This is a genomic window from Citrobacter sp. UYEF32 (genome assembly GCF_040546205.1).
GTDB classification, from domain to species: domain Bacteria; phylum Pseudomonadota; class Gammaproteobacteria; order Enterobacterales; family Enterobacteriaceae; genus Phytobacter; species Phytobacter diazotrophicus.
On record NZ_JBEPNI010000001.1, the window covers coordinates 229233 to 344033 of the forward strand.

114 protein-coding genes (2 of these 114 running past the window's edge) are annotated in these 114801 nt (G+C 52.6%); 46 read left to right on the plus strand and 68 right to left on the minus strand.

The features are described from left to right. On the plus strand, nt 1-41 hold the 3' end of the coding sequence (ansA, locus tag ABIB59_RS01135) for an asparaginase (RefSeq protein WP_041851657.1). 976 nt of this gene lie to the left of the window's left edge; the window shows 41 of its 1017 coding nt (coding positions 977-1017); its start codon lies off the left edge, out of view; its stop codon occupies nt 39-41. A gap of 10 nt (nt 42-51) precedes the next feature. After that, nucleotides 52-693, plus strand: coding sequence for a bifunctional nicotinamidase/pyrazinamidase (gene pncA / locus ABIB59_RS01140; protein ID WP_354033713.1), 642 nt, complete (start codon nt 52-54; stop codon nt 691-693). A 35-nt stretch (nt 694-728) separates the two neighbouring features. Here the strand turns inward: pncA and ABIB59_RS01145 are convergent, their stop codons facing one another. The 10 genes from ABIB59_RS01145 to msrB all read right to left on the minus strand — a co-directional run bounded on the left by ABIB59_RS01145 (nt 729) and on the right by msrB (nt 10660). Continuing rightward, complete coding sequence (locus ABIB59_RS01145; protein ID WP_071195399.1) at nt 729-2084, minus strand: MFS transporter; 1356 nt, start codon at nt 2082-2084, stop codon at nt 729-731. A gap of 176 nt (nt 2085-2260) precedes the next feature. Next, nucleotides 2261-3019, minus strand: coding sequence for a DeoR/GlpR family DNA-binding transcription regulator (locus ABIB59_RS01150; protein ID WP_071195400.1), 759 nt, complete (start codon nt 3017-3019; stop codon nt 2261-2263). A gap of 135 nt (nt 3020-3154) precedes the next feature. Next, entirely contained in the window at nt 3155-4138 is a 984-nt protein-coding gene (gene ydjG / locus ABIB59_RS01155) for an NADH-dependent methylglyoxal reductase (RefSeq protein ID WP_071195401.1), read from the minus strand. A gap of 7 nt (nt 4139-4145) precedes the next feature. Continuing rightward, nucleotides 4146-5093: a carbohydrate kinase family protein gene (locus ABIB59_RS01160; protein ID WP_354033715.1), complete on the minus strand. Its 948-nt coding sequence runs from the start codon at nt 5091-5093 to the stop codon at nt 4146-4148. Between the two features lie 4 nt (nt 5094-5097). Continuing rightward, complete coding sequence (locus ABIB59_RS01165) at nt 5098-5934, minus strand: ketose-bisphosphate aldolase (protein WP_071195403.1); 837 nt, start codon at nt 5932-5934, stop codon at nt 5098-5100. Between the two features lie 21 nt (nt 5935-5955). Beyond that, on the minus strand, nt 5956-6999 hold the full coding sequence (locus ABIB59_RS01170) for an NAD(P)-dependent alcohol dehydrogenase (protein WP_071195404.1): 1044 nt from the start codon (nt 6997-6999) through the stop codon (nt 5956-5958). A 22-nt stretch (nt 7000-7021) separates the two neighbouring features. Beyond that, a complete protein-coding gene (locus ABIB59_RS01175; RefSeq protein WP_071195405.1) occupies nt 7022-8404 on the minus strand; it encodes an MFS transporter in 1383 nt (460 codons plus the stop codon). Between the two features lie 140 nt (nt 8405-8544). Then, the gene (locus tag ABIB59_RS01180) at nt 8545-9618 is read right to left on the minus strand and encodes a zinc-binding dehydrogenase (RefSeq protein ID WP_222556765.1); all 1074 of its coding nucleotides are present in this window, start codon (nt 9616-9618) and stop codon (nt 8545-8547) included. 309 nt (nt 9619-9927) lie between these two features. After that, entirely contained in the window at nt 9928-10206 is a 279-nt protein-coding gene (locus tag ABIB59_RS01185; RefSeq protein WP_354033718.1) for a YeaC family protein, read from the minus strand. 40 nt (nt 10207-10246) lie between these two features. Next, nucleotides 10247-10660, minus strand: coding sequence for a peptide-methionine (R)-S-oxide reductase MsrB (gene msrB / locus ABIB59_RS01190; RefSeq protein ID WP_041851660.1), 414 nt, complete (start codon nt 10658-10660; stop codon nt 10247-10249). A 342-nt stretch (nt 10661-11002) separates the two neighbouring features. Between msrB and gapA the strand changes: the two genes are divergently transcribed. Both gapA and ABIB59_RS01200 read left to right on the plus strand, forming a co-directional pair. Further along, nucleotides 11003-11998 carry a glyceraldehyde-3-phosphate dehydrogenase gene (gapA, locus tag ABIB59_RS01195; RefSeq protein WP_041851661.1) on the plus strand — a complete coding sequence of 332 codons (996 nt, stop codon included), beginning with the start codon at nt 11003-11005 and terminating at the stop codon, nt 11996-11998. Nucleotides 11999-12196: 198 nt separating this feature from the next. Further along, a complete protein-coding gene (locus ABIB59_RS01200) occupies nt 12197-13081 on the plus strand; it encodes a D-hexose-6-phosphate mutarotase (RefSeq protein ID WP_041851662.1) in 885 nt (294 codons plus the stop codon). 90 nt (nt 13082-13171) lie between these two features. On the opposite strand, the gene ABIB59_RS01205 is transcribed toward ABIB59_RS01200, so the two are convergent. Continuing rightward, a complete protein-coding gene (locus tag ABIB59_RS01205) occupies nt 13172-14029 on the minus strand; it encodes an aldo/keto reductase (protein ID WP_107222847.1) in 858 nt (285 codons plus the stop codon). Between the two features lie 91 nt (nt 14030-14120). Next, the gene (locus ABIB59_RS01210) at nt 14121-14867 is read right to left on the minus strand and encodes a MipA/OmpV family protein (RefSeq protein WP_041851664.1); all 747 of its coding nucleotides are present in this window, start codon (nt 14865-14867) and stop codon (nt 14121-14123) included. A gap of 433 nt (nt 14868-15300) precedes the next feature. On the opposite strand from ABIB59_RS01210, the gene yeaG reads away from it, so the two are divergent. The 4 genes from yeaG to ABIB59_RS01230 all read left to right on the plus strand — a co-directional run bounded on the left by yeaG (nt 15301) and on the right by ABIB59_RS01230 (nt 20807). Further along, nucleotides 15301-17235, plus strand: coding sequence for a protein kinase YeaG (yeaG, locus tag ABIB59_RS01215; RefSeq protein WP_041851665.1), 1935 nt, complete (start codon nt 15301-15303; stop codon nt 17233-17235). A gap of 200 nt (nt 17236-17435) precedes the next feature. After that, nucleotides 17436-18716, plus strand: a complete 1281-nt coding sequence (locus ABIB59_RS01220) for a YeaH/YhbH family protein (RefSeq protein WP_041851666.1) — start codon at nt 17436-17438, stop codon at nt 18714-18716. Between the two features lie 299 nt (nt 18717-19015). Next, nucleotides 19016-19516: a YbaK/prolyl-tRNA synthetase associated domain-containing protein gene (locus ABIB59_RS01225; protein ID WP_041851667.1), complete on the plus strand. Its 501-nt coding sequence runs from the start codon at nt 19016-19018 to the stop codon at nt 19514-19516. 187 nt (nt 19517-19703) lie between these two features. Continuing rightward, the gene (locus ABIB59_RS01230; RefSeq protein ID WP_082027109.1) at nt 19704-20807 is read left to right on the plus strand and encodes a fimbrial protein; all 1104 of its coding nucleotides are present in this window, start codon (nt 19704-19706) and stop codon (nt 20805-20807) included. A 66-nt stretch (nt 20808-20873) separates the two neighbouring features. On the opposite strand, the gene yoaI is transcribed toward ABIB59_RS01230, so the two are convergent. Further along, entirely contained in the window at nt 20874-20984 is a 111-nt protein-coding gene (yoaI, locus tag ABIB59_RS01235) for a small membrane protein YoaI (protein ID WP_272879239.1), read from the minus strand. A 312-nt stretch (nt 20985-21296) separates the two neighbouring features. Here yoaI and ABIB59_RS01240 point away from each other — a divergent pair, with 312 nt between their 5' ends. From ABIB59_RS01240 to ABIB59_RS01250, 3 genes are all read left to right on the plus strand, one after another. Beyond that, the gene (locus ABIB59_RS01240; protein WP_071195411.1) at nt 21297-22631 is read left to right on the plus strand and encodes a glycoside-pentoside-hexuronide (GPH):cation symporter; all 1335 of its coding nucleotides are present in this window, start codon (nt 21297-21299) and stop codon (nt 22629-22631) included. Nucleotides 22632-22647: 16 nt separating this feature from the next. After that, nucleotides 22648-24687: a glycoside hydrolase family 31 protein gene (locus ABIB59_RS01245; protein WP_354033722.1), complete on the plus strand. Its 2040-nt coding sequence runs from the start codon at nt 22648-22650 to the stop codon at nt 24685-24687. 115 nt (nt 24688-24802) lie between these two features. Further along, on the plus strand, nt 24803-25249 hold the full coding sequence (locus ABIB59_RS01250) for a DUF441 domain-containing protein (protein WP_041851670.1): 447 nt from the start codon (nt 24803-24805) through the stop codon (nt 25247-25249). Here ABIB59_RS01250 and ABIB59_RS01255 read toward each other — a convergent pair. The 5 genes from ABIB59_RS01255 to ABIB59_RS01275 all read right to left on the minus strand — a co-directional run bounded on the left by ABIB59_RS01255 (nt 25232) and on the right by ABIB59_RS01275 (nt 29307). After that, a complete protein-coding gene (locus tag ABIB59_RS01255) occupies nt 25232-25924 on the minus strand; it encodes an amino acid ABC transporter permease (protein ID WP_041851671.1) in 693 nt (230 codons plus the stop codon). The genes ABIB59_RS01250 and ABIB59_RS01255 overlap by 18 nt on opposite strands. Beyond that, the gene (locus tag ABIB59_RS01260; RefSeq protein ID WP_041851672.1) at nt 25914-26669 is read right to left on the minus strand and encodes an amino acid ABC transporter permease; all 756 of its coding nucleotides are present in this window, start codon (nt 26667-26669) and stop codon (nt 25914-25916) included. The genes ABIB59_RS01255 and ABIB59_RS01260 overlap by 11 nt, the downstream gene beginning before the upstream one ends. Continuing rightward, on the minus strand, nt 26669-27490 hold the full coding sequence (locus tag ABIB59_RS01265; protein WP_041851673.1) for an amino acid ABC transporter ATP-binding protein: 822 nt from the start codon (nt 27488-27490) through the stop codon (nt 26669-26671). Before ABIB59_RS01265 ends, ABIB59_RS01260 begins: the two co-directional genes overlap by 1 nt. Nucleotide 27491: 1 nt before the next feature. Then, nucleotides 27492-28313: an ABC transporter substrate-binding protein gene (locus ABIB59_RS01270; RefSeq protein ID WP_041851674.1), complete on the minus strand. Its 822-nt coding sequence runs from the start codon at nt 28311-28313 to the stop codon at nt 27492-27494. A gap of 205 nt (nt 28314-28518) precedes the next feature. Then, nucleotides 28519-29307, minus strand: coding sequence for an AraC family transcriptional regulator (locus ABIB59_RS01275; RefSeq protein ID WP_110296034.1), 789 nt, complete (start codon nt 29305-29307; stop codon nt 28519-28521). A 99-nt stretch (nt 29308-29406) separates the two neighbouring features. On the opposite strand from ABIB59_RS01275, the gene ABIB59_RS01280 reads away from it, so the two are divergent. Next, on the plus strand, nt 29407-30591 hold the full coding sequence (locus ABIB59_RS01280; protein ID WP_071195415.1) for a CynX/NimT family MFS transporter: 1185 nt from the start codon (nt 29407-29409) through the stop codon (nt 30589-30591). A gap of 33 nt (nt 30592-30624) precedes the next feature. Here ABIB59_RS01280 and ABIB59_RS01285 read toward each other — a convergent pair whose 3' ends face one another. Then, entirely contained in the window at nt 30625-31332 is a 708-nt protein-coding gene (locus tag ABIB59_RS01285) for a CTP synthase C-terminal region-related (seleno)protein (RefSeq protein WP_041851676.1), read from the minus strand. A 162-nt stretch (nt 31333-31494) separates the two neighbouring features. Between ABIB59_RS01285 and ABIB59_RS01290 the strand changes: the two genes are divergently transcribed. Continuing rightward, nucleotides 31495-32004, plus strand: coding sequence for a 2-thiouracil desulfurase family protein (locus ABIB59_RS01290; RefSeq protein ID WP_041851677.1), 510 nt, complete (start codon nt 31495-31497; stop codon nt 32002-32004). Continuing rightward, nucleotides 31991-32335, plus strand: coding sequence for a DUF488 domain-containing protein (locus tag ABIB59_RS01295; protein ID WP_125124369.1), 345 nt, complete (start codon nt 31991-31993; stop codon nt 32333-32335). Before ABIB59_RS01290 ends, ABIB59_RS01295 begins: the two co-directional genes overlap by 14 nt. Before the next feature lies 1 nt (nt 32336). On the opposite strand, the gene ABIB59_RS01300 is transcribed toward ABIB59_RS01295, so the two are convergent. Together ABIB59_RS01300 and ABIB59_RS01305 are read right to left on the minus strand one after the other, a co-directional pair. Next, nucleotides 32337-32642, minus strand: coding sequence for a hypothetical protein (locus ABIB59_RS01300; protein WP_041851679.1), 306 nt, complete (start codon nt 32640-32642; stop codon nt 32337-32339). Nucleotides 32643-32717: 75 nt separating this feature from the next. After that, entirely contained in the window at nt 32718-32960 is a 243-nt protein-coding gene (locus ABIB59_RS01305; protein ID WP_072039779.1) for a putative hemolysin, read from the minus strand. A 320-nt stretch (nt 32961-33280) separates the two neighbouring features. Here ABIB59_RS01305 and ABIB59_RS01310 point away from each other — a divergent pair, with 320 nt between their 5' ends. The 3 genes from ABIB59_RS01310 (at nt 33281) to ABIB59_RS01320 (ending at nt 36411) form a co-directional block, all read left to right on the plus strand. Beyond that, nucleotides 33281-34309, plus strand: a complete 1029-nt coding sequence (locus tag ABIB59_RS01310) for a sensor domain-containing diguanylate cyclase (RefSeq protein ID WP_041851680.1) — start codon at nt 33281-33283, stop codon at nt 34307-34309. Nucleotides 34310-34409: 100 nt separating this feature from the next. Further along, on the plus strand, nt 34410-34484 hold the full coding sequence (gene yoaJ / locus ABIB59_RS01315; RefSeq protein WP_107222887.1) for a protein YoaJ: 75 nt from the start codon (nt 34410-34412) through the stop codon (nt 34482-34484). Nucleotides 34485-34587: 103 nt separating this feature from the next. Next, nucleotides 34588-36411, plus strand: a complete 1824-nt coding sequence (locus ABIB59_RS01320; RefSeq protein WP_354033727.1) for a sensor domain-containing phosphodiesterase — start codon at nt 34588-34590, stop codon at nt 36409-36411. Between the two features lie 579 nt (nt 36412-36990). On the opposite strand, the gene ABIB59_RS01325 is transcribed toward ABIB59_RS01320, so the two are convergent. Continuing rightward, nucleotides 36991-37251 carry a hypothetical protein gene (locus tag ABIB59_RS01325; protein ID WP_041851682.1) on the minus strand — a complete coding sequence of 87 codons (261 nt, stop codon included), beginning with the start codon at nt 37249-37251 and terminating at the stop codon, nt 36991-36993. A gap of 483 nt (nt 37252-37734) precedes the next feature. On the opposite strand from ABIB59_RS01325, the gene ABIB59_RS01330 reads away from it, so the two are divergent. Continuing rightward, nucleotides 37735-37950, plus strand: a complete 216-nt coding sequence (locus tag ABIB59_RS01330) for a hypothetical protein (RefSeq protein WP_354033729.1) — start codon at nt 37735-37737, stop codon at nt 37948-37950. A 60-nt stretch (nt 37951-38010) separates the two neighbouring features. On the opposite strand, the gene ABIB59_RS01335 is transcribed toward ABIB59_RS01330, so the two are convergent. Beyond that, nucleotides 38011-38262 (minus strand): hypothetical protein, encoded by a 252-nt coding sequence (locus ABIB59_RS01335; RefSeq protein ID WP_041851683.1) that lies wholly within the window; start codon nt 38260-38262, stop codon nt 38011-38013. Nucleotides 38263-38691: 429 nt separating this feature from the next. Here ABIB59_RS01335 and ABIB59_RS01340 point away from each other — a divergent pair, with 429 nt between their 5' ends. Further along, on the plus strand, nt 38692-40182 hold the full coding sequence (locus ABIB59_RS01340) for a hypothetical protein (RefSeq protein WP_334748892.1): 1491 nt from the start codon (nt 38692-38694) through the stop codon (nt 40180-40182). Between the two features lie 48 nt (nt 40183-40230). Here ABIB59_RS01340 and icd read toward each other — a convergent pair whose 3' ends face one another. Then, on the minus strand, nt 40231-41481 hold the full coding sequence (icd, locus tag ABIB59_RS01345) for an NADP-dependent isocitrate dehydrogenase (RefSeq protein WP_041851685.1): 1251 nt from the start codon (nt 41479-41481) through the stop codon (nt 40231-40233). Between the two features lie 116 nt (nt 41482-41597). Here icd and rluE point away from each other — a divergent pair, with 116 nt between their 5' ends. From rluE to ABIB59_RS01395, 10 genes are all read left to right on the plus strand, one after another. Then, on the plus strand, nt 41598-42248 hold the full coding sequence (rluE, locus tag ABIB59_RS01350; RefSeq protein ID WP_354033732.1) for a 23S rRNA pseudouridine(2457) synthase RluE: 651 nt from the start codon (nt 41598-41600) through the stop codon (nt 42246-42248). A 71-nt stretch (nt 42249-42319) separates the two neighbouring features. Further along, on the plus strand, nt 42320-43246 hold the full coding sequence (locus ABIB59_RS01355; RefSeq protein ID WP_125124366.1) for an SH3 domain-containing protein: 927 nt from the start codon (nt 42320-42322) through the stop codon (nt 43244-43246). 23 nt (nt 43247-43269) lie between these two features. Then, on the plus strand, nt 43270-43719 hold the full coding sequence (locus ABIB59_RS01360; RefSeq protein WP_041851688.1) for an NUDIX hydrolase: 450 nt from the start codon (nt 43270-43272) through the stop codon (nt 43717-43719). A 333-nt stretch (nt 43720-44052) separates the two neighbouring features. After that, nucleotides 44053-46005, plus strand: coding sequence for a methyl-accepting chemotaxis protein (locus ABIB59_RS01365; protein WP_079496548.1), 1953 nt, complete (start codon nt 44053-44055; stop codon nt 46003-46005). 188 nt (nt 46006-46193) lie between these two features. After that, the gene (mnmA, locus tag ABIB59_RS01370) at nt 46194-47336 is read left to right on the plus strand and encodes a tRNA 2-thiouridine(34) synthase MnmA (protein ID WP_354034147.1); all 1143 of its coding nucleotides are present in this window, start codon (nt 46194-46196) and stop codon (nt 47334-47336) included. A 35-nt stretch (nt 47337-47371) separates the two neighbouring features. Then, a complete protein-coding gene (gene hflD, locus ABIB59_RS01375) occupies nt 47372-48001 on the plus strand; it encodes a high frequency lysogenization protein HflD (RefSeq protein ID WP_041851690.1) in 630 nt (209 codons plus the stop codon). Nucleotides 48002-48020: 19 nt separating this feature from the next. Further along, nucleotides 48021-49391, plus strand: coding sequence for an adenylosuccinate lyase (purB, locus tag ABIB59_RS01380; protein ID WP_041851691.1), 1371 nt, complete (start codon nt 48021-48023; stop codon nt 49389-49391). 137 nt (nt 49392-49528) lie between these two features. Further along, nucleotides 49529-50203: a two-component system response regulator PhoP gene (gene phoP / locus ABIB59_RS01385; protein ID WP_041851692.1), complete on the plus strand. Its 675-nt coding sequence runs from the start codon at nt 49529-49531 to the stop codon at nt 50201-50203. Beyond that, the gene (gene phoQ, locus ABIB59_RS01390; RefSeq protein ID WP_354033735.1) at nt 50200-51663 is read left to right on the plus strand and encodes a two-component system sensor histidine kinase PhoQ; all 1464 of its coding nucleotides are present in this window, start codon (nt 50200-50202) and stop codon (nt 51661-51663) included. Before phoP ends, phoQ begins: the two co-directional genes overlap by 4 nt. A gap of 90 nt (nt 51664-51753) precedes the next feature. Next, complete coding sequence (locus tag ABIB59_RS01395; RefSeq protein ID WP_354033737.1) at nt 51754-52875, plus strand: ribosomal protein uL16 3-hydroxylase; 1122 nt, start codon at nt 51754-51756, stop codon at nt 52873-52875. A gap of 67 nt (nt 52876-52942) precedes the next feature. On the opposite strand, the gene pepT is transcribed toward ABIB59_RS01395, so the two are convergent. Further along, a complete protein-coding gene (gene pepT, locus ABIB59_RS01400) occupies nt 52943-54169 on the minus strand; it encodes a peptidase T (RefSeq protein WP_354033739.1) in 1227 nt (408 codons plus the stop codon). Nucleotides 54170-54426: 257 nt separating this feature from the next. Between pepT and potA the strand changes: the two genes are divergently transcribed. The 6 genes from potA to ABIB59_RS01430 all read left to right on the plus strand — a co-directional run bounded on the left by potA (nt 54427) and on the right by ABIB59_RS01430 (nt 59588). Continuing rightward, a complete protein-coding gene (potA, locus tag ABIB59_RS01405; RefSeq protein WP_354034149.1) occupies nt 54427-55578 on the plus strand; it encodes a spermidine/putrescine ABC transporter ATP-binding protein PotA in 1152 nt (383 codons plus the stop codon). Then, entirely contained in the window at nt 55562-56419 is an 858-nt protein-coding gene (gene potB / locus ABIB59_RS01410; RefSeq protein ID WP_354033741.1) for a spermidine/putrescine ABC transporter permease PotB, read from the plus strand. The genes potA and potB overlap by 17 nt, the downstream gene beginning before the upstream one ends. After that, nucleotides 56416-57207 (plus strand): spermidine/putrescine ABC transporter permease PotC, encoded by a 792-nt coding sequence (gene potC, locus ABIB59_RS01415; RefSeq protein WP_169039187.1) that lies wholly within the window; start codon nt 56416-56418, stop codon nt 57205-57207. Before potB ends, potC begins: the two co-directional genes overlap by 4 nt. A gap of 18 nt (nt 57208-57225) precedes the next feature. Continuing rightward, nucleotides 57226-58272: a spermidine/putrescine ABC transporter substrate-binding protein PotD gene (potD, locus tag ABIB59_RS01420; RefSeq protein WP_354033743.1), complete on the plus strand. Its 1047-nt coding sequence runs from the start codon at nt 57226-57228 to the stop codon at nt 58270-58272. 63 nt (nt 58273-58335) lie between these two features. After that, nucleotides 58336-58797 carry a DUF3592 domain-containing protein gene (locus tag ABIB59_RS01425; protein ID WP_041851700.1) on the plus strand — a complete coding sequence of 154 codons (462 nt, stop codon included), beginning with the start codon at nt 58336-58338 and terminating at the stop codon, nt 58795-58797. After that, nucleotides 58794-59588 carry a TPM domain-containing protein gene (locus ABIB59_RS01430; RefSeq protein ID WP_354033745.1) on the plus strand — a complete coding sequence of 265 codons (795 nt, stop codon included), beginning with the start codon at nt 58794-58796 and terminating at the stop codon, nt 59586-59588. The genes ABIB59_RS01425 and ABIB59_RS01430 overlap by 4 nt, the downstream gene beginning before the upstream one ends. A gap of 109 nt (nt 59589-59697) precedes the next feature. Here ABIB59_RS01430 and cobB read toward each other — a convergent pair whose 3' ends face one another. Genes cobB through lolC form a run of 5 tightly spaced genes read right to left on the minus strand, consistent with a single transcriptional unit; the run spans nt 59698 to nt 64606 of the window. After that, nucleotides 59698-60519, minus strand: coding sequence for a Sir2 family NAD+-dependent deacetylase (gene cobB, locus ABIB59_RS01435; protein WP_041851702.1), 822 nt, complete (start codon nt 60517-60519; stop codon nt 59698-59700). A gap of 15 nt (nt 60520-60534) precedes the next feature. Beyond that, entirely contained in the window at nt 60535-61446 is a 912-nt protein-coding gene (nagK, locus tag ABIB59_RS01440; protein WP_071195431.1) for an N-acetylglucosamine kinase, read from the minus strand. 22 nt (nt 61447-61468) lie between these two features. Then, nucleotides 61469-62713, minus strand: coding sequence for a lipoprotein-releasing ABC transporter permease subunit LolE (gene lolE, locus ABIB59_RS01445; protein WP_165158389.1), 1245 nt, complete (start codon nt 62711-62713; stop codon nt 61469-61471). Continuing rightward, entirely contained in the window at nt 62713-63414 is a 702-nt protein-coding gene (gene lolD, locus ABIB59_RS01450) for a lipoprotein-releasing ABC transporter ATP-binding protein LolD (RefSeq protein ID WP_041851705.1), read from the minus strand. Before lolD ends, lolE begins: the two co-directional genes overlap by 1 nt. After that, a complete protein-coding gene (gene lolC / locus ABIB59_RS01455) occupies nt 63407-64606 on the minus strand; it encodes a lipoprotein-releasing ABC transporter permease subunit LolC (protein ID WP_354033748.1) in 1200 nt (399 codons plus the stop codon). Before lolC ends, lolD begins: the two co-directional genes overlap by 8 nt. 289 nt (nt 64607-64895) lie before the next feature. On the opposite strand from lolC, the gene ABIB59_RS01460 reads away from it, so the two are divergent. From ABIB59_RS01460 to ldtC, 3 genes are all read left to right on the plus strand, one after another. Then, on the plus strand, nt 64896-65969 hold the full coding sequence (locus tag ABIB59_RS01460; RefSeq protein ID WP_041851706.1) for an acyltransferase family protein: 1074 nt from the start codon (nt 64896-64898) through the stop codon (nt 65967-65969). Between the two features lie 114 nt (nt 65970-66083). Further along, complete coding sequence (gene mfd, locus ABIB59_RS01465; RefSeq protein ID WP_041851707.1) at nt 66084-69530, plus strand: transcription-repair coupling factor; 3447 nt, start codon at nt 66084-66086, stop codon at nt 69528-69530. Between the two features lie 151 nt (nt 69531-69681). Further along, entirely contained in the window at nt 69682-70635 is a 954-nt protein-coding gene (ldtC, locus tag ABIB59_RS01470) for a L,D-transpeptidase LdtC (RefSeq protein ID WP_041851708.1), read from the plus strand. 69 nt (nt 70636-70704) lie between these two features. On the opposite strand, the gene bhsA is transcribed toward ldtC, so the two are convergent. Then, nucleotides 70705-70962: a multiple stress resistance protein BhsA gene (bhsA, locus tag ABIB59_RS01475; protein WP_041851709.1), complete on the minus strand. Its 258-nt coding sequence runs from the start codon at nt 70960-70962 to the stop codon at nt 70705-70707. Between the two features lie 244 nt (nt 70963-71206). Between bhsA and ABIB59_RS01480 the strand changes: the two genes are divergently transcribed. Beyond that, nucleotides 71207-71839: a TetR/AcrR family transcriptional regulator gene (locus ABIB59_RS01480; RefSeq protein WP_165158386.1), complete on the plus strand. Its 633-nt coding sequence runs from the start codon at nt 71207-71209 to the stop codon at nt 71837-71839. A gap of 466 nt (nt 71840-72305) precedes the next feature. On the opposite strand, the gene ABIB59_RS01485 is transcribed toward ABIB59_RS01480, so the two are convergent. The 8 genes from ABIB59_RS01485 to hinT form a co-directional block, all read right to left on the minus strand. Beyond that, nucleotides 72306-72845: a glycine zipper 2TM domain-containing protein gene (locus ABIB59_RS01485; RefSeq protein WP_041851711.1), complete on the minus strand. Its 540-nt coding sequence runs from the start codon at nt 72843-72845 to the stop codon at nt 72306-72308. A gap of 195 nt (nt 72846-73040) precedes the next feature. Next, on the minus strand, nt 73041-74345 hold the full coding sequence (locus ABIB59_RS01490) for an NAD(P)/FAD-dependent oxidoreductase (protein ID WP_041851712.1): 1305 nt from the start codon (nt 74343-74345) through the stop codon (nt 73041-73043). Between the two features lie 271 nt (nt 74346-74616). Then, nucleotides 74617-75159, minus strand: coding sequence for an alpha/beta hydrolase YcfP (ycfP, locus tag ABIB59_RS01495; RefSeq protein WP_041851713.1), 543 nt, complete (start codon nt 75157-75159; stop codon nt 74617-74619). A 39-nt stretch (nt 75160-75198) separates the two neighbouring features. Further along, nucleotides 75199-76224, minus strand: coding sequence for a beta-N-acetylhexosaminidase (nagZ, locus tag ABIB59_RS01500; RefSeq protein ID WP_107222888.1), 1026 nt, complete (start codon nt 76222-76224; stop codon nt 75199-75201). A gap of 2 nt (nt 76225-76226) precedes the next feature. Next, nucleotides 76227-77051: a thiamine kinase gene (gene thiK / locus ABIB59_RS01505; RefSeq protein WP_107222862.1), complete on the minus strand. Its 825-nt coding sequence runs from the start codon at nt 77049-77051 to the stop codon at nt 76227-76229. Next, complete coding sequence (gene lpoB, locus ABIB59_RS01510) at nt 77032-77694, minus strand: penicillin-binding protein activator LpoB (RefSeq protein WP_041851715.1); 663 nt, start codon at nt 77692-77694, stop codon at nt 77032-77034. Before lpoB ends, thiK begins: the two co-directional genes overlap by 20 nt. 10 nt (nt 77695-77704) lie before the next feature. Further along, a complete protein-coding gene (locus ABIB59_RS01515; protein ID WP_041851716.1) occupies nt 77705-78079 on the minus strand; it encodes a YcfL family putative periplasmic lipoprotein in 375 nt (124 codons plus the stop codon). 1 nt (nt 78080) lies between these two features. After that, entirely contained in the window at nt 78081-78440 is a 360-nt protein-coding gene (gene hinT, locus ABIB59_RS01520) for a purine nucleoside phosphoramidase (protein ID WP_090087896.1), read from the minus strand. Nucleotides 78441-78775: 335 nt separating this feature from the next. Here hinT and fhuE point away from each other — a divergent pair, with 335 nt between their 5' ends. Further along, nucleotides 78776-80956, plus strand: a complete 2181-nt coding sequence (gene fhuE / locus ABIB59_RS01525) for a ferric-rhodotorulic acid/ferric-coprogen receptor FhuE (protein ID WP_354033754.1) — start codon at nt 78776-78778, stop codon at nt 80954-80956. Nucleotides 80957-81137: 181 nt separating this feature from the next. Here the strand turns inward: fhuE and ptsG are convergent, their stop codons facing one another. The 14 genes from ptsG to yceD all read right to left on the minus strand — a co-directional run bounded on the left by ptsG (nt 81138) and on the right by yceD (nt 93490). Further along, nucleotides 81138-82571 (minus strand): PTS glucose transporter subunit IIBC, encoded by a 1434-nt coding sequence (gene ptsG, locus ABIB59_RS01530; protein ID WP_041851719.1) that lies wholly within the window; start codon nt 82569-82571, stop codon nt 81138-81140. A 299-nt stretch (nt 82572-82870) separates the two neighbouring features. Continuing rightward, nucleotides 82871-83665 (minus strand): metal-dependent hydrolase, encoded by a 795-nt coding sequence (locus ABIB59_RS01535; protein ID WP_079496442.1) that lies wholly within the window; start codon nt 83663-83665, stop codon nt 82871-82873. A 10-nt stretch (nt 83666-83675) separates the two neighbouring features. Beyond that, entirely contained in the window at nt 83676-84680 is a 1005-nt protein-coding gene (gene holB, locus ABIB59_RS01540; protein ID WP_079496441.1) for a DNA polymerase III subunit delta', read from the minus strand. Further along, nucleotides 84677-85318, minus strand: coding sequence for a dTMP kinase (gene tmk / locus ABIB59_RS01545; protein WP_041851722.1), 642 nt, complete (start codon nt 85316-85318; stop codon nt 84677-84679). Before tmk ends, holB begins: the two co-directional genes overlap by 4 nt. Next, nucleotides 85308-86330, minus strand: coding sequence for a cell division protein YceG (gene yceG, locus ABIB59_RS01550; protein ID WP_041851723.1), 1023 nt, complete (start codon nt 86328-86330; stop codon nt 85308-85310). Before yceG ends, tmk begins: the two co-directional genes overlap by 11 nt. Continuing rightward, nucleotides 86327-87142 carry an aminodeoxychorismate lyase gene (pabC, locus tag ABIB59_RS01555; protein ID WP_071195442.1) on the minus strand — a complete coding sequence of 272 codons (816 nt, stop codon included), beginning with the start codon at nt 87140-87142 and terminating at the stop codon, nt 86327-86329. Before pabC ends, yceG begins: the two co-directional genes overlap by 4 nt. A 127-nt stretch (nt 87143-87269) precedes the next feature. Continuing rightward, nucleotides 87270-88511, minus strand: a complete 1242-nt coding sequence (fabF, locus tag ABIB59_RS01560; protein ID WP_041851725.1) for a beta-ketoacyl-ACP synthase II — start codon at nt 88509-88511, stop codon at nt 87270-87272. Between the two features lie 89 nt (nt 88512-88600). After that, the gene (gene acpP, locus ABIB59_RS01565) at nt 88601-88837 is read right to left on the minus strand and encodes an acyl carrier protein (protein ID WP_000103754.1); all 237 of its coding nucleotides are present in this window, start codon (nt 88835-88837) and stop codon (nt 88601-88603) included. A 154-nt stretch (nt 88838-88991) separates the two neighbouring features. Beyond that, complete coding sequence (fabG, locus tag ABIB59_RS01570; RefSeq protein WP_041851726.1) at nt 88992-89726, minus strand: 3-oxoacyl-ACP reductase FabG; 735 nt, start codon at nt 89724-89726, stop codon at nt 88992-88994. A gap of 12 nt (nt 89727-89738) precedes the next feature. Continuing rightward, complete coding sequence (fabD, locus tag ABIB59_RS01575; RefSeq protein WP_079496440.1) at nt 89739-90668, minus strand: ACP S-malonyltransferase; 930 nt, start codon at nt 90666-90668, stop codon at nt 89739-89741. 16 nt (nt 90669-90684) lie between these two features. Continuing rightward, the gene (locus ABIB59_RS01580) at nt 90685-91638 is read right to left on the minus strand and encodes a beta-ketoacyl-ACP synthase III (protein WP_079496439.1); all 954 of its coding nucleotides are present in this window, start codon (nt 91636-91638) and stop codon (nt 90685-90687) included. Between the two features lie 6 nt (nt 91639-91644). Further along, the gene (plsX, locus tag ABIB59_RS01585; RefSeq protein WP_072039780.1) at nt 91645-92679 is read right to left on the minus strand and encodes a phosphate acyltransferase PlsX; all 1035 of its coding nucleotides are present in this window, start codon (nt 92677-92679) and stop codon (nt 91645-91647) included. A 64-nt stretch (nt 92680-92743) separates the two neighbouring features. Further along, nucleotides 92744-92917 (minus strand): 50S ribosomal protein L32, encoded by a 174-nt coding sequence (rpmF, locus tag ABIB59_RS01590; protein WP_020457446.1) that lies wholly within the window; start codon nt 92915-92917, stop codon nt 92744-92746. A 51-nt stretch (nt 92918-92968) separates the two neighbouring features. Then, a complete protein-coding gene (gene yceD, locus ABIB59_RS01595) occupies nt 92969-93490 on the minus strand; it encodes a 23S rRNA accumulation protein YceD (protein ID WP_041851730.1) in 522 nt (173 codons plus the stop codon). A gap of 141 nt (nt 93491-93631) precedes the next feature. Here yceD and ABIB59_RS01600 point away from each other — a divergent pair, with 141 nt between their 5' ends. Beyond that, nucleotides 93632-94216, plus strand: a complete 585-nt coding sequence (locus ABIB59_RS01600) for a Maf family protein (protein ID WP_041851731.1) — start codon at nt 93632-93634, stop codon at nt 94214-94216. A 90-nt stretch (nt 94217-94306) separates the two neighbouring features. Here the strand turns inward: ABIB59_RS01600 and rluC are convergent, their stop codons facing one another. Beyond that, entirely contained in the window at nt 94307-95263 is a 957-nt protein-coding gene (gene rluC / locus ABIB59_RS01605; protein WP_354033786.1) for a 23S rRNA pseudouridine(955/2504/2580) synthase RluC, read from the minus strand. 572 nt (nt 95264-95835) lie between these two features. On the opposite strand from rluC, the gene rne reads away from it, so the two are divergent. Beyond that, nucleotides 95836-99045 (plus strand): ribonuclease E, encoded by a 3210-nt coding sequence (gene rne / locus ABIB59_RS01610; RefSeq protein WP_107222869.1) that lies wholly within the window; start codon nt 95836-95838, stop codon nt 99043-99045. A 41-nt stretch (nt 99046-99086) separates the two neighbouring features. Here rne and ABIB59_RS01615 read toward each other — a convergent pair whose 3' ends face one another. Continuing rightward, nucleotides 99087-100025 (minus strand): LysR family transcriptional regulator, encoded by a 939-nt coding sequence (locus ABIB59_RS01615; RefSeq protein WP_110296054.1) that lies wholly within the window; start codon nt 100023-100025, stop codon nt 99087-99089. Nucleotides 100026-100143: 118 nt separating this feature from the next. Between ABIB59_RS01615 and ABIB59_RS01620 the strand changes: the two genes are divergently transcribed. Continuing rightward, nucleotides 100144-101358 carry an MFS transporter gene (locus ABIB59_RS01620; protein ID WP_071195447.1) on the plus strand — a complete coding sequence of 405 codons (1215 nt, stop codon included), beginning with the start codon at nt 100144-100146 and terminating at the stop codon, nt 101356-101358. A gap of 76 nt (nt 101359-101434) precedes the next feature. Here ABIB59_RS01620 and flgL read toward each other — a convergent pair whose 3' ends face one another. The 11 genes from flgL to flgB all read right to left on the minus strand — a co-directional run bounded on the left by flgL (nt 101435) and on the right by flgB (nt 111323). Further along, on the minus strand, nt 101435-102385 hold the full coding sequence (gene flgL / locus ABIB59_RS01625) for a flagellar hook-associated protein FlgL (protein ID WP_334748867.1): 951 nt from the start codon (nt 102383-102385) through the stop codon (nt 101435-101437). 14 nt (nt 102386-102399) lie between these two features. Further along, nucleotides 102400-104040 (minus strand): flagellar hook-associated protein FlgK, encoded by a 1641-nt coding sequence (gene flgK, locus ABIB59_RS01630; RefSeq protein WP_354033789.1) that lies wholly within the window; start codon nt 104038-104040, stop codon nt 102400-102402. A 75-nt stretch (nt 104041-104115) separates the two neighbouring features. Next, nucleotides 104116-105072, minus strand: a complete 957-nt coding sequence (gene flgJ / locus ABIB59_RS01635; RefSeq protein ID WP_079496432.1) for a flagellar assembly peptidoglycan hydrolase FlgJ — start codon at nt 105070-105072, stop codon at nt 104116-104118. Further along, the gene (locus tag ABIB59_RS01640; protein WP_041851739.1) at nt 105072-106166 is read right to left on the minus strand and encodes a flagellar basal body P-ring protein FlgI; all 1095 of its coding nucleotides are present in this window, start codon (nt 106164-106166) and stop codon (nt 105072-105074) included. The genes flgJ and ABIB59_RS01640 overlap by 1 nt, the downstream gene beginning before the upstream one ends. A 12-nt stretch (nt 106167-106178) precedes the next feature. After that, nucleotides 106179-106877 (minus strand): flagellar basal body L-ring protein FlgH, encoded by a 699-nt coding sequence (locus tag ABIB59_RS01645; protein WP_041851740.1) that lies wholly within the window; start codon nt 106875-106877, stop codon nt 106179-106181. Between the two features lie 57 nt (nt 106878-106934). Continuing rightward, entirely contained in the window at nt 106935-107717 is a 783-nt protein-coding gene (flgG, locus tag ABIB59_RS01650; RefSeq protein ID WP_041851741.1) for a flagellar basal-body rod protein FlgG, read from the minus strand. A gap of 15 nt (nt 107718-107732) precedes the next feature. Then, complete coding sequence (locus ABIB59_RS01655) at nt 107733-108488, minus strand: flagellar basal body rod protein FlgF (RefSeq protein WP_041851742.1); 756 nt, start codon at nt 108486-108488, stop codon at nt 107733-107735. A 20-nt stretch (nt 108489-108508) separates the two neighbouring features. Further along, nucleotides 108509-109774 carry a flagellar hook protein FlgE gene (flgE, locus tag ABIB59_RS01660; RefSeq protein WP_079496429.1) on the minus strand — a complete coding sequence of 422 codons (1266 nt, stop codon included), beginning with the start codon at nt 109772-109774 and terminating at the stop codon, nt 108509-108511. Nucleotides 109775-109800: 26 nt separating this feature from the next. Continuing rightward, entirely contained in the window at nt 109801-110487 is a 687-nt protein-coding gene (gene flgD, locus ABIB59_RS01665; RefSeq protein ID WP_193793753.1) for a flagellar hook assembly protein FlgD, read from the minus strand. A gap of 12 nt (nt 110488-110499) precedes the next feature. Further along, nucleotides 110500-110904: a flagellar basal body rod protein FlgC gene (gene flgC / locus ABIB59_RS01670; RefSeq protein WP_041851745.1), complete on the minus strand. Its 405-nt coding sequence runs from the start codon at nt 110902-110904 to the stop codon at nt 110500-110502. Between the two features lie 2 nt (nt 110905-110906). Next, nucleotides 110907-111323, minus strand: coding sequence for a flagellar basal body rod protein FlgB (gene flgB / locus ABIB59_RS01675; protein ID WP_041851746.1), 417 nt, complete (start codon nt 111321-111323; stop codon nt 110907-110909). A gap of 165 nt (nt 111324-111488) precedes the next feature. On the opposite strand from flgB, the gene flgA reads away from it, so the two are divergent. From flgA to flgN, 3 genes are all read left to right on the plus strand, one after another. Continuing rightward, nucleotides 111489-112154 carry a flagellar basal body P-ring formation chaperone FlgA gene (gene flgA, locus ABIB59_RS01680; protein WP_354033793.1) on the plus strand — a complete coding sequence of 222 codons (666 nt, stop codon included), beginning with the start codon at nt 111489-111491 and terminating at the stop codon, nt 112152-112154. Between the two features lie 96 nt (nt 112155-112250). Continuing rightward, nucleotides 112251-112541: a flagellar biosynthesis anti-sigma factor FlgM gene (flgM, locus tag ABIB59_RS01685; protein ID WP_041851748.1), complete on the plus strand. Its 291-nt coding sequence runs from the start codon at nt 112251-112253 to the stop codon at nt 112539-112541. Nucleotides 112542-112544: 3 nt separating this feature from the next. Beyond that, nucleotides 112545-112967 (plus strand): flagella biosynthesis chaperone FlgN, encoded by a 423-nt coding sequence (gene flgN / locus ABIB59_RS01690; RefSeq protein ID WP_041851749.1) that lies wholly within the window; start codon nt 112545-112547, stop codon nt 112965-112967. Between the two features lie 60 nt (nt 112968-113027). On the opposite strand, the gene murJ is transcribed toward flgN, so the two are convergent. Together murJ and ABIB59_RS01700 are read right to left on the minus strand one after the other, a co-directional pair. Next, entirely contained in the window at nt 113028-114563 is a 1536-nt protein-coding gene (gene murJ, locus ABIB59_RS01695) for a murein biosynthesis integral membrane protein MurJ (protein WP_354033795.1), read from the minus strand. A gap of 106 nt (nt 114564-114669) precedes the next feature. Further along, nucleotides 114670-114801: the 3' end of a Gfo/Idh/MocA family protein gene (locus tag ABIB59_RS01700; protein ID WP_079496427.1), read on the minus strand. Its footprint extends 792 nt past the window's final position; the window shows 132 of its 924 coding nt (coding positions 793-924); the start codon falls outside the window, past its right edge — the gene reads right to left on this strand; the stop codon is at nt 114670-114672.

Here is a 114801-nt window from a genome sequence, read left to right on the forward strand (position 1 = left end):
TGACGCAGAACCTGCGCGGTGAGCTCACCGCAGACGAATAAGGAAAAGCCGATGAAACAACGCGCTTTGCTTTTGGTCGACCTGCAAAATGATTTCTGTGCAGGCGGCGCGCTGGCTGTGGCGGAAGGCGACAGCATGGTCGATGTGGCGAACACGCTGATCGACTGGTGCCAGGCATGCGGCGAACCTGTACTGGCGACCCAGGACTGGCATCCGGCTAACCACGGCAGTTTCGCCAGTCAGCACCAGGTTGCGCCCTTTTCACAAGGTGTGCTTGATGGCCTGGCGCAAACCTTCTGGCCGGACCATTGTGTGCAGCACAGCGAAGGTGCGGCGTTGCATCCCCTGTTGAAAGCCTCAGCCATCGAGGCCGTGTTCCACAAGGGGCAAAACCCGGCTATCGACAGCTACAGCGCTTTTTTTGATAACGGGCATCGGCAGAAAACCGAACTCGATGACTGGTTGCGTCAGCACGACATTGCTGAGTTAACCATCATGGGGCTTGCCACCGACTATTGCGTGAAATTCACTGTCCTGGATGCGCTGAAACTGGGCTATCGCGTCAACGTCATTACCGACGGCTGTCGTGGGGTGAACATCAATGCGCAAGACAGCGCCCACGCCTTTATGGAGATGGCCGCGGAAGGCGCAACGCTCTATACGCTGGCCGACTGGCAGGAAACCCAGGCCTGATGCTGTCGTCCGGTCCACAAGCCGGACGACATTATTTACGAAAGATCCGAAATCTCTTCCAGCGATACCATCCGCGTTTCAATCCCAAACAGAAACAGAATCAACGAGCAGCAAAACAGCATAACGCCTAATACCGAAAAGACCGCGCAGGTGCCGTAGTGGGTCAATAATGCAGCCACGCCGTATGGGGTGAAGACGGCGACAATACGCCCTACCGCATTCACAAAACCGGAACCTCGCAGGCGCAAATGCGTCGGCCATAATTCGGGGACGTATACCGCCGAGGCGAAACAGACATACATGTAGAGGAAGAAAATAAGCACCAGACCGAGGGGTAAAATGGCCCACTCCTCTTTTTGCAGCGAATAGTAATAGCCCAGCACCGCCACAATCAGCAGCAGAATAGAACCAAACCAGCGACGCGGAAATTTATCGATAATCAGCGCGGCAATAAAGATCCCTACGGGGGCACCAATCATAATAATAGCGGTCATAAAGATCGATTTGGTGACATCAATCCCCGAGTTAACGAATATCGTGGGGATCCACACAGTGATGGTATAGAGCGAGATATTCATTGCCACCAGCACCGTTATTGCCACCAGCGTTCTGCGCAGCATATCGCCGTGAAACAACTGCCAGAAACTGCCTTCCTCCGCCCCGGCAGATTGATGCACGACGGGTTTCATCTCCGCCAGGACGATGTTTTTCTCCCGGCTAACTTGCTGCTCAATCTCGCATACCACCTTCTGTGCAACATCACCTTTGCCCTTCCCCGCCAGCCAGCGCGGTGACTCAATAAAATAACGCCCCGACAGCCACCAGGCGACCAGCATCGATACCCCGCCCAGCAAAAACATGACCCGCCAACTCAAATAACCGATCACCACCACGCCGATAGCGGCCGAGAGCATCGGTGACCAGTTGCCGACAAACGACAGGCGTGCGGACCATTTGCCACGGATAGCCGCAGGAATAAATTCGGTGAAAGAAGCGTACCCCACCATAATCAGCGCCCCCATCCCGGTGCCCATCAGGCAGCGCAGGAAAATGAGCCAGTACATGTCCGGGGAAAGGGTGGCGGCGGTGGCGGCAAAACCAACGATCAGCAAATTGATGCGAAAGGCCTTGCGTCGCCCCAGATAATCACCAACAAACCCACCCATCAGCGAACCAATGAAATAGCCAAGCATCAGGGCGGAAGTGAACGCCGCATTAAGATAATTATTTGACCAACCATTACTGACCAGTTTTGCCAGCACAACATTTCCCGAATAACTGAGAAAACCGGTAATTAATAAACTCAGTCCGATGATGCCGAATATCCGGTAATGAAAAGATGAAAGTGGCAAACGATCCATGCGGATGCCAATATGGTCATATTGTTCCATTATCTATGCCTCAAAAAAGCCTGGTGGAGATGAAGCATCGTCGCAACCAGAATAACGAATATGCTTTCATTCAGACCGTCGAATAATTTTATACCAGGCATCATTAACCGCATGTGAGGGATAATGACCAGCAGATTGCCTCACTCATCCGAGTGATATTCAGGCCACCGGGAAATTTAATAAATCAGTTGAATGTTGTTTTTCTGACAAAATGTTATCCACTGATCGCCTGGTTTTTTATCCGTAATAATATAATTAATATGACTAAAATCGACGAGTTGAACAAACGCCTTACGGTCAAATTTTGAATGATCCACCAGTAAAGCGACCTCTGTCGCCTGGCTAATCATCACTTTTTTTATTTCTGCTTCAGCTTCGTTGGAATCAAGCGCACCGCTGTTGATGTCCAGACCTTTACAGCTCATCACCATAATATCGACATGGTATTTACCAATAATTTCTTTGGTAATGCGCCCCTGAAAAGAAAGCGTATTCTTATTAAATTCCCCACCGGTTGATACAATGTTAATGTCCGACTGAGCCAGTTCGCGAAAGGCTTCGGTTGAGTTAGTCAACAACGTCAGGTCTTTGCGATCTTTTAATAATTTCAGCAGTTCCATTGCTGTGGTGCTGGAATCTGCAGACATCGTGGTCTTATTATTAATAAACGGCAGCGCATTTAGCGCAATAACCTGCTTCTCTTCAAAAAAGGATTTCGCGCGTTTATAAAAATGAACGTTATCCGTGATACTGGCGCTGTTGAGCACCGCGCCGCCATAGGTACGGGTAATGATCCCTTCGGCTTCCAGTTTTTCTAAATCGCGACGAATAGTCTCTTCGGTAACCTGAAAGAGCTGACTCAGCTGAGTCACCAGCACTTTCTTTTCGTTGGTTACCATCTGTTTAATGGTTTGCAATCTGTCCTTTGCAGCCACGGTATGCCTCTGCTTCGCTTAATAACATGATATCCAGGCAGTATGTCACACGCCATGTTTACTTTCAAAAAAATATGTTTGAATCACAGATTTATTCATGTATTTTCGAGTAACAAAGACACACCGTCATTCCCATTACTTATTAATAAGAGTGTCAGCCATCTCTTTCATTAATAATGCATCGGCATCGCTGAGATGAATTGCCGTTGCCCGCACATTTTCCCGTACCTGCTGCGGTGAGGTCGCGCCGCTTAAAATAGAAATCAGACTACTTTGTTTCAATATCCACGCCAGCGCTAGTGTGGGTACGGTGCAATCATACTTTTTACACAGTGGCTGCCATTTCTCCAGCATATCAATAACATGTAGCATATTATCACGCTGAAACCACACTTTATTTGCCTGCGCTCCCACCGGAACATAGTCGCGCGTCACCGTACCGGTTAGCAGCCCCTGCTCTAGCGGCGAATAGACTTGCAGGACGATGCCGTGCTTCTGGCAAAGCGGGAGTATGTCGCGCTCAATTTGCCGGTCGAGGAGGCTGTATTTTGCCTGCACAATATCCAGTTCACCGTGGCGCAGGTATTCTTCGATATGTCCGATGTCCACATTTGCCGCGCCGATAGACTTGATCTTGCCCTCTTTCTTCAATGCGTTCAGCACTGCAACGGTTTCAGCAATGGGGGTAAAAAACGGCGGCACTGACTGCCAATGGGTCATATAGATATCGATGCAGTCAATCTGCAAGCGCTGCAGGCTTGCTTCCACCTCTTCGCGGATAGATTCCGGCGTGAGGTTTTTATATAGCTGGCGGTCACCCACTTTGTTAAACAGGCTCCCCTCACGTTCCCACACGATGCCGCACTTGGTTTCGACAACCACCTCGCCACGCGGTAAGTCAGTCAATGCCTGGCCAACAATGCGTTCGCTATTGCCAAAATTGTACCCCGGCGCGGTATCAATCAAATTGATGCCGCAGCGGTGCGCTTCCACGATCGTATCGATACAGACCTGAGTGTCCAGGTCGCCATTCCAGGCGGGGCCGCCGCCGATGGCCCAGGTCCCCAGTCCTAATTGCGAAACAGAAAGCTGGGTTTTTCCCAACGGTATCATTTTCATGCTTTATTTATCCTTCATACTCATCAAGCAGTTGTTCGACAAGCTGTCTGTTTTTCACACCCGTAGTCGCACCGACGCTAAGCACCGAGATAGCTGCCGTGGCATTGGCAAACAGCGCGCAGTCACGCAGCGATTTATCTTCCAGCAGACCGCAGATAAAGCCGGAGGCAAAGTTATCCCCGGCCCCAATGGTGTCGATGGCGGTAATCCCATTCACAGCGGGCACTTCAAGGCATGTCTCACCGTTCTTAATAAAACAGCCCTTCTTGCCCGTCTTGATCACCACCGTTTTGACGCCGCAAGCGAGAAAGCTGTCGGCAATACCGTCCAGCGACGTCTCACCGGTGAGCAGCTTCGCCTCTTCATAGTTAGGGAAGAGGAAATCTACGTAACTTAAGGCCTCGCGGATATCGTCCAGCGTCTCGCCCAGCCGCGGTTTGATCATGTCGGCACAGATAAGCAACTGGTGTGCTTTGGCGCGGATGAAAATCTCTTTTAGCGCTTTGCCATTCAGCAGCGGACTGTTAAAGATGCTCGCCAGCGACAGTAATTTCGCCTCGGCAAAGCGGCTGAAATCCACATGCTCCAGCGCCAGCTTCCACAAACTGCCGTTGCGATTCGTCACAAAGGTCCGTTCACCATCGCTGGTCACCAGTCCAACATTGATCGAGGTATCCACCCCCTCGTCCATGCGCAGACTGTGAATATCGATGTTCTCCTGACGGCAGCGTTCGAGGATGAAATGCCCTGCCGCATCATTACCGATGCGGCTATTAAGGGCGGTTTTATGCCCGAGGCGAGAAATGATCATCGCCTCGTTGATGGCATCGCCGCCGGTGGTCATCGCAATGCGCTCCAGCGGATAAGAATCAACATCGAAAATGTTCTTACTCACCGGTTGCAATGGGATGTCGACAATCGCGGCCCCCACGCAGATCACATCTATTTTGCCCATGTTGCTACTCCGCCTTACCGTCCGAACCAAACAGACGGATTTTCTCCAGCGCACGTTCTTTAACGGCTTTACGCACTTCGCGCTCCAGATGCAGGAACGGCTCATGCTGGTATTCTTTTACCGCCACCATCGCCGCCTGGCACAGCTCGGTATGGATATTGATTTTGGCGATGCCGAGTGCGATGGCTTTTTTAATGTCGGCATCGCTGATCCCGGACGCGCCATGTAAAACCAGCGGGACCGATACGGCTTCACGGACGCGACGGATAACCTCAAAGTTAAGCTGCGGCGCGGATGTATAGACGCCGTGCTGATTGCCAATCGCTACTGCCAGCGAGTCACACCCGGTGCGCGCAACAAACTCCGCAGCCTGGTCCGGGTCGGTATAGTGATAATCCGCCAGCGCCTCTTCGTAGACCGTTTCGTTGCCGACATGCCCCAGTTCCGCCTCAACCGGAATACCCAGAGGATGGAAGAAATCCACGGCCTCTTTAGTCAGACGGATATTCTCTTCAAAGTCGAATGCCGATGCATCGCGCATTAAAGAATTCATTCCGTGCTGCCAGGCATTGTGAATAATCTCCATGCTGCGGCCATGGTCCCAGTGGGTAATAACCGGAACCGTGGCTTGTTTCGCCATGGAGACCATCATATGAGAGAAATCTTCAAACGATGTATTGCCTACAAAACCTGTACCAAAAGAAATAATGACTGGAGATTTTGTCTCCTCCGCTGCATCAATAACGCCCATCAACATTTCCGCATTCCAGACATTAAAATGCGCAATTGCATAATGATTTTCTTGCGCATGATTTTCCCAGAATCTGATATCTGCCAGCATGAATAACACCTCATTAATGAATTAAGCTAAGACTTTAATAACGCCTTTAATAATTTCGCGTTTGTTATTTACGGATTCGTCGAATGCGCGCTGCACATCGTCATAATCGTAAATATGGGTGACCATCGATTTCACATCAAATTTCCCGGAGGAGATGGCCTCAATAGTTAATGGATAGCGGTTGGCATAACGGAATACCGTTTGAATACTGACCTCGCGATTAATTTTCAGGAAATTAATCGCAGAGTCGCCCGGAACGGTACCGACAATCATAATTTTGCCACCACGCATCACCAGATAAGGTGCCTGTTTTACGGTGATCGCAGACCCGGCCGTTTCAAAAACGATATCCGCGCCCATCTCACCAATACGTTCGGCACAGCAGACCACCGTGTCCTCTTTCGCGCCGTTAATCACCGCGCTGGCGCCCAGTTTTTCCGCCATCGCCAGTCGTTTTTCCAGCACGTCAACCACCACAATTTGCGTGGCGCCCAGATAGCGACAAGCCTGCAAGGTCATTAAGCCGATACAGCCCGCGCCGAGAATGACAATCTTTTTGCCGGGCTTCACGTCAGCCAGCATCGCGGCATGAATGCCCACCGCGGCAGGCTCGACCAGCGCACCTTCCATGGTGTCCATATTTTCCGGCAGCTTGTAGGTAAAGCTTTCAGGGTGACAGAGGTAATATGTCAGTGCACCGCGATAATTTGGCTGGGTCGCCATAAAGTCGACATCAGGACAAATGTTATATTTGCCTTCCAGGCAGTAGCGACATTTTCCGCAGGGCACTCCGGGTTCAATATTCACTTTATCGCCCGGTTTGAATTTTTTCACATTACGGCCAATGGCCACTACGGTTCCCGCGCACTCATGGCCAAGGCCAATTTCCTGATTCGGATCTTTCGGTGGAATAAAAGGGCCAGACTCAAAACCGTGAACATCTGAACCACAAATACCGACATATTCCACTTTAATTAATACTTCATCATCCTTTGGCACCGGCATATTCGCTGGCAGAATTGTCATGGTGCCAGGTGTTTTTAAAATTGCCTTAGAGTTTTGCATACACATTCCTTTCGAAGACGCATTATTTGGTGGTAACGGCATCCATCCCAATACTTTCGACAGATGCTCCTTTTGTTTCGATACCAATGGTCGCAATAGCTGCCGCAACGATAATGGCCACGACACTCAGCAGAATAAAGACACCGGTGACGCCATAATTACTGAGCAGAACAGCCACGGCATAAGGTGCAGCAATACCGCTGATGCGACCGACCGCATTCGCCAGGCCCGAGCCGCGTAATTTCGCTTCGGTTGGCCATATTTCGGGCACGTAGACTGCAGAGGCATAGCAGACATACATATAAACAAAAGTAATCAGGAAAAAGCCGCAAACGGTAATCATCAGCATATTGGTCTGCAGCGAATAGAAATAACCCAGCGCAGCAATAAACAGCAGTAACCCAACACCCATTGTTTTGCGTGGAATTTTATCCATCACCATCATGGCGATAAAGATGCCAAAGGGTGCGCCAAACATGCTCATGGTATTCAGCACGATGGAATCTTTAAGGTTAATCCCCTGCGACATAAAGATGGTGGGCAGCCAGTTAATTAGCGTGTACTGCACCACGTTCATGGCGATTAAGACAAAGGATCCCAGAACCACTCGTTTAAGCAACACTCCTTTCAGCAGCGATGAATAAGGCACCACGGCAGGCAGGCTTTTACTCTCAGTAGGTGTCACCACGCTCAGTGCCTTGCCGGTTTGCAGACTGACTTTACGTTCGATCTCCGACATGATGGCTTCGGCTGCCGCATAGCGTCCACGCGACTCCAGCCAGCGCGGAGACTCCGGGAAATAACGCCAGGCAAGCCAGGTGGCAATAAGCGAGAGCACGCTCGGAATAATCAGCTGTACTCGCCAGTTCCACTCTGCGCTGACCAGCGTTGTCAGCCCCATCGCTATTAATGAACACAGTGGATATGACCAGTTGCCAATAAAGGAGACGCGACTCGACCAGGTTCCACGGCTGCGCCCCGGCATATACTCGGTGTATCCAGCAAACAGCGTCACCAGCAGTGCACCCAGACCAAATCCCATCACCAGACGGCAGGCAATCAGGAATGTCATATCCGGAGAGAGCGCACCGGCAATCATTGATACAATATGAATAATTTCATAAAGGATAATGGCTTTCTTACGACCAATTTTATCGCCAATGATGCCGCCAATTAATGCCCCGGCAAACATACCCGCCGTGGTAATAGCAGAAAAGGTTGCGGTCGTTGAATTATCTGTCCATCCCAGATCTTTTAACTGTGCCAGGATTAATCCACCAACGGCGTTACTCCAGCAAACCAATAATCCGAAAGCCACCATTCCAAACATAGTATAATGCCAGTGGCAATCCGGAAGGCGGTCGAGTCTTGCCCCACAATTGGGTTTTTCAATTGTGTTTCCCATAAGATATTCCTCACGAAATAAAGCATTAATTTTTGTATTCGTGTATTCCGTCCGCGATGTCCTGTTTTATTATTTCCTTCAATATTTAAAGTAAATGACAAGATCGCATTGGCGGTGCTAATAACAAGGCGCAGTCCTTATCAATCAAAGTCGTAGGTCATGATGACTTTGATTGCCGTTTTATCGACCATCGCGTCAAAGCCTTTTTCCCACTCTGACAGTCCAATACGGTGGGTGATCATCGGTTTCACCTGAATAGCGCCGGAGGCCAGCAGGCGAATGGCGTTACGCCAGGAGGTGGAGTCATAGGCCATGTGTCCGATAATGCTTTTGTTCCACGCCGTGATATCGTTAATCGAAAAATCGAGCGGTTTGAAACCCATACCAACGCGCACCACTTCCCCATTCGGACGCAGCATTTCGATGGACTGTTTCAGCGCGATATTGGCTCCTGAGCACTCAATCACCAGCCCGAGGTTATCTTTGCCGCAGATCTCCTGGCAACGGGCAACAACGTCTTCTTTCGAACCATTGACCACCGCCGTTGCGCCGAGCTCTCTGGCAACCGGGAAACGGACTTCAACATCTTCATCCAGCCCGACGACCACAATGTTGACCGCCCCCATAATGCGCGCCATCTGGACAGAAAAGAGGCCCAATGGCCCAGTACCGATGACCACCACGTCCTGGCCTGGTAAGAATTTGGATTGTTGGGCGATAGATTTGTAGGCATTACAGATAGGATCGAGAACTGCCGCTTCTTCGTAGTCGACGCCTTCCGGGATCTCCCACAGTGCGCGACGATGGATTTTCAGGATCTCACCGGGCACCAGACAATATTTCGAAAAACCACCGCCCCAGGTGTTGTTATCAAGGCCAAGGTTTACTTTTTCTGTACAACACAGAAAATCACCTTGTTCACAGGCCGGGCACACGCCACAGACGTGACCGCTGTTATCGGACACCACGCGCTGGCCGACTTTCCAGTCCTTCACATTCGCCCCGGTTTTACAAATGCGTCCGGCAAATTCATGTCCGCGGACTGAGTTAAAAACATCAGAGCCGCTGTCGACTTTATAATGCTTCATATCCGCACCGCAAATAGCTGCGGCCTTGATTTCAATCACAACATCATCCGGACCGCACTCAGGTTCAGGTACGTCAATCATCTTGTAACCGCCAAATGCCTTGCCGAAACGCGCTAATGCTTTCATCGCTTGCTCCTCAGTGATTTCATTTGTTTCAGTGAGGCTATTATTCGCGCCATCCATTTTTGAAGTCAACCCAATATCTGTTAAACACAGATTTTATTCTGCATTTCACAACGAAGATCACAAATTGAGAACACGCATAATCGACAAAATCATGTAAAATCAAAAACTTAATAAAAAGAAGTTACTTTGTGGGAAAAACAGATTTTTGCAATCAGGACATCAAGAGGAAGTAAAGCATGAAAAGGAGGGTAAAACGGGAAGGAGAGAAAACTGGGCGAAGCGCTGTGGCCTCGCCGCTCATCGGGGAAGTTATTGCATTTTCAGCGTCGCAATTGACTTAGGCGTAATACCAAAATCTTCTTTCAGTTGCTGCTTGCTTTTCATCACCATCTGTCCTTGCGTGTCGATGGTCATGTGCTGCGCGTCAGTGTTATGGCGGGCCTGCCATAACATAACCAGTTGCAGGCTGTTCTCTTTTTGTTCTGCCGTCAGCGCAACGCCATCCGGCCACTTACCCAATTCGACAGCCGTTACCAGACGTTGATAGATGTCCGGTGTCATACTGTTAATGACTTGTTCGAAATCCATGCTAAATTAACTCCACTGGAATAATAGCTGAATCGATTCCTCACCCCAGAGTCCGATCGCCGTTTTCATCGTCGGTAAAACTCAACGAGGCAGAATTCACGCAATAACGTTCACCGGTCGGTTGTGGACCATCCGGGAAAACATGTCCCAGATGCGCGTCACAATTACCGCAACGAATTTCAACACGCTGCATACCGTGCGAGTAATCGTTTATATAGCGAATGGACTCTTCACTTACTGGCTCAAAAAAGCTCGGCCAGCCGCAGCCTGAATCATACTTGGTCTGCGAATGAAACAGGGGAGCGTCGCAAACCAGACAGTGATACACGCCTTCACGTTTGTTGTGTAAAAGACGGCCTGTGAAAGGCGGCTCGGTACCGTGATCCTGTGTCACGTAGAACTGCATCTCCGTCAGATTTTTTTTCAGGTCATCCTGAGAGGATTTCGTCGTCATAAGCTCACATCTCGCGGTAAGAATTCGTACAACTTCACTTCGATTCTAACAAAACATTAACAATGAAGTGATAACTTTTGATCTAAACTTACTTGCTGCGAATCCCCGGGCGGGTAATTGTGATCACTCTCACATTTTTATCCTGCATGACCTTTAAAATTCGGGGCGGCGTCCCCATATGGGGAGCATGCTCATAGGAAGAGTGAGACGAGTCAGTCGAACAAAGGTTATGCGGAGGATTGATTTGTCGCAATGATTGACACGATTCCGCTTGACGCTGCGTAAGGTTTTTGTAATTTTACAGCCAACCTTTTATTCACTAACAAATAGCTGGTGGAATATATGACTATCAAAGTAGGTATCAACGGTTTTGGCCGTATCGGTCGCATTGTTTTCCGTGCTGCTCAGGAACGTTCTGACATCGAAATCGTTGGTATCAACGATCTGTTAGACGCAGAATACATGGCTTACATGCTGAAATATGACTCTACTCACGGCCGTTTCAACGGTACCGTAGAAGTCAAAGACGGCCATCTGGTTGTTAACGGCAAAACCATCCGTGTTACTGCTGAAAAAGATCCGGCTAACCTGAAATGGAACGAAATCGGTGTTGACGTTGTAGCAGAAGCTACCGGTATCTTCCTGACCGACGAAACCGCGCGTAAACACATCACTGCTGGCGCGAAAAAAGTTGTTCTGACTGGTCCTTCCAAAGACAACACCCCGATGTTTGTTAAAGGCGCTAACTTTGACAAATACGAAGGCCAGGACATCGTTTCTAACGCATCCTGCACCACCAACTGCCTGGCGCCGCTGGCAAAAGTTATCAACGACAACTTCGGCATCATCGAAGGTCTGATGACCACTGTTCACGCGACCACTGCAACTCAGAAAACCGTTGATGGCCCGTCTCATAAAGACTGGCGCGGCGGTCGTGGCGCATCCCAGAACATCATCCCGTCCTCTACCGGTGCAGCTAAAGCTGTAGGTAAAGTACTGCCAGAACTGAATGGCAAACTGACTGGTATGGCGTTCCGCGTTCCGACTCCGAACGTATCTGTTGTTGACCTGACCGTTCGTCTGGAAAAAGCAGCGTCTTACGAAGAAATCAAGAAAGCAATCAAAGCGGCTTCTGAAGGCGCAATGAAAGGCGTTCTGGGTTACACCGAAGACGACGTTGTATCTACCGATTTCAACGGCGAAGTTTGCACTTCCGTGTTCGATGCTAAAGCAGGTATCGCACTGAACGACAACTTCGTGAAACTGGTATCCTGGTACGACAACGAAACCGGTTACTCCAACAAAGTTCTGGACCTGATCGCTCACATCTCTAAATAAGTTGAGATGAGACATTGATCTATAAAGGCGACTTCGGTCGCCTTTTTTTATGTTTCGCGTCATCCTGAAAGCTGCTTCCTTACTGGCGCTGTTCGCGGATGCTGGCCGCAGAATTCTCTGTGCTCCCGGCTCTCTTCAGACTTGCCGTCCCGATGCAGCTTTCATGATTTTGTGTCTCGCTAAACGAAGGATTGCACCATGATAAACAAAATTTTTGCTCTCCCGGTTGTTGAACAAATTTCCTCCGCCCTCTCTCGCCGCCTGATGGACGAACTGGACGTTATCGTTATCGACCACCCACAAGTTAAAGCCTCTTTTGCTCTGCAGGGCGCACATCTGCTCTCCTGGAAACCGCAGGGTGAAGACGAAGCGCTGTGGTTGAGCGGCAACACGCCGTTTAAAAACGGCGTGGCGTTGCGCGGCGGCGTACCGATCTGCTGGCCATGGTTTGGCCCGGCTGCACAGCAGGGTCTGCCTGCTCACGGTTTCGCCCGTAACCTGGCATGGACACTGAAAGCGCATAATGAAGATGATAAGGGGGTTGTGCTGACATTTGAGCTGCACAGCAGCGAAGCGTCCCGCCAATACTGGCCGCATGATTTCACGCTGTTTGCCCGCTATAAATTGGGTAAAACCTGCGAAATCGAACTGGAAGCGCACGGCGATTTCGAAACCACCTCAGCTCTGCATACCTATTTCAACGTCGGCGATATCCATGCGGTGAAAGTCAGCGGTCTGGGCGATCGTTTCATTGATAAAGTGAACAACGCGCAAGAAGATGCACTGACCGATGGCGTACAGACATTCCCGGATCGCACCGATCGCGTCTATCTGAATCCGGAAGCCTGCAGTGTGATCCATGACAGTGCGCTGAACCGCACCATTGAAGTGATCCATCACCATCATACTAACGTTGTCGCATGGAACCCGGGTCCGGCGCTCTCTGCCAGCATGACCGACATGCCGGATGATGGTTATAAAACATTTGTTTGTGTTGAATCAGCCTGCGCGACCGCGCCGCAAAAAACCACCGAAGAAAAACCGTCTCGCCTGGCGCAGACGATCCGCGTGGTTAAACGCTGATTGTGATAGCCCGGGTAAGCCGTGTTCCCGGGCTCTCCCCGACTTATTCGGGCAACAGCATCCGCATCTTATACACTTATGCGCGACGCGCTACACCACATCCAGGGGTGTTTTACGCCCCGGTGCCGGAAATGCGTTATCCAGCCGCGCCAGCTCCTCTGCGCTCAGCGTAATGTTCAACGCTGCGGCATTTTCCTGGGCATGCGCCACAGTGCCCGCTTTTGGAATAGCCATCACCCCCTCGTGACTAATAACCCAGGCCAGCAGAATTTGTGCCGCCGTCGCGTTATGGGCTCGAGCAATATCGGTCACTACGCTGTTATTCAGCAATCCATCACGCAGACGCCCGGCCTGCGCCAGCGGGCAGTATGCCATCACCGGCATCTGTTGTTGCTGGCACCAGGGCAGCAGGTCATATTCGATACCGCGCGACCCCAGATGATAGAGCACCTGATCGGTCACGCAGGCTTTACCACCCTGCACCCGCCAGAGTTCCTGCATATCGGCATAATCGAGATTCGACACACCCCAGCGGCGAATTTTGCCCTGCGCAATGAGGGTCTCCATCACCTCCACCGTTTCAGCCAGCGAAAAATTTCCCCGCCAGTGCAGCAGATAGAGATCGAGATAATCGGTTTTCAGACGGCGCAGGCTCGCCTCACAAGCCGCAATTGCTTTTTTACCGCCGGCATTCCACGGATACACTTTCGACACCAGGTAGACTTTGTCGCGTAATCCGCCCTGCAGGGCATCACCGACTACCTCTTCTGCCCCACCGTCCGCGTACATTTCCGCCGTATCGATAAGCGTAAGCCCGGCATCAATGCCCGCCCGTAGTGCATCCACCTCTTTACTGTGCTGGCGGTCATTCTCCCCCATATACCAGGTACCCTGACCAATAGCAGGCAGTGTCACCTCGCCTGCGAAGACCACATTTCTCTCTGCCATATCATCCTCCTGCGCTAAATGCACCACCGTAAAGCAAAACAGGGCCAATGGCCCTGTTTTAATGCACAGATTGCACTATAAAGACGCACAATCAGAAACGATACGTTACCCCTGCCGATAACAATCCGGCCCAGGATTTATCCACCATCGGACTGTCTTTAATTTCATCAGACAGATGGGTATAGCGCCCGGTGCCGTAAACGCTCCAGTTGTCGTTCAGACGATAGCTGGCGGTAAGTTCCAGATAAGGGCTCCAGCCATTGTCCGGATCGTAGCTATTAAGGCCGCTGCGACGTGACTCTTCGCGCGATACACCATAATAGTACTCGTTTTGATTATCGCTGTTCCATTCAACCCCGATACCCGGCGTCAGCGTCAGGCCACCATTGGTATAGCGATACAGCCAGGCCAGATCCCATGTCACACCATTACTGTTGTCCAGCACATCACCAGCCAGAGACGTGCGCAGGAAACCGTATTCGGTGTTATGAATATACGAAAGCCCCGCCACTGCGGTTGACTTCCGTTTATTCAACTGACGCAGTTGATTATTGTCACTGTCACCCGGCTTAAAGCTCCAGGGCGAATATGCGGCAAAGATGGAGAGTTGGTCGGCCTGATCATTCCACAGGTAGTAGCCGCCGCCTAAACCACGGAACCAGAAGTCATCACTTTCATAGGTGATAACCGGGATCGGATAGGTTTTATTGTCGTACTGTTTATACGGAGTCTCTACAACGCCCACGCCCGCCCCCAGGGAGAAGTTGCTTTCGGCATTGGCAGTAAAAGTAGAAGAAGCGATCAGCACGCCCAGTGCCAGGAGTTTGAGTTTCATCACAGTCCATTAATTCCTGTAGTCAATAATCGGCGGAGTGAAGTTTAACCGTCCAGAACAGTCTACCCAAATTTTTTTACTTAACCATTACAAAACTAAACCCTATAGCCTGTGGTCTGTATATGACAGGGGGCTTACTGTTTTATGAAGCCGCTGTGATTTGAGAGTGGAAGGCTTATCACAAAAGAAAGCATTTATGGATGAGTTATTGATATGTCATTGAAATTAGTTTTAGGCGGCATGCAAGTTTTGCAAATGCCATCTACGCTTAAATTAAGAAGACGATTTAACGAACCCGCATATTGTTAATAACATGCAACCTGGCATGAGGGTTGCTGTATGACTCTTAGCGTCGTTCAGTTAACGCTTCCGGGAGCCTCTACTATTCATATGAACGGCTCTTTACCTGTGCTAAAAAACGAAAGGACGGCATGCCATGAATATATTCGATCACTACCGCCAGCGCTATGAAGCTGCCAAGGACGAAGAGTTCACACTGCAGGAATTTCTTACCATCTGTCGGCAAGACCGCAGTGCCTACGCTAACGCGGCAGAAAGGCTACTGATGGCCATTGGTGAGCCAGTGATGGTGGATACTGCCCAGGAGCCACGGCTTTCCCGTCTCTTTTCGAACCGGGTTATCGGACGCTACCCGGCGTTTGAAGAGTTCTATGGCATGGAAGAAGCAATCGAGCAAATTGTGTCTTATCTCAAACATGCCGCCCAGGGGCTGGAAGAGAAGAAACAGATCCTTTATCTGCTCGGTCCGGTCGGGGGCGGTAAATCCTCGCTTGCCGAACGCCTGAAATCCTTAATGCAGCGGGTACCGATTTACGTGCTGAGCGCCAATGGCGAACGCAGCCCGGTCAACGACCATCCGCTATGTCTGTTCAACCCGCAGGAAGACGCGCAGATTCTGGAAAAGGAATATAACGTTCCGCGTCGTTACCTCGGCACCATCATGTCGCCGTGGGCGGCTAAACGCCTGCATGATTTTGGCGGTGACATCAGCAAATTCCGCGTGGTCAAAGTCTGGCCATCCGTACTTGAACAAATTGCCATCGCGAAAACAGAACCGGGCGATGAGAACAACCAGGACATCTCTGCTCTGGTGGGTAAAGTGGACATCCGTAAACTGGAAAACCACGCACAAAACGATCCCGATGCCTATGGCTACTCCGGTGCACTGTGCCGCGCGAACCAGGGTATCATGGAATTCGTTGAGATGTTCAAAGCGCCTATTAAAGTGCTGCACCCATTGTTGACCGCTACCCAGGAAGGCAACTACAACGGGACCGAAGGGATTTCCGCCCTGCCCTTTAACGGCATCATTCTTGCGCACTCAAACGAATCAGAATGGGTCACTTTCCGTAATAACAAAAACAATGAGGCGTTCCTTGACCGTGTCTATATTGTCAAAGTCCCTTATTGCTTGCGGATCTCCGAAGAGATCAAAATTTACGAAAAACTGCTTAACCACAGTGAGTTGACCCATGCGCCATGCGCCCCGGGTACGCTGGAAACGCTGGCCCGCTTCTCGATTTTGTCGCGCCTGAAAGAGCCGGAAAACTCCAGCATCTACTCGAAAATGCGTGTCTACGACGGTGAAAGCCTGAAAGATACGGACCCGAAAGCGAAGTCCTACCAGGAGTATCGCGATTACGCCGGGGTGGATGAAGGGATGAACGGTCTGTCGACGCGTTTTGCCTTTAAGATCCTCTCCCGTGTGTTTAACTTCGATCATGCCGAAGTCGCCGCTAACCCGGTACATCTCTTTTATGTACTGGAACAGCAGATTGAACGTGAGCAGTTCCCGCAAGAGCTGGCAGAGCGTTATCTGGAATTCCTCAAAGGCTACCTGATCCCGAAATATGCTGAATTTATTGGCAAAGAGATCCAGACGGCCTACCTGGAATCCTACTCTGAATACGGACAGAATATTTTCGACCGTTATGTCACGTATGCAGATTTCTGGATTCAGGATCAGGAATACCGCGATCCGGATACCGGTCAGTTGTTTGACCGTGAATCGCTGAATGCGGAACTGGAAAAAATTGAAAAACCGGCCGGGATCAGTAACCCGAAAGATTTTCGTAACGAGATTGTCAACTTCGTGCTGCGTGCCCGTGCTAACAATAGCGGCCGTAACCCGAACTGGACCAGCTACGAAAAACTGCGCACGGTTATCGAGAAAAAAATGTTCTCGAATACCGAAGAGTTGCTGCCTGTTATTTCGTTTAACGCCAAAACCTCAACCGACGAACAGAAAAAACACGATGACTTTGTCGATCGTATGATGGAGAAAGGATACACCCGCAAACAGGTTCGCCTGCTGTGTGAATGGTATCTGCGTGTACGTAAATCATCATAATGCCAAAATGGCCCGGCAGCGCAGCGCTGACCGGGCCTGAACAATCTGTGCGTATCCTCGTTTTTCGCGGCGCAGGCAGGTGGCAAGCGGGCAGCTCGTGACATACTGACAGGGTCAGTACGTTGTGGGGCGAAAGCAGCCAATACCGGCGGCACGAAGTACAATGGATAGAGTTGGCAAATGCAGTACGGGAGGGACTTATGACCTGGTTCATAGACCGGCGTCTTAACGGTAAAAACAAGAGCACGGTTAACCGCCAGCGATTTTTACGCCGTTATAAAGCGCAAATAAAACAGTCGATCTCCGAGGCCATCAATAAACGCTCGGTCACCGACGTGGAGAATGGTGAGTCCGTCTCCATCCCGAACGAGGACATCAGCGAACCGATGTTTCATCAGGGACGCGGCGGTCTTCGCCATCGCGTCCATCCGGGTAACGACCATTTTGTGCAAAACGACCGCATCGAGCGTCCTCAGGGAGGCGGTGGCGGTGGTGGCAGCGGTCAGGGCGAAGCCAGCGCTGACGGCGAAGGCCAGGATGAATTCGTTTTCCAGATTTCAAAAGATGAATATCTCGATCTGCTGTTCGAGGATTTGGCGCTGCCAAACCTGAAAAAGAACCAGCAGCGTCAGCTCAATGAATTTAAGACTCACCGAGCCGGCTATACGGCAAACGGTGTTCCCGCCAATATTAGCGTCGTGCGTTCACTACAAAACTCGCTGGCGCGCCGTACCGCGATGACAGCAGGCAAGCGTCGTCAGCTACGTGAACTCGAAAGTGACCTGGACATTGTCGCCAAAAGCGAACCGGCCCAGTTGCTGGAAGAAGAGCGTCTGCGTAAGGAAATTGCCGAACTGCGCGCGAAAATCGAACGTGTCCCCTTTATCGACACCTTCGATTTACGATACAAAAATTATGAAAAACGCCCGGAGCCTTCAAGCCAGGCGGTAATGTTCTGTCTGATGGACGTATCTGGTTCAATGGATCAGTCGACAAAAGACATGGCGAAGCGCTTTTATATCCTGCTCTATCTGTTCCTGAGCAGAACCTATAAAAACGTAGAAGTCGTCTATATTCGTCACCACACCCAGGCGAAAGAGGTTGATGAGCATGAGTTTTTCTACTCGCAGGAGACCGGCGGTACCATTGTCTCCAGCGCGCTGAAACTGATGGATGAAGTGGTCAAAGAACGTTATGACCCGGCGCAGTGGAACATCTATGCGGCACAGGCATCGGATGGCGATAACTGGGCCGATGACTCACCGCTATGTCATGAAATTCTGGCGAAGAAAATTCTGCCCGTTGTGCGTTACTACAGCTATATCGAGATAACACGCCGCGCGCACCAGACGCTGTGGCGCGAATATGAACATCTGCAGACGATGTTTGATAATTTCGCAATCCAGCATATCCGCGATCAGGAAGACATCTACCCGGTGTTCCGCGAGCTTTTCCACAAGCAGAACGCCAGCTCCAACTAAACATAGAGAAAGCCAGTGCTCTGCGCGCTGGCTTTTTCTCCTCGCCGCAAACGCGCAAATTACGGTACAAAAATGCAGCTATTTGCCCCCTTGCATCGTGGCAAATATGGCATATTACTTCCCAGACAAACTCGATTCTTACTTCGTTCCTTGCGAACGTCGTTTTTTCAACAGTACACATAAAAGCGTTTGTAAAGTGCTAGTACTTTTAAGCCGCCAATTTTGAGGCGGCTTTTTTATTTTCATCTTCGGGTAACTGCATTACTCTTGATTTTTATTACGTTTCTCCAGGAGTGATGATGTCAGAGATTGCCAGCCAAAATATCCATCAACATCTTATTGAAACCCTTGATAATTCTCAGGCGCGCTACCGCATCGTCGAGCATGAAGCATCCGGTAAATGTGAAGCCGTGAGTGAAATTCGAGGTACAGCGCTGGGCCAGGGAGCGAAAGCGCTGGTGTGTAAAATCAAAGGCAATGGCGTGAAAATGCATGTACTGGCGATCCTTGCCGCTGACCTGCAGGCCGATTTAGCACGGCTGGCCTCTTTTTTTGGCGGCAGTAAAGCTTCGCTGGCAAGCCCTGCCGAAGTCGAAACCTTAACGGCTTGCGTATTTGGTGCGATCCCGCCATTCAGTTTCCATCCCGAACTCAAACTGGTTGCCGACCCGCTGCTTTTTACGCGTTATGAAGATATTGCTTTCAACGCCGGACTGCTGGAAAAGTCGATAATTCTCAATACGAAAGATTATTTGCGTATTGCCCGTCCTGAACTGGTGAATTTTCACCGCGAGGGTTAAGAACGTTTCTCTGCTGCGTATTAAAACGCATGCAGAGATGTTCTGATTTATTACAATTTTTATTTTTAATTTTTATCGTTATCCTGTATCACCGTAGGTCCGGCCAATCGGCGGCGAAAATTTCAATTCTTAGCGCCCCCTATGTTCCATCATCCCACATGATCCCCTCTTTTCAGGAAACCGCATCATGTACAGGATAAGGATAGTTTTAAACGCAGTGGGTCTTCTGCTGCTGAGCCTTACGGGCGAGGCTGTTGCAACATGTGCGCTTGAGCCAGTACCCGACTATATGGCGACCGGGCCGGTCTCCGTTGTCGCGCCACTTGATTCACGTATTTTCTCTGTCCCGCCCGATCTCCCTGTCGGCGCGCAAATCTCAAAAATGTATATTAACATGTCAAACAATCCTACTGGCTGGCATATTAAGTGCACTTCCGGCAACACTCTCTATCTCATGTACCTATACGATACTTTGCCAGGTACGTTGGTTCCGGGATTTAGCGATGTTTATAAGACGGATCTGGATGGCATTGGCGTTCGTTATTTAACCAACTATGCCAGCGAGCCCTCTTTCCCGTTTTGGCATATAGAGGGCGTGGGCATGGAACAATACATCCCCGCCTCGATGCAATTCAAAATGGGGCTCCAGTTTATCAAAACCGCCAATGTGACACAGGCGGGCATCATTACCGCCACGAAACTACCCAGTATCCGTATTGCTGCCGGGCAATCAGGTCAACTTGTTTATATTGCCAAACTCAGCGTCAGCGGAAATTTTGAAGTCAACACTCCTACCTGCAATATCGCGCCGCTCAGCGCCAATATGTCGGTGCAAATGGGCGAACATAACAAAAAAGTTTTTAAAGGCGTGGGTACCGGTAGCCCATGGAAAAACGCCAGCATTCAGTTAATTAGTTGCCAACGCTTCTATGGCAATATGCCCACGGGTGATTCAAGCACCAGCATTAATGGCGTTACCACAACCAACCCACTCACCCTTAATTCCGTGTCGCTGACATTAACGCCGCGCAATGGTATGGTCGATGCGACAAAAGGGATCATGAAAATTGATGAGGAAACAGGAAAAGCGACAGGCGTGGGCATTCAGCTTTCTACCACTGAAAGCACGACAGGGATTATCAATCTCAACGAAAAATTGACCACCAGCATTCCAAATAGCGCATCAACGACACTTACCCTACCGCTCTATGCACGCTATGTGCAGACAGAAAGCAGCGTAAACGCCGGTACGGCGAATGGACGCCTGGAATATACGGTGACCTATCAATAAAGCATGTATCCGTGACAAGGCCGCCGGAGAGCAACTGGCTGTAATGGCTAACAATTAAAGTACTCTCTACGGCCAGCCCGCTTTTTCCAGCGCAAGAACAGAAACTACCAGCACCACCATGATGGCGATAAATGACGACGCGATGATAACGCCATCTGTCAGCATAAAATCATTCATTTTCAACCTGCCTCTTTTTAGCCCGGTTTTCTTATTCATAATGTTACCGGGTGACAATTCGATGACAGTTTCGGGTTATTCAAGTGAATATTCTGACGCTGAAACGATTCCTGCCGCCTGCTTACCAACACGTTATAAACGCAGTGCTAAATAATGTTTTTCATTGCATGCTTACTAAATTGTTACCGGTATCACGAAAAGCAGTTTCCATAATTCCGATGACAAATCTCGCAATTGTTATAAATACAATCTTGCAACACCCTTATTCTGTAGCGCACTTCTGAAATAACCTTACAAACCCAGGTGAATACAATGAATTTAACGATCACCCGTAAAGAGAAAATCAGTTATGGACTCGGTGATATGGCAAGCCATGTCGGGCTGGATAATGTCATTATATTTCTGACGTTTTATTACACCGACGTTGTTGGATTACCCGCCGCGTTTGTTGGCACCATGTTTCTGCTGGCCCGTACCGCCGATGCCATTATTGACCCGGCAATGGGTTATCTTGCCGACCGGACAAATTCACGTTGGGGTAAATTCCGCCCGTGGATGCTGTGGCTGGCCTTGCCTTTTGGCATCAGTTGCCTGCTAACCTACGCCGTGCCTGAATCTTTAACCCTGACCGGTAAAATGGTGTTCGCGACAATTACCTATACCTTTATGATGTTGATGTATACGGCGATCAATATCCCTTACTGTTCAATGGGTGCGGTCATTACTCCCAATAACGAAGATCGTATTTCACTGCAATCGTATCGATTCTTTTTAGCCACCCTCGGCGGTGCGATGTCGACATTCTTTATGATGCCGCTGGCGCAATATCTCGGCGGTGACGATAAATTATCCGGCTACCGCTGGGCAATGGCGATAATGGCCAGTGCCGCCGTCGTCATGTTCTGGATCTGCTTTGCCAATACCCGCGAGCGTATTAAAGCGCCTGCAACCCACAATAATTATCTCGGCGAATTACGCGATTTATTACGAAACGACCAGTGGCGCGTGGTCTCTGTGCTGGTTATTACCAACATCGGTTTTGGGGTCATTCGCCTTGGCGCGATGATGTACTTCGTCACTTATTATCTGGGCAGCGCCAGTTATTTTATGTGGATGCTGGGCGCACATATTCTGGGTAAAGCAGCCGGTAGCGCGCTCGCAAAACGCCTGACCCGCAACTTTAGCAAAGTACAAATGTTCGGTTATTGTGCTGTCCTCGCCGGTGTACTGAGCATCGCCCTCTTCTTCGCGCCGAAATCGATATACGTGCTGGTGCCACTGACTTTCGTGGTATCTACCCTCTACCAGGCCACCACCACATTGATGTGGGTCATGATGGCGGATGTCGCCGACTACGGGGAATGGTTGCAGGGTAAACGCATGGACGGCGTGATTTTCTCGACCTTTCTCGCCGTGCTCAAACTCGGCATGGCCATCAGCGGCGCTATTGTCGGCTGGACGTTAGGGCTGAGCGGCTATGTCGCCAATGCGCCAGAACAGACATCGGTTGCAATGTACTGCATTGTTGCCCTCTTCACCGTGGTGCCGGGGCTGCTGTCGCTGGCCGCTTTTGCCACCCTGCGCTGGTACAAACTCGACGATAACACCATGAAATCTATCAATCTTGCCCGTCATAGTCTCTCGTAAAAAGGACCTGTTATTCATGAGCGAACTTATCCAACACCCGGACAGTATTGAATGGCGCTTTGAGCGTCAGATCCTGCGCGTTGAAGCCTGGGGAGAGCACAGCCTGCGCGTGCGTGCCACCTGCGCCCCGGCCTTTAGTGACAATCTGCACGCCGTGTTGCCACCGCAGAGCTGTCAGCCACAGATAACCGCGGGCGCGGAACAGCTAACGCTGCGCAATGGTAACATCACCGCGGTGCTTAATCTGAAAGGCCAACTGGCGTTTTACAACCAGCGTGGCGAATTGTTGCTTGAGGAGATGTGGCGGCAGCGTTCAACCGTCGGTATCGGTGCCAGTGAAAAAAGCCAGGACAAATATATCAGCGCCCTGAAACTCGATGGTCGTGAATTTAAACCGCTGCCCGGCGGCAAGTATCAGTTGACCGTTCGTTTTGAATCGCGCCCGGATGAACGTGTTTACGGCATGGGGCAATATCAGCAGCCATGGCTGGATCTGAAAGGCTGTGCGCTGGAGCTGGCGCAGCGCAATTCACAGGCCAGCGTCCCTTTTATGCAGTCAAGCCTCGGCTATGGTCTGTTATGGAACAACCCGGCAATTGGTGAAGCCAACTTCGCCAAAAACCAGACCACCTGGCTTGCTCGCGTCACTCAGGAGATGGATTACTGGATCACCGCCGCTGATAGTGTCCAGCAGCTTACCCGCCAGTACGCCAAAGCCACCGGAACGCCGCCGCCTGCCCCGGCATTCACCAGCGGCCTATGGCAATGCAAACTGCGCTATCGTACCCAGCAGGAGGTACTGGAGGTCGCCCGCGAGTACCGCCGTCGTCATCTGCCGCTCTCGGTGATGGTCATTGATTTCTTCCACTGGCCGAATCAGGGCACCTGGTGTTTTGATCCCATCGACTGGCCAGATCCGAAGGCGATGGTCGACGAGCTGAAATCGATGGGCATTGAGCTGATGGTTTCCGTCTGGCCAACGGTGGAAGCGCGCAGCCCACTCTTTCCGCTGATGAAAGCCAAAGGTTTACTGGTCACCAGCGATCGCGGCGTGCAGGTTAATCTCGATTTTATGGGCAACACCACCTTCTTTGACGCCACCCACCCGCAGGCGCGTGAATTTGTCTGGGAGACAGTGAAGAAAAACTATTACGATCTGGGCATTAAGTTGTTCTGGCTGGATGAAGCCGAACCGGAGTATCGCGCCTACGATTTTGACAACTACCGCTACCACGCCGGGCCTGTACTGGAGGTGGGGAATCAATATCCGCGGGATTTCGCCCAGGGTTTTTATGAGGGTCTGCAAGCCTGCGGTGAGCGCGATATCGTTAACCTGGTACGCTGCTCCTGGGCGGGTAGCCAGCGTTTTGGTGTGCTGGCCTGGTCCGGTGATGTGCATTCATCGTTCCATGCATTTCGTAACCAGCTCGCCGCCGGGTTAAATATGGGGCTGGCGGGCATCCCCTGGTGGACGACCGATATTGGCGGTTTCCAGGGTGGAAATGTTAACGACCCGGCGTTCCACGAACTGTTGATCCGCTGGTTCCAGTGGGCGGTTTTTTGCCCGGTACTGCGTATGCACGGCTACCGTGAACCGCAAATCCAGCCGCCGGAAAGCTACCGTAACGGCATCCCGCAATGCAACAGTGGTTCGCCTAATGAGCTGTGGAGCTACGGCGAAGAGAACTACGCCATCATGCAGCACTGGCTGTCCGTGCGTGAAAAACTGCGCCCTTATGTGGATGCGCTGTTCGCTAATGCCCACCAGTATGGCGATCCGCTGATGCGCCCACTGTTCTGGCACTACCCGGATGAGCCACAAAGCTGGCAGGTGGAAGACCAGTATCTGTTTGGCGAGGATATTCTGGTGGCGCCTGTTCTGCACGCGGGGCAACGCCAACGTGAAGTCTGGCTGCCAGGTCATCATGGCTGGGTGGATCTGAATGGCGAGCGCTATCAGGGCCAGCAGCGAATTACCGTGAATGCCGGGCTGGAGACGATCCCGGTCTTTATGCGTGAAGGGAGCAACGCGGCCGCTCTTTTGTCCGCTGTTTAAGGCAAACGCCTGAAAACGTGTGTTTCGTTATAAAAAGCCTGCTTAACAATGCGCATCCGCGTAAGGTAATGTAAGCAGGCTTATTTTTTCATTGGCAAGGAACGAAACACTCTCCATGTTTGATACCACTCTCTTTATCCTTATTGGCCTTGTGGCACTGAGCTTCTTTAGCCACAACACCACCGTCGCCGTTGCCGTTATGGTGTTGATCATAATTCGTATCACGCCGCTCAATGCTTACTTTCCGTGGGTCGAAAAGCAGGGTTTGACGCTCGGTATTGTCATTCTGACCATTGGCGTTATGGCGCCCATCGCCAGCGGATCATTGCCACCATCAACGCTGATTAGCTCTTTTCTGAACTGGAAATCGCTGATAGCCATCGCTGTGGGGGTTTTTGTCTCCTGGCTGGGGGGCCGTGGGGTGACACTGATGAGCGCGCAGCCCTCGCTGGTCGCCGGGCTTCTGGTGGGCACCGTACTGGGTGTGGCCCTGTTCCGGGGCGTGCCGGTAGGGCCACTGATTGCGGCAGGTCTGGTTTCGCTGTTAATTGGTCGGCAGTAAATGCCGCCTCTGCCAGCGTTTAACCCCAAGCTCCAGTAAAGTACACAGCAGGTAATAGACCAGACCGGTGAAGATAAACAGGGCCGCCGGGTAAACCTGTACCCGGTTATTCACCTGCCCGGCCACCGTGGTCAGCTCCGGCACATTGACGATAAACGCCAGAGAGGTGTCTTTCAGCAGAGCAATAAGCAACCCCACGTAAGACGGAATGGCATTACGTAACGCCTGTGGCAGCAGCACCAGGCGCAGAATGTCCAGGCTGCCAAACCCACCGCTTATCGCCGCCTCATATTGCCCCTTCGGTAATGCGTTAAGCGCCGCCAGCGTCGAGTACATGACCGATGCCGAGGTAAACCACGCCAGCGCCAGGGTAACGGTAACCGCCCCCGGCAAGTCAGCGCCAGTGAGCCACGGCAGCAAAAACCACAGCCAGAAGATGACAAAAATCAGCGGGATCCCACGAATCAACTCTGCCCACAGAAAGAGCAGCTTGCGCGGCCAGCCCGCAAAACGCCACGCGCAGCAGGCGAGCAACACGCCGCCGGGGAATGCCAGCACCGCCGCCCCCAGGGTCATCAGTACCGATAACAGCACGCCGCCCGGTTCGCCCTGTGCGGCGCGTCCCAGCAGCAGATAACCGAGGTTATCGGTAATCACGGTAAGATTATCGATCACGGTGTGCCTCCTTGCGGACCATTGCCCGCCATCCGCGCGGCAGGTTAAACAGCAGGCTCATTAGCAGCCCCAGCGCCAGATACAGCACACTTCCCACCGTAAAGGCTTCCAACGCGTGGGCATTAAAGCTTTCAATTTGCCGGGTCTGGTAGGTGAGCTCCGCAAAACCGATGCCGGTCGCCAGCGATGAGAGTTTCATCAGGTTCAGATACTGCCCCACTACCGGCTGCCAGGCGTTCTCCAGCCCCTGCGGCAGAAGCACCCAGCGAAACAGCGCCAGATCGCTAAAGCCCTGCGATTTTGCCGCTTCAATTTGCCCACGCGGCACGGCATGCAGCCCGGCCTGAATCTCTTCAACCAGAAATGCCGCCGTGAATAGCCCAAGCGCCCACGCCGAAGAGAGAAATTCCGGGGTAAACCACCAGACATCTCCCGGCAAAATACTAAAGGCGTGGTCATCGTTGACGTACTGACGAAATGCCAGCGGCAACACGTTCCAGGCAGCGAAATACCAGAACAGCAGTTGCACCAGTAGCGGCGTATTGCGAAACAGCGAAACCCATCCCGCCACTACCGCTCGCCCCACCTTACCGCCTGCCAGACGCAGGGCCAGCAGAAATACCGTCATGGCGGTCGCAAGGATAATCCCCACCACCGTGACCCAGATGGTGGTCAGAAAGCCAGACGTGAGCCATTGTGCGGGTTGGCCGGTAAAAACGCCCGCCCAGTCGAGATGAATCCCCATTACAGCTCCTTGCCGTCAGCATGGAGCGGATTGAGCACTTTTTGCAGGAAGCGCCGGGCGCGCGGATGCTGCGGCGCGGTGAAAAACGCCTCCGGTGCGGCCTGTTCGAGGATTTCCCCGCCGTCGATAAATATCACCCGGTCAGCAATTTCGCGGGCAAATTGCATCTCGTGGGTCACCACGATCAAGGTGATCCCGCTGTGGGCCAGTGATTTCATCACCTGCAAAACTTCGCCAATCATCTCCGGGTCGAGCGCCGATGTCGGTTCATCAAACAGGATGATATGCGGCCCTGCCGCCAGGGTGCGGGCGATGGCCACCCGCTGTTGCTGGCCGCCGGAAAGCTGCGCCGGGTAGTGGCTGGCTTTGTCGCTCAACCCAACACGTTCCAGCAGATCCAAAGCGATTTTTTTCGCGTCTGCTGCCGACTTGCCATGAATGCGGGTTAACGCCAGGGTGATATTTTCCAGCGCGTTCAGATGCGCATAGAGGTTAAATTGCTGGAACACGAAACCGACCTGACGGCGCAGGTTGCGCAATTCGCGCCCCTTAAGCTGACTGGTGGGTTTGCCGTCCACCAGAATCTCGCCGCTGGTCAGGGTTTCCAGTTGATTGATAAGACGGATCAGCGTCGATTTGCCAGAACCGGAAGGCCCGCATACGGCAATGACTTCCCCTGCCGCAACCTGCAAATCAATCGCGTTCAACACGCGGTGGTCGCCATAGCTTTTGCTGGCCTGGCGAAACTCCACCGTTCCTTTTTGCACGGGAAAAGCCTCCGGGGCTTGCGCCACGGAGGTAGAAAAGAGACCTGCCAACATATTACTTCGCTTCTATTTTAAAACTGCGTGGAGCCGGGGCTTTGGTTTGCGGACCAAACCAGACGTCGTAGATTTTTGCGGCTTCACCGCTCTGCTCCAGTTTCACCAGTTCATCATTCACCGCTTTGAGCAGCGCGGTTTCGCCTTTGGTGACACCCACGCCAATCTCCTCTTTAGAAAGCAAGTCTGGCAGGATTTTGAATTTGGCTTTATCCGGCGCTTCCGCCAGCAGGCCCGCCAGGATGGTGCTGTCCTGCGTAATCGCCTGTACGTTGCCGTTACGCAGCGCGGTCAACGCCAGTGGGATATCGTCATAGGCCAGCACGCGGGACTGAGGGAAACGCTGATGCAGCGCCTGCTCGCCAGTGGTGCCTTTTACCGCACCGATACGCGCTTTGCTGTAACTATCCAGTTTGTCGGACGCGCTGGCAGGGACCAGGAACTGCTGGCCGGTCACGAAATACGGCGTGGAGAAATCAATAACCTGTGCACGTTCCGGGGTAATGGTGATATCAGCAACAATCAGATCCACTTTACCGGACTGCAACAGCGGAATACGGTTCGCCGGGTTGGTGGCTACCAGTTCCAGCTTCACGCCGAGGCTTTTCGCCAGCGCTTTGGCGAAATCCACGTCGTAGCCGACAATTTCGTGGCTCTGCGGGTCGATGGCGCCAAACGGCGGGTTCGCGTCAAAAGTCGCCACCTTGACCACACCTGCGGCTTTAATATCGGCCAGTTTGTCTGCGTGAGCGGCAAATGAGAAAGTTGAAAGCAATGCCAGTGCGGTAAGCGCACCGATTTTTTTAGAAGATGTGGTTGCCATGCTAATCCTTACGCCCTGTTATTAGTAAAATTTCAGGGCTAAAGTCACATAACCGTAATCATCAGACAAATATCAAAAAGTGCATTTATTATCTAAAAAAGTTATTAAAAATAGCTTCGCCATATGAATCACTTACCATAAGCCAGCCAACCGTGAAAACAGCCATAAACCACACAGCATAAAGGGAATTGGCAGCAGAAAATAATTATGTACTGCCAAGCGATGCAAGATAACGTCCGGGAGTTTGCCCTAACCCTTTTTTAAACATCGTAATAAATGCGGTGGTGGAATCATAACCCAGCGCCTGGGCGACATTTTGTACCGACTCGCCGCTTATCAACAAGCGCAGGGAAAGAATCAACAACATCTGGTGCCGCCAGCGGCGAAAACTCAATCCCGTCTCCTTCACCACCAGCCGTGCCAGGTTGCGCTCGCTCATGGCAAACTCCTGCGCCCATTGCGCCAGCGTCTGCCAGCGGGCCGGTGACCGCTCCATGGTTTCGACCATCTGGCGAATTTTACTGTGCGGGGAAACGGGAAGTTGCAGTTGCATTTGCGGCTGACGGGGCAGTTCATCAAACAAAACCTGCACCAGACGCTGGGTGGCTGGTTGCTGGCGTTCGCGATGGCTGCGCGCAGAAAGCGTCAGGATCAGTTCGCGCACCAGTGGGGAGATTTTCAACGTGCAGCACTGCGCTGGCATATCGACCCGCTCAGGTTCAATAAACAAAAAGCACAGCTTCGCCCCCGGCGTCGCGAGATTACTATGGGCAACAAGCCCCGGTATCCACACAGCGTGATGAGGCGGCACCATCCAGCGGGCGTTTTCCACCTCACTGGTGATCGCCCCACTCAGGGCCAGAATTAACTGCCCTTTACGGTGACGATGCTGCGGGATCCGCTGCTCATCGGCCTCGACGGTAATACTAAACGCCAGGGCCGCCTCTTGCTGACTGTCAGGATTAAAGCCATCCAGGCCAAGACCGTGCTGCATAATGTTGTCCGAATTTAGCGATAAATTGTCATTTTAGCTTGATTATATCAGCGCGAAAAACGGGTATGGTAGTGTTCTGCTATTTATCCTGAGAATACAATGACCACGACGATTTCCTCACGGGGCAAACAAGGGGCACTGCTTATGGCGGGGATCCTGATGATTGCCACCACGCTGCGTGTCACCTTTACCGGGGCCGCACCACTGCTTGATTCCATTCGTAATGATTATGGCTTAACCACCGCGCAAACCGGGATGCTCACCACCCTGCCGCTGCTGGCCTTTGCGCTTGTTTCTCCCCTGGCGGCAGGCATTGCCCGGCGCCTGGGTATGGAGCGAAGCCTTTTTGCCGCCATGCTGCTGATAAGCGCAGGCATCGCCATCCGTTCTCTGCCCGCACCGGCGCTGCTTTTTATTGGCACCGCCATTATCGGTTGCGGCATCGCGCTGGGGAATGTGCTGCTACCGGGGATCATTAAACGGGATTATGCAGGCCAGATCGCTAAACTGACCGGCGCGTATTCGCTGACCATGGGAGCTGCGGCGGCGCTTGGTTCTGCACTGGTTGTCCCGATTGCGCTGACGGGCGCAGGCTGGCACGGCGCGTTGCTGATGCTTATGACCTTCCCGCTCGTTGCGATGCTGCTGTGGCTACCACAGTTGCGTTTCGCAAAGCCCGCCAGCTTATCAGGCAGCCCGCTGGCGCAAAGTCGGGGGATCTGGCGTTCAGCGCTTGCCTGGCAGGTAACGCTCTTTTTAGGGATTAACTCGCTGATTTATTACGTGGTGATTGGCTGGTTACCGGCAATTCTTATCAGCCATGGCTTTAGCGAGTCCGGTGCGGGTTCTCTGCACGGCCTGCTCCAGCTCGCCACGGCGGCGCCGGGTATTCTGGTTCCGCTCATTCTGCACCGCTTGCGTGATCAGCGTGCGCTGGCCGTACTCTTTGCCCTGCTGTGCGCAGCGAGTGCCGCCGGTTTTTGGCTCTGGCCGGGTCAGGCTGTTGTCTGGACGCTAGTGTTTGGCTTTGGCTCGGGTGGCACAATGATCCTTGGGCTGACCTTTATTGGCCTGCGTGCCCGCTCCGCGCATCAGGCCGCTGCGCTGTCAGGGATGGCACAGTCGGTAGGTTATCTGCTGGCGGCTTGCGGCCCCCCGCTGATGGGGAAAATCCACGATGCCAGCGGTTCCTGGCAAATCCCGCTTATCGCCTGCGCGATCTTGTCCGTAGTGATGGCGCTGTTTGGGGCCTGTGCCGGCCGCGATCGCGAAATGGCGACATAATAAAACAGGCCTGTGCGGCCTGTTTTCATTGACTCAATCTTTCGCAGCTTTCAGCATCGCCTGCACCAGCGGAACCGGGCGTCCGGCAAGGGCATTACGCTCATGCTGGAAAAGGGTGGCGACAAAAAATGGATGGTTGCTCAGCTCAACCGCACGAATTTCGCCATCTTCATCCCAGGCAGTGACCCGCATATCGCTTTTCTCCAGCTCGGCAGCAAAATCAGGCGAGATACCGTAGTTACAGTGGTAGCCTTCACTGATTTTCTCCCGCCCATAAGCACGGGCAATCAGCGTATTCGGGCGCAATTCAACTTCCGCCTCCTGCTCGACCAGCGAACAGCTCAGCGGAACAATCACCATCCGGCCAGCGCTGTCGGTTTCCTGATGGGCGGCATCACCCACACCCATTACGTTGCGGGCATATTCAATAATGGCATGCTGGAAACCGCCGCAGGTGCCAAGAAACGGTATCGCGTTTTCCCGCGCATACTGAATGGCAATAAAGGCCCCTTCGGGATTTTTATACGGACTTGCCGGAACGACCCAGATTGCATCATAGCCAACGAGGTCATCGCGACTTTTAATCTCGGAGGTCGCCAGCCAGTCGTAATCTGCGGTAATCTCAAGGACGGCGGCGGCATCGTCGATCGCCAGCGGAATGGCCTGGTGTGCGACAACGTCGTGATTGTAATCACCAACGAGGGCAATTCGCAGGGTATCTTTAACGGGAATATGGGTCATGAAGGGGTCCCTATGTCAGAGCAATTAACGAATAACATAAGGAACCTCACATTAGCGATCTTTCGTCTACATCACAACACATTAAAAATGGCAGGGCATATTTTGCCGTATTCCGATAAAAACGCTGCTTAAGGCAACAGATGCGTCGAAGCTGGAGAAAAAATGCGCAGTAAAATTCTGGTCAGCGCCTGCTTGATGGGGTTCAACGTTCGCTATAACGGCACTAAAAAAGGGTCACTACAGCAAACGCTGGCCTACTTACAGCAGGAACAGCGTCTGGTTATCCATTGCCCGGAGCTGGCGGCAGGGCTCCCGGTTCCACGTTCACCCGCAGAAATACGCGATGGCAACGGCAAGGATGTGATGGGCGGCGCAGCACAGATTGTTGAAGATAGTGGCCAGGATGTCACCGCGCACTATCAGCTCGCCGCCTGGCTGGCCCTCAAAACCGCACAGTCAGAAGGCTGTTGCGCAGCACTACTGACCGACGGCAGCCCCACTTGTGGTAGCCAGCAGATTTACGACGGCACTTTTAGCGGCGTTCAACGTCCAGGAATGGGTGTCGCTGCCGCGCTGCTGGAGGCAAACGGCATTCGCGTGTTTTCCCACCAGCAGATCGCGGAACTCGTCGCCTTTATCGAAGAGAGGGAACAGACAGATGATTCAATGTAAACGTGTCTATGACCCGGCATCCGGACAGGATGGCTATCGGGTTCTGGTCGATCGCCTGTGGCCGCGCGGCGTTAAAAAAACCGATCTGAACTACGACGAATGGTGTAAGGATTTGGCCCCATCGGGCGACTTACGTAAAGCCTTTCACGCCGATGTACTGGATTTCGCCGCGTTTCGGGAAGCATACCTGGCGGAACTTGCGGATAAGCGAGAGGCCGGACAAACGCTTAATTCGAAGCGTCAAAGCGGTGTTCTCACCCTGCTCTATGCCGCCAAAGACACCAGGCAAAATCATGCGCTGGTGCTGGCAGAATGGCTGGAATCGCTATAAATCAGGAAATCACCTGCTCGCGATGATGTTCAGGCAGGCTGTCCGGGTCGAGAGGCATCAGGTGTTCGGCACGAACAAAGGCGAAACCTTGTTGCCCATCGAAAGACCGCACATCACCCGTCACCAGCCATAACGCACGATTCGCGCTTTGCGGCATGCGCGTCATCACACCATTGACCGGGTTCAGAAACATCTCGCCTGGCTGGCAAAGGCCAAATAACTCTACAGATTTACCAATATTACAGCGCCCGGCAGGCGTTTGCGCGCCAATGACCATCGCCAGGCTACCCGGTCGTAACTGAAACATAATTCTCTCGCGTACACATGCATCATGGAAAATAAGATTATTCTTAACCAAGTTTACCCTGATGCAGGTAGTGTGTCACGAGCGAGATTGAGGGTGATCGCGTCGCCACAGTTCCCATTCATCTATCACTTCACCGCCTGGCAATTTGCATTCTGTACGCACCCCCTGGGGGCTTTGCACAGGCACACGTTGCCCGCCCATCTGCAGACAATGCACCGCCGCCGGATTGGCTTTTCCTGCTACGGGTTGACGAGTCGTACCCGGTGGCGTGGAGCATGCCGTTAATGCACAAATGAAAAGGAAGAAAATATTACGCATCGAATTATCCATATTGAAATAATAAGCCAGAAATTTAGCTTAATGCGTTACGCCTGACATCTCCATGATTTCTCCATCCTTACGCCACTTTTTGCAGATATATTTGCCTCGTTCTCACCCATGACCAGAGAACATCATTCCGTAATCAATGAGTTTTTGCCCCGTCTCATCAACGGGGCTTTTTTTTACGCAATCTCCTGAACCGCCCGTTTGACGCTGCCGATATATAAAACTTATTTAAGCCATGCTTTAATATGGCGAGTTTATATTTTCAGCATCAAGTGCATACAGCGCGCAGTGCACAGGAGTTAATGAGCGTAATGTCCGATTTCATTTTGGCCCGAGTTTCCGAAACACTCCATAAAGATCAATCCCTTGAAAGCCTGGTACGACAGCTCCTTGAAATGCTGGAGATGGTCACTGAAATGGAATCGACGTACCTTACCAAGATTGACGACGACGGTGGTTTTCAACATATCCAGTATGCGCGAAACAGCAAACAACTTGATCTTCCAGAGGGTTTTTCTCTGCCGTGGGGTGACAGCCTGTGCAAGCGCGCGCTGGATGAGGGCTGTTTTTTTAGCGATGACGTGGCAACGCAGTGGGCAGATTGCGAAGCGGCGCAAAAAATTGGGATCACCACTTACTTAAGCATGCCTGTGCATCTGGCGGATGGTTCGCTTTATGGCACGCTATGCGCCGCCAGTAAGGACACGCGTAAGTTGAGCGTTCGCGGTGAACACGTTTTACGTCTTTTTGCCGGGCTGATAGCGCGTTCCATTGAAAAAGACCACCTGGTGGAACAACTGCGAGAAGCTAACGCGGCACTCATCGCCCACTCTTATACCGATCCGCTGACCGGCCTGCCTAATCGACGGGCGATCTTCGATAATCTGACAATGCTATTTTCTCTTGCCAGGAATCTTGATATTCAGATTATTATTGCGTTTATTGATCTCGATAACTTTAAAAGAATAAATGATGAGCTTGGCCATGAATCAGGCGATCAATTCCTTATTCAGATTGGGCGTCGTCTTCTGGATGGTTGCGATAAAGATGATGTGGTCGGGCGGCTTGGCGGCGATGAATTTTTGATTGCCTGTCCAGGCGGGCCGCGCGATCAAACACAGACCGAAAGATTATCCTCCCTTAAGCAAAATTTGCATAAATGTCTCACTGGAGAATATCGACTGGGTTCCGTCAATATATTTTATCCCGGAGCCAGTATCGGTGTGGTCGAAATTAATCCCGATAGTATTGATGCTGACAGTGCATTGCGCATCGCCGATCGCGCTATGTATCAGGATAAAAACGGAAAAAACAAACAGCCGTTTTTACGCCTCAATTAATTCACTTCAGGGCGTTTTTTTGCTTGAGAATTATCTTATTTTCTTCTATTTAATTATTATCTGCATCGCTGGCAAAGGCTGCCAGCTCAGGAGCTAGTTCGTGAGAAAGTCAACAATCATTATGCTCATTGTGGCTGTTGTTGCCGTCGCCGGTACTCAACTCGGCTGGTGGTAGACGGTGGGCTAAACTTAACAGTCATTGTAGATGTCATCCTGGCCAGTGATGTTGTCGACAGAGCATAACCTAACAGCCTCATTTATCTGAGCAGGAGCTCGCAATGTTCACGGGACTTAAAAGAAGCGAAAGCAAACGGCTGGCGGCGCTGGAATTATTGCGTAAAGAGGATAAAACCCGCGACGCAGCCCTGACAGAGTATGCCTGCCTTGCTTGCGAGGTGATGAATGTCGAAGGCTGCTTTATTACCGTATTTGATGATGATTACCAATATATCAAATATGTTAAAAATGTACCGCTGGAGCATTTCAAAGTCCCGATAGAAAAAACAATGTGCCAGTACTCGCGCGACAGCGGGCAGACCGTTGTCTGCCCTGATGCCAGGCTGGATTCCCGTTTTTCTCATCAACCACTGGTGCAAAACGGCGATATTCTGTTTTATGCTTCTGCGCCGATGATGACGCAAGAGGGGATGGTTCTTGGCACGCTTTGTGTCAGTAGTTCCAGTATCTTCACCCCGACGCAGCAACAAATAGAAAGTTTTAACCGCATCGCAGAGCTTTCCGCAGTCTATCTTGAAGCGCGCTATTCTATTGGTCGCGTCGACACGCTCACGGGGCTTCCCAACCGCCAGTTTTTGCTGCGTGAAATGGAGCAAAAAACGCTGGAAAAAGACCCCAAAACCTATGGTCTGGTGATATTTGACTGTATTGATATGCCTCGTGCCTACGAGCTAATCCGCTATCTGGGATTGCGCGCCGTGGATAATATGCTGCGCAGCTTTATCCCGCTGTTGCGTCTGCGTCTGCGGTTAAAAGAGAATGTTCTTTTATACTCTTTCGCCCCCGCCCGTTTTGCGGTATTGGTTGAGATTGAACAAGCCTTAACGCTCGTTAAACGCGCAGAAACGCTGCCAGGGACGCGGGCGCAAATGGCGCAAAACATTGATATTACGCTCACTATCCATACCGGCTACGTCAAGTTCTCGCCACGGGAAGATGATGCCCATGAAATTGTGCGTCAGGCGATCAGCGCCCTGCACGAATCAATCCGCCAGAATATTCCGGTCCTGCAATTTAATCCCATCCTTGATCACAAAAGAAATAAAGACTTCAAACTCTTGTATGACTTAAGTGAGGCGATTAAATCAACCAGTCAGCTTTATCTGGTTTTTCAACCGAAGGTATCGTTGCGCTCTGGCAAAACAGAAGGGGTGGAAGCGCTGCTGCGCTGGCGACATCCACAGCTTGGCAATATTTCTCCGGCAATCATTGTTTCGCTGGCAGAAAAAACCAGTCTGATGTCGGAAATTACCCAGTGGGTCATCAAAACGGTCATCGCGCAACTGAAATCCTGGCGTAGCCAGGGTATTACCCTACCGGTTTCGATTAACGTGACAGTGAGTGATTTTTCTCGTCCCGGCTTTGCGGATGAGCTGGAAAATAATGTTCTCAATGCGGGCTTGTATCCGGCTGATATTCGCATTGAGTGTCTGGAGACAGAAAAAGTTCTGGAGAGTGAAGCTGCGCTTGAAGAACTCGATCGCCTGAAACTGCTAGGTTTCCAGATTCTGCTGGACGACTTTGGCGCCGGTTACAGTAATATCAGTTACCTGCGTCGCATTCCTATTGATGTGATTAAATTGGATCGCTCACTGATCAGCCAGATAACGACTGATTCCGGCAGTCGTATCATCGCCCGTAATGTCATCATGATGCTTAAAGAACTCCACTATGTGGTGCTGGCCGAAGGGGTTGAAGATCATGAGACGGCGCAAATGCTTACCGAGTTTGGCTGTGATGAGGCGCAAGGTTATTATTTTTCAAGACCCATCCCGCCAGAAGATATTAAAGCCTGGCTTGCGGACTGTAAGCCCTATCGTGTGTTAGGACGTATTAACAACGATCAGCATCAGTATGGTTCGTAATTTATGCTTAAGCGTCCTCTCCTGCTGAGGGCGCATGTTAAGCCTTAACCAATAAAGCCCGACATTAATAACCCGATCATCAATTTTCTCAATCCACAACGAGAAAAAAATGCGTTGGTAAATTTCGCTTAGGAAAGATATAAAGTACGCATGTGAAGGAAATACGATTTAACATTCTCTACCGCATTCTCGGACAGTTTTGATGTCGAAACTGTCCTTTTTCTTTAGTCGAAATTAATCCCCCGGCCATTTAATTATATTTTAAACAATCATTAGCAGACTTCGTATTGTCAAATACTCTTCTCCTCGTCGATTAATTATTTCCTTGAAGTACTTGCGCAACGCCAGATGTTCGCTTTATGGATTCTTTAAAACGCGGTCGGATTTATTGACAGGAGGCCAGTAATCACAACATTTGCGCTGTGACCAGGCCCATCGACGGGGGTCTTATTTACATCACTCCTTGTCAATATCCAGAATGGCTGACGCGACAGCCCTGCATGGCAAAATGCGTCGCGATCCCGTCAGCCAAATGTTTTTCTGACAAGTCGGCACCTGGAGCACGCGATAACGCGTAACTCAGTGGGCTTTTTGAATCATCTGGATTGTTGCATCTTCGGATAATCCATGCCCCTGGATATGAACATCCAGCGAGACATCCTGGGTTTCGTTATGGAAGGTTTGGTCGCCTTCACCATGCAGGAAACCAACAATGACATCACCTCTTTCAATATCGCTTCCTGTTAGCAGTTTTACGACGGTGTGATTGCCGAATTCATCGCGAATGATGACATAACCAATCCGGTGTTCATGATGAAGGACGACTCCGCGCTGATTCATCTGAATGCTCCTTTGGACTATTTGATAGAGAAAGAATAGCCGAAAGTGGCAGACTTTTACGTGAGGCAGCGCATTTTCGTGATACACGAGATGCGCCTGAGGTTAAAAGGTGTAAAGCGTCGTTTCGGGTGGGTTTTAGCGCCCATTAACCATATCACATATCAGCTTGCGCTCCTGTCTTGTCCCAGACCTCAACGACCTGTCTTATTACTTTTTGGCGTTGATGATTTGTTGAAAATGTATACATCGCATTGAGATAAGATGGTAGAGATATTAGCCTGCCAACAAAGGTGGACGCGTTGAATAAAAATCATATTCGCTGGATAAGTATAGGATTTATGTCACTCTGTCTGGTCAATGGGATGATGGATCTCTTTTCGCACCACAGAAGGTTTATTGCGATTGTTATGGTTGTCGGTAGTATCATCGCAATTGCATCAACATTGAGGCTTATTTTTAATCAAAAATAAGGTGTCCGGGCAGGTGCAGCCTCGCAAAGAGCAACTGCCAATGGTCCATCATATTGCTCGTATTTGTAGTTTATCCAATGATGGCGTCATTGGATCCCTGCTTATCAGATATCCGGGTGCGCCGAAAGATAACAGTGCGGCCTTAAATGATATTTATCGTCTGACCCTCTATCCAGACCGGCGGCATCGTGAAGCGCGACAACGCCTGCCGACATCGTTGCAGCGGTAAAAGCCTGTGCTTCCACGTTAACTTACACAGGCCCCTTTCTGCTGTTGCACTGACATATTTTTAAAGAACGGATGCCATCCCAGCCAGGCCAACAAAAAGCAGGCTGTCAGAATAGTCTTTTAATTCCTTAAGATATTCATCATCATTTTGTTTCATCATCGCGATAGCATCCTTAGCGCTGTCAGCGTCGACCTCAAAATGATGTTTTTTGTAACCCTTCCGTTTGAGAAGCGCCTTTGCTTCCTCATTTACGCTACTTTTGGGAAAGACTCGTGCACCCGATTCGTTGTAGTAAAAAACATATACACTCACAGTAAACCTCCATGGATAGTACGGTGATTTCCGTTACTAAATTAGCATCTCCGCTTAGGCCAAGATACGTATATCCATAAATAAAATAATGGCTTTCCTGCTGCCTGCTCAGTGTTTATACGTCAGTCAGTAACGCGCCTTGCCAATGCGTCAACCTCAATCATTAGCGTCAGGATCGCTTCATGATGCCCGACTGTTTACTGTACATGATCAAATGGGTCCACCGGACGTTGGCACACTTACAGTCTGCGCCACAGCTCACCAGTCTATGTTAGCCTCTGGCTGCAGAAGTGGACTTCTGCTCGCGCAACGGCTAACAGGCTTCTGTTTCGTATTTTCGCATCATTCAGGTAACCCAGGTGGTGGTGGATAGTTATTATTTTTCGGTTTTACTGTATGATGCCTGGGATAAATCAGCAGGGACTACAGATGGAAAAGAAGAGCATTAACAACAGATTTTTTTGGAGTGGATTTATTTTAGTCCTCCTGTTTTCGATTGGAGCGTTCGTCCTAAAATATAATGATTTCAAAAATGGGCGTGGTGAAGAAAATGTCGAAGCAACATATCACACCTTACTGGTTATCAATTCTTTATCATCTCTGCCGATTAGCGAGTCGGCGCTTTTACCCACAGTTAACTTTAACGGCGAAAATAATAAAAATATCCCATGGGCTGCTGCAATTAAAACGAATGACGGCAACTATGTTTACACCAGTTTTCCTTCGCTAGGATTTGTCGCCCCTTACATAGCCCTCAGGGCCCTTAATGCAGAGTTAAGCCTGAAAAATCTCTATTTTTTTAACTCAGGATTATCGGCGCTAACAGCGCTTATTTTTTTCACTGTATTGTATTTGTCGACATGCGGTGTCCATAGCGAAATAAGAAGGTCCATTGCAGCGCTGGCAGGTTGTTCTGTGTTGATATATTCCTGCGAGTCTCTGGTTTCATCAGGCCTCGTTTACTGGCCGCACTCCCTAAGTCAGCTTATCATATCGGTAATATTGCTTCTGTTCATCATCAGAACGGATAAAAATAAAAACATTGTGGATGCGTTGTTGTTCTTTTCCTTGCTTGCCTTCTCAATGACAGAATGGACAGGGTACGTTTTTTGTGCTCTGCTTACACTTTACTCTCTAATAACAAGACAGACTGACTGGAAGCGTATTTCCTTACTATGCATTATGTCATCTCTGATAGCGGTTGTGATATTTGCAATCCAGATAGAGATGGTTATTACGCTGAAGGATTTTCTGCGAGCCTCAATGGATAGATTTGCAACAAGAAGCGCATCGAAAGCTAGCTTCATAGCATTACTGAACGGCTATTGGGTCTCGTTCGGGTTGTATCTGCTATTAATCATTCCTGGTGTCGTTTTCCTGAAAGATAAAAAATATCGCTTCCTGTTAGTATTATGCGCCCTGCCAATGTTTGAAAATATCATCCTGGCGCAACATGCTACAGCGTATACGTTTGACCGCTGGAAACTGGCATTTTTTATCGGTGCCAGCATTTCGTTTGTATGCGTACAGAGCGGATTTAAACAGGTTGTTTCGGTAGCACTCGTTATTCTGTCGATTGTTACGGGCGTAATGATGTATCACGCAAAAGTGAATTCGTTCTCGGACTGGGCGGCAATAGATAAAAAGAACAGGGAGTTGGTTGCTGGAGCAGCAAAGGTCACAAATTTTGGATGTGCAGAACTCTTCTCCGATGCAAGGGTAAGAGGGTATACACCGCTGTTGTTTATGCGTGGTGTTTACGAAGGGCTGCCAACCTCTGCGACAGAGGTGATGAATGCAAATCCGGAACCCTGCTCTGTAGTTATCATACATAGCTCAATGCCCGAAAAAGATCTGCCTGGTTTTACATCGATTGAGGTCTGGAATCGTGGGGCGGCTAACCCTGTCATTATCAAATAAAAAACGGGAACCATCAGGCTCCCGTTCTTCGTTAACCCAGAAACTGGATTACATGTTCGCGATGATCGCGTCGCCAAACTCTGAACATTTCAGCAGCTTAGCGCCTTCCATCAGACGTTCGAAATCGTAGGTCACGGTTTTGGCCGCGATAGCGCCTTCCATGCCTTTCACGATCAGGTCTGCGGCTTCGAACCACTGCATGTGACGCAGCATCATCTCAGCGGAGAGGATAACGGAGCCCGGGTTCACTTTGTCCTGGCCCGCATACTTCGGCGCAGTACCGTGAGTAGCTTCGAACAGCGCACATTCGTCACCGATGTTAGCGCCCGGTGCGATACCGATACCGCCTACTTGGGCTGCCAGGGCGTCGGAGATATAGTCACCGTTCAGGTTCATACAGGCGATAACGTCGTATTCAGCCGGACGCAGCAGGATCTGTTGCAGGAACGCATCAGCGATCACATCTTTGATGATGATCTCTTTGCCGGTGTTCGGGTTTTTGATCTTCTGCCACGGGCCGCCGTCGATCAGCTCACCACCGAACTCTTCGCGAATCAGCTGGTAGCCCCAGTCTTTGAACGCGCCTTCGGTGAACTTCATGATGTTGCCTTTGTGTACCAGGGTCAGAGAATCGCGATCGTTGGTGATAGCGTATTCAATAGCCGCACGTACCAGACGTTTGGTGCCTTCTTCGGAACACGGTTTGATACCGATACCGCAATGTTCCGGGAAGCGAATTTTCTTCACGCCCATCTCTTCACGCAGGAATTTAATCACTTTCTCTGCATCAGCAGAGTCCGCTTTCCATTCGATACCGGCGTAAATGTCTTCGGAGTTTTCACGGAAGATAACCATGTCGGTCAGTTCCGGGTGTTTAACCGGGCTTGGCGTGCCCTGGTAGTAACGTACCGGGCGCAGACACACATACAGGTCCAGCTCCTGACGCAGGGCAACGTTCAGAGAGCGGATACCGCCACCAACCGGCGTGGTCAGCGGGCCTTTGATGGCAACGCGGTATTCACGAATCAGATCGAGAGTTTCAGCGGGCAGCCAGACATCCTGGCCGTAAATTTGGGTAGACTTCTCACCGGTGTAAATTTCCATCCAGGAAATTTTACGCTCGCCTTTATAGGCTTTCTCCACAGCGGCATCGACCACTTTCAGCATCGCAGGGGTAACGTCGACACCGATACCGTCACCTTCAATGAACGGGATAATCGGGTTATTCGGAACGTTCAGCTTGCCGTTTTGCAGGGTGATCTTCTTACCTTCCGCCGGAACAACTACTTTGCTTTCCATTCACCTCTCCTTCGAGCGCTTCTGGTTGTTACTGATTTTTGTTAATGAATTGTAATTAGCCTGTCAATACTACCTGATAGTTGGGTTCCATGAAAGGCAATCATGTTTCAGTTATAATGCGGCAATTGATAACCACTGAAAATACCATGAAGAAAACTTCTTTTAGAAATCACCACCCTGAGCGATTCAGCTCACGACAAGCTACTAAGCCGCGACGCGAAAACCAGCCAAAGCGGGTGATTTTGTTTAATAAACCCTATGATGTTTTGCCGCAGTTCACCGATGAGGCCGGACGCAGTACGCTTAAAGAGTATATACCTGTTCAAAATGTATACGCGGCGGGGCGTCTGGATCGTGACAGTGAAGGTTTACTGGTGTTAACCAACGACGGTGAATTGCAGGCAAAACTGACGCAGCCGGGGAAACGTACCGGGAAAATCTATTTTGTTCAGGTTGAAGGAGAGCCGGGTGAAGAGGCGCTGGCAGCGTTGCGCGACGGTGTCACCCTGAATGATGGCCCTACCCTGCCCGCCGGCATTGAACGAGTTAGTGAGCCAGAGTGGCTGTGGCCGCGCAATCCCCCCATTCGCGAGCGGAAATCCATTCCCACCAGTTGGCTTAAAATCACGCTTTATGAAGGCCGCAATCGCCAGGTCCGACGAATGACCGCACACGTTGGTTTTCCCACTCTCCGCCTCATCCGTTATGCGCTGGGTGAATATACCCTTGATGGGCTGCCCAATGGCCAGTGGCGAGAAGTGAAATAAACGCGTTGTTTATACTGAATAATTCCGCAAACTAATCATTAACTGAAATTTGTCATGGATGAGGAGAAGGTATGTTGTTACGGGTTGCGGCTTTTTTGCTGCTCTGCGCTGTTTCGTCATCATGTTTTGCTAATGAAACTTGCGAGACCATCGGTGGGAGGGCCGCAGGCGAAGCAGATTATCTCTTCGAGGTCGCAAAAGTGACCAGCCCAGACCGGTTGCACTTTTATTCTGCTCCCGGCTCGGAATGCCAGCTTCCCGCTTTTTTAGTCAACGGCGATACCGTTGAAGTCCTGCGAAGCTCGGTCTTATACGGGAAATCAGGCGGGGTCTCCCCCACTCATCCTTTTCGCTATGTACGCTACCGGGATGCCAACGGCGCATTTGTCACCGGCTGGGTGACGGCCGATGAGTTGACCACCCAGCCCCCCTCGTTGCCGGTCAGCCATGAATGCCAGGCGTGGGCAGACGACACCTTGCGTACACGCGTGCGCGAAGCCCCCTCGGCCAATAACCGATACCGCGTTCAAGGTCAGGCGCGCGCATGGTTTTACACGATGCCCAATGAAAAGTGCCGTAGCTCGTCGGTCTTCCTGGTGCCGGGTGATAGTGTTTCCGCTCAGGAGCAGTCCGAGGATGATTTTCTTGAGGTGAACTGGTACGGTCCCGATCATCGCATCATTCGCGGCTGGCTTAAAAAATCACAGCTTGCGCCCATTGACGAAGGCGATCGCTATCGCGACGACATTAACCCGCTCTCTGTCGATAAAGCCACGCGTATCGCCACGCTTTCCCTGCGCACCGATTATCACTGTGTGTTTTATGAAAGCTGGAACGCGCAAAAAGAGATTCAGATTATCGTTCGCGAAGATCACCAGTCGGCGCTGTGCCGTGGCAGTGCGGATAGCGAGACGTCTCCACCGGTGGCCTATATTAGTATCAACAAGCAGAGTGGCGAGATCAGTTGGCCGGATATGGCCGATGGCTTTGATGAATAACTTTGATAAACAAAGAGGAAAGTATGTTTAAACCTCATGTCACCGTCGCCTGCGTCGTCCATGCGCAGGGCAAGTTTTTGGTCGTAGAAGAGACAATCAGCGGCAAGGCACTGTGGAATCAGCCTGCCGGCCACCTGGAGGCCAATGAAACGCTGGTGCAGGCTGCAAAACGCGAGCTGTGGGAAGAGACGGGTATTCATGCCACGCCCGATGCCTTTATTCGTATGCATCAGTGGATAGCGCCGGACAAAACACCTTTCCTGCGTTTTCTGTTTGCCGTCGATCTTGAAGACATCTGCGCCACCGAGCCGCACGACAGTGATATTGACCGTTGCCTGTGGGTCAGCGCTGATGAGATCCTGAACGCGAAAAACCTGCGCTCCCCGCTGGTCGCAGAAAGTATTCGTAGCTGGCAAACCGGTACACGTTATCCGTTATCGGTGATTGGCGAATTTAACTGGCCTTTTAACTAAGCGTCAGGTTTTGACAACAGCCGCGCCTGCGCGGTTGTTGTGTTTTCCCCGTTGTGCCCGTCAACAACACCTGGCTGAATTAATACCAAAGCGAAATATTTAACCGCAACTTAACCCACCAGAAGTAACGCTACACTCGCTATATTCCTTCACGTTCCGCGCACGTCGGCGATTACTCCTGCTACACATCCCCTTTTTTGTGCATTTTTACGCCAAAGCGGCTGCATTTGTAACAACTAAAGATCAAAAAACATACGCCGATAGACATCAAGGAAGGCAGCCCCGATTTGCGGGATTGTAATGGCGCTACACGTTGAGATCAGAGGTACGGTGATGGCAAGACAGTATGTTCAAAAAAAGATGAGTACCCGCGCGCAAATGTTGCTCACAGGTGCGTTAACCATCACTCTCGGCTTTGTTGCAACCATTGGCGTGCTGAGCTGGCAGTCCAGCAACGAGCAAAAATCATTAGCAGAAAAATACTTACATCAGATTGCGCAGAGTGAGGCCCTGAAAATTCAGCAAGACCTTAACTATGCGCGCGATGTTGCGCATAACCTCGGTCACAGTCTGATTGCCTTACCGGCAGCCGGGATAACGGATCGTCAAGTCGCCGATAAAATGATGGAATCCGCTCTGCGCGATAATCCTGATTACCTTTCCATCTCGGTGATTTTTGAAGAAAACGCCTTTGACGGAAAAGATGCGGATTTTGCAGATAAGCCCGATCAGGCGCCGAAGGGGCGTTATGCCTTCTTCGTTGATCGCGACCAGTCTGGCAATTTCAAGATGCACCCCCTGCTCTCTTACCTGACGCCAGGCCAGGGCGATTATTACCTGGTGCCGCAAAAATCTCAGAAAGACACGCTGATTGAACCCTATAGCTACGCTTACAACGGCGTACCGACGCTGTTGACATCCGTCGCCGCCCCGGTGGTCAGTCAGGGCAAACTGCATGCTGTGATCACCTCGGATATCTCACTTGCCTCATTGCAGGAAAAAGTAAATCAAATTAAACCCTGGGAAGGTGGCGGCTACGCCGTGCTGTTGTCTACCGCAGGCAAAGTTATCTCTTATCCTGATAAGAAAATGACCAGTAAACCCTTTCCGGGCAACACCAATAACTTCTCTTCACAGGTTGTGGAACAGCCTGATGCTATCCTCGGTGAGGATGCTTTAGTGACCTGGCAGCCGGTGTCTATCGGCAACAGTACCGACAAATGGTATCTGGGTGTCGTCGCACCGGTCAGCCAGGTGATGGCAGCGGCCAACCGTCAGTTGATGAACGCTATCATTCTGATGGTACTTAGCATTCTGCTGGTTAGCGCCTTACTGGGTATCGTCTTTAGCCGCAAAGTATTGAAACCGATTGGCGGCGAACCGCTGGAAGCGGCAACCATCGCGCTGGCCGTCGCAGACGGCAAACTGGATAACGAGATTAACGTCAAATCTGGCGATCGCCATAGCCTGTTCTTCGCGCTGCAGACCATGCAGGCACAACTGCGTCAAATCGTCGGGCAGATCAAAGATGCCAGTGATTCTGTACGTCAGGGTGCGGGGGAGATTGTCAGCGGCAACATTAACCTCTCTTCGCGTACAGAGCAGCAAGCCGCAGCGCTGGAGCAAACTGCCGCCAGCATGGAGCAGTTCAGCGCAACGGTGAAACATAACGCCACCAACGCACATCAGGCCACGGCACTGACAGCAAATGCAACGCAGATTGCCAGCCGGGGTGAAGCACTGGTCGGCCAGGTGGTTAAAACCATGTCGCAGATTGATGACAGCTCGAAAAAAATCAGCGACATCACCACCATGATCAACAGTATCGCCTTCCAGACCAATATTCTGGCGCTTAACGCCGCCGTCGAAGCTGCGCGCGCTGGTGAACAGGGGCGCGGTTTTGCCGTGGTGGCTTCCGAAGTGCGTAACCTTGCGCAGCGCAGCGCCAACGCGGTGAAAGAGATTGCCGCATTGATTGAAGAGTCGAGTCAGCGCGTTGAGAACGGCGTTCAACTGGTTAATGATGCCGGGAAGACAATGCAGGAAATGACCCAGGCGGTGAATTCCGTCCAAACCATCATTAATGAGATTGTTGTCGCCTCTGATGAGCAGGCCAAAGGCATTAGCCAGGTGACGATTGCGGTTAATGAGATGGATGGCGTCACCCAGCAGAACGCCTCACTGGTGCAAGAGATGGCGGCGGCGGCAAGCTCCCTCGAAGAACAGGCACAGCAGCTTGCCCAGAGTGTCGAGCAGTTCAGCATCGACGATCAGCGAGCCGCCTGATACAACGCGTCAAAACGCATGAGTTAACATAAACCCCGGCCTCGCTGGGGTTTATCGTTCCGTGCCCCGTTCCAGACGAACAATCACGCCATAAGCGCTCACGGCAGGCCAGGTTAGCGGTAATTTCCGCCCGACTTGTTGCGGATTGGTAATATGCAGGGGTGCCTGCGCGGCGAGTGCGTGATAGAATACGCCGCCTTGAAGTTCAATGTCGTGAGTATTCTATGTCTGATAGCCCAAAAAAAGTGATCGTCGGCATGTCCGGCGGTGTCGATTCTTCCGTATCTGCCTGGCTGTTACTGCAACAGGGTTATAAGGTGGAAGGCCTGTTCATGAAGAACTGGGAAGAGGACGACGGCGAGGAATACTGTACCGCGGCGGCCGATCTGGCCGATGCGCAGGCCGTATGCGACAAACTCGGTATTGAACTCCACACCGTAAACTTTGCCGCAGAATATTGGGATAACGTGTTTGAACACTTCCTGGCGGAATATAAAGCCGGGCGCACGCCTAACCCGGATATTCTGTGCAACAAAGAGATCAAATTTAAAGCCTTCCTCGAATTTGCCGCCGAAGACCTGGGCGCCGATTATATCGCGACCGGTCACTATGTCCGCCGGGCTGATGTCGACGGTAAAAGCCGTTTGCTTCGCGGTCTGGATGGCAACAAAGATCAGAGCTATTTCCTCTATACGCTTGGCCATGAGCAGATTGCGCAAAGCCTGTTCCCGGTCGGTGAACTGGAAAAACCCGAAGTGCGCAAAATCGCCGAAGAGTTGGGGCTGGTCACCGCGAAGAAAAAAGACTCTACCGGTATCTGCTTTATCGGCGAGCGCAAATTCCGCGAATTTTTAGGCCGCTACCTGCCTGCCCAGCCGGGCAAAATCCTCACCGTTGACGGTGAAGAGATTGGCGAGCATCAGGGGCTGATGTACCACACGTTGGGCCAACGCAAAGGGTTGGGGATTGGCGGAACCAAAGAAGGTACCGAAGATCCGTGGTACGTGGTCGATAAAGATGTGGAAAACAATATTCTGGTGGTCGCGCAGGGGCACGATCACCCACGTCTGATGTCCGTTGGGCTGATTGCCCAGCAATTGCACTGGGTTAATCGCGAACCGCTGGTCGGTACGCTGCGCTGCACCGTGAAAACCCGTTACCGCCAGACCGATATTCCGTGCACCATTACTGCCCTGGATGATGACCGCATTGAGGTTCGTTTTGACGAGCCGGTTGCTGCGGTGACCCCAGGCCAGTCTGCCGTTTTCTATAGCGGCGAAGTGTGCCTTGGCGGCGGTATTATCGAACAGCGTATCGCGCTGCCGATTTAATCGACGAGACTGAGATAGCGAATCAAGGAGCGAGTGTGGCTAAGAATTACTACGACATCACCCTGGCGCTGGCGGGCATTTGCCAGTCCGCCCGTCTGGTGCAGCAACTGGCGCATCAGGGACATTGCGACGCCGACGCGCTCCATGTCTCTCTCAACAGCGTCATCGATCTTAACCCGGACTCAACCCTGAGCGTTTTTGGTGGCAGCGAAGCAAACCTGCGCACCGGGCTGGAAACGCTACTCGGCGTACTTAATGCCAGCAGCCGTCAGGGGCTGAATGCCGAATTGACCCGCTATACTCTTAGCCTGATGGTGCTGGAGCGCAAGCTGGCGGGCCACAAAGACGCCATGAATACGCTCGGTGACCGTATCGCTGGTTTGCAGCGCCAGCTTGAGCATTTTGATCTCCAGTCGGAGACGCTGCTTAGCGCCATGGCCGGTATTTATGTGGATGTGATTAGCCCGCTCGGGCCGCGCATTCAGGTGACCGGTTCGCCTGCGGTGCTGCAAAGCCCGCAGGTCCAGGCGAAAGTTCGCGCCACGCTGCTTGCAGGTATTCGTGCTGCGGTGCTGTGGCATCAGGTTGGCGGTGGCCGCCTGCAATTAATGTTTTCCCGTAATCGCCTGACCACTCAGGCCAAACAAATTCTCGCTCATTGTTAACCTCCCGGAGTTCTGAACTATGGAATTATCCTCACTGACCGCCGTTTCCCCTGTCGATGGACGCTACGGCGATAAAGTCAGCGCGCTGCGCGGGATTTTCAGCGAATTCGGTTTGCTGAAATTTCGTGTACAAGTCGAAGTACGCTGGTTACAAAAGCTGGCGTCACATGCAGCGATCAAGGAAGTTCCTGCTTTTGCTGACGACGCAAACGGTTTCCTCGATAAAATCGTCGCCGACTTCAATGAAGAAGACGCGGCGCGTATCAAAACTATCGAGCGCACCACTAACCATGACGTGAAAGCGGTCGAATATTTTCTGAAAGAAAAAGTGGCGGATATCGCGCAATTACACGCGGTCTCTGAATTTATCCACTTCGCCTGCACCTCAGAAGATATCAATAACCTCTCCCACGCCTTGATGCTGAAAACCGCGCGTGATGAGGTCATCCTGCCTTACTGGCGTCAGGTGATTGATGCGGTGAAAGACCTCGCCGTGCAGTATCGCGATATTCCTCTGCTTTCTCGTACTCACGGACAGCCGGCTACGCCGTCTACCATGGGGAAAGAGATGGCTAACGTGGCATACCGTATGGAACGCCAGTATCGCCAGCTAAATCAGGTGGAAATCCTCGGCAAAATCAACGGTGCGGTGGGGAACTACAACGCCCACATCGCCGCTTATCCGGAAGTGGACTGGCACCAGTTCAGCGAAGAGTTTGTGACCTCTTTGGGTATCCAGTGGAACCCGTACACCACGCAGATCGAGCCGCATGACTACATTGCAGAGCTGTTTGACTGCATGGCGCGCTTTAACACCATCCTGATCGACTTCGATCGCGATGTGTGGGGTTATATCGCCCTGAACCACTTCAAACAGAAAACCATCGCCGGCGAAATTGGTTCTTCCACCATGCCGCACAAGGTGAACCCGATTGACTTCGAAAACTCCGAAGGCAACCTCGGCCTGTCGAATGCGGTGTTGCAGCACCTGGCCAGCAAACTGCCGGTATCCCGCTGGCAGCGCGACCTGACCGACTCCACTGTACTGCGTAACCTGGGCGTTGGCGTGGGCTATGCGCTGATTGCCTATCAGGCAACCCTGAAAGGCGTGAGCAAACTGGAAGTGAACCGCGACCGTCTGCTGGACGAGCTGGATCATAACTGGGAAGTACTGGCAGAGCCGATTCAGACCGTTATGCGCCGCTACGGTATCGAAAAACCGTATGAGAAGCTCAAAGAGCTGACTCGTGGTAAACGTGTGGATGCCGAAGGCATGAAACAGTTTATCGATAGCCTTGCACTGCCGGAAGACGAGAAAGTTCGCCTGAAAGCGATGACCCCGGCAAATTACATTGGCCGTGCCATCACCATGGTCGATGAACTGAAATAACCCCTTCCTGCTGCCTGTCGCCCTCTTTTCATCAGGAAAGAGGGCTTCCTTCCTCTCGGTTTAACAAATGTTTATCCCTGCCGCCCGAGAATCAGCGTTAAACTATTCGTATTGAAAATATAAGGAGAGTTAAGACGATGCGCGTACTCGTTGTGGAGGACAATGCCCTGTTGCGTCACCACTTAAAAGTTCAGCTTCAGGAACTGGGACATCAGGTCGATGCCGCGGAAGATGCAAAGGAAGCGGACTATTTTCTTAATGAACACGTGCCTGATATCGCCATTGTCGATCTCGGCCTGCCCGATGAAGACGGCTTATCGCTGATTCGCCGCTGGCGCAGCCATGAGGTCTCTCTGCCTGTTTTGGTCCTGACCGCGCGTGAAGGCTGGCAGGATAAAGTCGAAGTACTGAGCGCAGGTGCCGATGATTACGTCACCAAACCTTTCCATATAGAAGAAGTTGTGGCGCGCATTCAGGCCCTGATGCGCCGTAACAGCGGTCTGGCCTCACAGGTTATCTCTATGCCGCCGTTTCAGGTGGACCTCTCGCGCCGCGAAATGTCGATCAGCAGTGAAGTGGTTAAACTGACCGCGTTTGAATACACCATTATGGAAACCCTGATTCGCAACAGCGGCAAAGTGGTCAGCAAAGATTCGCTGATGCTCCAGCTCTATCCCGATGCCGAACTGCGCGAAAGCCACACCATTGATGTCCTTATGGGACGCTTGCGTAAGAAAATCCAGGCACTCTATCCCGCAGAGGTGATCACCACGGTACGTGGCCAGGGTTATCTCTTCGAACTGCCCAAATGAGACGTTTAATGCGGCATTTTCTGCCGCTCTCGCTACGGGTTCGTTTCCTTCTGGCGACCGCCGCCGTCGTGCTGGTGCTCTCCCTCGCCTATGGCATGGTTGCCCTTATAGGCTATAGCGTCAGTTTCGATAAGACCACGTTTCGCCTGCTGCGCGGTGAAAGTAACCTGTTCTATACCCTTGCCCGCTGGGAAAACAACACCCTGACTGTCGACCTGCCCAACAGCCTCAATTTACAAAGCCCGACTATCACGCTGATTTATGACAAAGACGGCAAACTTATCTGGGCGCAACGTGATATCCCGTGGCTGGCAAAACGTGTTGACCCTGCCTGGCTTCAGGCCGATGGATTCCATGAAATCGAAGCGGATGTGGACGACTCCAGCACGCTGGTCGATAACGATGAGTCGGTGGTGGAGCAGTTCAATGCGATTCGGGAAGATGACAACACCTCGGAGATGACCCACTCGGTGGCGGTCAATCTCTATCCTGCCACGGCGCGGATGCCGCAGCTCACCATTGTCGTTATCGATACCGTGCCCATCGAACTCAAACGCTCCTGGATGGTGTGGAATTGGTTCATCTATGTCCTGGCGGCAAACCTGTTGCTGGTGATCCCACTGCTATGGATGGCAGCCTGGTGGAGCTTGCGCCCTATCGAAGAACTGGCGAAAGAGGTGCGCGAACTGGAGGAGCATCACCGTGAGAATCTGAACCCGGCCACCACTCGCGAGCTTACAAGCCTGGTGCGTAACCTCAACCGCCTGCTCAAAAGCGAGCGCGAGCGCTACGACAAATACCGGACCACCCTCACCGACCTGACACACAGCCTGAAAACCCCGCTGGCAGTGCTGCAAAGTACGCTGCGTTCGTTACGCAGTGAAAAGCTGAGCGTCAGCGACGCCGAACCGGTAATGCTGGAACAGATTAGCCGCATTTCTCAGCAGATTGGTTACTATCTGCATCGCGCCAGCATGCGCGGTGGCAGCGGGCTGCTCAGCCGTGAACTTCACCCGGTCGCCCCGCTTCTTGATAGCCTGACCTCGGCGCTAAACAAAGTGTATCAACGAAAAGGGGTGAATATCAGCCTCGATATCTCCCCGGAGATAAGCTTTGTCGGTGAGAAAAACGACTTTATGGAAGTGATTGGCAACCTCCTGGACAACGCCTGCAAATATTGCCTCGAATTTGTCGAAGTATACGCAAGGCAGACCGACGAGAGCGTGCACATCATTATCGAAGATGATGGTCCTGGGATCCCGTTATCCAAACGTGAGGTGGTCTTTGATCGTGGTCAGCGCGCCGATACGCTACGTCCGGGCCAGGGGGTGGGGTTATCCGTCGCACGCGAAATCGTAGAACAATACGACGGGCAAATCCTGACCAGCGAAAGTTTACTCGGCGGGGCAAAAATGGAGGCCATCTTTGGCCGCCAGCAGCCGATAAGCGGCGATAATTAACGCATTCAGTCAAAATAACACGGCCTGTCCCACGCAGGCCGTCCACCATCCGTTATACTCCGACTCAAACTAACGTTTGGGGAAACAAACATGGACTATAACATCAACCTTAACTGGCCGGATTTTATCGAGCGCTACTGGCAAAAACGCCCGGTGGTACTGAAACGCGGCTTTGCACAATTTATCGATCCCATTTCCCCTGACGAACTGGCCGGTCTGGCCATGGAAGATGAAGTCGACAGCCGCCTGGTAAGCCATCTTGATGGCAAATGGCAGGTCAGCCACGGGCCTTTCGAAAGTTATGACCATCTGGGTGAAAGCAACTGGTCGCTGCTGGTGCAGGCTGTGAACAACTGGCATGAACCGACCGCGGCGCTGATGCGTCCTTTCCGCGCCCTGCCCGACTGGCGCACCGACGATGTGATGATTTCGTTTTCCGTGCCCGGCGGTGGCGTTGGCCCGCATCTCGATCAGTATGATGTTTTTATCATTCAGGGTACCGGCCGCCGCCGCTGGCGTGTTGGTGAAAAGACGCCAATGAAGCAGCACTGCCCGCACCCGGACCTGTTACAGGTCGATCCCTTCGAAGCCATTATTGATGAAGAGATGGAGCCGGGCGATATTCTCTATATTCCGCCAGGATTCCCGCACGAAGGCTATTCGCTGGAAAACTCGATGAACTACTCCGTTGGCTACCGAGCCCCCAGCGGACGAGAATTAATCAGCGGTTTTGCCGATTATGTGTTGCAGCGCGAACTGGGCAGCCAGCGTTATACCGACCCGGATGTGCCGTCACGTGAACACCCGGCGGATGTGCTACCGCAAGAGCTGGACGGCCTGCGCCAGATAATGCTCGATCTGATCAATCAGCCAGAGCATTTCAATGAGTGGATCGGTGAGTTTATTACCCAGTCGCGTCATGAACTGGATGTCACGCCGCCGGAGCCGCCCTACCAGCCTGATGAGATTTACGATGCCCTGAAACAGGGGGACAAGCTGGTGCGTTTAGGTGGTCTGCGTGTATTACGTATCGCGGGCGAAGTGTTCGTTAACGGCGAGCGGATTAACTCCCCACACCGCCCGGCACTCGACGCCCTGGCAAATCACATTGTTCTGAATGATAGCGTCTTTGGCGATGCGCTCGAAGACCCGTCCTTCCTCGCGATGCTTGCCGCGCTGGTCAACAGCGGATACTGGTTCTTTGAAGACTAAGCCATAAAAAAGCCGGGCAACATCACGTTTGCCCGGCCTGTCTGTCTCGTTCTTTAGAGAATTGCTTTTATTCCTGTTTCGCTGTCAGCTCGGCGATACGCACGATTACCTGTACCGCTTTTTCCATCCCTTCAAGCGTCACGAACTCATGTTTGCCGTGGTAGTTATAACCGCCGGTGAACAGGTTAGGACAGGGCAGCCCCATAAATGATAGCTGCGCGCCATCGGTACCGCCGCGAATCGCTTTCATCTGCGGTTCGATATCACAATCGCGCATGGCCTGACAGGCAATATCGATAATATGCGGATGATCGACTATCTTCTCGCGCATATTGTAATAACTGTCTTCAATCACCAGCTCGATGTAGCAGTCCGGATGCAGCCCTTTCCCGACTTTTTTGGCAATTTCCATTATTTTGCGCTTACGCGCTTCAAATGCTTTGCGGTCAAAATCGCGAACGATGTAATGCATCTCCGCACGTTCAACGGTGCCTTTGATGCTGGTAAGATGGTAAAAACCTTCATAACCTTCGGTATTTTCCGGGCTCTCGTCGGCTGGCACCAGCGCATGAATGCGGCTTGCCAGTGACAGCGCGTTCACCATCACCCCTTTCGCGGTTCCCGGATGGACGTTATTCCCTACGATTTTGATGGTGACCGAGGCGGCATTGAAGTTTTCGAACTCCAGTTCCCCCACCCCACCACCGTCGACGGTGTATGCCCATTTCGCGCCAAACGCCTCGACGTCAAAATGTTTCGCCCCTTTACCAACCTCTTCGTCCGGGGTGAAAGCCACATGAATATCACCATGCAGGATTTTTTTCTGTTTCAGCACCGCCATCGCGGTCATGATTTCCGCCACGCCGGCTTTGTCATCGGCACCCAACAGGGTTTTACCGTCTGTGGTGATGAGCGTCTGCCCCAACAACTGGTGCAACACCGGGAACATAACGGGTGAGAGGATTTCATCACCGATACCCAGCGCGATATCACCGCCACGGTAGTTTTCGAGGATTTGCGGATTCACATTTTTACCGCTGCAATCCGGGGAAGTATCAACATGCGAGATAAAACCGATAGCAGGTACCGGCTTGTCAACGGTAGAGGGCAGCGTAGCCATCACTGTACCTTTCTCGCTCAGTGTGACGTTTTCCAGCCCCATCTCTTCAAGCTGCTGCTGGAGTAAGCGCAAGAGCTTCCATTGCCCGTCGGTACTCGGTACCTGACGGACACCCGGCTTCGACTGAGTATCCAGCGCAACATACTGCAAAAAACGCTCTAATAATTTATCCATACAGCCACCCTCGCTAAACGTGACAACATTATCAATAAGCCGGAAAAGACAAATATTGCGTCAGGTCACTTTTATCCCGCAAACGAGAATATTTTCATTTTTGTTTTGTTCACTTAAACGTAGCTGACAAAATTCACTTTTGGCCGCGTAAATAGATCAATGATTGGCGATTTCAGTGCTTTGCCGTAGAATGCCAGCCCTTCATCAATGTGTCAGACCCTAAGGTGGTTAATCACAAACCCCGCATCCGGAGCGTTATCCGATGCGTTGACAAGGGACAGAGTAAAAAATTGAATACACAACCGCGTTCGCCCACTCCGCTGGTGCAACTGGTCGACCTTTGTAAAGGTTTTGATGGTAAAACAGTCATTTCAGACTTTAACCTGACCATCAATCACGGCGAATTCCTCACCCTGCTCGGCCCGTCCGGCTGCGGCAAAACCACTGTGCTTCGCCTGATTGCCGGGCTGGAAAGCATTGATGTGGGCCATATCAAACTCGACGATCGGGATATCACCGACGTTCCGGCGGAACATCGCCACGTTAATACCGTCTTTCAAAGCTACGCCCTGTTTCCCCATATGACCGTGTTCGAAAACGTGGCATTTGGCCTGCGGATGCAAAAAACACCTGCGGCAGAGATTGCTCCACGCGTCACTGACGCCCTGCGTATGGTGCAGCTTGAAGCATTCGCCCAGCGCAAACCGCACCAACTCTCCGGCGGTCAACAACAGCGTGTGGCTATTGCCCGTGCCGTAGTGAACAAGCCGCGCCTCCTCTTACTGGATGAATCGCTCTCCGCGCTGGATTACAAGCTGCGCAAGCAGATGCAAAACGAATTAAAAGCACTGCAGCGCAAACTTGGAATTACTTTCGTCTTCGTAACCCATGACCAGGAAGAAGCGCTGACGATGTCAGACCGGATCGTGGTGATGCGTGACGGTAAAATAGAGCAGGACGGTACGCCGCGGGAAATTTACGAAGAGCCGAAGAACCTCTTTGTCGCCAGTTTTATTGGTGAGATTAATATTTTCAGTGCCACCGTCATTGAGCGTCTTGATGCACAGCGCGTGCGTGCCACCGTCGAAGGGCGCGAATGCAATATTTACGTCAGTTTCCCGGTCGAAAAAGATCAGCGACTAAACGTGATGCTGCGCCCGGAAGATTTGCGGGTCGAAGAGATCAACGATGTCGCAGAGGTCGAAGGACTGGTAGGTTACGTGCGTGAACGTAATTATAAAGGGATGACGCTGGAGTCAGTAGTTGAACTGGAGAACGGCAAAATGGTGCTGGTCAGCGAGTTCTTCAACGAAGACGACCCCGATTTTGACCACTCTTTGAACCAAAAGATGGCGATTAATTGGGTGGAAAGCTGGGAGGTCGTACTGGCTGATGAAGAGCACAAGTAAATTCCAGAATGGGGTGATTGCCACTGTCGTCGGTTGGCTTGTGCTGTTTGTCTTTCTCCCCAACCTGATGATTATTGCGACCAGCTTTTTGACCCGTGACGATGCCCACTTCGTGGCGATGGTCTTCTCGCTGGATAGCTATGCCCGTCTGCTGGATCCGCTCTATTTTGACGTGCTGCTGCACTCGCTGAATATGGCGGTAATCGCCACACTTGCCTGCCTGATGCTGGGGTATCCCTTCGCCTGGTTCCTGGCAAAGCTACCCACAAAAGTGCGTCCGTTATTGCTGTTTTTGCTGATTGTTCCGTTCTGGACCAATTCGCTGATTCGCATCTATGGCCTGAAAATATTCCTCAGCACCAAAGGGTATCTGAATACATTTTTACTCTGGCTGGGGGTCATTGATGAACCGATCCGCGTGATGTTCACCCCGGCGGCGGTCATTATCGGGCTGGTCTATATCCTGATGCCATTTATGGTCATGCCGCTTTACTCCAGTATCGAAAAACTCGATAAACCTTTGCTGGAAGCGGCGAGAGATTTGGGCGCCAGTAAATTACAGACGTTTTTGCGCATTATTATCCCGCTGACCATGCCGGGCATTATCGCGGGCTGCCTGCTGGTATTGCTGCCCGCGATGGGATTGTTTTACGTCTCAGATCTGATGGGGGGCGCAAAAAACCTGCTGATTGGCAACGTGATTAAAAGTCAGTTCCTCAACATTCGCGACTGGCCTTTTGGCGCGGCCACCAGCATCACGCTCACTATCGTGATGGGTCTACTTTTACTGGTTTACTGGCGCGCCTCGCGTCTGCTGGACAAGAAGGTGGAACTGCAATGATCGGTCGACTGCTGCGCGGCGGTTTTATGACCGCCATTTACGCCTACCTCTATATTCCCATTATCATTCTGATTGTGAACTCGTTTAACAGCTCACGGTTTGGGATTAACTGGCAAGGTTTTACCACCGACTGGTACAGTCTGCTGCTGAACAACGACAGTCTGTTGCAGGCAGCACAGCACTCGCTCACGATGGCGGTCTTCTCCGCCACGTTCGCCACGCTTATCGGTTCGCTGACCGCGGTGGCGCTGTACCGCTATCGCTTTCGCGGCAAACCCTTTGTCAGCGGCATGCTGTTCGTCGTGATGATGTCGCCGGATATCGTCATGGCTATCTCATTGCTGGTGCTGTTTATGCTGCTGGGCGTTCAGCTTGGATTCTGGTCGCTGCTGTTCTCGCATATTACGTTCTGCCTGCCCTTCGTAGTTGTGACGGTTTATTCGCGCCTGAAGGGTTTTGATGTGCGGATGCTGGAAGCGGCAAAAGATCTGGGTGCCAGCGAACTCGTGATCCTGCGCAAAATTATCCTGCCGCTGGCGATGCCTGCCGTGGCGGCCGGATGGCTGCTGAGCTTTACCCTGTCGATGGATGATGTGGTGGTCTCGTCCTTCGTTACCGGACCGGGCTATGAAATTCTGCCGTTGAAAATCTATTCCATGGTGAAAGTCGGCGTCTCACCCGAGGTGAACGCGCTGGCAACCATCCTGCTCGTTCTGTCGCTGGTGATGGTCGTCGCAAGCCAGCTTGTTGCACGTGATAAAACCAAAAGCCTGGCGCGCCAGGCATAACCTCTCAGGGGACGTTAAATGAAAAAATGGTCACGCCACCTGCTTGCTGCGGGTGCTCTGGCACTGGGCATAAACGCCGCTCATGCGGATGACAGCAAGACGCTCTATTTCTACAACTGGACAGAATATGTGCCGCCAGGCCTGCTGGAACAGTTCACCAAAGAGACGGGCATTAAGGTTATCTATTCGACCTATGAATCGAATGAAACCATGTATGCCAAGCTCAAAACCTATAAAGATGGTGCATACGACCTGGTGGTGCCCTCCACTTATTTTGTCGACAAAATGCGTAAAGAGGGCATGATCCAAAAGATCGATAAAACGCAGCTAACCAACTTCCATAATCTCGATCCGGAGATGCTGAACAAGCCGTTTGACCCGAATAACGACTACTCCATTCCGTATATCTGGGGTGCGACAGCCATAGGTATCAACAGCGAAGCGATTGATCCTAAAACGGTTACCCGTTGGGCAGACTTATGGAAGCCTGAGTATAAAGGCAGCCTGCTGCTAACGGATGATGCGCGCGAAGTCTTCCAGGTAGCGCTGCGTAAACTGGGGCTTTCCGGTAATACCACCGATCCGAAAGAGATTGAAGCGGCCTACAAAGAGCTGCAAAAATTGATGCCTAACGTGGCGGCGTTCAACTCCGATAATCCGGCGAACCCGTACATGGAAGGGGAAGTGAATCTCGGGATGGTGTGGAACGGTTCCGCGTATGTCGCCCGTCAGGCGGGCACGCCGTTGCAGGTAATTTGGCCGACGGAAGGCGGTATCTTCTGGATGGACAGCCTTGCTATCCCTGCCAATGCCAAAAACAAAGCGGGCGCGCTTAAGCTTATCAACTTCCTGCTACGCCCGGAAATTGCAAAGCAGGTGGCGGAAACCATTGGCTATCCGACACCAAACCTCGCGGCCCGTAAACTGCTGAGCCCGGAAGTGGCAAATGATAAATCACTCTATCCGGATGCAGAGACTATCAGCAAAGGCGAATGGCAAAACGATGTCGGCAGTGCCAGCGCTATTTACGAAGAGTATTATCAGAAGCTGAAAGCAGGACGTTAAGTTTTGCATCCGGGCCGGGCGCGGATGCCCGGCCTCTTTTGCGCAGACAAAGGAAGGGTACGCATGCAGCAGGACGCGAAGGTTTTTCGCCGCATTTTTACCGCGCTGGGCGCCATACTGCTGCTCATCGCCGCAGCTATTGTTTACTCACAGTTTCGTGACGCCCGCGACGCCGTACATACTGATGGCCTGATCGTCGATACTGTCTGGCGCAACAACCACCCGCGTAGCGTCGGCAACAGCGGCGCCTGGTTCCCGGTGGTGGCTTTTCGCCCTACCCCGCAATATACCCTGGTTTTTGAATCTTCCATTGGCAGCGTTTTTTATGAACATAGCGAAGGCGATGCGGTTGGGGTGGCCTTCCCGCCGGGTCAGCCACATAAGGCGGAGATTAACAGCCTGTGGGTTAACGCCTTTGCCTGGGGGCTGTTTGCCATCGGCGGGGTTGTTTTCATCGCCGTCGCGCTGTTCTTAAGTGATTCCCCGCGCAAAAAGCGTCGGGCGAAACGGAGGGGGCGCAAATGAAAAGGCTTTTAATTCTGCTCACGCTGCTCCTGCCGCTGGCGGCGCTCAGCGCCGCGCCGGTGCCAATAATGCGAACCCTTTTTACCGATGTCACCGGTACGGTGCCCGGCGCGGAGATGCTTACCCACAAAGCAGAACTGTTCCGCCAGCGCACCGGGATAGCACTCTATATTCTGGTGGTTCCCGCTATGAATGAGGCAAGCCTGCTGCGTGACGGCAAAAGAATGCTGGCGCGGGCAACGGCAAACCAGCCCGAGATGACGGGGAGCGTAATGATTGTGATTACCACCCAAAAGCCGCAGGTGCTGCTGGTCGGCAGCTATCAGGCGGCGCAGCAACTGCCGGACCATATATTGCGCTTGATGGTCGAGAACCAGACGCTGGCGTACTTTCATCGCGGCCTGATGTTCCAGGGGGTCAACACCGCGCTGGATGTGCTGGAAGCGGCGCTGACAAACCAGCCGACGCCGCCGCTGAGATGGTATCCGCCGCCGGAAAAGAACGGGCCGGACAGCGTTGCCGGCAACAGCTTTGGTTTTATGGCCTGGGCCTGCGCCTGGATAGCCTTTATGATGCTTTTTAACTACACCAGCCGTTTTCGCTACGCGATGAAGTTCACCCTGGCAATGACCATCGGCAATATCGGCTGGCAGGCGTTTTGCCTGTGGTTGGCTAACCGGGCGGTGTCGGTTGCGAATATCTCCCTGGGGTGGGCACTGATGATAGGGGTGGCAACGTTTTTCGCGGTATGGCTATGGACAAGGAAACGGCATAGCGCAGATAACCCCTAGCGCTCCCGGCCTCCGGGTGCGGCGCTGTCTTATCCGTGGGCTACGAAACGGCCCGGGCAAGCGTGAGCGCACCCGGGAAAACGCCCTCATTTTTTGAGAGAGTCAGGCCTTACAGCCCTTTCAGCAGCTTCTCAACATATTCCGGCACCACTTCGCTGGCGAGGCCATAATGCTTCTCTTCAAACTCGCTGCCCACCTGGCTTGGTTCAAGATTTAACTCAACGGTATGCGCGCCGTGCAGTTTGGCCTCATGGACAAAACCAGCCGCTGGATAGACATGGCCGGAGGTACCAATAGCGATAAACACATCGGCCATTGCGAGCGCATGATAAATCTCATCCATCCCCAGCGGCATCTCACCAAACCAGACCACATGGGGGCGTAGCGGCGCGGGAAACTGGCAGCAATGGCATTTGTCTTCCGGGGTCACGTCCTGCGTCCACGTCAGCACCTGCCCGCTCTGCGAACAGCGCACTTTCAGCAATTCACCGTGCATATGGATGATATGGTGGTTTCCGGCGCGTTCGTGCAGGTTGTCTATATTCTGCGTCACCAGTAAAAAGCGATCGCCGAGGATATCTTCCAGCTTCGCCAGCGCCAGATGTGCCGGGTTGGGCGCAATCTCCGGTAACTGGAGCTGCTGGCGACGCGCATTATAGAAAGACTGCACCAGTTGTGGGTTGCGGGCAAAACCTTCTGGCGTCGCCACATCTTCCACATGGTGTTCTTCCCACAAACCGTCCGCGGCGCGGAAGGTGCGAATGCCTGATTCTGCGGAGATACCCGCCCCCGTTAGTACCACTACTCTCGGTTTTTCCATCACTTCCGGCACCACCTGGTCTCTGAAAAAGATCCGCTGGCGTAAACGCTCACGCAAACGGCGTTTGTTACGGCGAAAACAGCTGAGACGATGTGACCGACGAGACTGCATATCATCCTCTCAGGATTAATCAGTAAGATGAAGGAAAGCGGCGCCACGCATGCCGCCTGCATCGCCGTGGCGAGCACGTTCAATGCGGGGTATCCGGGCTACCGGTAACAAGTGTGGCGGTAAACGCGCCGCCAGTAATGACGTCAGGGCAGAGAAATTCGATAAGCCGCCACCGATAACCAGTAAATCCGGATCCACTATCGTCAGGATATTCCCAAGACACACCGCCAGCAAATCAGCATAGCGTTCAACATGGGCTTTCGCCTGCGCGTCGCCCTGCTCCCAACGCGCAATAATTTCCGGGGAGGACAATGATTGATGGTAGTAATGTTGGTACAGCCAGGCAAAGCCGCGCCCGGACAGATAATTTTCGATACAGCCCAGTTTGCCACAGCCACAGCGCGTCAGCGGAAAATCAAAGCCCATTAGCGCCATCGCATCAACTGGCAGGCGAATATGACCAAACTCACCGGTAATATAGCTGCGGCCCTTAAGCGTCTGGCCGTTGGCGACAATGCCACCGCCAACGCCAGTGCCCAGGATAAGGCCCATTACAATCGGGTATTGGCGAAATTCATCATCCCAGGCTTCGGAAAGGGCAAAACAGTTGGCGTCATTATCAAGGCGGACATCACGCGCGAGCCTTACGCTCAAATCTTTGCGCAGTGGACGACCACTGGCGGCAGGCACATTGGCGGCATAGAGGGTGCCATCGGCGGTTTCCGGCATACCCGGAATACCAATGCCGACACTGCCCTGGCCGCCGAAGCGCGCATCGGCTTCGGCTACCAGTTGAGCAATTGTCGTTAAAAACGTCTCGTAACTGTCTTTCGGTGTGGCGACGCGCTTTTCCCATTGCAAACGTCGGGTATCATCAAATACCCCCAGCGCTATCTTGCTTCCGCCGATATCAAATCCGTAATACATCGCCTCTCCTTTGTGCTTCTTATTATTGTCCGCTCAATACCCTCGCCGGATCGATATTGCTTGCCCGGCGCGCCGGATACCAGCTTGCCAACAGACTCAGCACCAGAGCGGTGACCAGCACATACACCACATCCAGTGCGTGCAGCTCCGACGGTAGAAAATCAATAAAGTAGATATCGCCGGATAAAAATTGGTGACCAATCATCTTTTCAATCACGCGGATGATCGCGGTCAGTTGCAGTGACGCTACCACGCCGATCACCGCACCGATCAGGCTGCCCAGCAGGCCTGCCAGCAGCCCGTACCAGACGAAGATAGCCCGGATCAGGCCATCTTTTGCCCCTAATGTACGCAGCACGGCGATATCACTGCTCTTATCTTTTACCGCCATCACCAGCGTGGAGACAATATTAAAACAGGCGACACCGATCACCAGCACCATCGCCAGATACATAATGGCGCGGATCATCTGAATATCGCGATACATATAGCCGTATTTACCGATCCAGCTTTTAATATAGACATAGCTGTTGGTGACTTCACCGGCGTTACGCACCAGCGTATTCGCGTTAAAGACGTCCTTCACCTTGATAGCAATGCCCGTAACGCTGCTGCCCATATCCAGATACTGCTGCGCGTCTTCCATGGGGATCATCGCAAACGCATGGTCGAGTTGCCCGCTCAATTGCAATACACCAGTGACATGCAATCTGACGCGTTTTGGCTGTAGCAGTTTGTGGTCGGTGTCGGAATTAGGGATCATTATCGATACCCAATCGCCCTGTTTCACGTTCAGCGCATCGGCGACACCCTTACCAAGGATAATCTGCTGCTCACCGGGTTTAAAATTGCGCCAGGCATCGGCCTGAACAAAATTCGGTAATGCGCTCAGACGGGACTCCTGCTCAGGGTTTACCCCTTTCACCTGAATCGCTCGTAAATTGGTGCCGCTCTCCACAAGCCCGGTGAAATTAATATAAGGTGCCGCGGCGACAATGCCCGGCACTTTTTCCACTTTTGCCAGCGCGTCGTTCCAGTTATTCCACGGCTGATTCACCGGCTCGATTTCGCCATGGGGCACCACCGCCAGAATACGATTATTGAGCTCGCGTTCGAAGCCGTTCATTGCGCTGAGCCCGACGATCAACACCGCAACGCCAAGCGAAATCCCCACGGTGGAGATGACGGAAATCAGCGACACCATGCCGCTGCGGCGGCGACCACGGCTAAAACGCAGGCCAATCAGTAATGACAGGGGAGACGCCATCACTCAGCCCCCATCAGGGTCATTTCTGTGCTCAGGCGGCCATCGCGCATCTCCAACTGGCGGCTCATTCGTTTCGCCAGTTGCAGATCATGTGTGACCACCAGGAACGCGGTGCCCTGCGACGCATTCAATTCCCCCAACAACTGGAAGATACTGTCCGCATTACGGGCATCCAGGTTGCCGGTCGGTTCGTCCGCCAGCACCAGACGTGGGTTATTGACCAGCGCACGAGCAATCGCCACGCGCTGACGCTCACCGCCAGACAGCTCTGAGGGGCGATGGCTGGCGCGATGCTCAAGCCCAACCGCTCGCAGCATTTCCCGCGCCCGGACATCAATTTCTGCCGCTTTATGCTTACCAATCAGCAGCGGCATCGCGACGTTTTCCAGCGCGGTAAAATCGGGCAGCAGGTGGTGAAACTGATAGATAAAGCCCAGTTCGCGGTTGCGTAGCTCCGCTTTCGCCGCAGAGGAGAGTTTGCTCAGTTGTTGGTTATCGAAGGTCACTTCGCCGGAGGTGGGCGTGTCCAGCCCGCCCAACAGATGCAGGAGCGTACTTTTACCGGAACCGGAGCTGCCGACAATCGCCATCAGCTCCCCCTCACCCACGCTAAAGCTTACATCGTGCAACACATCGGTTTGCACTTTCCCTTCCTGATAGCGTTTGCACAGGTGGTCGCATTGCAACAGGATCTTATTCATAACGTAAAGCCTCAGCGGGTTGGGTGGCGGCAGCGCGCCAGGAAGGATAAAGCGTAGACAGCAACGCGATGGCCATGGCCACCAGCGCAATAACAACTACCTGTAACGGTTCGATGGCTACCGGCAGCGCTGCGCCATCAAGAAACGCACCGATGACCGGCATCAGATTATTCAACTGGCTGGCCAGCAGTGCGCCAAGCCCGGCCCCCAGCAGCGCACCAATGATGCCCGCGCTGGCGCCCTGCACCATAAAGACCGCCATGATCTGACGCGGGGTCAGCCCCTGAGTTTGCAGGATCGCCACCTCGCCCTGTTTTTCCATCACCATCAGGCCAAGGGAGGTAATGATATTAAAGGCCGCCACCGCAATAATCAGGCTTAACAGCAGCCCCATCATGTTTTTCTCCATACGTACGGCCTGGAATAACTCGCCTTTCCGCTCGCGCCAGTCTTGCCATTTGGTTCCTTGCGGCAGCGTTTGCTGGCTCAGAACATCAACCTGCAACGGTGCATCCAGCCATAAACGCCAACCGGTAATATTGCCTGCGGGGTAACGCATCAGACGGGACGCATCCTGAATATTGACCAGCATCTGATAGTCATCGACTTCACTGCTGGCGGCAAAGGTCCCGACAACGGTAAACAGACGCTGGCTGGGTAAACGCCCCATCGGGGTGAACTGGCTGGCGGACGGCACCATGACGCGAATCTGATCACCACGATTGACGCCTAATTGCCCGGCCAGCCCTTCACCGAGGATCACGTTGTACTGCCCGGCTTCCAGGGAAGATTGCTGCACGTTGACCAGGTACGGAGTCAGCGGATCTTTTTGCACCGGGTCGATACCCAACATGACACCCACGGCCACGCTGCGTGCACTTTGCAGAACGACATCACCGGTACTCAGCGGCGCAATGCGATTGACACCCTGCAATTTGAGCCCATTGGCCGGCAATTGTTCAGGATTGATAGAGCCGTTTTGCGCGGTGATGACGGCCTGCGGCATCAGCCCCAGGATGTTGTTTTGCAGTTCGCGCTCAAAGCCATTCATGACCGACAGCACGGTCACCAGCGCCATTACGCCAAGCGTAATGCCAATGGTCGACAGCCAGGAAACGAAACGACCGAAGCGGTCGGCTGCGCGCCCACGCATATAGCGCAGGCCGATAAAGAGAGTGACAGGCTGGTACATGAAATCCGTCTGGTTGCTGTTAGCAGACTCCGAAGTATATAAGCGAAAGCGTAGAGCGTAAATGAGTGAAACGGTAAGCGGACATCTCAGAGGACAGGAAAAAATCCGATAAATCAAATTGCTAGTTGCGCGACTTTTACGCATTTCGCCTCCCGTAGAGAGATCCTTTTTCCACGCGCCCTCTGATATTTATCCGAAAAAGGAGGAAATACAGACTGTTTACCGTTACACCCCACGGCGACGCCATCAGGATAAACGCCGAATTTTGTAATAGAAACGGCGAAAGACGATGAAAAAAAAGACTCTATGGATTAATCAAATCAAGGGATTATGTATCTGCCTGGTGGTCATCTATCACTCAGTCATTACGTTTTACCCGCACCTCACCACATTTGGTCACGCGTGGTCGGAAACGCTCGCAAAGTGCTGGATCTACTTTAATCTTTACCTTGCCCCCTTCCGCATGCCCGTGTTCTTTTTTCTCTCTGGCTACCTGATTCGACGCTACATTGATGAGGTGCCATGGAAGGAGGCGATCGACAAACGTATCTGGAGTATCTTTTATGTGCTTGTCATCTGGGGTGTGCTGCAGTGGCTGGCGCTCAGCCATATTAATGACTGGCTGGCACCCACGCGCGATTTAAGCAATGCGTCCAACGCTGCCTATGCGGATACACCCTCAGACTTTATCCAGGGAATGCTCACCGCCAGTACCAGCCTGTGGTATCTCTACGCGCTGGTTGTCTATTTTATTCTGTGTAAATTGTTGAGCCGCTGGTCGCTTGCAGCACTGGTCGCCATGACACTGCTGAGCGTGGCGATTAACTTTTTGCCCTCGCCCTGGTGGGGTATGAATAGCGTAATGCGCAACATGATCTACTACAGCCTGGGGGCATGGTTTGGCGGCGCTATTATGGATGCGATTAAACGCCTCTCTTTTCGCCGCTACGCCATCATGCTGGCAGTGGCGTTACTTGCTGCGGTGGCGCTATGGTTTTTAAATGTGCCCTTACCCTTGAGCTTGCTGTCGATCGTGCTGATTTTGCGTCTGTTCCGCGCGCTGGAAGAGCGCGTTGGCTCACACGAAAACGCACTGCTGAATATCGTGGGCAGCAATACGCTTGCCATCTACACCACGCATCGCATTCTGATTGAAGCGCTCAGCCTTGCGTTGTTGACCCCGATGAATGCCGGGCGCTGGTCGCCTGCTTTCGAGCTCACCATCGTCTTGCTCTATCCGTTCTGTAGCCTCGCTATCTGTACGCTGGTTGGCTTGTGTATACGGAAAATCTCTTCGGCAATCTTTGCCGATCTGCTTTTCACCCCGCCAGCCAGGCTGGCCTCACCTCTGCAGGCACGATAAGCGCATGTGTTGAGGTTGGCGAATAGTGCACAATCGCGGATAATAAAGGGATTGCGTATCAGTGATATGCCCCCATAACAAGGGGCATATCCATAAGAGACCCAGACCCTATCTATGCCTGAACAATACCGTTATTCTCTGCCCGCCAAAGCTGGCGAGCAGCGCCAGCTTGGCGAACTGACTGGCGCAGCCTGCGCCACCGAAGTCGCGGAAATCATTGAGCGCCATAAAGGTCCGGTGGTATTGATTGCGCCGGATATGCAAAATGCCCTGCGTCTGCATGACGAAATTACCCAGTTTACCGACAACCTGGTGATGAATCTTGCTGACTGGGAGACACTGCCGTATGACAGTTTCTCGCCGCATCAGGAAATTATCTCCTCCCGTCTCTCCACGCTCTACCAGTTGCCCTCTATGCAACGTGGTGTGCTGATTGTAGCGGTGAATACCTTGATGCAGCGCGTCTGCCCGCATAGCTATTTGCACGGTCACGCATTGGTCATGAAAAAAGGTCAGCGTCTGTCCCGAGACGCGCTGCGCGCGCAACTGGACAGCGCTGGGTATCGCCATGTTGATCAGGTTATGGAGCACGGCGAGTACGCGACTCGCGGGGCGCTGCTGGATCTCTTCCCGATGGGCAGCGCACAACCTTATCGCCTTGATTTCTTTGATGATGAAATTGACAGTCTTCGCCTGTTCGATGCGGACAGTCAGCGTACGCTGGAAGAGGTCGAAGCCATCAATTTACTGCCTGCTCACGAATTCCCGACGGATAAGACCGCCATCGAACTGTTTCGCAGCCAGTGGCGAGATAAGTTCGACGTCAAGCGCGATGCCGAACATATCTATCAACAGGTGAGCAAAGGCACTTTGCCAACCGGCATTGAATACTGGCAGCCACTGTTTTTCAGTGAGCCTTTGCCGTCGTTGTTTAGCTATTTGCCGGACAATACGCTACTGGTAAACACGGGGGATCTTGAAAACAGCGCTGAGCGCTTTAGCCAGGAGACCCTGGCGCGCTTCGAAAACCGTGGCGTGGACCCCATGCGACCTCTGCTGGCGCCGGAATTACTGTGGCTGCGGGTTGATGAACTGTTCAGCGAACTCAAGCGCTGGCCGCGCGTGCAGCTCAAAACCGAAAACCTGGCAGACAAAACCGCCAATGTGAACCTCGGTTACCGGACGTTGCCGGATCTGGCCGTTCAGGCACAGCAAAAGTCGCCGCTGGATAATTTACGCAAATTCCTCGAATCCTTTACCGGTCCGGTCGTCTTTTCGGTCGAGAGCGAGGGGCGTCGCGAAGCGCTGGGAGAACTCCTCTCACGCATCAAAGTGGCGCCGAAGCGCATTACCCGGCTGGATGACGCGCAAGATACAGGGCGCTATCTGATCATTGGCTCCGCAGAACATGGCTTTATCGACACGCTACGTAACCGGGCGCTGATTTGCGAAAGCGATCTGCTGGGCGAGCGCGTTGCCCGCCGTCGCCAGGATACACGCCGCACGATTAACCCCGATACGCTGATCCGCAACCTCGCTGAACTGCACCCTGGCCAGCCGGTGGTGCATCTGGAACATGGGGTTGGACGCTATGCGGGAATGACCACGCTTGAAGCGGGCGGCATAAAAGGCGAATACCTGATGCTGACCTATGCCGGGGATGCCAAACTGTACGTGCCGGTCTCGTCGTTGCATCTGATTAGCCGCTATGCCGGGGGTGCCGAGGAGAACGCGCCGCTGCATAAACTGGGCGGCGATGCATGGGCCCGCGCGCGGCAGAAAGCGGCAGAAAAAGTCCGGGATGTGGCGGCGGAATTGCTGGATATCTATGCCCAACGCGCCGCGAAGTCCGGCTTTGCATTTAAACACGATCGCGAACAATATCAGCTTTTCTGCGACAGCTTCCCGTTTGAAACCACGCCAGACCAGGCGCAAGCCATTAACGCGGTGTTAAGTGACATGTGCCAGCCACTGGCCATGGACCGCCTGGTGTGTGGCGATGTCGGCTTCGGTAAAACCGAAGTGGCAATGCGTGCCGCCTTCCTCGCCGTCGAAAACAACAAGCAGGTGGCGGTGTTGGTGCCAACCACCCTGCTCGCCCAGCAGCATTTCGACAATTTCCGCGATCGCTTCGCCAACTGGCCGGTGCGGGTGGAGATGCTCTCACGTTTTCGTAGCGCGAAAGAACAGACACAAGTGCTGGAGCAGGCGGCTGAGGGCAAGATTGATATTCTTATCGGCACCCATAAGCTGCTGCAAAACGATGTGAAGTGGAAAGATCTGGGGCTGCTGATCGTCGATGAAGAACACCGCTTCGGCGTGCGACATAAAGAGCGGATTAAAGCGATGCGTGCTGACGTAGATATCCTCACGCTAACCGCAACACCCATTCCGCGTACACTCAATATGGCCATGAGCGGTATGCGCGATCTGTCGATCATTGCCACCCCGCCTGCGCGCCGCCTGGCAGTGAAAACCTTCGTTCGCGAATACGACAGTCTGGTAGTGCGCGAGGCAATACTGCGTGAAGTCCTGCGTGGTGGGCAGGTGTACTACCTTTATAACGATGTCGAAAATATTCAGAAAGCCGCCGACAGACTGGCGGAACTGGTTCCGGAAGCGCGCATCGCCATCGGACACGGGCAGATGCGTGAGCGCGAACTGGAACGGGTAATGAATGATTTCCACCACCAGCGTTTTAATGTGCTGGTATGTACCACGATAATCGAGACCGGGATCGATATTCCTACCGCGAACACAATCATTATTGAACGTGCCGATCACTTTGGCCTGGCGCAGCTCCACCAGTTACGTGGCCGCGTGGGACGTTCGCACCATCAGGCCTATGCCTGGCTACTGACGCCGCATCCAAAAGCGATGACCACCGATGCGCAAAAGCGTCTCGAAGCGATTGCCTCGCTGGAAGATTTAGGGGCGGGTTTCGCGCTGGCGACCCACGATCTGGAAATCCGCGGGGCTGGCGAACTGTTGGGCGAAGATCAGAGCGGTTCAATGGAGACCATCGGCTTTTCACTGTATATGGAGCTGCTGGAAAATGCGGTCGATGCGCTCAAAGCCGGGCGAGAGCCATCGCTCGAAGATCTCACCAGCCAGCAAACAGAAGTCGAACTGCGCATGCCTTCCCTGCTGCCGGATGATTTTATTCCCGACGTCAATACTCGTCTCTCTTTCTACAAGCGCATTGCCAGTGCGAAGAGTGAAAATGAGCTCGATGAGATTAAAGTGGAACTGATCGACCGTTTTGGTCTGCTGCCTGACGCCGCGCGAAACCTGCTTGATATTGCGCGGCTGCGTCAACAGGCCCAGAAATTGGGGATTCGTAAGCTTGAAGGGAATGAAAAAGGCGGCACGATTGAGTTCAATGAAAAAAACCATGTCAATCCCGCATGGCTTATCGGCCTGCTGCAAAAGCAGCCTAAACATTTCCGCCTCGATGGCCCGACACGCCTGAAGTTCTTCCAGGAGCTGACGGAACGCAAAACCCGCATGGAGTGGGTACGCAACTTCATGCAGCAGCTTGAAGAAAACGCGATGGCATAGTGTTCTGCGGGCCAGTTATCATCACTGGCCCGTTTTTTTTGAAATATTTACAAACATTTTGCACTCTTCCAGGACTTCCCGACATTCCTTCCCACCATAATTTCATTACCTGTGTCTGCAAATAACCTTATCAATTACATGGATTATGGTAATGATTAATAATTCCCGTTTTGTCCTCTGGGCGGTTTTTCTCGCCGCCACGCTCGTTTTACCCGCGAAGGCGAATACCTGGCCTTTACCCCCCACCGGTAGCCGGGTGGTCGGGGAAAACCGGTATCACGTGGTAGAAAATGATGGCGGTTCGCTGGAGGCGATTGCCAAAAAGTACAATGTCGGTTTCCTGGCCCTGTTGCAGGCGAACCCCGGCGTCGATCCGTATGTTCCTCGCGCAGGTAATGTACTGACTATCCCGTTACAAACACTGTTACCCGACGTGCCGCGAGAAGGTATCGTCATCAATCTGGCCGAGCTACGTCTCTATTATTATCCGCCGGGTAAAAACGAAGTGACCGTCTACCCTATCGGAATAGGGCAACTGGGTGGAGATACCTTAACGCCTACCATGGTGACAACCGTTTCTGATAAACGGGCTAATCCTACCTGGACACCAACGGCCAACATTCGCGCACGTTATAAAGCCCAGGGAATAGATTTACCGGCAGTCGTTCCGGCCGGGCCGGAAAACCCGATGGGCCACCATGCCATTCGCCTTGCTGCGTACGGTGGTGTCTACCTCATTCATGGGACCAACGCTGATTTTGGCATTGGCATGCGCGTCAGCTCCGGATGTATTCGTCTGCGTGATAACGACATCGCCACATTGTTTAGCGTTATCAAACCCGGTACGCGCGTGAATATTATCAACACGCCGATAAAAGCCTCGGTTGAACCTGACGGCACACGCCTGGTGGAAGTGCATCAACCGCTGTCAAAATCCATTGACGACGACCCGAAGACATTGCCGATTGTGCTTAATGCCACTATGCAGACTTTCAAAGATTCGCCACAAAGCGCAAGCGATGTGTTTGAACGTGCAATGGAAGTGCGCTCTGGTATGCCGGTGGATGTCACTCTCCATGACAGCGTGCTACAACAATCCCTTTAATTTCCGTAGAGCAAAAAAAAGCCTCGCAATTGCGAGGCTTTTTTATGAGGGTTAATTCAGTGGCTTAACTTATTTGTACAGTACTGCGGTGCCGTGCAGAGTATCGGAACCGGTCACAGAGGTGATACGGAAAGATTTTGCACCCATTTCATCGGCTTTTTGTGCCAGTTGATCTTCAACAGAAGAGAGGTTAGCACCCGCAGAAGCACCAATAACAGCGACTTCCTGTTGGCCTGCCGGTGCGTTTTGAACTTCAACGGCAGCGAAGCTTGCAAAAGAGAGTGAGCTTAGTACGGCAGCGGCGATCAGAGTTTTAACGTTTTTCATGATTTTGTTCCTGTAGCAGATGAAAGTAGCGTCGTAAGCATTTACTTAACGATCGATAGACAAATCATAAGTGTGATCTATGTCACTCGTCAATGCATTTTAATAACGAACGTTAATTAAATTAACAAATCCTTATTTATCATATAGATAGAATTTATTAATTTGTGCTATTTTGCCTCTGGTGTCTGACAGCATTTATTTTTATAATGATTGTTCAACAAACCAACAAAGGTTGAACGGCACTATGACCAGTGAAGTCACTTGTATGAAAAAAAGCCGTGGCCGACCGAAAGTGTTCGACAGGGAAGTGGCGCTTGATAAGGCCATGGCATTATTCTGGCAGCATGGCTACGAAGCCACGTCATTATCAGATCTCGTAGAGGCAACGGGCGCGAAAGCACCGACGCTGTATGCGGAATTTACGAATAAAGAAGGCCTGTTCCGCGCAGTGCTGGATCGCTACATCTCGCTTTTTGCAGCAAAACATGAAGCCCAGTTGTTATGCGACGATAAACCGCTGGGGCAGGCGTTAAAAGATTACTTCACGGCGGTGGCACACTGCTTTACCAGCACTGAAACTCCGGCGGGCTGTTTTCTGATCAATACCTCCGCGACGCTGGCCGCCTCTTCGCAGGCAATTGCGCAGACCATTAAGTCACGCCATGCGCAGCAGGAACAACTGTTGCTCAAGTTTTTGCAACAACGTCAGCAAAGGGGGGAAATCCCCGCTCACGCGGATGTTCAGGAACTGGCGCAGTTTTTAAGCTGTGTGCTGCAGGGCATGTCTATCAGCGCACGTGAAGGCGCAAGTTGTGAGAAATTGCTGCAAATTTCCGCGACGACTCTGCGTTTATGGCCTCAGTTGACCACATCCTGATTTGCCCTCCTTAGCAATAATTATCGTTTTCACCTATTATATTAATAGGTGAAAACAGCATGTCGTTTTTGCCGCTTTGCTAATATTAAACAGGAATTATTTCGCTGCTAACCATTAGTCGTAAAAGAACCATAAACGTCAGGATGACGACATAAGCGAATTTATTGTTCTAACCCTACGCTATCTTATTGTATATACGGAATTTATGTACTTTGGCTGACTATTCACATTCAGAAGGAAAATGGAAATGATTTTGCTATTACCATTACTTAAAGTGCTAATAGTAATAACATTGTTATTCGGGCTCTGGGTTGTATGTGGTGGTTCGGTTTTATTCGCCTTCATCTCTGTGGTCATTACCGGCTTTCTGCTCTATCGCCAGCACGATCTTATCTGAATCTTCGGCCTGTAAAAAAGGCTCCTCAGCCTGAGCAATTGAGGAGCCAATGGGTACAGTACTGCTATTTTAGGCTTTGTTATTCAAAATAAGCTGACCGTTGTCATCCAGTGGGATCTGGGTTCCAGGGTCTTTATCCATGCGGATCTTCCCTTGCTGGTCGCCAATTTTGTAAGTGACGTCATACCCCAGCATTTTTTCCGATTTGTCATACACCGTTTTACAACGTTGCTCAGTGGTGGTGTATGTATCTCTTGCCTGCATTTCGCCCTGGACCTGGTTCCCGGCGTAGCCACCGCCCAGCGCGCCGACGACCGTGGCGACATCGCGACCACGACCCCCGCCGAACTGATGACCGATAACCCCACCGGCAACAGCACCCAGTACAGAACCGGTCAGACGATTTTCATCCTGCACCGGACGACGATGCGTCATCGTGACATTACGACACTCCTGACGCGGTGTTTTGATGGATTCTTTGATTGGCGTGGCGGAAACCACCTGCGCATACTGCGGCCCGCGATTGAAGACATTCATACTTGCAACCGCTGCGACACCCAGAGCAGCGGCCACGCCAATACCGATACCCGCTAACATTGATTTATTCACAGGATTTCCTCCCTGGTTTGCTATTCGTAACAATTTTGCAACTTGGGAGTGTACGAAGCCAATCGGAATGAGAGGAAAAAAGGAGAGATTAGGGAGAATCCAGCATGATTCGGAGTTATCCGAGCATATACTGACTGTATGACAGAAGGATGTACTGCTCCCCTGCAACACTATGCAGGAGAGCAGTCAGGCAAATTAATGCAATTTCAGGCGGGGACGGATCACACGGTTAATGCTGCCGACCAGCATCATTAACCCCGTCTTGAAGTAACCATGCAGCGCAATCTGATGCATGCGGTACAGTGAGATATAAACAAAGCGTGCAATACGCCCTTCAATCATCATGGACCCACGCATCAGGTTACCCATCAGGCTCCCTACGGTCGAGAAGTTGGAAAGTGAAACCAACGAACCGTGATCTTTATAGACATAGGACTTCGTCGGTTTACCTTTCATTTGCGCCAGGATGTTGTGCAGCGCGAGGCTGGCCATCTGGTGTGCAGCCTGAGCGCGCGGTGGCACAAAGCCCCCTTCCGGACGCGCGCATGAAGCACAGTCGCCAATGGCATAAATGTCCGCATCACGGGTAGTTTGCAGTGTCGGCTCAACGACTAACTGGTTAATACGGTTCGTTTCCAGGCCGCCTATCTCTTTCATAAAGTCCGGCGCTTTGATACCCGCCGCCCAAACCATCAGGTCGGCTTTGATGTATTCACCGTCTTTAGTATGAAGACCGCCTTCATCGGCGCTGGTAACCATAGTTTTAGTCAGAACACGCACGCCCATTTTGGTCAGCTCATTGTGCGCAGCTCCGGAAATACGCGGCGGCAACGCAGGCAAAATACGCTCACCCGCTTCCACCAGCGTCACGTTCAGCGCTTCATTGGTCAGACCTTTATAGCCATAGCTATGTAACTGTTTTACCGCGTTATGTAATTCGGCAGAGAGCTCTACTCCCGTTGCACCACCACCGACGATAGCGATGTTCACTTTGCCGTTTGCCCCGAGGCTGGCAGAGTATTTCAGGAACAGGTTCAGCATCTCCTGGTGGAAACGGCGTGCCTGATGCGGGTTATCGAGGAAAATGCAGTGCTCTTTCACGCCAGGGGTGTTGAAGTCATTCGAAGTACTGCCTAACGCCATTACCAGCGTGTCGTACGCCAGCTTACGTTCAGGCACTAGCAGTTCGCCTTTCTCGTCACGCAACTCTGCCAGAGTGATGGTCTTCGCTTCGCGATTGATATCAACCACCGAGCCCAACTGGAACTGGAAATGGTGATTACGCGCATGCGCCAGATAGCTCAGCGCATCAACGCCTTCATCCAGCGACCCTGTTGCCACTTCGTGCAACAGTGGTTTCCACAGGTGGCTGTGGTTGCGATCCACCAGCGTAACCTTCGCTTTTTTACCGCGGCCCAATTTTTTACCCAACTGTGTCGCCAGTTCAAGCCCGCCAGCACCACCGCCAACAATCACAATTTTCTTCAATGGTGTAGTCAACGTGACCCCCTCAAAATTATTAACCAATTGTTAATTAAAGGTTATAAATATAACTCTTAATTAACAACAAGTTACATCATGAAAACCAAATGATGCCAGTGAGAATAACATGAACGGTGCATTGGTCATACCAAAATTGATATGCATCAAGTTTTGATGCCTAAAAGATGAACAAGTGTAGTTGCTATGAAACAAACTGGGCGAAAACGTGCGCTAAAACATGGGGGCAAAGGCAGCAAAACAAAGCCCGACGAGTGTCGGGCTGAGGGGATTAACCGAGTGTTTTAAAAGCTTTAATTCGCTGCAGGTGCGGCGAGATATTTTTAAACTTGTGCGTCTGTTCTTCGTCCCAGACAATTTCATAGTAATGGTGCAGAACGTCCGATGAACGCTGGCTGTCCAGCGCTTCATCACGGCGAGAAAGGATAGCCAGACAGCGATCGCGATTTTTCTCGCGAAAGTTCGACACACACTTGGTGGCAATGTCGAGGTACTCTTCCGGCCGGTCGATCTTGCCTTCCATGTTCTCAAACGGGAACAAATTAGGGTTGAACATAACCTGCCGAATGTCGCACAGGAAACCAATGCGCTCCGCCCAGTATCCTCCCAGCCCCACACCGCAAATGAGCGGCCGTTCATCCACGTTTAGCTGCAGCATTTTGTCCACCTCTTTTAACAAATGCTGCATATCATGCTTCGGATGACGCGTGCTGTAACTGATCAACCTGACGTCCGGATCGATAAATTGCAGCTGCAACACCTTCTCATGATTTCCAGGACTGTTTGAGTCAAAACCGTGCAAATAGATGATCATTGTATCCTCACCCTACTCCAGTACCCCGCCTACAAAGGTTCACTGAGCCGACTTGTATTCCTGCCAACGCGCATGGAGTTGCTCCAGTTCACGGTTGGCAGCCTTCCAGCGTTCAGAACTCAGCAATTCCTGACGGGAAAATGAACCTTTATGATACAATTTCGTAACACGCTCTGCTTTGATCGGCGACAGGTTATCCAACACACTCACTGCGCCCTTACGATTATTACAGACCAGGATCATATCGCAACCTGCATCCAGCGATGCCTGTCCACGCTCAGCATAGCTGCCCATGATCGCCGCGCCTTCCATCGATAAATCGTCTGAAAAAATCACGCCATCAAAATTGAGTTCACCACGCAGCACCGTTTTCAGCCAGTAGGGAGAACCGCTGGCCGGGCGCGAATCCGCATCCGTATAAATAACGTGCGCAGGCATAATCGCATCCAGCTTGCCCTGTTCAATCAACGTGCGGAATACCGCCATATCTTTGCTGCGGATCTCCGCCTGAGCACGCGGATCGCGCGGCGTCTCTTTATGTGAATCGGCCGTCACAGCACCATGTCCCGGAAAATGCTTACCGGTGGTTTTCATGCCCGCGCTGTGCATACCATCAATGAAACGTCCTGCGATAGAGAGCGCTTTTGCCGGATCTTCATGGTAAGAGCGTTCGCCAATCGCCGCGCTGATATGGCCCACATCAAGCACGGGCGCGAAACTGATGTCGATATCCATCGCAATCATCTCGCTTGCCATCAGCCAGCCCGCCTCTTCTGCCACTCTGCCGCCCTCTTCCATTCCCAGCAGTGCTGCAAAAGATTGTGCTGCCGGCAGTTGGGTAAATCCTTCACGAAAGCGCTGGACCCGCCCCCCTTCCTGATCGACCGCGACCACCAGGCGATGATGCGACGCGACGCGGATCTGGCGTACCAGTTCGCGCAACTGCGCCGGATCGTGATAATTGCGGGTAAACAGAATCAGGCCACCCACCAGCGGATGCGCCAGAATTTCGCGCTCTTCCGCATCCAGTTCGTAGCCTTGCACATCTAACATGACCGGACCCACACTCACCTCTCTTTTCCTTTCATCTTTAACTGGCGCCATGCATCATCGGCCAGCGTTATAAATTGTTGATCGCCCGTCTGCTGCAAACGGCATTCAAACCAGCCCGCCATCAACATTGCTATCCACGGACGCCAGCGAACGACCTGGCGCCATAATTGCGTTTCATCGAGCATGGCACAGCGTGCGTATTCAGCCACCAGTTCACGGCGCTGATGCTCACTCCCGGTCCAGACACCTGCCAGCTCCATCGCGATATCACCGTCACCAGCATACTCCCAGTCGATCAACCGCAACCCGTCCTGGCTGTGCACCAGGTTACCCGCATGGACATCCATATGTAATGGAGCCAGTCGCAAGGGTAGCGGCTCGCCCTGGCGCCTGCGTGCTTTTAATTGCTGCAGCCAGAACAGCGTACGGCGCGACGGCAAACATTGCTGCCAGTACGTTTCCAGTAAAGGCAACAGGTTAAGACGCCAGCCAAAGGGAGGACAGCGATGCAGATCATACAGTAAGGCCGCAAGGTTATGGCTATCCGGCAAACTGCTTTGTACATCGCCAGGAATATAATCAATTGCCATCCAGCCTTTAGCGAAGAAGTGCGGTTGCGGCGCGATGTGGCGCGGTAATCGTTTAAGCGCGCGATACTGGCGCAGAAAGGGTGACGATGTCGCCTGATGCTGTTGACGTAAAACCAGACGATGATGACCGTTGCTGATAAGACAGCTCCCGCCACTCATGCCAGTATCCTGGCCTTCGACGGGAGCATAATGCGGGAAATAGCGTGACAACAGCGCGTCACGCGTAAGATTATTGTTGCTGAACCGCACCTTTACCTGACCAGACAATTTCGCCAGTCTGCACCAGCATCAGTTGCATTTGCAGCGTCGGCGCATTGGCATTACCTGTCGCGCTGGAATACAGCACGTACTGGGCCCCTACATTGCGGGCAATACCAATAGCTTTACTGCGTGTACCGAGACTATCCTGCGGTGACAGGCCCAGTTGCTGCTTGGCAATTGACAGTTGCTGCGCCGAAACCAGCGTAAACTTGCCATTGTTGGTCAGCGCGCTGCGCAGGGTTTCAGTTGCTTCGCTGGTGTTCACCGAACCGTTTGTCCGGTTGTTCACACTGTCAACGAGCAGTACGTTACCCGCAGAGGCTCCGCTCGCCTGCAACATTTTACCCATCATCGGCTGTACGGCGCTGTTCCAGTCATAGTGACGTTCACGCGGCGTCGGCTGAGTCGTTTGATCAGGGTGTTCGATTGGCCCTGGTTGCTCCGGGATCGACGGAACAGACGGCACCGTCGGTACAGGTTGCGACGGCTGCGGTTGCTGCGGAACAGGCTGTTGTGGCGTTGGGTTCGCTTGTTCAACTGGCGCGGGTTCTTGCTCGCCGCGCGTAATACACCCGGAAAGGATAACGGCCACTGTGGCCAGCAGCGCGAAACGTCCTAATGTTTTAATCAATTTTCACCCCTTATAGATAGAGATAAAGTCTGACCTTGTGCGCACCCAGGAAATTTGCATTTCCATAAAGTGTGACAGCAGAGTGCGCCGGGATCGTGATCCTACGCGGTTCTTCGAGCGGGTGCATTTCCAGGCCTCTGGCGTCGTACCAGTAAAAACGGTAATTAATGGTTACCGGCTGCGCGCGTTCATTGAACAGGCGAGACGAGGCAGAGGGCTGGATTTCCTGCGTGCTCAGCGTGGGGGAGTCAGCGGTGATACCTGCGGCCAGAACATTGGCTTCCATCACCAGCGTTTGATCATTGGCCACCGGGATCGCAGGACGCGAGCCACAGCCGACTAACGCCAGGGCCGTCACCAGAAGTGCAACGCGTCCGTTGATCATATCACTCGCCTTTATGTGCCAGCATCGGGCCTAAGGGGCGACCACCCAACAAATGCATATGGATATGCCAGACTTCCTGTCCGCCGTGGCGGTTACAGTTCATGATGAGGCGATAACCATCTTCCGCAATGCCCTCAGCACGGGCAATTTTTGCCGCTACGGTCATCATCCGTCCCATCGCCTGTTCATGCGCTTCGGTAATGTCATTAGCGGTAGGAATGAGGATATTCGGCACAATCAGAACATGCGTCGGAGCCTGGGGAGAGATATCACGGAAAGCGGTAACTAATTCATCCTGATAGACGATGTCCGACGGAATTTCCCGACGGATAATCTTACTAAAAATGGTTTCTTCGGCCATGACGTTTTCCTTTTTATACGCGCGGGCGAAACCGCCCCATCACGAGATACAGTGTAGAGTATGAGCGAGATTCTCCGGCTGTTTCAACTATAACGCTCTTTTTCTTCAAGATTTCGCCACCGGCTGGTGGTGTTATAACCAACCCTTACCCATAACCGCGTTAAATCAACCACTCAGCCACGGATATTACATCTGTTTACATCTCAAGTATGAATGCGTATATTTCGCATTTGCATTTTCATGCGCGTTTATTAACTGAAAAATAAAAACAGACCGGACGCCGACAATGCATCGCGATCCGGACAATCCCGTTCACATACCATTAAGGGTTAATAATGTCTTTCACCATTAACGCCAGGAATGAGCAGCGTCCGTTTAACAGCGCGCCATCATTGCTGGCCGTTTGTATTGGGCTCGCGTTGACACCAGCCGCAGGTTTTGCAGCATCCACATCCGGCACTGATGAGACCGTTATCGTTGAAGGCGCATCCGGCGACCAAAGCGATACCCACCAGGACCAGGACTATAGCGTTCAGACCACCACCACCGGCACAAAACTGCTGCTCGTGCCGCGCGATATCCCGCAGTCGGTAAGCGTTATCAGTCAGCAGCGTATGCAGGATCAGAACCTGAACTCAATCGGGCAAGTATTGACCAATACCACCGGCGTCACCGCGCAGGTACAGGACAGCGATCGCACCGTGTTTTATTCACGTGGCTTCTTTGTCAGCAACTACGCCTACGACGATCTTCCAACCTCCATTAGTGAAGTCTGGAACTTTGGCGACACCGCCGCCGATACCGCCATCTATGACCGCATTGAAGTGGTACGTGGCGCGACGGGTTTGATGTCCGGTACTGGTAACCCGGCGGCCTATGTCAACATGGTGCGTAAGCATGCGGATAGTACTGAATTCAAAGGTAACGTGTCCGCCACTTACGGTAGCTGGGATAAACAACGTTATATCCTTGATCTGCAGGCTCCGCTGACCGAATCGGGCAAAGTACGTGGCCGCGTCATTACCGGTTACCAGGATAATGACAGTTGGGTGGACACATACCACTACCGCAAGAAATTCATCTACGGTGTTGTTGATGCTGACGTAACCGACAGCACCACCTTATCGCTGGGATATGAATATCAGGAAAGCCAGACTGACAGCCCCACCTGGGGCGGTCTGCCGACCTGGTACGCCGATGGCAGCAAAGCGAAATATGACCGCAGCACAACCGTTGCGCCAAACTGGGCCTATTCCGATAAAGACAACACCAAAGTCTTCGCCAACCTGACGCAGCGGTTTGGCAATGGCTGGGAAGCGCATGTTAACGGTATGCATGCGGAAACCAATTTCGATACCAAAACGATGTATATGTACGGTTATCCGGATGAAGCCACAGGCCTGGGAATGGTCGGTTACGGCGGCTGGAACCGTGGTGAGCGTAAACAGGATGCCATTGATGCCTTCATGCGTGGCGGTTTTGACCTGTTTGGCCGCCAGCATGAGTTGATGTTCGGCGCAAGCTACAGCCGCCAGCGTAACCATTATGACAATTCCCTGCCGGACACGCCTGGGACGATTGTCGATGTGGGCTCATTCAACAGCGGCTGGAGTGGTAATATTGCCGACCCGGCATGGACACCATGGGCGCTGTATAGCAAGGACGATATTCGTCAGTCTTCTGCCTACACCTCTGCGCGTGTCTCGCTGGCCGATCCACTGCACCTGATCGTGGGCGCACGTTATACCGAATACAATATTCGCTACAACCCGTCAGGTTCACCTTCTACCCGGCTTGAAAGCACCAAAGACGATGTCACACCGTATGCAGGCCTGGTCTATGACATCAACGAAGACTGGTCCGCATACGCCAGCTATACCGAGATCTTCCAGCCGCAGGACAAACGTGACGCATCCGGGCGCTATCTCGATCCAACCACCGGTAAGAGCTATGAAGCGGGTGTGAAAGCAGACTGGTTTAGCACCCGCCTGACAACGTCCCTTGCCGTGTTCCGTATCGAGCAAGACGGTGTCGCCAGTAATACGTACACTTACATGCCAGGCGGGGAGTCCATCTATGAATCCCTGGATGGCATCGTCAGTAAAGGTATCGAATTTGAGCTGAACGGTGCGCTGACCGATAACTGGCAGTTAACCTTCGGTGCGACTCGCTTTATTGCCGAAGACAAGCAGGGCAAGGCAGTCAGTTCCGATCAACCGCGAACCACCATGAAGTTGTTTACCCGCTATCAGTTGCCGGCACTGCCTGAGTTAACAATCGGCGGAGGGGTAAACTGGCAGAACAAAGTCTGGACCGACGTGTCAGATACCCAGCGCGCAGAACAAGGCAGCTATGCACTGGTGAATCTGTTCGGGCGCTATCAGGTCACTAAAGATTTCGCCGTCCAGGCAAATCTGAACAATGTGTTTGACCGTGAGTACTACGATTATGTAGGCAGCTATACCGTCTACGGCGCACCGCGTAATTTTTCCCTCAGCGCCAGCTATAGCTTCTGATGACGGTGTTCAGATGCTAACCCCTGCCCGTTAGTTCGCTGACGGGCTTTTTTATATCTCATTGCCCTTCACCTTTCTGACGTGACAGATGACCTTCTTGTCTCATTTGCCTTAAATGTAAAACCCTTGAATGTAAAAAAGGCAGCCTTTCGGCTGCCTCAGTCTCCCCAGACTTTACGGCTTAGTTGCTACGGATGTACTCATCCATTTCGGTTTTCAGGTTATCGGATTTAGTACCGAAAATTGCCTGTACACCAGAACCAGCAACCACCACACCTGCCGCGCCCAGTTTTTTCAGACCAGGCTGGTCAACTTTTGCCACATCGGCAACGCTAACGCGCAGACGAGTGATGCAAGCATCCAGGTTAGTGATATTTTCTTTACCGCCGAACGCAGCGACCAGTGCCGGAGCCATTTCGCTGGTTGCGCCAGCTTTAGACTCTTCGGACGCATCTTCACGACCCGGGGTTTTCAGATCCAGCGCTTTAATCAGTACGCGGAACACGGTGTAGTAAATCGCTGCATAGCACAGACCTACAACCGGGAACAACCACAGTTTGCTGCCGTTACCGGACAGGACGATGAAGTCGATCAGGCCGTGAGAGAAGGACGTACCGTCACGCATACCCAGCAGGATACAGATCGGGAATGCCAGACCAGCCAGAATCGCATGGATTGCGTACAGGATCGGCGCAACGAACATGAAAGAGAACTCGATCGGCTCGGTGATACCGGTCAGGAACGAGGTCAACGCTGCGGAGATCATGATACCGCCCACTTTCGCGCGGTTCTCTGGTTTAGCAGAGTGCCAAATCGCGATAGCAGCAGCCGGCAGGCCATACATTTTGAACAGGAAGCCGCCAGACAGTTTGCCCGCAGTCGGGTCGCCTGCCATGTAACGCGGGATATCGCCGTGGAATACCTGGCCTGCTGCGTTGGTGAATTCGCCGATCTGCATCTGGAAAGGAACGTTCCAGATATGGTGCAGACCAAACGGTACCAGGCAGCGCTCGATGAAGCCGTAGATACCGAACGCAACAACCGGGTTCTGGTAGGCAGCCCATTGAGAGAATTCCTGAATAGCAGTACCAATCGGTGGCCAGATGAAGGACAGCACAACACCGAAGATAATAGCGGCCAGACCGGAGATAATCGGAACAAAACGCTTACCGGCGAAGAAGCCCAGATACTCAGGCAGCTTGATACGGTAGAAACGGTTAAACATATACGCAGCGATGGCACCGGCGATGATACCACCGAGGACACCGGTATCTGCCAGGTGTTTAGCCGCGATCTCTTCTGCAGGTAAATGCAGTACCAGAGGTGCAACCACGGACATGGTTTTCACCATGATGCCGTAGGCCACCACAGCAGCAAGACCGGATACGCCATCGTTATTGGTGAAGCCAAGAGCAACACCGATAGCGAAGATCAGCGGCATGTTAGCAAAAACAGAACCGCCTGCTTCGGCCATTACGTGAGAAACCACTTCTGGCAGCCAGCTGAAGTTAGCAGACCCGACGCCCAGCAGGATACCTGCGATAGGCAGTACGGATACCGGCAGCATCAGCGATTTACCGACCTTCTGCAGGTTAGCAAATGCATTCTTAAACATAATTGAGAGTGCTCCTGAGTATTTGTGCTTTTTTTACGCTTTTTGCGCATTGGCACGGGGGGAGAACCGTGCTGTGAACAGGACATCTAAGTGCCCTTTATTTATTACACAGAGTAAAATAAATCCGCATAAGTTTGTTTGACGGCTATCACGTTTCAGTTAGCGCCAGAGGCAAAACTTTCATAGATTTACAAAACCCATTACCGAATGTGTCAAAAAAAGCGTTCACCGCCTCTTTTGTGGCGGTGAACTTTACTCTCATTACTTATTAATTACGAGCACTAAAATAAGCTGAAAATTCAGAGGGATTGCAGGCGGGCCGGATCGATATGGAACAGTCTGGCGAAGTTTTCTGTGGTTTGTTGCGCCAGTTCGTCGACCGAAACGCCCTTCAAAACTGCCATGTATTCAGCAACATCCCGGACATACGCCGGTTGGTTTTCTTTACCGCGATGAGGAACCGGTGCCAGATAAGGTGAATCTGTCTCCACCAGCAAACGATCGAGCGGAACGTAACGCGCCGCATCACGCAGTTGCTCCGCGTTACGGAAGGTGACGATCCCGGAAAACGAGATATAGAAGCCCAGATCTAATAACTGACCTGCCGTTTCCCTGTCTTCCGTAAAACAGTGTAGTACGCCTCCGCAATCCGTCACCTTTTCTTCGCGAAGGATAGCCAGGGTATCTGCCCGCGCATCACGGGTGTGAACAATTACCGGCTTATTCAGCTCACGACCAATACGGATATGATCACGAAACGACGCTTGCTGGCGGGCTTTGGTTTCCGGCGTGTAATAATAGTCCAGACCCGTTTCACCCATTGCCACAACGCCTTCTTCTGCGGCCATGCGGCGTAAATCTTCCACCGCATAGCCTTCATCCTGATTGAGCGGATGTACGCCGCAGGAAAAAGCCACATCGCTACGCTCTCCCACCAGGTCGCGCATACTGCGGTAACCCGGCAGTGTCGTCGCCACGGCGAGGAAGAATTTCACGTCGCGGGCCGCGGCTTTTTCTAGCGCGTCATTAACATCCGTATGTAACGACTGATAATCCAGGCCATCAAGATGGCAATGGGAGTCGACTAAAAACATAATCTCTCTCTTAGAAATGCTGTCCGGGCAACGTAGCGCCGGGTTGCAGGTAGCGCTCAATGCGTAATAAAAGGTCGGTCAATAACAATTCACGGTTGACGCCCACTACGGTCATCAACTGTTCGCGGCATTCAACCGCCGCGTGAAGGCAGGCTTGCAGGCGTTCGCCATTAAACTGGCTGGCAAGCTGGCGCACCAGCATTATCGCATCCATATTCGTCAGCAATGTTGCGCCTTGCTGAACCTTGAGGGCATCGAGCAGCAGTGTCGCCAGCCAGTGCAGGCGTTCGGCCACCTGTTCGTGGTTCAATATCGCCAGTAGCGAAAGCCAGTCGCCATTATTGAGTATCTGCCCAAGGGACTGACACAGCGCCTGACGCGGTGCGAGGTTGTCCGCCTGCAGCAGTTGCTCTGCCGCACCGGGTGCGCCGCCACACAGGCGTAATGCGCTGACAATAGTCTCTTGTGACGCGCTGTGCTCGCGAGCAAGCCAGGCGCAGGCATAGTTCTCGGCAGGCGGCGCGAGGTGATGCATCCGACAGCGGCTACGCAAGGTTGCCAGTAAGCGCGCCGGTTCGCGACAGCTCATAAAAAACCAGGTCTCTTTCGGCGGCTCTTCCAGCGTTTTAAGCAGGGCATTTGCCGCGGCCTCTGTTAAAAGCGCGGCGTCCTGAATCCAGACCACTTTAGCACCGCCAAGACGGGCGTGTTCATACAGTTTTTCGCTGACCTCGCGCACCGCGTCGATCCCGAGCGTGGTCTTGCCCTTTTCTGGTGCTAACGGGTAATAATCCGGATGCGTCCCCGCCTGCATTAACTGGCAGCCCCGGCAATGGCCGCAGCTTTTGGCATTTTCCGGATGCTGGCAAAGCAGATAACGGCTCAGCGCATAGATCAGCGCATCGTCACCCATTCCCGGTAGCGCGTGGACCAGCAAGGCATGATGTCCGCGACCGGCATGATAACTGGCGACCAGTTGCTCATAATCCGCTCGCAGCCACGGGTACCATCTCATGCGCCCTGCTCCTGCACCCAGGCGGTGACGGTCTGGCGGATATCCGCCACCACGTCTTCGAGCGATTGCGTGGCATCGATAGTGCGAATGCTGTCATCTGCCGCCGCCAGTTCAAGATAACGGGCACGTGTGCGGTTGAAGAAATCCAGAGATTCCTGTTCAATGCGGTCCAGCTCACCGCGAGCACGGGCGCGCTTGAGTCCGACTTCGGGCGTCACGTCCAGATAAAGCGTCAGGTCCGGGCGGAAATCACCCAACACCGCGTCGCGCAATGTTGCCAGCATGGTCTGGTCAACGCCACGTCCACCGCCCTGATAGGCTTGCGTAGAGAGGTCGTGACGATCGCCAATCACCCAACTTCCGTTGGCCAGTGCCGGTTTAATCACCGTCTCCACCAATTGAACGCGGGCAGCATAAAACATTAACACTTCGGCCTTAACCGTAATCGTCTCATCGCCAACAGAACGAATGTCCAGTACCAGGCTGCGCAGTTTTTCCGCCAGTTGCGTACCGCCCGGCTCGCGGGTGAAAACCATCTCCTCTACGCCCAGTTGACGTAGCGTGTCGACCACGACATCACGCGCGGTGGTTTTTCCTGCCCCTTCGAGCCCTTCAATGACGATGTATTTACTGCCCATTTTTTTCCTTAAGTACTTTTAAATAGTCCTGCACTGACCGATTGTGGCTCGCGAGATTGGTGTTAAATGTGTGACCACCCTTGCCATCAGCGACAAAATAGAGATACGGCGTTTTTGCCGGGTGCGCCGCGGCTTTCAATGAGGCTTCGCCAGGCGTGGCAATCGGGCCCGGCGGCAGGCCGCTGATGATATAGGTATTGTACGGCGTTGGCGTTTCCAGATCGGCACGTGACAACTTACCATTATACCGCTCCCCCATCCCGTAAATCACGGTGGGATCCGTTTGTAGTCGCATCCCAATTCGCAAACGGTTAATAAAGACCGATGCGACTTTATCGCGCTCGCTGGCCACCGCCGTCTCTTTCTCGATGATAGACGCCATCGTCACCATCTGGTTTTTATCCTGGTAGGGTAACCCCTCCATACGCCCTTCCCACGCCTGATCAATTGCCCGCACCATTTTTTGGTGCGCACGCTTGAGCAGTGCAATATCCGTGGTATTTGCGGTATACATCCAGGTATCCGGCCAGAACCACCCCTCTACCCAGTCCGCATGCTCGAAATCCAGCGCCTTCGCAACCGTCGCGTATTCATCATCTTTCAGGGTATGCTTGATATAGGGTGCGTCGCGCAGTTGCTGCAGATAATCACTTAGCCGCATCCCCTCAACCAGACGGAGTGGGAACTGCGCCTCTTTGCCGCTTTCCAGCAACTGGAGCATGTCACGCACCGTCATAGTAGGGGTAAACCGATAGGTACCGGCTTTAAAGTGCGAAAGATCAGGCTCCACGCGCAGCAACCACTGGAACACGCGTGGGCGGTTAATCACCTTCTCGCTATAAAGCTGTTCACCCAACGCAACGCGCCCGGTTCCTGCTTCCAGTGTAAAAATAGTCTCCTCTTTAATGAGAAGCTTACTGTCGGCCAACTGGCGAACTTTCCATATACCCGCGCCTGCCGCAATCACCAGGACCAGCAGAAGGAGGAGTACAACGCGCAACATTTTTTTCATGACGATATCGGATGCTCACAAAGAGGGGCTAAAAATTGGTACAACTCCCGGGAAGTCCAGCTTATGCCCTCCCACGCGCGTACGGGGATCACGGGCATTAATGCATTACAGATGATGACTTCATCAGCAGTGTTAAGTGCATCTGGCGACGCATTGATTTCGACAACGCGATAGTCGGAAGATGCCAGTTGGCGCAGACAAAATTGCCGCATGATGCCATCAACGCCAGCCTGACTCAGGTTTGGGGTAAAGACATCGCGGCCTTTGCGCCAGAAAATATTCGCGGCACAGCATTCCGTAACCCACCCTTCACTGTCAAGAACCAGCGCCTCGTCACCGTGAGATTGCTCAAGATAACGGCGGATCAGAACCTGCTCCAGCCGATTGAGATGTTTGATGCCAGCAAGATGCGGGTTGCGCCCCAGACGTACCGGGCTGAGCGACAGCGTAACCCCCTCTTCTCGCCAGCGAGTGTAATGCGTCGGATACGCAGAAACGCTGAGAATACGTGTCGGACTCTGGCACCCGGCTCCGCTATAACCACGTCCACCACCGCCCCGGCTGATAATTGCTTTCAGAACCCCACTCGTCCTTCCCGCGGCGAGACGACGCATTTCGTCTTCCAGCGTTTTCCACTGGTTAAAAGGGATAAAGAGCCTGTCACAGGCGAGTTTCAGACGATGCAGATGTTCAGCCAATAGACTGATAGTGCCGTTGTCGATACGCGCCGTCGTGAAACAGCCGTCGCCAAACTGAGTCGCTCTGTCATTTGCGGCAAGAAATGTCTGCTCGCAACCATTAATCAACAACATAGAGGCTCCTTATGCGTGGCTGATTAGTGTGGCAGGACACTCTGCGCAGGACAAGCGGAGAAAACTGAATAAAAAAGGCCCGCAGTGCGGACCTTTTTACAGGCTGGGGTAATAAACAGCGCTACGCTCAGACCTTTTTGAAGATCAGGGAGCCGTTAGTACCACCAAAGCCGAAGGAGTTACACAGCGTGTACTCCAGACCATTTACCTGACGGGCTTCGTGCGGAACGAAATCCAGATCGCAACCCTCAGACGGGTTATCCAGGTTGATGGTCGGCGGAACAGCCTGGTCGCGCAGTGCAAGGATAGAGAAGATAGACTCTACAGCGCCCGCAGCACCCAGCAGGTGGCCCGTCATAGATTTGGTAGAGCTAACCATAATGCGGCTTGCTGCATCACCAAACACGGATTTAACCGCCTGCGCTTCAGCTTTGTCACCCGCCGGGGTCGATGTGCCATGGGCGTTTACATAACCGATTTGGCCAGGTTCAAGGCCCGCATCACGAATGGCGTTAACCATCGCATCAGCAGCACCCGCACCGTTTTCCGGCGGAGAGGTCATGTGGTAAGCATCGCTACTCATGCCGAAACCAACGATTTCCGCATAAATTTTCGCACCGCGTTTTTTCGCGTGCTCATACTCTTCAAGCATGATAATGCCTGCGCCATCGCCAAGAACAAAACCATCACGGTCCTGATCCCACGGACGGCTCGCAGCCTGAGGATTATCGTTGCGTGTAGAAAGCGCACGTGCCGCACCAAAGCCACCCACGCCCAGCGGGGTACTCGCTTTTTCTGCGCCACCGGCAAGCATCGCATCCGCATCGCCATAGGCGATCATACGTGCAGCATGGCCGATATTATGCACACCAGATGTACAGGCTGTGGCAATCGAAATACTTGGGCCGCGGAGGCCAAACATGATGGTCAGGTGACCGGCCACCATATTAACAATCGTCGACGGGACGAAGAACGGGCTGATTTTACGCGGGCCACCATTCACTAAAGAACTGTGGTTTTCCTCAATCAGGCCGAGACCACCAATACCGGAACCAATAGCGGCACCGATGCGGGTTGCGTTCTCTTCCGTCACTTCAAGGCCAGAATCCTGCATGGCCTGAACGCCAGCGACAATTCCATATTGAATAAAGTCATCCATCTTGCGCTGTTCTTTACGCGAGATGATGTCTTCACAGTTAAAGTCCTTTACTAAGCCAGCAAATTTCGTTGCGTAGGCGCTAGTATCGAAATGGTCGATCAGGCTGATGCCACTCTGACCGGCAAGGAGAGCTTTCCAGGTAGACTCTACGGTATTGCCGACAGGAGACAACATGCCCAGTCCGGTCACAACTACACGACGCTTAGACACGGTTGTCCTCCAGGGAGGGAAAAAAGATTAAGATTAGGGGGATAAAAGATAAAACTCAGGCGGTCGAATGACCGCCTGGAGATGTTCACTTACGCCTGGTGACCGTTGATGTAATCAATGGCAGCCTGAACGGTGGTGATTTTCTCAGCTTCTTCGTCCGGAATCTCAGTATCAAACTCTTCTTCCAGAGCCATTACCAGCTCAACGGTGTCAAGAGAATCAGCGCCCAGGTCTTCAACGAAGGAAGCATTGTTGGTAACTTCTTCCTGCTTAACGCCCAGCTGCTCGCCGATAATTTTCTTAACGCGTTCTTCGATAGTGCTCATACTCTTAAATTTCCTATCAAAACTCGCTTTCGCGATGGTTTTCGTAGTGTATAAAATGTTGAAAAATTTGCAACTAAATCCCGGCAGTTCGTACCACGATTTTACGCTATTTTGAGGCCTTTCGCCCTAATAACGCAAATAATTTTAATCGTGGTTAAACCATATACATTCCGCCGTTGACGTGCAGGGTCTCACCAGTGATGTAACCCGCTTCGTCAGAGGCTAAAAATGCAACCGCGCTGGCGATTTCCTGAGCACCGCCAAGGCGACCCGCTGGAACTTGCGCCAGAATACCCGCACGCTGATCTTCGGTCAGCGCACGCGTCATGTCCGTTTCAATAAAGCCCGGAGCAACAACGTTCACAGTAATCCCGCGTGATGCGACTTCTCGCGCCAGCGATTTACTGAAACCAATCAGACCCGCCTTCGCCGCAGCGTAGTTTGCCTGACCAGCATTTCCCATGGTACCAACCACAGAACCGATAGTGATGATACGACCATGACGCTTTTTCATCATAGCGCGCATCACCGCTTTTGACAGACGGAAAACCGATGACAGGTTAGTTTCGATAATATCGTTCCACTCGTCATCCTTCATGCGCATTAACAGGTTATCGCGAGTGATACCGGCATTATTGACCAGGATATCAACTTCGCCAAACCCGGCACGAATGTTTTCCAGCACAGATTCAATAGATGCAGGATCGGTCACATTCAACATCAGACCTTTACCGTTGGCACCTAAATAATCACTAATAGCCTGAGCGCCATTTTCGCTGGTTGCAGTACCGATAACCTTCGCGCCACGAGCAACAAGGGCTTCCGCGATTGCGCGGCCAATGCCACGGCTCGCGCCGGTAACCAGCGCGACTTTTCCTTCAAAACTCATGGTTTTCCTCTTTTATTGCGCAAGTGCCTCTGACAGCGCGGCTGGCTCATTAAGCGCAGACGCTGTCAGGGTATCAACAATACGTTTTGTCAGACCGGTAAGCACTTTACCTGGGCCAACTTCATACAGGTGCTCAACGCCCTGTGATGCCATAAATTCAACGCTTTTGGTCCATTGCACCGGGCTGTAAAGCTGACGCACCAGCGCGTGACGAATTGCTTCCGGCGACGTTTCGCATTTCACATCAACATTGTTTACAACCGGAACCTGCGGAGCGCTGAACGTGATTTTTTCTAATTCTGCAGCCAGTTTCTCTGCCGCAGGTTTCATCAGCGCACAGTGGGATGGCACGCTGACCGGCAGCGGCAGCGCGCGCTTCGCGCCAGCAGCTTTACAGGCAGCACCCGCACGATCAACCGCATCTTTGTGGCCTGCGATAACAACCTGGCCCGGAGAATTATAGTTTACCGGAGAAACAACCTGCCCTTGCGCGGACTCTTCACACGCTTTGGCGATGGACGCATCATCCAGACCGATAATTGCCGCCATAGCACCAGTACCTTCCGGCACGGCTTCCTGCATGAATTTACCGCGCAGTTCAACCAGACGCACCGCGTCTGCAAACGGGATAACACCTGCACAGACCAGTGCAGAGTACTCGCCCAGGCTGTGGCCGGCCATCAACGCAGGGGTTTTACCGCCGTGTTGCTGCCACACACGCCATAAGGCAACGGAAGCCGTCAACAATGCAGGCTGCGTCTGCCAGGTTTTATTCAACTCTTCCGCCGGCCCTTGTTGAACAAGTGCCCACAGATCGTAGCCAAGTGCCGCAGAGGCTTCACGGAATGTCTCTTCAACAACCGGGTGAGTTGCTGCCATGTCAGCTAACATACCCACGGTTTGAGAGCCCTGTCCCGGGAACACAAATGCAAATTGCGTCATGTTTTTATCCTTAGTACTAGAAACGAACCAGCGCAGAGCCCCAGGTGAAACCACCGCCAAAGGCTTCCAGCAGAATCAATTGGCCGCGCTGAATGCGCCCGTCGCGAACCGCTTCATCCAGCGCACAAGGGACAGACGCCGCAGAAGTATTACCGTGACGATCGAGTGTCACCACCACGTTATCGAGCGACATGCCCAGTTTTTTGGCTGTCGCGCTGATAATGCGCAGATTTGCCTGATGCGGCACCAGCCAGTTCAGCTCGCTGCGCTGCAAATTATTCGCTTCGAGGGTTTCGTCGACGATGCGAGAAAGCTCAGTCACCGCCACTTTAAAGACTTCGTTTCCTGCCATTGTCAGGAAAATAGGACTCTCTGGATGCACACGATCGGCATTCGGCAGCGTTAACAGTTCGCCGTAACTACCGTCAGCATGCAGATGCGTAGAGATAATACCCGGCTCTTCGGATGCGCCGAGCACAACTGCGCCCGCGCCATCGCCAAAAATAATAATGGTGCCACGATCTTCAGGGTCGCAGGTACGCGCCAGAACGTCAGAACCGATCACCAGCGCATTTTTCACCGCGCCCGATTTTACATATTGATCGGCGATGCTAAGCGCATAGGTGAAACCCGCGCAGGCAGCAGCAACATCAAATGCCGGGCAGCCTTTCACGCCTAACATGTTCTGTACCTGACATGCGGCGCTAGGGAATGCATGCGTTGCGGAGGTGGTAGCGACAATAATCAGACCAATCTCATCCGCACTGATACCTGCCATCTCCAGAGCGCGCTTTGCAGCTTCGAACCCCATGGTGGAGACGGTTTCATCTGGCGCAGCAATACGGCGTTCACGAATACCTGTGCGGGTGACAATCCACTCGTCAGACGTATCCACCATTTTTTCCAGGTCGGCGTTAGTTCGCACTTGTTCAGGCAGATAGCTGCCGGTACCAATAATCTTCGTATACATGTACGCTCAGTCTTTTTCCGGTAACACAGATTCCAGGCGAGCGGCAATTCGCCGGGGAACTTGCCGCTGCACCGCCTGCACTGCCTGTTCAATCGCGACGGTAAATGCTCGCTGATTGGCAGCACCATGACTCTTAATCACCGTGCCGCGCAATCCTAACAGACAGGCGCCATTATACTGGTCGGGGTTGAGGTGACTGAATCGCCTGCTCAGGCTTTTTTGTAACCAACGCTTTAATAAAATCAGCCACCACGACCGTTTTTTCCCTTCACCCTGAGATTTCAGCAGCGAAAGAAACACTCTGACAACACCTTCCATCGTTTTTAATGTGACGTTTCCCGTAAAACCGTCACAAACCAGTACATCCGTTTTACCGGTGAGTAATTCGTTCGCTTCCAGATAACCAATATAGTTAATCGTCGGAACCGCTTTTAAAATCGCTGCAGCATCGCGAATGTTGTCATGGCCTTTGGTCTCTTCTTCACCAATGTTCAGAAGCGCCACGCGGGGGTTAGCGATCTCCAAAACTTCTTCTGCCATCACCGCACCCATTACTGCAAACTGCGCCAGCATCTTGCCATCGCAGTCGACGTTGGCGCCTAAATCGAGCACCACCGTTTTCCCTTTCTGCTGGTGCGGTAAAACAGTCACCAGCGCGGGACGCTCAATGCCCTCAATGGGTTTGAGCAACATTTTAGCCAGCCCCATCAGCGCGCCGGTATTACCAGCACTGACGCAGGCCTCGGCACGACCTTCTTTTACAAGCTCCAGCGCCATACGCATTGAACTGCCGCGACTGTTGCGGACAGCTTGCGAGGGGCGCGCATCGCTGGCAATAACTGACTGTGCGGGAATAACAAGCAAGCGCGAGCGTTGCTCGAAATCAGCTTTGGCGAGCAATGGTGTGATAGCGTCGGGATCGCCGACTAAAAGAAGATTAAGATGCGAATTAGAGTTCAGTGCCTGCAAAGCTGCAGGCACTGTCACGGAAGGGCCAAAATCGCCCCCCATGACATCTAACGCCAGGGTTAGACGAGTCAAGGTATCGGTAAATCCCCGTTTTCACGGGGAAATCCTCACTAAGTTTGATCACGCTTGCGCGTGATTACTTAGTGATTACCTTGCGACCGCGGTAGAAACCGTCGGCGGTAACGTGGTGACGCAGGTGGGTTTCACCAGAGGTTTTGTCTACAGACAGGCTGGTGACTGCGGTCAGCGCGTCATGAGAACGACGCATGCCACGTTTGGAACGGGTTGGTTTATTCTGTTGTACGGCCATGGACCTTACTCCTTAATTACGATTTACCCCCGTTTGAGCGGGGAAAACCTATTACTTACGCTTTAAGCTGGCTAATACGGCAAATGGGTTTGGCTTTTGCGCTTCATCAGGCAGTTCACCAAAGACCATGTCCGCCTCGGACACTTCACAGTGTTCAGAATCATGCACCGGAACTACGGGCAAGGAGAGGATGATTTCATCTTCAACCATCGCCAGCAGATCGATTTCACCGAAGTCGTTAACCTCAATCGGTTCATACGCTTCCGGCAGTGCTTCAGCCTGTTCGTCGGAACGGACAGGACTAAAACAATATGTTGTGTGAACCTGATGGGTAAACGGCTTGCCGCAACGCTGGCATTCGAGGGACACCGTCACTTTCGCATCACCGGTTATAACCGCGAGGCGTTGGTTGTCGATGGCGAACGAAATGGAGCATTCCACATCACTGTCCACACTGACTACAGATTCGGCGACACGCTCAACCTGATTGGGCAGATAGATGCCCTCATAATCAAGGCGTTTCTGAGCCGTGCGAACCGGATCGAGAGTCAGGGGTAATTTTACCTTTTGCATAGGGCGCGCATATTAACTTTGTAACGTCATAGAGTCAAAGAAAAAGGCAGCCTGAGGTTGCCTTTTGCCAATAATTCGCACACATTGCGGCCTACAGTTTAAAATGCCTGTCATGGTTAAGCCATATTTGGTGAAAAAAATATGTCAGATATTGTTCTTGCATCGACATCGCCCTGGCGTCGTGCGTTATTAGAGAAGCTCGGGCTGGCGTTTGAATGTGCCGCGCCACTGACCGACGAAACCCCACAACCCGGCGAGTCCCCCCGCCACCTCGTGCTGAGACTGGCGCAAGAGAAAGCGCAATCTCTGGCTCAACGCTTTCCCCACCATTTGATTATTGGATCTGATCAAGTGTGCATGCTGGAAGGTGAAATTACCGGCAAGCCGCTGACCGAAGAAAATGCACGTCAGCAATTAACCCGGGCCAGCGGAAATATTGTGACATTTTATACCGGGCTGGCGCTGTTTAATTCCGCAACGGGTCATTTACAAACCGAGTGCGAACCTTTCGATGTGCATTTTCGCCACCTGAGTGCCCAGGAAATAGAAGACTACGTGCGTAAAGAAAACCCACTGCACTGTGCGGGAAGCTTTAAGAGTGAAGGTCTTGGGATTGCGCTTTTTGACCGTCTGGAAGGTCGCGATCCGAATACGCTGGTTGGCCTGCCGCTGATTGCACTGTGCCAGATGCTGCGCCGGGAAGGCTGTAACCCGCTATCGCGCTAATAAATCTGCTCATGACTGAGGTTATGTAAGGAAAGTCGGATGGTAACAGCCATCAGACAGAATAAAGGCGGTCACCATGACCGCCCTTACTTATGCTTTCTTGTTGCGTAGCACTTGCAGACAGCGCTTGAGTTGATCGTCCAGCGGCGCTTCTATACGAATAGTTTCGCCGGTATTGGGGTGGGTAAACTTCAACGCCGCGGCATGCAGAAACAGCCGTGTTAACCCGGTGCCTGCCAGTTGTTTATCAAACTCACGATCACCATATCGATCGTCAAAGGCAATCGGATGACCCGCATATTGGGTATGGACGCGAATTTGATGCGTACGACCCGTTACCGGGCTACACCGCACCAGTGTCGCGGCTTCATAACGCTCTTCGACTTTAAAGCGGGTTTCTGACGGCTTTCCTTCCTGGTTCACGCGCACAATACGCTCACCGCTTTGGAGAATATTTTTCAACAGCGGCGCCTGCACCACTTTGACGTGGGACTGCCACTGCCCGCGCACCAGCGCCAGATAATCTTTCAGCATGCCTTTATCACGCAACTGCTCATGCAGGGAACGCAGCGCGGAACGTTTTTTGGCGACCAGCAGCACACCGGAGGTGTCTCGATCCAGACGGTGCACCAGTTCCAGAAAACGCGCTTGCGGACGTAATGCACGCAGCCCTTCAATGACGCCAAAACTTAACCCGCTACCGCCGTGTACCGCAGTGCCAGACGGTTTATTCAGCACCAGGATATGTTCATCTTCATAAAGAATGACGTCGCTCAGCGCGGCAACTTTTTGCAGGTGCGGCGAAACCGCTTCCTCTTCCCGTTCCGCAACGCGGACAGGTGGAATACGCACTTCATCGCCCGCTTCCAGCTTATATTCCGGCTTCACGCGTTTTTTATTCACGCGGACTTCGCCTTTACGCAAGATGCGGTAAATCATACTTTTTGGCACACCTTTCAGTTGGGTGCGTAAAAAGTTATCGATGCGTTGCCCCGCTTCGTCATCGGCGATAGCAACAATTTTTACGGAAGGAGTCTCAGTTTTCATGGGAGGCGATTCTAAATAGCGTCGATGAATAGCGCCACTCATTTTTATATGCTTATATTTACTTTTGATCCTGGCCTGCTTCGTTCGACACAGACGTTTTGGCGGTTATTAAACCAATCGCCAGGCAAAAGTGAAAAAACTGTGAGTAACCGGGTGATAAAAGGTAAAAGTCAGCTTGCTATAACAGGGTTCGCAAGGAATAATGTTGCAGTTTTCCGCGTTGGATCTTGTTATAACAAGCAATTGTGCGGAATGACCAGTTTTGCCTGTCCGACCATACACGCAGCAATGGCGTAAGACGTATTGGACTTTCAGGCAGTTAGCGGGCTGCGGGTTGCAGTCCTTACCGGTAGATGGAATCTTCTCTGGAGAGTTTTTCCCAGGCTGTTCCCCTGATAATTGCGCTGTGTTTTCCACAGGAAATACAGGCAACCGACACACTGCGCCTCTTAAGCGAACGACAACCGTGAGGTTGGCGACGTGAACAGACACGAGGCCATCGGTTCTCCCCCGGAAAGGCGTCATCATGCCCGCAGCTTAGTCGTCAATGTAAGAATAATGAGTAAGTTACGATGAAAAGAATGTTAATCAACGCAACTCAGCAAGAAGAGTTGCGTGTCGCCCTTGTTGATGGGCAGCGTCTGTACGATCTGGATATTGAAAGTCCTGGACACGAGCAGAAAAAAGCGAACATCTACAAAGGTAAAATCACCCGAATTGAACCGAGCCTGGAAGCAGCCTTTGTTGATTACGGCGCTGAACGTCACGGTTTCCTTCCCCTCAAAGAAATTGCCCGCGAATATTTCCCTGCCAATTACAACTCTCATGGCCGTCCGAACATCAAAGATGTATTGCGCGAAGGTCAGGAAGTTATCGTCCAGATTGATAAAGAAGAACGCGGCAACAAAGGCGCTGCGCTGACTACCTTTATTAGCCTGGCAGGCAGCTATCTGGTACTGATGCCAAACAACCCGCGCGCGGGTGGCATTTCTCGTCGTATTGAAGGCGATGACCGTACCGAACTGAAAGAAGCGCTGGCCAGCCTCGAATTGCCCGATGGCATGGGTCTGATCGTCCGCACCGCCGGTGTGGGTAAATCTGCTGATGCTCTGCAGTGGGATCTGAGCTTCCGTCTGAAACACTGGGAAGCTATTCAGAAGGCCGCTGAAAACCGCCCTGCTCCGTTCCTGATTCACCAGGAAAGTAACGTTATCGTTCGTGCTTTCCGTGATTATCTGCGTCAGGACATCGGCGAAATCCTTATCGATAACCCGAAAGTGCTTGAGCTGGCTCGCCAGCATATCTCCGCGCTGGGCCGTCCGGATTTCAGCAGCAAAATTAAGCTCTACACCGGTGAAATCCCGCTGTTTAGCCACTACCAAATCGAATCGCAGATTGAATCCGCCTTCCAGCGTGAAGTACGTCTGCCGTCCGGCGGCTCTATCGTTATCGATAGCACCGAAGCGTTGACCGCCATCGATATCAACTCCGCGCGTGCAACCCGTGGCGGTGATATCGAAGAGACCGCCTTTAACACTAACCTGGAAGCGGCAGACGAAATTGCACGTCAGTTGCGTCTGCGTGACCTCGGTGGTCTGATCGTTATCGACTTTATCGATATGACGCCGGTGCGCCATCAGCGCGCGGTAGAAAACCGTCTGCGCGAAGCCGTTCGTCAGGACCGTGCGCGTATTCAAATCAGCCATATTTCTCGCTTCGGCCTGCTGGAGATGTCCCGTCAGCGCCTGAGCCCGTCACTCGGCGAGTCCAGCCACCATGTGTGCCCGCGTTGTAGCGGAACCGGGACTATCCGTGACAACGAATCCCTGTCACTTTCTATTCTGCGCCTCATCGAAGAAGAAGCGCTGAAAGAAAATACCCAGGAAGTGCATGCCATCGTTCCGGTACCGATCGCCTCCTATCTGTTGAACGAAAAACGCGCCGCAGTCAGCGCTATTGAAACCCGTCAGGGTGGCGTGCGTTGCGTAATCGTACCGAACGACCAGATGGAGACGCCGCACTATTCCGTACTGCGCGTGCGTAAAGGCGAAGAGACAACCACCCTTAGCTACATGCTGCCGAAGCTGCATGAAGAAGAGATGGCTATGCCGTCAGACGAGGAATCTGCCGAGCGTAAACGTCCTGAGCAGCCTGCGCTGGCTGCCTTCGTCATGCCGGAAGTTCCGCCTGCGCCAACGGCACCAGAAGCCCCTGTAGCGAAGGCGCAACCGGCTGTCAGCAACGAGCCTTCAGTAGCCGCACCTGCTGCTCCGGGTCTTCTTAGCCGTCTTGTCTCCGCCCTGAAAAACCTGTTTGCCGGGAGTGAAACTGCCGCACCAGCCGAAGTTCAGGAAGTGAAGAAAGAAGAGAAGCAGGAGCGCCAGCAAGATCGCCGCAAATCGCGCCAGGGTAACCGTCGTGACCGCAATGAACGTCGTGAACCGCGTGCAGATGGTAATGAAGGGCGTGAGAACCGCGATGACAATCGCCGTAATCGCCGTGAGAAACCACAGCAGAATGCCGAAGCGCGTGAAGCCCGTCAGCCAGTACCCGTAGCTGCGGAAGAGACGGAAAAAACGAAACAGCGTGATGAGCAGCAGCCTTCCCGCCGCGAGCGCAATCGTCGTCGTAATAACGACGAAAAACGCCAGGCGCAGCAGGATGTGAAAGCGCTGAACCGTGAAGAACAACCTGAGCAGGAAGCCGAACAGGAAGAGCGCGTTCAGGTGATGCCGCGCCGTAAACAGCGTCAGTTGAACCAGAAAGTCCGTTTCGGTGATGCTCCGGCAAGCACAAGTGAAGAGGCTGTTGCCGTAGAGCCGGGTACCACAGAAGCCCCTGTACAACGTACAGAGCTGGCGAAAGTGGATCTGCCGGCCGTTGTTGAGAACGTTGCTGAGCAAGAAGAAACTGCAGAAAACCGTGATACCGCAGGTATGCCGCGTCGTTCTCGCCGTTCGCCGCGTCATCTGCGCGTCAGTGGTCAGCGTCGCCGTCGCTACCGTGATGAGCGTTACCCGGCACAGTCCGCAATGCCGCTGGAGATTGCCTGTGCTTCTCCGGAAATGGCGTCCGGTAAAGTGTGGGTTCGCTATCCGGTTACGCGTCCTCAGGACGAGGTGCAAGAAGCACCGGTTGTTGAGCAGCAAAACAGTGTCACCGCTACCGATGTCGCACCTGCCATTGCCGAAGTCGAACAAGTTGTGGCCACCGCTCAGCAAGAGCAGCAGTCCGTCGTAGCTGATGTACAGGCACCGGCTGAGGAAGTGGTTGAAGTCGCACCGCAGGCACCGGTTATCGAGCCAGAGCCTGTTGTGGTCGAAACCACGCATCCGGAAGTGATCGAAGCCCCGGTTGAAGCACAGCCGGAACTGATCGCAGAGGAAGACCGTCCGGTCGCGGAAGAGGTGGCGCAAGCCGCTGAACCTGCGGTTGTTACACCGGTTGTTGAAGAAACAGCACCTGTTGTTGCAGAGCAACCGCAAGCGCCTGTTGCTGTCGAGGAAAAACAGCCAGAAGCTACTCCGGTAGCCCCGGTTGTTGAACCTGTAGCACCGGTTGCTGCAGCGATTGAGCGCGTAGCTCCTGTGGCAGCCAGCGAGGTCCATCATGCCACTGCGCCGATGACCAAAGCGCCTGCACCCGCCTATGTGCCGGAAGCGCCACGTCACAGTGACTGGGTCCGTCCTCAGTTCAACTTTGACGGCAAAGGTTCTGCAGGCGGTCACAGCGCCACGCATACCGCAACGGCGCCAGCTACACGACCGAACGCAGCGGAATAAGCACTCTGCTGATAAAAAGCCGACCTCCGGGTCGGCTTTTTTTACGCTTTCAGCGCAGGCTGTCGCATTCCACTCAGGCCCGGCATGACCTCGCGCATCAACTGGAGAAACATCCGCAAACGTGCCGGATAATAACGCGCCCAGGGGTACACCAGATGCACAGGCAACGGTGGGATCTGCCACTCAGGCAGTAAAGCCACCAGTCTGCCGTTGCCGATATCCTCTTCTACCGTCCAGCTTGAGACAACGGCCACACCAAGCCCTGACAGCGCGGTATTGCGTGCCACATACAAACTGTCGGTATAGAGCCTGGGCGCAATAGTTATTTGCTCTGTTACCCCGCTAAACACGTTGGTGACGGCAACGTTATGCTGGTAAAAGGTGCTTAACGCAATCCACGGCAGCGCCGCCAGATCCTGCGGCGTGCGAATTTCCGCAAAGCGGGCTAACAGTGTTGGCGATGCGACAATGGAACGCGGAACTTCGGCAAGCAGGACGGAAACCGTCGCCGGGTCCACTTCGGCCCCAACGCGAATCGCGCAATCAAGATTCTCGCTGAGAAAATTAACGGTCTTATCGTTAAGCATCCATTGCACCGAAAGCTGCGGGTAGCGTTCCAGAAAACGCGTCAGCGGGGCCAGGAGCTGTTCCTGACCAAAGGCATGAGGCGCTCGCACACGAAGCATCCCGACGGGCTCATCTTCTGTCTGGCTCAGTTCATCTTCAAGCGCAAGCCAGGTATCAATGACACGTCTCGCATGTTGATAGCAGCGCTCGCCATCGTCGGTGAGCTTCATCGCATGGGTGGTACGAAGAACCAGTTTGACTCCGAGCATGGTTTCCAGCGACTGCAGACGACGACTCACCGTGGCCTGCGTGGTATTGAGCTGGCGCGCTGCGGCCGATAGCGACCCCGCCTCTACAATGCGCACCAGCGTGCGCATCAGATCAACGCGGTCTATACGTTCTGCACGCTGCATTTAAATTTCCTCTATACGTTTCACGTATAACCGTTTTACCACTCTGCTGGCTACCGCGTCACGTTGTAATCGACAAAAATACATTCACACCAACTATGAATATGTTTGAGGAAAAGTTATGAACCGTCGTTCTCAATCGTTAAATCCGGCGCAGTGGATTATCTTTGCGCTGGCGCTGGGGGCGGGTTTTAGCGTCGCCGCGATTTATTATGCACAACCCTTATTACCACTGATGGGCAGCGATCTGCATTTGACCGTTAACGGAATGGGGCTGGTTCCGACGCTGACGCAGGCAGGCTACGCGCTGGGCATCCTCTTTTTATTGCCGCTGGGCGACCGTTACGATCGTCGTCATCTTATTCTTGCGAAAAGCGTGGCGCTGGCTTTACTGCTGCTGGCCTGTAGCCTGATGGCACATTTACCGGGGTTATTACTTATCAGTCTGTTGATCGGGATGGCGGCCACCATGGCGCAGGATATTGTTCCCGCCGCCGCCATTCTTGCACCCGAAGGTAAGCAAGGAAAAACCGTCGGTACAGTGATGACGGGGTTACTGTTGGGTATTTTACTTTCTCGTACCGTGAGCGGCGTTGTCGGCGCAGCGTTTGGCTGGCGCATTATGTTCCAGCTTGCTGCTGCCAGCATTGCATTTATCGCCGTTCTGATGTGGTTTGTGTTGCCGCGATTCGCCGCGCATTCAACGCTCGGTTATCCCGCGCTGATGAAAACAATGGCGCATCTTTGGCAGCGTTACCCTGCCCTACGCCGTGCTGCGTTTGCGCAGGGCTTTTTATCCATCGCGTTTAGCGCTTTCTGGTCAACCCTTGCAGTAATGTTGCTGGATAACTATCAGCTCGGAAGCGCCGTCGCAGGTATGTTTGGTATTGCAGGCGCAGCAGGCGCACTGGCGGCACCTTTAGCAGGGGGGCTGGCAGATAAAGTCGGTGCTGAAAAAGTGACTCAACTGGGTGCCGGGCTGGTCACAATATCCTTTGCGCTGATGTTCGCACTGCCGGCATTGCCACCGCATGGACAACTGGCACTGATAGCCCTGTCGGCTGTTGGTTTTGATCTTGGCTTACAGTCCAGTCTCGTGGCGCACCAGAATCTGGTGTATGGCCTGGAGCCAAAGGCGCGTGGCCGTCTGAACGCCCTTCTCTTTACTGTCGTGTTCATTGGGATGGCGCTGGGTTCAGCGCTCGGCAGTAAGGTCTACACTATCGCCGCATGGCCTGGCGTGGTGGCGCTGGCAACGTTGACTGGCGCAGTCGCCCTGGTGATCCGTTTAGTGGATAACCGTCGTGTTACTGCACAATCGCGCAATATCGGCTAAAAAAAAGGCCCGCACCGGATACCGGTGCAGGCACACAGAACATGTTCCAGTTTCCAGACATGTTCTAAAGCGAAGATTACTTATTAAGTTGGAACAGCGACATGCCTTGCATGTCGCTAAATGTTTTATAGGATGCCTGCAATGCCGTCTGCTGCATGGTGTAAGACGAGATGACCGAGTTCCAGTCTACATCAACGAGATCGCTCATCTGTGTTTTCAGTGAAAGCGAACGGTCATCACCCAACTCATCGAGATTGGTCAGCTCTTGTAACTGCGTACCCAACTGTGCACGAACGGTCGATACGTTATTCAGCGAGTTAGTCAGGCCACGGTTGGCTTTATCCAGGGCTGCCTGAGAAACAGCCTGAGCTGCCTCGTTACCTGAAACCGGGACTTTCAGCGCCGCGATTGCGTCATCTAACATACTGAACACGTTGGTTTGCGAAGTACTACCATCCGGCTCCGGGATCGCATTGCTGGTAATGCTATTGAAGACCTGGTTACCCGTATGGGCAATTACCATGCTACGGGACGCATCCACCTGCTGACTGATCGCAACACTGCCGCCATTGTAAGCGCCTGCGGCGTTAAACGGTGGAGTGTCGGTTTTATAGCCACCAAAAATATAGCGACCATTACCATCAGTGCTGTTTGCCAGGTTGAGCAATTGATCGCGAACACCTTGTAGCTCTGTCGCCATAGACGCACGGTCATCGTCGCTCAGTGTACCGTTCGCAGCCGCAACCAGTGAGGTATGTGCCGCAGTTACAGCAGTGGTCACCTGCGACAACACATTTTCTTCCAGCGATACTTTCTGGGTAGCGAAAGTACGCGCGGTTTTATACTGTTCGTTCTGCTGCTGTGCCTGAGAAACCACTACAGCCTGGGAGGCGGCAATCGGATCGTCAGAAGGCTTATTCACGCGCTGGCCTGTCGACATTTGCAAGCCATAATCCATCCACTTAGTCTGTGAATTGGTAATGCCACGCATGTTTTGGTCATACATCATCTGAGTACTAATACGCATCTCTTACCCCTTACTTAGCGTACGTTCAGTATCGCATCGAACAGCGTGTTTGCCGTCTGCAACACCTGCGCGTTTGCGAGATAATATTGCTGGTAACGCTGCAGGTTACCGTACTCTTCGTCGAGGTTGACGCCAGAAATCGATTGTTGCTGGTCAGAAAGCTGCGTAACCACATTCGCCTGCGTCGTACTGCTGGTTTTCAGCGTAGAAGTCGTTGTACCGACATAGCTGATCATTGACGCGTAGGCATCGTTAAAACTTTTTGTATTGCCGATGACTTTACTGTTTTGCAGATTTAACAGCGCCTGACCATTGGTATTATCGCTTTTACCGGAAGTCGCGCTGGCGGCCATGGCAATTTTCGACTCATCGGTGATGGCCACGCTCATATTGGTAATGGCGTTCACGACCGGTTTCACCGTGAAACTGTCGTTTTTGTTCGCTGTACCGGAAACGCTGATAGTCAGACCGTCAAAACTGAGGTTGCCGCTGGCATCCGGCGTAACGGCAAACGCCGTGTTATCCGCCAGTCGGGTCACATTCCAGCCAGTATCGGTTTTAATCAGTTTATAATCCGTCGCCTGCACTTGTGTACGGTCACTGATGGCCGCTGTCAGCGCGCCAGTACCGGTGTTTTTCGCATTGCTCAGGGTGGACGGCGTGCCAATCGTGAAGAAGTCTGTACCCGGATCACCATCGACATCATAGCCTTGTTTATGCTGAGCATTGAACGCATCGGCGAACGCATAAGCCAGTTGGCCCAGCGTATTGCGTGTCTTATCCAGATCCTGAGAGCGGAAAGTCAACACGCCCCCCAGCGAACCGGTGGTCAGCAGTTTTTCCGGAATTTCAATGTTCCCTGCGGTCGGGTCAACATATGCAACCGTCGTACGGGCAGGGTCATCACTGGAGGCCACCGCGGCCAACTGGCGGGAAGTACTGCCCTGAACCAGCGTATAGCCATTCGCCATCGTGATGTTAAACGTGCTGTTGTCCTGGACACTGACTTCAACGCCCACAATGCCGTTTAACTCACTTACCAGTTGGTCGCGCTGATCCAGCAGGTCGTTCGGCGATGCGCCGCCACCTACTGCCGTCAGACGTGAAATCTGGTCGTTCAGATTAGCGATTTGGCTGGTGTAGTTATTAATCTGATCAACGCTTGATGAGATAGAGGTGTTAACCTGTTTGTCCTGATCGCGCAGGTACTGGTCAGCCACTTTAAACTGGTTAACCAGGCCATCGGCTTTACCCAGTACACTCTGACGGGATGATGAATCCTCGGCGTTACTGACCAGCGTCTGAACGCTGGAGAAGAAACCTTGCAGCGCAGTGGCCAGTGTATTGGTTGAACCCGACAGCATGTTGTCAATTTTTGACATCTGGTTATAACGGGTCGTCAGGCTGCTGCTCTGGGTATTCGCTGCGCGTAACTGGTTCGTAATAAACGAATCATATTCACGTTGCACACCAGAGACAAACGCACCGTTGCCAATCCACCCACCAGCACCCAGAGTGCTATTCGCCGCAGTCAGGACTGTTGTCTGGCGGGTATAGCCCGTCACGTTATAACTTGAAATGTTATTACTGGTGGTATTAAGCGCCGCCTGGGCTGCACTGAGCCCACTCATCGCGGTATTAATCAAGTTGGCCATTGAGGTTCCTTATAAACTTTGAGACATAAGTCCTGCTAACGATTATCGGCAACCCTGAGCTGAACTTGAGTCGTTTCAGAACAGATTTTCAATATCATTGCTGTAGGCCTTGCTAACCTTCTCGCCCATCGACTTAAGCTGCTGAATCATACTTGTCAGTTTCTGCGCATATTTCGGATCGGTGGCATAACCCGCGTTCTGTAACGCCTGTGCGCCTTGTTCCGGCGTTGCCGCTGTCGTCACCGCCGCATATCGCGGATTGCGACTTAACATGCTGACATAATCAGAGAGCGCTTCCAGATACGAGCTGTAGACACGGAACCTGGCTTTGACCTTTTTGGCTTCGCCATTTTCATATTCAGTGGTGGTGATTTCGGTAGTCGGTCCTTTCCAACCAGGCGTCGCCTTCACGCCGAAAATGTTAAAGCTCGGCGCACCGTTTTCACGGGTGATTTGTCGCTGGCCCCAACCCGATTCCAGCGCGGCCTGCGCCAGAATCAGATGGTGAGGAACCCCGCTTTGCTCACTGGCAAGACGAGCAGGCAGGGAAAGTTGAGCCAGGAAGTCTTTACTGTCACCGCTCAGCGGCTCGTCACTATTTTCCGGCGCTTTCGGCAGTGCCTTACGCACCATTTGCGTAATAGCCTGGCTTTGATAAGTGTTGATGGTTTCGGGATCGAATTTCATCGGCACCTGCTGCATCTGGTCACCCGCAGCAACCGGCGCCTGCCCGCCGGACATCTGTTGGACCATCATATCGGCCAGTCCCAGCCCCTTGCCTGCCGTCATCTGCTGGGCAATTTGTTGGTCATATAAGCTGGTGTACATCCGCGTGGAATCGCTGCTGAAAATACCGTCTTTTGGCAGGGCTTCGCGCATGCTTTTCAGCATCATTTGCACGAACATCCCCTCTACCTGACGCGCCACAGGCCGCAGGTTAGTCTGCGGATCCTGCCCGGCTTTGGTTTTCAGATCGTTAAGCGATTGCGCGTCCCATGCCGCGCTCGCCATCAAGCGGCTGTCAGTCAGCATTAGATGATCTCCAGCTTAGCCCGCAGGCAACCCGCGCTCTGCATTGATTGCAAAATGGACATCAGATCAATAGGTGTTGCGCCCAGCGCGTTCAGTGCACGTACCACGCTATTCAGATTGGCGCTGGAACGAATACTCTGCAGGGAGCCGCCACTCTGACGCAGGTCAATCTGTGTCTGCGGCGTGACCACTGTCTGACCACCGCCAAACGGCGTGTTCGGCTGGCTGACATTGGCTGACTGGTTGACCGTGACCGAGAGGTTCCCTTGTGCCACGGCGCAGTTATCCAGCGTGACTTCGCGGTTCATAACAACAGAACCTGTACGGGAGTTGATAACAATTTTAGCGTCCTGCGGCGCGACACCCACTTCCAGGTTCTGGATATCCGCCAGCATGCGCACCTGCGAACTGCCGCCTTGCGGCACGCGGACCTGAACCGTACGGGCATCCAGCGCGGTTGCGCCACCCATGCCACGACGGTTGATAGTGTCAGCAATCTGCTGCGCCATCGTGAAGTCATCCTGGTTCAATTGCAGGTTGATGGTGTTGCCATTGCCAAACTGGGAAGGCAACTCGCGTTCAATCACGGCACCGCCAGTGATACGTCCACCGTTAAGCTGGTTAACCGCCACGCTGCTGCCACCGGCGGAAGCGCCTGCGCCACCGACCAGGATATTCCCCTGCGCCAGGGCATAGACCTGACTATCCACCCCTTTCAGTGGGGTCATCAGCAGCGTACCGCCACGCAGGCTTTTGGCGTTACCCATAGAGGAGACCACCACGTCGATGGTCTGCCCCTGGCGGCCAAACGCTGGAAGCTGGGCGGTAACCATGACCGCCGCAACGTTTTTGAGCTGCATGTTGGTGCCAGCCGGGACGGTGATCCCCATCTGCGACAACATGTTATTCAGGCTCTGAGTAGTGAATGGCGTTTGGGTGGTCTGGTCACCCGTTCCGTCAAGGCCAACCACTAAGCCATAACCAATTAAGGAGTTTTCACGTACGCCCTGTACACTGGTGAGGTCCCGGATGCGGTCGGCCTGGGCGACAAACGCCACCAGCACTAACGCTATTCCAGCCAGAAATCTAAACATAATTCACCCCGGTTACATCGGCGATAAGTTGAGGAAGAAACGCTGCAGCCAGCCCATATTCTGCGCTTCGTTAATGTAGCCGTTGCCGACGTACTCGATGCGCGCGTCCGCCACCTGTGTGGACGGAACCGTATTGCTGCCGCTGATGGTGCGTGGGTTCACAACACCTGAGAAGCGGATAAATTCAGTGCCCTGGTTGATGGCGATCTGTTTTTCACCCACCACGTGTAAATTGCCGTTGATCAGTACCTGGTCGACCGTAACGGTCAACGTGCCGCTAAATGTATTGCTGGCGTTAGCGCCGCCTTTGCCGTTAAACGAGTTGCTGCCTTCGCTCGTCAGGTCTGCACGCGCATTACCGAACAAGCCTTCCAGATAGCGAGGCGTGGTATCCATTGAGAAACTGCTTTTGCCATCGCGGCTGGCATTCGCTGATGAACTCTTACTGGCGCTCACGTTTTCTTGCAGCACCAGCGTCAATGTATCCCCGACGTTACGCGGGCGACGGTCTTCAAACAGCGGCTGGTAGCCATAGTTGATAGGCTGCGCAGTCTGGTAAATAGAGCCATTGACGACCGGAACGGGTCCCGGCATCGGTTGAGCGGTCGTTGCGCCCTGCACCAGCGGTGTTGAGGGAACCCAGGCACATCCGTTCAACATCAGTGCCAGTAAAGCTAACAGGGGGTAGCGGCCCGCGGCGTTTTTTTGCATTACATTCATCTTCGAAATCAGGGTTCCGGTGCAGCCTGCGCCGCACCGGATAACGCCTTAGAGTTGCGACAGTTTCTGCAGCATCTGATCGGTGGTCGATACCGCTTTGCTGTTAATTTCATAAGCGCGCTGAACCTGGATCATGTTCACCAGTTCTTCCGCCACGTTTACGTTCGAGGTTTCCACATACCCCTGATACAGCAGACCCGCACCGTTCAGCCCCGGCGTGGTGGTGTTCGGCGTGCCGGAAGACTGTGTTTCGAGGTACAGGTTTTCACCGATACTTTCCAGACCGGTGTCGTTCATAAAGGTTGTCAGGTTGAGCTGCCCCACCTGCACAGGCGCTGTCGCCCCCTGCTGCGTGGCGCTGACCACACCGTCACGGCCAATGGTGATACTCAGGGTGTTAGCCGGAATGGTAATGGCAGGCTGAACCTGGAAGCCGCCCGACGTTACCAACTGGCCATTCTGGTCAACCTGGAATGAACCATCACGGGTATAAGCAGAGGTACCGTCCGGCAGCAGGACCTGGAAGAAGCCCTCGCCTTTGATAGCCACATCTTTGCTGTTGTTCGTCTGGGAGAGGTTACCCTGGCTGTGCAGACGTTCGGTGGCCACCGGGCGAACACCGGTACCAATCTGCAGACCAGAAGGCAGCGTAGTCTGTTCAGAAGATTGCGCACCAGGCTGACGAATCGTCTGGTAAAGCAGATCTTCAAATACCGCGCGCTGACGCTTGAAACCATTGGTACTGACGTTCGCCAGGTTGTTGGCGATAACGTCCATATTGGTTTGCTGGGCGTCGAGGCCGGTTTTAGCGATCCATAATGAACCTATCATAGGAAATCCTGTTTATTAGCTCATGGACAGTAACTGGTTGGCACGCTGCGCATTCTCATCAACGTTACCAATAACTTTCATTTGCATTTCAAAGCGGCGCGCGCTGGCGATCATATCGGCCATAGCCGCCATAGGTTTAACGTTACTGCCTTCCAGCACACCTGACATGACGCGGATGTTTGGGTCCGGCTGTAACGTCTGGCCACGTGTGGCTTGCGCGCTTTGGCTGACGCGGAAAAGACCGTCATCGCCACGCACCACTTCACTGCCGTTCGCTTTCACCAGTTTCAGTTTGCCAACCGGGGAGACCGTGTTCGGCGGATCACCGGCGGTCAGGGCGGAAATGGTCCCGTCCGCGGCAATGGTGACCTGTGAACCTTCCGGAACAGCAATCGGCCCGTTCTCACCCATGACCGGATGCCCCTGAATGGTCAGTTGCCCGGTCGGTGTGACCTGAATGTTACCGTTACGGGTATACCCTTCGGAACCATCCGCGCTCTGCACCGCCAGCCAACCATCCTGTTGCAGGGCAACATCCAGTGGGCGTGACGTGTAGTTCAGATCGCCTGGCGTCATATCAGCGCCAGGTGTGGTCTCGGCGACCAGTGTACGGGTCGGCAGCGACAACCCTTCTACCGGTACCGCACGCAGCGCACTAAGCTGCGCACGAAAGCCCGGTGTTGAAGCGTTGGCCAGGTTGCTGGCGGTGACAGACTGCTGGTTCAGCGTCTGACTTGCCGCACCCATCGCTGTGTATATTGCGTGATCCATTAGACCATCCCGTCAGCCGATTAACGCAGGTTAACCAGCGTGTTAAGGATCTGATCCTGGGTTTTGATGGTCTGCGCATTCGACTGATAGTTACGCTGCGCGACGATCATATTGACCAGTTCTTTACTCAGATCCACGTTAGAGGCTTCGAGTGCGCCATTGGTCAGCGAACCGAAGTTACCCGTACCTGCCGTACCCAACAGCGCCACGCCAGACGCGTTAGTGGCAGACCATACGTTATCACCCTCAGATTTCAGGCCTTCGTTGTTGGCGAAGTTCGCCAGGACAATCTGACCCAGCACCTGTTTCTGTTCGTTGGAGTAGGAACCCACGACGGTACCGTCATCGTTAATGGTGTAGCTCACCATAGAACCCGGCTTGTAGCCGTTCTGCGAGGTGCTCACGACTGTGCTGGTGGTGTTCTGCTGCATGGAGTTCAGGAAACTCAGGGAGAATGTCGCCGCTGTAGCGCCGCTAAGCGTACCGGAAGTTACCGTAATGGCCGGGTTAGCGTTTGCTGTTGTGGCCAGATCATAGCCACCGGTCGTAGCATTCGGGGTCCAGTTGTAAACACTCTCCAGGCTACCGTTCTGATTAAAGATCATTCGCGCCGCTTTGGTCGCCGTAGAACCCGTTACGCTGGAATCCTGCGTGTAGACATCCCATGTATTGTCTGCTGCTTTGACATAAAACACGTTCATGTCGTGAGCGTTACCCTGGCTGTCGTAAACAGTGATCGGCCCTTTTAAGTTGTAGCTGTCAGCGTTAGTCGGGTCGAACGTGGTCACCGTCGGCGTCTTAGAAGACGAGTTCAGGTTAACCGGCATCGTTGCGGTGGTGGTGATTTGTGCCGACATCAGCGTCGTCGGGATATTGATCCCCGTTGGGTTCGCGCCCGACTGGATGGTCGGAGGCGTACCGCTTGCCGGAAAACCCGTTACTTGCAGACCCTGCATGTTTACCAGGTTGCGGTTTTCATCCAGCGTGAACTGGCCATTACGGCTGTAATAAACAGAACCGTTGGTATCAACGAGGCGGAAGAAGCCATTCTGGCTAATTGCGACATCGAGGCCGCGTCCCGTATTGGTGGTGGTACCGTCGTTAAAGTCCTGGGTAACGCCCGCGACTTTAACACCCAGACCTACTTTAGAACCCGCAAACATGTCAGCGAAGGACGCAGTACTGGATTTAAAGCCATACGTAGCGGAGTTGGCGATGTTGTTACCAATAAGATCGAGGTTGGTGGCCGCAGCATTCAGACCGCTGACCGCTTGTGAAAAGGCCATGACTTACTCCTGATAAGTGTTAAGGCTTAAATAATCTGCCGAACTTCGTTGAGCGTAGTGGTGCCGTAGGTACCTAAATCTAACTTGTTGCCTGATTCCGACAGCGTTACCCCCTGAACCAGAGCGTATTGCAGCGGCTGAGCAACCAGTTGCGTAGTGCCTGAACTGGCGGCGATAGAAACTTTATAAGAGCCATCTGGGGCGGTGGTGCCGTCCGACAGCTTTCCATCCCAACTGAAGGTATGGACGCCAGCGGTCAGCGGCCCCAGGTTGACGGTCTGTACCACGGTGCCGTCTTTGCTGGTGATGGTCGCGGTCGCTTTATCTGCGGCCTGGGTCAGTTCAACACCAAACGGCGTTGTGGTTGAGCTGCCAGCCAGAATCGTCGTACCTTCAATCATTACACCGTGACCTACCAGATTGCTGGCCTGCAGCGCCTGGCTGTTATCGATCTGCCCGGAGATAGATCCCAGGGTGGTGTTCAGTTTTTCAATCCCGTTCAGCGTACTGATCTGCGCAAGCTGCGAGGTCAGTTCGTTGTTCTGCAGCGGATTGGTTGGGTCCTGGTTTTTTAACTGTGCGACCAACAGGGTCAGGAAGCTGCTCTGTAGGTCTGATGCGCTACTCGTAGTCAGTTGAGACGAGCTGCTACTGCTGCTGGTGGAGCTGACACTACTACTGGACGTGTCGTTCACATTTACGGCGATAGACATTTATGTCTCCTTTTACTGGCCGAGAGTAAGCGTTTTGAGCATCATATTTTTAACGGTGTTGAGCACCTCGACGTTCGCCTGATAGCTGCGAGACGCGGACATGCTGTTCACCATTTCCCCGACAACATCAACGTTAGGCATTTTGACGTAGCCCTTCGCATCCGCCAGTGGGTTGCCGGGTTCATAAACCAGCTTGTCGGGTGCCTGGCTTTCAACAACGCCAGCCACTTTTACGCCACCCGTTGCCTGGCCTGGTGCAGCATCCACCTGGAAAACGACTTGCTTAGCGCGATAAGGTTGACCGTCCGGTCCGGCGACGCTGTCGGCGTTCGCCAGGTTACTGGCAGCCACGTTCAGACGTTTGGACTGCGCGGCAAGCGCGGAGCCGGAGATATCAAAAATATTCAGCAATGCCATGGTTAGTTATTCCCCTGCAACACGGACATCATGCTTTTAATCTGCCCGCCCAGCACGGTCAGCCCTGTCTGATACTTAAGGCTGTTATCCGCAAACTGCGTACGCTCGCGATCCATATCCACGGTGTTGCCATCGGCAGATGGCTGATCCGGAATACGATAAAGCAGGTCTGGAGACGGGGTGGAAATGGCTTGCGCCGGAATATGGCGACTGGAAGTTAACGCCAGCGAGACGCCTGTGTTCTCTGCACGGCCACGTTCCATCACCTTTTTCAGTTCGCTGGAAAAATCCATATCACGCGCCTGATACCCCGGGGTATCGGCGTTCGCAATATTGGCGGCCAGGATTTCCTGGCGCTGCGCGCTCAGATTCAGTGCTTCTTGCTGGAACCGTAACGCGGCATCAAGTTTATCGAGCATGGCTTCCCCGCTGATGACAATTATTTAGTCAACAGCTTAAATCTCCTTACGCGCGCCTTATCGACGGAATAAGCGCAAAATGCGTCGCTATTTATTGCGTTGATAGATTTGCGTGACGGGTAGAATCCTGTCATCTCTTCAACAAACAACAGGCAGGGGTCTGCGATGAACACGTTGAAAAGCGGTTTAGCCGCGGCATTGCTGTTTTTGATTTTAAGCCCGCAAGTGTTGGCGCAAGACTTAAAGGCGCAGCTCACCGCGTTTTTTGCACAACGACTGGCTGGCTTTAGTGACGAGGTGGTGGTAACAATACGTACGCCGAAAAATCTTTATCCCACCTGTGAGCAACCGGCTTTAAGTTTGACGGGCTACGCTCAGCTTTGGGGGAACGTCAACGTATTGACAAACTGCGGTAACGAAAAGCGCTATTTGCAGGTAAACGTCCAGGCGACGGGTAATTATGTTGTCGCCGCTCAGGCGATTACCCGTGGTAGTGTACTGACGCCGGAAAGCTTAAAGCTCAAACGCGGCAGGCTCGATCAGTTACCGCCGAAAACAATGCTCGATATTTCTCAGGCACAAGATGCCGTAAGCCTGCGCGATCTCTCACCCGATCAACCGGTTCAGCTCTCGATGCTGCGCCAGGCCTGGCGAGTAAAAGCCGGCCAGCGAGTGATGGTTGTAGCCAATGGCGAAGGCTTTAGTGTCAATAGTGAAGGCCAGGCGCTGAACAATGCGGCGGTGTCGCAAAGTGCCCGGGTACGCATGTCTTCTGGACAAATTGTAAGTGGAATTGTCGGCGCTGATGGGAATATTCTGATTAACCTATAATCTTTTTAAAGAATTCGCGGCATCTGCCGATAAATAAGCAACGACTGAAGATGGCAGACCCAAAACGCCGGAAAACCTCTATGAGGACAACACACTATGAGCATTGATCGTACATCGCCTTTAAAGCCGGTTAGCACCGTACAACCACGTGAAACCAGCGACACCCAGGCAACGAAAGTACGTCTGGAAAAATCGAAAACCGCCAACAGCACGAGCGTAACGCTTAGTGATGCCCAATCCAAATTGATGCAGCCGGGTAGCAGCGACGTCAATATGGAACGCGTTGAACAACTGAAAACGGCAATCCGTAATGGTGAGCTAAAGATGGACACCGGTAAAATCGCCGATGCCCTGATTAACGAAGTGCAGAGTTACTTGAGTAAATAATGTATGAATCAACTGTCAGACATTCTTGATCAGATGACAGTTATCCTGAACGCATTAAAAGACGTGATGGATGCTGAGCAAAAACAACTCTCTGTGGGCCATGTGCATAGCAGCACGTTGCAACGCATTACGGAAGAGAAAAGCTCATTGCTTGCCACACTGGATTATCTTGAGCAGCAACGCCGCGAAGCGCAAAAGGTGCAAAGTAGCGCGAATGACGATATCGCCGATCGCTGGCAGATAATCACACGAAAAACGCAACACCTGCGTGATCTGAACCAACACAACGGCTGGTTGCTCGAAGGGCAAATTGCCCTTAACCGAAAAGCGCTCGAGGTACTGAAACCTCACCAGGAGCCAGGGCTTTATGGTGCGGACGGTCAGACCTTTACGGGTAGCAGGGGCGGAAAAAAGATTTCCATTTAGCTAACGCGTTCACATTCTTTTATGCGGGAGTCGACTGTCATGGTCGACTCCCTTTTGCGCTTACGCTATCCGGCGGGCAAAATCTTTAACTCTGAACCCCAGCACCGCAAGCGTCGCGAAGTAAGCCACAACGCCTACCACCACCACGACCATGAGCCGAGCCAGGCGATGCCCCATGTTGCCCTGCGCCCAGTCAGGCATCACATACAGCATGCCCAGCAGTGCGGCTGCCATTACGATCACCGCAATAAACAGACGTGTCAGGAAACGGCCCCAGCCGGCCTGTGGGGTAAAGATATTCTGCTTACGCAACTGCCAATAGAGCAGGCTGGCATTCAGACAGGCCGCCAGGCCAATCGAGAGTGACAGACCGGCATGTTTTAGCGGGCCAATAAATGCCAGGTTCATTAATTGCGTCATCACCAGCGTGACAATGGCAATCCTGACCGGCGTTTTGATGTCCTGTCGTGAATAGAACCCTGGAGCCAATACTTTCACCACAATAAGGCCCATCAGGCCAACCGAATAGGCGATCAGCGCTCGCTGAGTCATCTGGGCGTCAAACGGGGTAAACTTACCATACTGAAAAAGCGAAACCGTCAGCGGCTTCGCAAGAATGCCTAACGCCACCGCGCTGGGCAGCGCCAGCAAAAAGCATAACCGCAACCCCCAATCCATCAGGCGGCAATATTCATCATGATTACCGCTGGCAAAACTTCGCGAGAGCGACGGCAGCAAAATCGTCCCCAGCGCCACACCCAGTACCCCGGATGGAAACTCCATCAGGCGGTCAGCGTAATACATCCAGGAGACCGAACCGGAGACCAGGAAGGAGGCAAAAATGGTATTGATAATCAGGGAGATCTGACTCACCGATACGCCAAGGATCGCCGGCCCCATCTGTTTCATCACCCGCATCGCGCCCGCATCGCGGAAACTGATACGTGGCAGCACCAGCATGCCAATTTTTTTCAGATGCGGCAGTTGATAAACCAATTGCAGGATACCGCCCACCGTCACCGCCCATGCCAGCGCAAGCACCGGCGGATGGAAATACGGCGCACCGAACAGAGCAAAACCGATCATGCTGATATTAAGAAATGTGGGCGCAAATGCCGGGACGGAGAAACGGTTCCAGGTATTGAGGATCGCCCCGGCGAGCGACGCCAGTGAAATCAGCAAAATGTAGGGAAAAGTTATCTGCAGAAGTTGAGAGGTCAATGCAAATTTATCAGCCGTGTCGGCAAACCCCGGCGCCGTCACCAGAATCACCCAGGGCGCCGCCAGCATGCCGGCAACGGTGACAATCGCCAGTGCCAGCGTCAACAGCCCCGATACATAGGCGACAAAAACGCGCGTCGCCTCTTCGCCCTGTTTACTTTTATATTCCGCAAGAATGGGGACAAAGGCCTGAGAAAATGCCCCTTCGGCAAAAATACGTCGTAAGAGATTTGGCAGTTTAAAGGCGACAAAGAAGGCATCGGTCGCCATCCCTGCACCAAATACCCTCGCCACAATGGCATCGCGCGCAAAACCCAGCACGCGAGAAAACATGGTCATTGAGCTGACGGCCGCCAGCGATTTTAATAAGTTCATTTAAGGTTCCATAAACACAACGCCTGCACAAAGCAGGCGTTGGTATCGCGAAGCGCTTAGTCTACCTGGAATAACGCGAATTTCTACCGCCATATGTTACAGAGGGTTATTCGCTCATCGCCTCGCGCCAGAGTTTTTCAACGATACGCTGGGCCAGGATAGCCTGCTCACCCGCCGTTTCCGGAACCGTCTGATTTTGCACGCATTCGATAAAATGGCGCGCGCATCCGGCGAAGCC

What these genes read in the sequence shown, in the direction of transcription:
- pncA (WP_354033713.1), top strand. Translation starts at nt 52, where the DNA reads ATGAAACAACGCGCTTTGCTTTTGGTCGACCTGCAAAATGATTTCTGT.
- ABIB59_RS01145 (WP_071195399.1), bottom strand. Translation starts at nt 2,084, where the DNA reads ATGGAACAATATGACCATATTGGCATCCGCATGGATCGTTTGCCACTT.
- ydjG (WP_071195401.1), bottom strand. Translation starts at nt 4,138, where the DNA reads ATGAAAATGATACCGTTGGGAAAAACCCAGCTTTCTGTTTCGCAATTA.
- ABIB59_RS01160 (WP_354033715.1), bottom strand. Translation starts at nt 5,093, where the DNA reads ATGGGCAAAATAGATGTGATCTGCGTGGGGGCCGCGATTGTCGACATC.
- ABIB59_RS01165 (WP_071195403.1), bottom strand. Translation starts at nt 5,934, where the DNA reads ATGCTGGCAGATATCAGATTCTGGGAAAATCATGCGCAAGAAAATCAT.
- ABIB59_RS01170 (WP_071195404.1), bottom strand. Translation starts at nt 6,999, where the DNA reads ATGCAAAACTCTAAGGCAATTTTAAAAACACCTGGCACCATGACAATT.
- ABIB59_RS01175 (WP_071195405.1), bottom strand. Translation starts at nt 8,404, where the DNA reads ATGGGAAACACAATTGAAAAACCCAATTGTGGGGCAAGACTCGACCGC.
- ABIB59_RS01180 (WP_222556765.1), bottom strand. Translation starts at nt 9,618, where the DNA reads ATGAAAGCATTAGCGCGTTTCGGCAAGGCATTTGGCGGTTACAAGATG.
- ABIB59_RS01185 (WP_354033718.1), bottom strand. Translation starts at nt 10,206, where the DNA reads ATGGATTTCGAACAAGTCATTAACAGTATGACACCGGACATCTATCAA.
- msrB (WP_041851660.1), bottom strand. Translation starts at nt 10,660, where the DNA reads ATGACGACGAAATCCTCTCAGGATGACCTGAAAAAAAATCTGACGGAG.
- gapA (WP_041851661.1), top strand. Translation starts at nt 11,003, where the DNA reads ATGACTATCAAAGTAGGTATCAACGGTTTTGGCCGTATCGGTCGCATT.
- ABIB59_RS01200 (WP_041851662.1), top strand. Translation starts at nt 12,197, where the DNA reads ATGATAAACAAAATTTTTGCTCTCCCGGTTGTTGAACAAATTTCCTCC.
- ABIB59_RS01205 (WP_107222847.1), bottom strand. Translation starts at nt 14,029, where the DNA reads ATGGCAGAGAGAAATGTGGTCTTCGCAGGCGAGGTGACACTGCCTGCT.
- yeaG (WP_041851665.1), top strand. Translation starts at nt 15,301, where the DNA reads ATGAATATATTCGATCACTACCGCCAGCGCTATGAAGCTGCCAAGGAC.
- ABIB59_RS01220 (WP_041851666.1), top strand. Translation starts at nt 17,436, where the DNA reads ATGACCTGGTTCATAGACCGGCGTCTTAACGGTAAAAACAAGAGCACG.
- ABIB59_RS01225 (WP_041851667.1), top strand. Translation starts at nt 19,016, where the DNA reads ATGTCAGAGATTGCCAGCCAAAATATCCATCAACATCTTATTGAAACC.
- ABIB59_RS01230 (WP_082027109.1), top strand. Translation starts at nt 19,704, where the DNA reads ATGTACAGGATAAGGATAGTTTTAAACGCAGTGGGTCTTCTGCTGCTG.
- yoaI (WP_272879239.1), bottom strand. Translation starts at nt 20,984, where the DNA reads ATGAATGATTTTATGCTGACAGATGGCGTTATCATCGCGTCGTCATTT.
- ABIB59_RS01240 (WP_071195411.1), top strand. Translation starts at nt 21,297, where the DNA reads ATGAATTTAACGATCACCCGTAAAGAGAAAATCAGTTATGGACTCGGT.
- ABIB59_RS01245 (WP_354033722.1), top strand. Translation starts at nt 22,648, where the DNA reads ATGAGCGAACTTATCCAACACCCGGACAGTATTGAATGGCGCTTTGAG.
- ABIB59_RS01250 (WP_041851670.1), top strand. Translation starts at nt 24,803, where the DNA reads ATGTTTGATACCACTCTCTTTATCCTTATTGGCCTTGTGGCACTGAGC.
- ABIB59_RS01260 (WP_041851672.1), bottom strand. Translation starts at nt 26,669, where the DNA reads ATGGGGATTCATCTCGACTGGGCGGGCGTTTTTACCGGCCAACCCGCA.
- ABIB59_RS01265 (WP_041851673.1), bottom strand. Translation starts at nt 27,490, where the DNA reads ATGTTGGCAGGTCTCTTTTCTACCTCCGTGGCGCAAGCCCCGGAGGCT.
- ABIB59_RS01270 (WP_041851674.1), bottom strand. Translation starts at nt 28,313, where the DNA reads ATGGCAACCACATCTTCTAAAAAAATCGGTGCGCTTACCGCACTGGCA.
- ABIB59_RS01275 (WP_110296034.1), bottom strand. Translation starts at nt 29,307, where the DNA reads ATGCAGCACGGTCTTGGCCTGGATGGCTTTAATCCTGACAGTCAGCAA.
- ABIB59_RS01280 (WP_071195415.1), top strand. Translation starts at nt 29,407, where the DNA reads ATGACCACGACGATTTCCTCACGGGGCAAACAAGGGGCACTGCTTATG.
- ABIB59_RS01285 (WP_041851676.1), bottom strand. Translation starts at nt 31,332, where the DNA reads ATGACCCATATTCCCGTTAAAGATACCCTGCGAATTGCCCTCGTTGGT.
- ABIB59_RS01290 (WP_041851677.1), top strand. Translation starts at nt 31,495, where the DNA reads ATGCGCAGTAAAATTCTGGTCAGCGCCTGCTTGATGGGGTTCAACGTT.
- ABIB59_RS01295 (WP_125124369.1), top strand. Translation starts at nt 31,991, where the DNA reads ATGATTCAATGTAAACGTGTCTATGACCCGGCATCCGGACAGGATGGC.
- ABIB59_RS01300 (WP_041851679.1), bottom strand. Translation starts at nt 32,642, where the DNA reads ATGTTTCAGTTACGACCGGGTAGCCTGGCGATGGTCATTGGCGCGCAA.
- ABIB59_RS01305 (WP_072039779.1), bottom strand. Translation starts at nt 32,960, where the DNA reads ATGCGTAATATTTTCTTCCTTTTCATTTGTGCATTAACGGCATGCTCC.
- ABIB59_RS01310 (WP_041851680.1), top strand. Translation starts at nt 33,281, where the DNA reads ATGTCCGATTTCATTTTGGCCCGAGTTTCCGAAACACTCCATAAAGAT.
- ABIB59_RS01320 (WP_354033727.1), top strand. Translation starts at nt 34,588, where the DNA reads ATGTTCACGGGACTTAAAAGAAGCGAAAGCAAACGGCTGGCGGCGCTG.
- ABIB59_RS01325 (WP_041851682.1), bottom strand. Translation starts at nt 37,251, where the DNA reads ATGAATCAGCGCGGAGTCGTCCTTCATCATGAACACCGGATTGGTTAT.
- ABIB59_RS01340 (WP_334748892.1), top strand. Translation starts at nt 38,692, where the DNA reads ATGGAAAAGAAGAGCATTAACAACAGATTTTTTTGGAGTGGATTTATT.
- icd (WP_041851685.1), bottom strand. Translation starts at nt 41,481, where the DNA reads ATGGAAAGCAAAGTAGTTGTTCCGGCGGAAGGTAAGAAGATCACCCTG.
- rluE (WP_354033732.1), top strand. Translation starts at nt 41,598, where the DNA reads ATGCGGCAATTGATAACCACTGAAAATACCATGAAGAAAACTTCTTTT.
- ABIB59_RS01355 (WP_125124366.1), top strand. Translation starts at nt 42,320, where the DNA reads ATGTTGTTACGGGTTGCGGCTTTTTTGCTGCTCTGCGCTGTTTCGTCA.
- ABIB59_RS01360 (WP_041851688.1), top strand. Translation starts at nt 43,270, where the DNA reads ATGTTTAAACCTCATGTCACCGTCGCCTGCGTCGTCCATGCGCAGGGC.
- ABIB59_RS01365 (WP_079496548.1), top strand. Translation starts at nt 44,053, where the DNA reads ATGGCAAGACAGTATGTTCAAAAAAAGATGAGTACCCGCGCGCAAATG.
- purB (WP_041851691.1), top strand. Translation starts at nt 48,021, where the DNA reads ATGGAATTATCCTCACTGACCGCCGTTTCCCCTGTCGATGGACGCTAC.
- phoP (WP_041851692.1), top strand. Translation starts at nt 49,529, where the DNA reads ATGCGCGTACTCGTTGTGGAGGACAATGCCCTGTTGCGTCACCACTTA.
- phoQ (WP_354033735.1), top strand. Translation starts at nt 50,200, where the DNA reads ATGAGACGTTTAATGCGGCATTTTCTGCCGCTCTCGCTACGGGTTCGT.
- ABIB59_RS01395 (WP_354033737.1), top strand. Translation starts at nt 51,754, where the DNA reads ATGGACTATAACATCAACCTTAACTGGCCGGATTTTATCGAGCGCTAC.
- pepT (WP_354033739.1), bottom strand. Translation starts at nt 54,169, where the DNA reads ATGGATAAATTATTAGAGCGTTTTTTGCAGTATGTTGCGCTGGATACT.
- potB (WP_354033741.1), top strand. Translation starts at nt 55,562, where the DNA reads ATGAAGAGCACAAGTAAATTCCAGAATGGGGTGATTGCCACTGTCGTC.
- potC (WP_169039187.1), top strand. Translation starts at nt 56,416, where the DNA reads ATGATCGGTCGACTGCTGCGCGGCGGTTTTATGACCGCCATTTACGCC.
- potD (WP_354033743.1), top strand. Translation starts at nt 57,226, where the DNA reads ATGAAAAAATGGTCACGCCACCTGCTTGCTGCGGGTGCTCTGGCACTG.
- ABIB59_RS01425 (WP_041851700.1), top strand. Translation starts at nt 58,336, where the DNA reads ATGCAGCAGGACGCGAAGGTTTTTCGCCGCATTTTTACCGCGCTGGGC.
- ABIB59_RS01430 (WP_354033745.1), top strand. Translation starts at nt 58,794, where the DNA reads ATGAAAAGGCTTTTAATTCTGCTCACGCTGCTCCTGCCGCTGGCGGCG.
- cobB (WP_041851702.1), bottom strand. Translation starts at nt 60,519, where the DNA reads ATGCAGTCTCGTCGGTCACATCGTCTCAGCTGTTTTCGCCGTAACAAA.
- nagK (WP_071195431.1), bottom strand. Translation starts at nt 61,446, where the DNA reads ATGTATTACGGATTTGATATCGGCGGAAGCAAGATAGCGCTGGGGGTA.
- lolE (WP_165158389.1), bottom strand. Translation starts at nt 62,713, where the DNA reads ATGGCGTCTCCCCTGTCATTACTGATTGGCCTGCGTTTTAGCCGTGGT.
- lolD (WP_041851705.1), bottom strand. Translation starts at nt 63,414, where the DNA reads ATGAATAAGATCCTGTTGCAATGCGACCACCTGTGCAAACGCTATCAG.
- lolC (WP_354033748.1), bottom strand. Translation starts at nt 64,606, where the DNA reads ATGTACCAGCCTGTCACTCTCTTTATCGGCCTGCGCTATATGCGTGGG.
- ABIB59_RS01460 (WP_041851706.1), top strand. Translation starts at nt 64,896, where the DNA reads ATGAAAAAAAAGACTCTATGGATTAATCAAATCAAGGGATTATGTATC.
- mfd (WP_041851707.1), top strand. Translation starts at nt 66,084, where the DNA reads ATGCCTGAACAATACCGTTATTCTCTGCCCGCCAAAGCTGGCGAGCAG.
- ldtC (WP_041851708.1), top strand. Translation starts at nt 69,682, where the DNA reads ATGATTAATAATTCCCGTTTTGTCCTCTGGGCGGTTTTTCTCGCCGCC.
- bhsA (WP_041851709.1), bottom strand. Translation starts at nt 70,962, where the DNA reads ATGAAAAACGTTAAAACTCTGATCGCCGCTGCCGTACTAAGCTCACTC.
- ABIB59_RS01480 (WP_165158386.1), top strand. Translation starts at nt 71,207, where the DNA reads ATGACCAGTGAAGTCACTTGTATGAAAAAAAGCCGTGGCCGACCGAAA.
- ycfP (WP_041851713.1), bottom strand. Translation starts at nt 75,159, where the DNA reads ATGATCATCTATTTGCACGGTTTTGACTCAAACAGTCCTGGAAATCAT.
- ABIB59_RS01515 (WP_041851716.1), bottom strand. Translation starts at nt 78,079, where the DNA reads ATGATCAACGGACGCGTTGCACTTCTGGTGACGGCCCTGGCGTTAGTC.
- hinT (WP_090087896.1), bottom strand. Translation starts at nt 78,440, where the DNA reads ATGGCCGAAGAAACCATTTTTAGTAAGATTATCCGTCGGGAAATTCCG.
- fhuE (WP_354033754.1), top strand. Translation starts at nt 78,776, where the DNA reads ATGTCTTTCACCATTAACGCCAGGAATGAGCAGCGTCCGTTTAACAGC.
- ptsG (WP_041851719.1), bottom strand. Translation starts at nt 82,571, where the DNA reads ATGTTTAAGAATGCATTTGCTAACCTGCAGAAGGTCGGTAAATCGCTG.
- ABIB59_RS01535 (WP_079496442.1), bottom strand. Translation starts at nt 83,665, where the DNA reads ATGTTTTTAGTCGACTCCCATTGCCATCTTGATGGCCTGGATTATCAG.
- holB (WP_079496441.1), bottom strand. Translation starts at nt 84,680, where the DNA reads ATGAGATGGTACCCGTGGCTGCGAGCGGATTATGAGCAACTGGTCGCC.
- tmk (WP_041851722.1), bottom strand. Translation starts at nt 85,318, where the DNA reads ATGGGCAGTAAATACATCGTCATTGAAGGGCTCGAAGGGGCAGGAAAA.
- yceG (WP_041851723.1), bottom strand. Translation starts at nt 86,330, where the DNA reads ATGAAAAAAATGTTGCGCGTTGTACTCCTCCTTCTGCTGGTCCTGGTG.
- pabC (WP_071195442.1), bottom strand. Translation starts at nt 87,142, where the DNA reads ATGTTGTTGATTAATGGTTGCGAGCAGACATTTCTTGCCGCAAATGAC.
- acpP (WP_000103754.1), bottom strand. Translation starts at nt 88,837, where the DNA reads ATGAGCACTATCGAAGAACGCGTTAAGAAAATTATCGGCGAGCAGCTG.
- fabG (WP_041851726.1), bottom strand. Translation starts at nt 89,726, where the DNA reads ATGAGTTTTGAAGGAAAAGTCGCGCTGGTTACCGGCGCGAGCCGTGGC.
- fabD (WP_079496440.1), bottom strand. Translation starts at nt 90,668, where the DNA reads ATGACGCAATTTGCATTTGTGTTCCCGGGACAGGGCTCTCAAACCGTG.
- ABIB59_RS01580 (WP_079496439.1), bottom strand. Translation starts at nt 91,638, where the DNA reads ATGTATACGAAGATTATTGGTACCGGCAGCTATCTGCCTGAACAAGTG.
- rpmF (WP_020457446.1), bottom strand. Translation starts at nt 92,917, where the DNA reads ATGGCCGTACAACAGAATAAACCAACCCGTTCCAAACGTGGCATGCGT.
- yceD (WP_041851730.1), bottom strand. Translation starts at nt 93,490, where the DNA reads ATGCAAAAGGTAAAATTACCCCTGACTCTCGATCCGGTTCGCACGGCT.
- ABIB59_RS01600 (WP_041851731.1), top strand. Translation starts at nt 93,632, where the DNA reads ATGTCAGATATTGTTCTTGCATCGACATCGCCCTGGCGTCGTGCGTTA.
- rluC (WP_354033786.1), bottom strand. Translation starts at nt 95,263, where the DNA reads ATGAAAACTGAGACTCCTTCCGTAAAAATTGTTGCTATCGCCGATGAC.
- rne (WP_107222869.1), top strand. Translation starts at nt 95,836, where the DNA reads ATGAAAAGAATGTTAATCAACGCAACTCAGCAAGAAGAGTTGCGTGTC.
- ABIB59_RS01615 (WP_110296054.1), bottom strand. Translation starts at nt 100,025, where the DNA reads ATGCAGCGTGCAGAACGTATAGACCGCGTTGATCTGATGCGCACGCTG.
- ABIB59_RS01620 (WP_071195447.1), top strand. Translation starts at nt 100,144, where the DNA reads ATGAACCGTCGTTCTCAATCGTTAAATCCGGCGCAGTGGATTATCTTT.
- flgL (WP_334748867.1), bottom strand. Translation starts at nt 102,385, where the DNA reads ATGCGTATTAGTACTCAGATGATGTATGACCAAAACATGCGTGGCATT.
- flgK (WP_354033789.1), bottom strand. Translation starts at nt 104,040, where the DNA reads ATGGCCAACTTGATTAATACCGCGATGAGTGGGCTCAGTGCAGCCCAG.
- flgJ (WP_079496432.1), bottom strand. Translation starts at nt 105,072, where the DNA reads ATGCTGACTGACAGCCGCTTGATGGCGAGCGCGGCATGGGACGCGCAA.
- ABIB59_RS01640 (WP_041851739.1), bottom strand. Translation starts at nt 106,166, where the DNA reads ATGTTTAGATTTCTGGCTGGAATAGCGTTAGTGCTGGTGGCGTTTGTC.
- ABIB59_RS01645 (WP_041851740.1), bottom strand. Translation starts at nt 106,877, where the DNA reads ATGCAAAAAAACGCCGCGGGCCGCTACCCCCTGTTAGCTTTACTGGCA.
- flgG (WP_041851741.1), bottom strand. Translation starts at nt 107,717, where the DNA reads ATGATAGGTTCATTATGGATCGCTAAAACCGGCCTCGACGCCCAGCAA.
- ABIB59_RS01655 (WP_041851742.1), bottom strand. Translation starts at nt 108,488, where the DNA reads ATGGATCACGCAATATACACAGCGATGGGTGCGGCAAGTCAGACGCTG.
- flgE (WP_079496429.1), bottom strand. Translation starts at nt 109,774, where the DNA reads ATGGCCTTTTCACAAGCGGTCAGCGGTCTGAATGCTGCGGCCACCAAC.
- flgD (WP_193793753.1), bottom strand. Translation starts at nt 110,487, where the DNA reads ATGTCTATCGCCGTAAATGTGAACGACACGTCCAGTAGTAGTGTCAGC.
- flgC (WP_041851745.1), bottom strand. Translation starts at nt 110,904, where the DNA reads ATGGCATTGCTGAATATTTTTGATATCTCCGGCTCCGCGCTTGCCGCG.
- flgB (WP_041851746.1), bottom strand. Translation starts at nt 111,323, where the DNA reads ATGCTCGATAAACTTGATGCCGCGTTACGGTTCCAGCAAGAAGCACTG.
- flgA (WP_354033793.1), top strand. Translation starts at nt 111,489, where the DNA reads ATGAACACGTTGAAAAGCGGTTTAGCCGCGGCATTGCTGTTTTTGATT.
- flgM (WP_041851748.1), top strand. Translation starts at nt 112,251, where the DNA reads ATGAGCATTGATCGTACATCGCCTTTAAAGCCGGTTAGCACCGTACAA.
- flgN (WP_041851749.1), top strand. Translation starts at nt 112,545, where the DNA reads ATGAATCAACTGTCAGACATTCTTGATCAGATGACAGTTATCCTGAAC.
- murJ (WP_354033795.1), bottom strand. Translation starts at nt 114,563, where the DNA reads ATGAACTTATTAAAATCGCTGGCGGCCGTCAGCTCAATGACCATGTTT.